The following is a 108771-nucleotide window of genomic DNA, read 5'->3' on the forward strand; positions in this document are numbered from 1 at the left end:
GCCTGGTGCTGATCCAGCTGGTGCGGGTGCTGTTCGGGGCGCAGAACGTCGAGGTCGCCAACCCGGCGTGGCTGTCGGGCGGCGTGCAGCTGCTGCCGAACCTGGTGCTGCCGTGGAACCGCATCGCGGTGATCGCGTTCGTGCTGCTGGTGCTGGCGCTGACCTGGCTGCTGCTGAACAAGACCCGGCTCGGCATGAACGTGCGCGCGGTGACGCAAAACCGCGCGATGGCGGCCTGCTGCGGCGTGCCCACCGGGCGGGTGGACATGCTAGCCTTCGGGCTGGGATCCGGCATCGCCGGGCTCGGCGGGGTAGCGCTGTCGCAGTTGGGCAACGTCGGGCCGGAGCTGGGGCAAGGCTACATCATCGATTCGTTCCTGGTGGTAGTGCTCGGCGGCGTCGGCCAGCTGGCGGGGACGGTGGCGGCGGCCTTCGGCCTCGGCATCGTCAACAAGATCCTCGAGCCGCAGATCGGCGCCGTGTTGGGCAAGATCCTGATCCTGGTGCTGATCGTTCTGTTTATTCAAAAGCGCCCGCAGGGGCTGTTCGCCCTCAAGGGCAGGGTGATTGACTGATGAGCCAACCATTGACCGTAACCGGCGTGCAGAAAGCGCCCCGGCTGGCGTTGAGCATCGGCGTGCTGGCGTTGCTGGCGCTGCTGGTGATGCCGTTCATGACGCTGTTACCGGCGGATCATCCGCTGGCGGTGTCCACCTATACTCTGACGCTGGCGGGCAAGATCCTGTGCTACGCGGTGGTGGCGGTGGCGCTCGATCTGGTGTGGGGCTATGCCGGGCTGCTGTCGCTCGGCCACGGGCTGTTCTTCGCGCTCGGCGGCTACGCCATGGGCATGTACCTGATGCGGCAGGCGGCGGGCGACGGGCTGCCGGCGTTTATGGCGTTCCTCTCCTGGAATGAGCTGCCGTGGTTCTGGAGCGGCACCCAGCATTTCGCCTGGGCGCTGTGCCTGATCGTGCTGGTGCCGGGCCTGCTGGCCTTCCTGTTCGGTTACTTCGCCTTCCGCTCGAAAATCAAAGGGGTGTATTTCTCGATCATGACCCAGGCGCTGACCTATGCCGGCATGCTGCTGTTCTTTCGCAACGAGACCGGCTTCGGCGGCAATAACGGCTTTACCGGTTTCACCACGCTGCTCGGTTTTCCCATCACCGCCCCCGGCACGCGGGTGGTGCTGTTTCTGGCGACGGTGCTGCTGCTGGCCGCCAGCCTGGCCATCGGCTTTGCCCTGGCGCGCAGCAAGTTCGGCCGGGTGCTGACCGCGGTGCGCGATGCGGAAAACCGGCTGACCTTCTGCGGCTACGATCCAAAGGGCTTCAAGCTGTTCGTCTGGACGTTGTCGGCGGTGCTGTGCGGGCTGGCCGGCGCGCTCTATGTGCCGCAGGTCGGCATCATCAACCCCGGCGAAATGTCGCCGACCAACTCGATCGAGGCCGCCATCTGGGTGGCGCTCGGCGGGCGCGGCACGCTGGTGGGGCCGCTGCTCGGCGCCGGCATTGTCAACGGCGCCAAGAGCTGGTTCACCATGGCCATTCCCGAATACTGGCAGTTCTTCCTCGGCCTGATGTTTATCGTCGTCACGCTGTTTCTGCCCAAAGGGGTGATCGGCCTGCTGCGCCGGAGGAAAACCTCATGAAAGCGATGCAAGTGACCGACGAGCTGTTTACCCATCCGCTGCCGGCGGATAAATACCGGCAGCAAACCGATCCGGTGCTGCAGCTCGATAACGTCAACGTCAGCTTCGACGGTTTTCGCGCGCTGACCGATCTGTCGCTGCGCATTGGCGTCGGCGAATTGCGCTGCGTGATTGGCCCTAACGGCGCCGGCAAGACCACGTTGATGGATGTGATCACCGGCAAGACCCGGCCGGACAGTGGCAGGGTGTTTTACGATCAGAGCGTCGATCTGGCCCGGCTGGCGCCGATGCAGATCGCCCACGCCGGCATCGGCCGCAAGTTTCAAAAACCGACGGTGTTCGAGGCGCTGACGGTGTTCGAAAATCTGGAGATCGCGCAGAAAACCCGCAAATCGGTGTGGGCCTGCCTGCGCGCCCGCCTGAGCAGCGAACAGCGCGACCGCATCGACGAGATGCTGAAGACCCTGCGGCTGGGGCATGAACGCCACCGGCCCGCTGGGTTGTTGTCCCACGGGCAGAAACAGTTTCTCGAGATCGGCATGCTGCTGGTGCAGGAGCCGCACCTGCTGCTGCTCGACGAACCGGCGGCCGGCATGACCGACGCCGAAACCGACTACACCGCCGAACTGTTTCGCGAGCTGGCGGGCAAGCATTCGCTGATGGTGGTGGAACACGATATGGGGTTTGTGGAAACCATCGCCGATTGCGTGACGGTGCTGCACCAGGGGCAGGTGCTGGCGGAAGGCTCGCTGGCGCAGGTGCAGGCCGATGAACGGGTGATTGAGGTATATCTGGGGCGCTGAGGAGGCGTAACGATGCTGCAGGTAGAGGAATTGAATCAGTATTACGGCGGCAGCCACATTCTGCGCGGCCTGTCGTTCGAGGCGCGCATCGGCGAGGTGACTTGCCTGCTGGGGCGCAACGGCGTGGGTAAGACCACGCTGCTGAAATGCCTGATGGGGCTGGTCCCGGCGCGCAGCGGCAGCGTCCGTTGGCAGGGCGAAACCATCACCGGTAAAAAACCGCATCAGCGGGTGCAGGCGGGCATCGCCTATGTGCCGCAGGGGCGGGAGATTTTCCCGCGCCTGACGGTGGAGGAAAATCTGCTTATGGGGCTGGCGCGCTTTTCCGGCGCCGCCGCGCGCGCGGTGCCGGATCCGATCTATGACTTGTTTCCGGTGCTGCGGCAAATGAAGGATCGGCGCGGCGGCGATCTCTCCGGCGGGCAACAGCAGCAGCTGGCGATCGGCCGTGCGCTGGCCTGCCGGCCGCAGCTGTTGATCCTCGACGAGCCGACGGAAGGGATCCAGCCTTCGGTGATCAAGGAGATCGGCGCGGTGATCAAGCAGCTGGCGGCGAAGGGCGATATGGCGATCCTGCTGGTGGAACAGTTCTATGACTTTGCCGCCGATCTGGCGGACAGCTATCTGGTGATGTCGCGCGGCAGCATCGTGCAGCGCGGCGCCGGCAGCGCCATGGAACAGGACGGCGTACGCGGGCTGGTGGCGATTTGACGTTGAATCAGCTGAAAAAGGATTGGCTGAGCGGATCTCGTGAATGATGCAGCACTCTGATGATATTCACCTCCTGCATCTGCTGTCGAAAATAAATCAGGTGGTTGGCGACGGGCAATACCCATAGGCCGGGGCCGATCGCAGCGATGTTTCTGCCGAATTGGTGGTGGCTAAGGTTATCGAAAGCCTGATGAAGGTGGCGCAGATAATCTTCGGCCACCGGTAAGCCGAAGTGCGCCAACCCGTAAAAATAGATCTCTTCCATATCATCCAAGGCTTTTGGACGAACGGTTACTTTCCTGCGCATCCTTTTGCTTTGCCCCGTATTCTTTCCATGAACACATCACGATCCCATTCGACGGCTTCGCCGCTGTTCTCTCCTTCGGCAATCAGGCGCCTAAGCTCTTCCAGTTTTGAGGCGGCGGTACGTTCGCGCAAAGTGCGCACGGATTCGCGGATGACTTCGCTGGGCGTGCGGTAATCGCCGCTGGCCACCAGGCCTTCGACGAAACTACGCAGTTCGTCACCCAGATCTACCGTTAATGTTCTGCCCATTGTTCCCCCTCACTTTCGGCTATGCTGCGTCATTGTAAGATTAGTTCTTACATAGTGCACGTCAAACTCTCAGGATCTCGACTGCGGTACCGCTATGAGGGCGGAGCCGCAAGTTTATTAATTAAGGATAACCAATGAACGAAATCACTGTGTCACGCTTCGGTTGCATCGTCCTGTCCCTGTTTCCGGCCCTGTGGGGGCTGTTCAGCCTGTTGAACAATACGGCGGATTTCGCCGGCACCGCGCGCAATGCGGTGGGCCCGCTGCTCGCCATGCAGGATACCTATCAGACGCCGGGGTTGATGTGGCGCGCGATCAGCGCCGACTGGGCCTGCATGTTGGGGTTGGCTGTCATCACCACGCTGGAAACGCTGGCCGGCCTATTCGCGGCCGCAGGCGTGGTGCTGATGATCGGGCGATGGAAAGGCCCTTACGCCGCCTTCGCCAAGGGTAAAGCCTGGGCGATGCTGGGGGCGATTTGCGCCATTGCGGTGTGGGGCGTCGGCTTTATGGTGGTCGCCGGCGACTGGTTTATGGCCTGGCAGGCCAAGAAGGATCCGCTGGCGGTGCAGCTGGGGGCGCTGATCTACCTGGCGCCTAATGCGTTTACCTTGCTGTTCCTGATGCTGCAGCGGGAGCCGCGCTAAACGACGGCGGAGCGGGGCGCGGTTACAGCGCCTTGCTCATCGCCCAAAGTTCGATGGCACCCTGTTCGCTGGTGTATTGGGCCTCGCCGCATACGGCCAGGCCTTGCCGCTGATAAAAGCGCTGGGCGTCGGCGTTCTGTTTCAGCACTTCCAGCCACAGCAGGGGCTGCCGGCGTTCGACGGCCCGCCGCTGCACCTGTTCGAAAAATTGTCGGCCGAAACCGCGCCCGGCGTAATCCGGCAGGAAGTAGATCTTTTGCAGTTCGGCGCCGCGCCGTTGGGTGGCGGCGAGCAGGCTGTTGAAGTTCACCCGCGCATAGCCGACCAGGGCGTCATCCTCATAGGCCAACAGCCAGCACACGTCGGGATCGCGCAGCGTCTGTTCCAGTGCGGAGACGGAAAAATCCTCGGCCAGAAAGGCCTCCAGCTCGTGCGGGTAGCGCCACAGCTCACCGAAGTGCGCCTGATAGGTGCGGATGCCGATATCGCGCACCTGGGTTAAATCTTCCAGTAATGCCTGACGGACGGTGAACATGAATGAACCTCATCGAAGCGGGAACCGATGAGTATAGCGGGTTAATTTTCAAGATGTCGCGGCGTTTCGCGGCGAAAGCCCAGGCCGATGATGCGGCCGAACAGGCGCGGCAGCCAGCGGCTGTTGCCGACGCGGGCGATCAGGCGCGAGCCGCCCGCTGCGCGGCGTTCGCCCGGCTTGCGTTGGCTCATTTTGATCTGCAAAAACTGGATGGCCCGGGTGGGCAATTCGCGCCGGCGCTGCACGCTCAGCAAATGCTTCAGCTGCAACCGATGCTGGCGCAGCGGCGGGATCAGAGCATTGGCGGTGGCCACCGCGTCCTGAATCGCCAGATTGACGCCCACGCCGCCGATCGGCGACATGGCGTGCGCGGCGTCGCCGATGCACAGCACCCCCGGCTTGGCCCAGCGATCCAGACGATCGATACGGATGCTCAGCAGTTTCACCTGATCCCACTCGACGATCTCCTGCAGGCGATCGTCCTGGAATGGCGCTACGTCGGCGAGGTGCAGCAAGAATTTCTCCAGGCCGCTGCGGCGGATCGCGTCGAAGCGGCCTTTATCGATCGAGTAGCCGCACTGCCAGTAGTCGCCGCGATCGATCATGATGAAGTTCTGCTTCGGCCCGGTGTGGCCCATCGACCAGGCCGGATCGCCCGGCTGTTTGCTGAGCTTCATCCACAGCACGTCGCGCGGGGCGCCGAAGGAGCGGCTGCTGAGCGCCGCCTGCTCGCGCACCACCGAGTTGCGGCCGTCGGTGCCGATCACCAGCTGGCTGCGCACGCGGATCGGGCCTTCCGGCGTGTCGGCCAGCACGCCGCATACCTGGCCGCGGTCGTACAGCAGTTGATGAACCTGCGTCGAGGTGAGCAGCCTGAAATGAGGGAAGGCGGCGGCCTGCTGCGCCAAAAAGTTGAGGAACTCCCACTGCGGCATAAAGGCGATAAATTTGCAGTGCGTCGGCAGGCGGCTGAAATCCGCCAGCTTGATGTCGCGTCCGGCGACTTCGGCGTGCAGAGACTCTGCGCGCTGGTGCGGCAGCGTCAGCAGTTCATCGAGCAGGCCCAGCTGGTGCATGACTTCCAGCGTCGACGGGTGAATGGTGTCGCCGCGAAAATCGCGCAGGAAGTCGGCGTGCTTTTCCAGCACCGTCACGTTGATCCCCGCCCGCGCCAGCAGATAGCCGAGCATCAGCCCGGCGGGGCCGCCCCCTACGATGCAGCAGGCGGTAGCGTAAGGTGTGATCGGTGATGATGGCATGGCGGTTGACCCCGGAGAGCGGCCCGCATCCCGCGAACCGCAAATGAATGTTCAATATTGATAATGATTATCAATATCAAGTTTGACTGTCAACCCGCGGTGTAGTGTGGTCAAAGGGGGCGGACAGATGGCCGACGCGGAACAGCTGGCCGTTTTGCGGCTGTGCCTGCGGCGGTTCACGCCAGACATCCAGCCGCACTAATCGCCATTCGGCGGGATCGAACGCCACGATGGAGGCCAGCGCGCCGGGCGCCACCTGCTGCTGCCGGCGCAGCGCAGGCAGATCGCTGTAGGGGATGATGGCCCGTTCCTGGCAGGTCGCCCAGGCGGCCTCGGCCAGATGAGGACGATCGAAATACGTCAGCCACGGCAGCCAATGATTGACGCGCGGCCAGCCGAACGCCTGGCTGAGCCCCCTGAAACCTTCGCCGGTCAGGAAGTCGCTCATGCCGGCGCTGCTGTTCCACAGGTAGAAGGGGGCGTAGAGGTTTTCGGCGCTGCCTTCGCTGCGCTGCGCGTACAGATAGGCTTTGACGATCAGCTGTGGGCAGGCGTCGAGCCGGTGGCCGAAATCGGCGATGCGACGGCGGACAATCGCCATATCGTAATCGGCGGGCAGGGTGAAGCGGTATTGCATCGCGAGCATAAGATTCTCCTGAAAGACATTGACCCTGACAGCGTGACACGCCATCTTTATCAGTAAAATCGGTATTATTTTGATTGATGGTTCATAAAATCAGGATGGTTAGCATGGGGCGAATAACGTTCGATCTCGAGGATTTACGCAGCTTCGTCACCGGCGTCGAGCTGGGCAGCTTCGCCAAAGCGGCCGAACGGCTGGGGCGCTCGACGTCGGCGGTCAGCGCCCACCTGAAAAAACTGGAACAGCAGGTCGGCGCACCGATCCTGCGTAAAGCCGGGCGCGGCATGGTGATGACCGAAGCGGGGGAAACCCTGCTCGGCTACGCGCGCCGTCTGCTGGAGCTCAATGACGAAGCCGCCGCCGCGGTGCGCGGGCTGGATTTGCAGGGCACGGTGCGGCTGGGGCTGCAGGAGGATTTCGGCGAGACGTTTCTGCCGCAGGTATTGGGCAGCTTCGCGCGCGCCAACCCGAAGGTGCGCATTGAGGCGCGCATCGCACGCAATGCCGAGCTGATCGATTGGGTGCTGAAAGGCCAGCTGGATCTGTCGCTGGCGTGGGATGGCGGCCTGAGCACGCCGTTTCATCAGGCGCTGGGGCAGCGGCAGTTGCACTGGATCGCTTCGCCCGGCTTCGCGTTGGCGACCTGGCGGGAAGGGGATGAGCCGCTGCCGTTGGTGATGTTCGACGCACCCTGCCTGATGCGCAGCGCGGCGACGCAGGCGCTGGATCGCGCCGGCATTCCCTGGCGCATCGCTTTTACCAGCCGCAGCCTGAACGGCGTGTGGGCGGCGGTGAGCGCCGGATTGGGCGTTACGGTGCGGGCCGCGGCCGGTTTGCCGCACGGTCTGGCGCCGCTGGCCCCCGATCTGCTGCCCGCCCTCGGCCAACTCGGCGTGGTGCTGCACCGCGCCGAGGATCAGCCTTCCGCCGCCGTACAGCGGCTGGCGCAGATCGTGGTCGAGCGGATCGAAACCTAATCTTTGGCGATAGGCTGCTTGCCGCTCAGCTGGCCCCATTCGCTCCAGGCACCGTCATACAGCGTGACCTGCGGTGCGCCGAGCGACAGCAGGCCGAACGCCAGCACCGCCGCCGTCACGCCGGAGCCGCAGCTGGTGATGATCGGGCCGTTGATGTCCACGCCCTTGTCGCTGAAGGTTTGGCGCAGCGCTTCCAACGATTTGAAGCGGCCGTTCTCCAGCAGCTCGCCGTACGGAATGTTGATGCTGCCGGGAATATGGCCGCGGTGCAGGCCGGGGCGCGGCTCAGGCGCTTCGGCATAGAAACGCGGCGCGGCGCGCGCGTCGAGAATTTGCACCGGCGTGCCTAATGCCTGCTCCACTTGCTGCATATCCACTACCGCTTCGGCGTTGAATCGGGCGTTGAACGTCTGCGGCGCAGGCTGCGCCGAACCGGTTTCCAGCGCCTGTCCCAGCGCGGTCCAGCCGTTCAGCCCTTCGTCCAGCACGTAAACGCGGTGGGCGCCGAAATTGTGGAAGGTCCACCAGCCGCGCGGCGCGGAGAACTGGTTGCCTTCATCGTAAATCACCAGGGTATCGCGTTCGCTGATGCCCAGCTTGCCCGCCGCCGCGCCGAATTCCGCCGCCGTCGGCAGCATGTGCGGCAACGCGGTGTTTTTGTCCGCCACCTCGTCGATATCGAAATAGACTGCGCCCGGAATATGGCCGCGTTCGAATTCGGCAAGCATATCTTTCTTCGGCGTCAACCCTGCCGGCGACATCCGGACGTCGATCACCACCAGATTTTCATCGTTGATATGTTGTGCAAGCCATTGGGGGGTCACCAGAAACGGAGAGTTCATCGTCATTGTTCGCCTGTTGTGAAAACGGATTTTCACTATACACCAGGCCGCGCGGGGATGAAGTATGATGTTCAGTCAAAGGGGCTTGGCGGGGAGCAGAGAAAACATGACGGATCGGGCGTTTGACGGGGCCAAGATCGCGCTGCTGTGCGGCGGCCGGTTGCTGGTTTATCAACGGGACGACAAGCCGGGCATTCCCTGGCCCGGCATGTGGGATCTGCCCGGCGGCGGGCGGGAAAACGGCGAAACGCCGCTGCAGTGCGTGCAGCGGGAAACGCAGGAGGAGTTCGGTGTGGCGATCGCCGAATGCCAGGTGACCTGGCGGCGGCGTTACGACGGCATTCTGCCCGGCTACCCGCCGACCTGGTTTATGGCCGGCGAGATTGCCCCGGTGCAGATCGCCGCCATACGCTTCGGCGATGAAGGCCAGCGCTGGCGGATGATGCCGGTGGAACGGTTCATTCACCATCCGCAGGGTATCGAGCATCTGCGCCGCCGGGTGGCGGAGTTTTTGCTTCAGTCCGTCTGAGGTTGCCGGCCACCTTCCACTCGTGCAATCAATGCCGGCAGTTGTCGATCGGAGAAAACTTCAATGCCGTGCTGGCGCAGCAGCTCGGCGGTGACGCCGCTGCCGGGTTTGGTATGGCCACTGAAGGCGCCGTCGTAGATCAGCTGGCTGCCGCAGGAAGGACTGCCGTCGGTCAACAAGGCGAAGCGGCAACCGTGGTGGCGAGCCGTGTCCAGCGCCAGCTGAGCGCCAAGCAGATAGTGTGCCGTGACGTCGCCGCCGCTGGATTCTCTCACCCGAGCTTGCTGTACGAGCACTGCGGCGCCATCGCCGCCAGGGGTGATTTCCGCCGAAGGGCGGGGCGTGGAAAAACCGGCGGCCAGTTCCGGGCAGCAAACGATCAGCCGGCCTTCTTGCCGCCAGCGTTGCAGCGTGGCGTCTAGCAAAGGTTTGTCGGAGCCGTTGTAACGAACTTTGAAACCGGCCAGGCAGGCGCTGATAAGGATTTTGGGCGACATGTCGTGTGTCTCGGGTGCAGTGGCGGAAACGCGGGCACCGGCGGCCCGCGCGCGCGGCTATAACATAGCAGGATCTTCAGCCTGATGGCAGCGCCGATCTTCGCCGCCTGCGGCAAGACTTAGTCCGTTGGCGTCAGCACGTCGCTCGGCATCAGCCGCTGGATGGTGGCGCCGACCCGCTGTACCGCCTGTTCTATCTCGGCCGTCAGCGCCGGCGCGTAGTTGATGCGCAGGCAGTTGCGGTATTTGCCGGCGGCGGAAAAAATGCTGCCGACGGCGATCTGTACGCCTTGCTGTTCGAGATGGCGGTTCAGCCGCAGGGTATCGAACGCCTCGTCCAGTTCGATCCACAGCATAAAACCGCCGCGCGGCCGGCTGACGCGGGTGCCGGCCGGGAAATATTTCAGGATCCAATCGGTCATCCGATCGCGGTTCTGCTGGTAGCGGGCACGCATGCGCCGCAGGTGCTGCAAATAGTGCCCGCCGCGAATGAATTCGGCGATCGCCAGCTGTGGCTGGGTGGCGGTGGCGCCGGAGCCGATGAACTTCATGTGCAGCACGCGCTCCAGGTAGCGGCCGGGGGCGATCCAGCCTACGCGCAGCCCCGGCGCCAGCGTTTTGGAAAACGAGCTGCACAGCAGCACGCGGCCGTCTTCGTCGAACGATTTGATGGTGCGCGGCCGCGGGTAGTGATAGGCGATGTCGCCGTAGACATCGTCTTCGATAATCGCCGCGTCGTGGCGCTGCGCCAGCGTCAGCAGCCGCTGTTTATGGGCGTCGGGCATGATGTAGCCCAGCGGATTGTTGCAGTTGGGCGTCAGTAGGATGGCCTTGACCGGCCACTGTTCCAGCGCCATCTCCAGCGCCGCCAGGCTGACGCCGGTAAGCGGGTCGGTAGGGATTTCCAACGCCTTGATACCCAGGCCCTTCAGCGTCTGCATGGTGCCGTGGAAACAGGGGGAATCGACCGCCACGATGTCGCCGGGTTGGCAAACGGCGCGCAGCCCGGCGGAGATCGCTTCCTGGCAGCCGGTGGTGATTAGCAGCTGATCGGCGCCAATTCGGCAGCCGGAATCCAGCAGCAGGCGGGCAACCTGCTCGCGCAACGCCGCCACGCCCTGAATGCTGTCGTAATACAGGCTGCGCAGGTCGCCGTGGCGGGCAGCGTTGCGCAGGGCGACGATCAGCGGTTTCATCGTCGGTTCGGCGATATCCGGCATGCCGCGCCCCAGCTGGATCAGGCCCTCGCGCGGCCGGCTACGCACCAGCTCCAGCACCTGTTCCCATTGCGAAATGTCCACCGGCCGCTGCACCGGCGCCGTCATGGCGGGCAGTTCGGCCTGCATACGGCGCGCATGCACGAAGTAGCCCGATTTCGGCCGCGCCTCTACCAGGCGCTGTTCCTCCAACAAACGGTAGGCTTGCTGCACCGTGCTGATGCTGACGCCGTGCTCCTGGCTCAGCGTGCGCACCGAAGGCAGGCGATGGCCGGCCGGATACAACCCTTGCTGAATGCGTTGGCTGAGAATGGCGGCCAGGGTGGCGTAGCGTGTCATACAGAGGCCTCTCGTCGGGGTAATGGATTAAAAAAACCGGTACAGATGCCTTAAAAGTAAACCATTCAGCGGATTTTTTGGCGCAACTGTATGAAAAAAATAGCGCCAGTGTGAATCTGTATTGTTCTTCTCCCGGCGAGCATGATGAATGCAACGCGAAAACATCAGGGAGAATAACAAGATGACTCTGTTTGATGGTGCGCCGACGCGGCGCCGGGCTGGTGGGCCACGCTGGCATCTGTATCTGCAACGTTACCGCACGCGCCGCTCGCTGTTGTTGCTGGACGACAGGCAGCTGGCGGATATCGGCCTGACGCGGGCACAGGCGCGGCAGGAAGGCGGCAAACCGTTTTGGCTGGAATAAGGAAAACCGATGCTGAGAGTTTTGGGCAAGGCTTCATCGATAAACGTGCGCAAGGTGTTATGGACCAGCCAGGAGCTGGGGCTGCCGTTGGTACGGGAGGACTGGGGCAGCGGCTTTCGCTCTACGCAGGAGCCGGCATTTCTGGCGCTGAACCCCAACGGCCTGGTGCCGGTGCTGATCGACGGCGAGCGGGTGCTGTGGGAGTCGAACACCATCTGCCGCTATCTTGCTGGGCGGGAAGGGCGCCGCGATCTGCTGCCGCAGGAACCCGGCGCGCGCGCGGCGGTGGAAATGTGGATGGACTGGCAGGCCACCGATCTGAACGGCGCCTGGCGCTATGTGTTCATGTCGCGGGTGCGTGGGCATGCGGATTATCAGGATGCCGCCGGCCTGGCCGCCGCCGAACGCGAGTGGAACCGGCTGATGGGGTTGCTGGATAGGCATTTGGCGCAGCACGGCCCTTATGCCGCCGGTGCCACCTTCACGCTGGCGGACGTGGTGCTGGGGCTGTCGCTGAATCGCTGGCTGATGACGCCGTTCGAACGGCCGGATTATGCGGCGCTGGCGGCCTATCAACAGTGTTTGCTGCAACGCCCTGGCTACGTGCAGCACGGCGCCAACGGTTTAGCGTGATATGAAATAAACGATTCATTTTTCCTGATCCGGATACGGCAACGCCGCGTCCGGATTTCCTCGTTGCATCATCCCGTCAACGTTTCATGAACGGCATCACGAATCTGAATTTTATTTTCCCGTGCGCTTGTTATTGAAATTTATATTCCATATAAACCCGTTATCAGACGGCGCGTTTCATTGAGCGGCGCCTTGTTATACGCAGGATTTCGATCACGGGAGAAAATGATGAAACAGGTACGCGTTGGGTTAATCGGCACCGGTTATATCGGGCGTTGTCACGCTATCGCCTATGCGCAGGCCGCCACGGTCTTTCCTCTGAAAGGGGAGCTGGTGCTGGAGATGCTGGCGGAAGTGACGCCCGAGCTGGCGGCGCAGCGCGCCGGCGAGTTCGGTTTTGCGCGTTCGACCGGCGATTGGCGCCAACTGGTGGCCGACCCGGCGATCGACGTGGTGGACATCTGCGCCCCCAACTTCTTGCACAAAGAGATGGCGCTGGAGGCGATCCGCCACGGCAAGCACGTGTATTCGGAAAAGCCGCTGGCGCTGGACGCCGCCGACGCGGCGGAGATGGTGCAGGCCGCCCGCGCCAAGGGCGTGAAAACGCTGGTTGGTTTCAACTACATGAAGAACCCAACCAGCCAGCTGGCGCGTGAGATCATCGCCAATGGCGAAATCGGCGAGGTGGTGCATTTTTACGGCACCCACAATGAGGATTATCTGGCCGACCCGCGTACGCCGATAGACTGGCACTGCCGCCGCGCCAGCGCCGGGCTGGGCGCGCTGGGGGATCTGGCGGCGCACATCGTCAATATGGCGCACTACCTGGTGGGCGATATCGTGGCGGTTTCCGGCGATATGCAGACCGTGATCACGCAGCGCCCGGACCCACAAGATCCGGCGCGCCTGCACCCGGTGGAAAACGAAGATCAGGCCAGCGCGCTGCTGCGTTTTGCCGGCGGCGCGATGGGCACTATCGAAACCTCGCGCATCGCCTGCGGGCGCAAGATGGGGCTGACCTATGTGGTCACCGGCACCAAAGGCACGCTGAGCTATACCCAGGAGCGGATGGCGGAGCTGAAGCTGTATCGGCACGATGAACCGGCGGAGCGGCAGGGGTTCAAAACGCTGCTGGTGGGGCCGAAACACCCGGACTACGCGGCGTTCTGCATCAGCGCCGGGCACGGCATCGGCTTTAACGATCAGAAGACGGTGGAGATCCGCGATCTGGTCAACGGCATCGCCGCGGGCGACCGCATGTGGCCGGACTTTGAAGAGGGCTGGAAGGTGTCCTGCGTGCTGGACGCGATAGCCGCCTCCGCCGAACAGCGGCGCTGGCTGGATATCAACCGCGATTGAAAATGAAATGGCGCTCTCCGGTGGACAGCGCCATTAATTTATTATGCTGATAACTTAACAGCTTATTAAGTTAGTTGCCTAATAAGATGTGGGCCTGGCAACTTAGAACGAGAAGCACGAACAGCCGAACGCGCCCCAGAAGGCGTTCTCATCCGACACCGGGATGCTGGAGCGGCGCGCGATGTCATGCTGGTGCGCATGCACGCCGCACGGGCCGCAGCATTGGTGCGCCTGGCTCAGTACGCCGACTCTGGCCGCCGCCGACGGCGGCGCGGAGCGGTAGTGGCCCGGCACCTGGGTGACCGGCGACCACTCCGGCAGTACCGGCAGCGGCGGCGGCGCCAGCGGCGAGAAGCTGCCGGCGGCGTAGACCACCTTGCCATCCACCACCGTCATCACCGACTCGATGCCTTTGATCTGCTCTTCCGGCACGCTGAAGTAGTCTTGCGACAGCACCGCCAAATCCGCCAGTTGGCCGACCTTGATCTGCCCCTTCTTGCCCTGTTCGGTGGAGAACCAGGCGCTGCCCTGCGTCCACAGCATCAGCGCCGTTTCGCGATCCAGCCGGGCGTTGTCGTCGTACATCGCCATGCCGCCGACGGTACGGCCGGAAACCAGCCAGTACAGCGCCGTCCACGGGTTGTAGCTGGCGACGCGGGTGGCGTCGGTGCCCAGCCCAACCGGCAGTTCAGCCGCCAGCATTTTCGCCACCGGCGGCGTGTGTTTGGTGGCTTCGATGCCGTAGCGGTCGGCGAAATACTCGCCCTGGAACGCCATGCGATGCTGCACCGCAATGCCGCCGCCCAGCGCCTTGACCCGCTCGATGTTGCGTTCGGTAATGGTCTCGGCATGGTCGAACAACCAGTGCAGCCCGTTGAACGGAATGTCGCGGTTCACCTTCTCGAACACGTCCAGCATGCGGCTGATGGACTCGTTATAGGTGGCGTGCAGGCGGAACGGCCAGCGGTGTTCGACCAGATGGCGCACCACTCGCTCCAGCTCGTCTTCGGTGCCTGGCGGCAGGTCCGGGCGCGGCTGCAGGAAGTCTTCGAAGTCAGCGGCGGAAAACACCAGCATCTCGCCGGCGCCGTTGTGGCGATAGAAGTCGGTACCCTGGCCCGGCTTGAGCATGTCGGTCCACAGCTCGAAATCTTCCAGCTCTTGCTTCGGCCGCTGGGTGAACAGGTTATAGGCGATGCGGATGGTCAGCTGCTTTTTCTCGTGCAGCTCGGCGATCACCTGATAATCCTCCGGGTAGTTCTGGAAGCCGCCGCCGGCGTCGATGGCGCTGGTGAGGCCCAGTCGGTTCAGCTCACGCATAAACTGGCGGGTGGAGTTGATCTGCTGTTCCAGCGGCAGCTTCGGCCCTTTTGCCAGCGTGGCGTACAGGATCATGGCGTTGGGTTTGGCGATCAGCATGCCGGTCGGGTTGCCGTTGGCGTCGCGCTGGATCTCGCCACCCGGCGGGTTCGGCGTGTCTTTGGTGTAGCCGACCACCTTCAGCGCCGCGCGGTTGAGCAGCGCGCGATCGTAGAGGTGCAGAATAAACACCGGCGTGTCCGGCGCCGCCTGGTTGATCTCGTCCAGCGTCGGCATGCGGCGCTCGGCGAACTGGAACTCGGTCCAGCCGCCGACCACCCGCACCCACTGCGGGCTCGGGGTGCGCAGCGCCTGCTCTTTCAACATGCGCAGGGCGTCGGCCAGCGAAGGTACGCCTTCCCAGCGCAGCTCCAGGTTGTAGTTCAGGCCGCCGCGGATCAGGTGCAGGTGCGAATCATTCAGGCCCGGAATGGCGGTGTGGCCGTGCAGATCGATCACCTGGGTTTCCGGCCCGGCGTGCTGCATGACTTCGCTTTCGCTGCCGACCGCCAGAAATTTGCCGTCGCGGATGGCGACCGCCTGCGCGGTGGGGTGTTGACGATCGACGGTGTGAAACTTGCCGTTGGTGATGATCAATGAAGCGTGGTGGTTCATAACATTCTCCCGGCGAACCGCCTAGCGGCGGGTCAGCCATTGATGAAAAACGCGAGTCACGATAGGCATCCACAGGTACACCACCAGGGCGACCACGGTGGCGTCATTGAGAAAATGGCCGAGCAGCGTGCCGTCCAACTGCGGCAGCACCTGCCCCCAAAACCAGGGCACCAGATTGGTGGAAGGGAAAATCACCAGTAGGGTGATGATGAACTGCTTCCACTGGGGAGGCTGGCTCACGCTGGGGCTGGGCGGGGTAAACCAGAACTCCGCGCCGGGGCGGATCTCGATATGGTCGCTCTCCAGCAACAGCGGGGTGACTTCTTCGATGTATTGCTTGCGCAGCGGTGAGTGGATCCAGCGGTACAGGTTGTCGAGGTTGTCGAAGCGGACCAACACCGTATACGCCTGCTCGTCGCCGGAAGGGCGAATCACGTTGACGCCCAAATGGCCGGTGAAACCCGCGGCGTCCGGCATGATGCGGTTCAGCCAGGCCTCATAGGCCTGTTCGTTCCCCGGCGCCAAACGGTGGGTGATCACCAGCGTGACATGCTGCGGATGGGCCATAAAACCGACTCCTGAAAATACCCCGGCGCAGGGCCGGGGCAAGGGGGATTATTTCACCGTGCGCGCCGGTGCGTGGTGCACCATGGTGTAAGCGTAGTCGACGCCCATGCCGTACGCGCCGCTGTGTTCGCGCACCAGCGCCATCACCGCGTCGTAGGTGTCTTTGCGCGCCCAGTCGCGCTGGTACTCCAGCAGCACCTGCTGCCAGGTCACCGGCACGGCGCCGGCCTGCACCATGCGGTCGATCGAACGTTCGTGCGCATCGACGGAGGTGCCGCCGGAGGTGTCGGTCACCACATACACTTCATAGCCGGCTTCCAGCGCCATCAGCGCCGGGAAGGTCAGACACACTTCGGTCCACAGCGCGGAGATCACCAGCTTTTTGCGGCCGGTGGCTTCCACGGCTTTGACGAAGGCCGCGTCTTCCCAGGAGTTCATCGAGGTGCGTTCAATCGGGGTGATTTCAGGATGCACCGCCAGCAGTTCCGGCCAGATATAGCCGCTGAAGCTTTCGGTTTCGACCGAGGTGAAAAGGGTTGGCACGTTGAAAATCTTGCCCGCCTTCGCTAAACCGACAACGTTGTTTTTCAGTTGCTGGCGATCAATATTAGCTACGCCGAAGGCCATTTGCGGCTGGTGATCGATAAAAATCAGTGCGGAGTTGTCTTTATCAAGCAGTTGAAACTTGGACATAATTTACCTTCCCAATGATATTTCGGTTAAACATCTGATGAGTGTAACGCCGATAAAACCCATGGTAGGCAGAGGGCGATTTCAAAGATAGCGCAGAATTTTTGCCGACTTGTTGAGTTTTTTTATACACGGGAGGAAGCATGAGATTAAACCTGGAAGCGCTGCTGATTTTGGACGCGCTGGACCGGCACGGGTCTTTCGCCGCCGCGGCCGCCGCACTGTTTAAAACCCCTTCGGCGCTGAGCTATATGGTGCAGAAGCTGGAGAACGATCTCGACATCACCCTGCTGGACCGCTCCGGCCACCGGGCGAAATTCACCGACACCGGCAAGCTGATGCTGGAGAAAGGGCGGGTGCTGCTGCGGGCGGCGCAGGATTTGGAGCAGCAGGCGCGCTACGTGGAGAACGGCTGGGAAAGCGAGATTACGCTCGGGATCGACGCCTCTTTCCCGTTTGCCCGCCTGTTGCCGCTGATCGACGAGTTCTATCGGCAACATCACCATACCCGGCTGCGTTTCAGCCACGAGGTGCTGGCCGGCTCCTGGGAGTCGCTGGTTTATGGCTGCGCCGACATTATCATCGGCGCCATCTGCGAGCCGCCGTCGCGGGTGGGCTATGCCTTCAGCCGCTTGGGCCAGCTGGATTACGTGTTCGCCGTCGCGCCGCAGCATCCGCTGGCGGCGCTGCCGGAACCGTTGCCGAAGGACGAAATCCGTCAGCACCGTGCGGTGGTGGTGCGCGACACCTCGCGAGTCAACGCGCCGCAGAGCCTGAACCTGCTGGAGGAGCAGGATACGCTGACGGTCTACGGCTTCGACGCCAAGCTGCAGGCGCAGTTGGCCGGGCTGGGCTGCGGCTATCTGCCGCGTTCTCTGGCTGAACCTTACCTGAACAGCGGCGAACTGGTGGCAAAACGCGTCGAATCTGAGCGCTGTAGCGATGTTGCCTATTTCGGCTGGCGGGAAAGTGCCAGCGGTCTGGCGGCCAAGTGGTGGCGCGAGCGGCTGCAGCGTTACGCGGATGACGGCGAGGCTTACCCGGTGGCGCAGTGAGGGCCGCGCGATAAGGATGAATCCCCCCAATAAGGACATCGGGAATGAAAAAAACACTAAGCCTGTTGGCGCTGTTGCTGCTGAGCGGCTGCGGCGCCGGGCGTCAGGCCGGCACCCTGTTGCCGGAGCCGCAGGCCGAGGCGCGGGCCACGGCACCGCTCAGCTATCCGGTGCGGGTGCATAACGCGGTGAGCCGCGCGCTGCGCTTGCCGGAACACGCGCGCGGCCAACGTTGCACCATCAGCATTCGGCTGCGACCGAACGGCAAGCTGGCGAGCAGCAAGATCGTAAGAGGCGACGCACCGCTGTGCGCAGCGGCGAGCGCGGCGGTGCAGCACGCGCAGTTTCCGCCGATGGCCAACGCCACCGAGTACGCGCTGTTCAACGCCGTGGTGCTCGATTTCGTTCCCTGAAGGGAGGTAACGGACGGGCCGCCTGCGCGGCTAATGCTTGTCAGTTAGCGTTTTTTTGAAGTACTCGTGACGTTTTCGGTCGATAAATGAGAGGTGCATCATGAGGCTCCTGCACCTCGACCGAGCCAGGGGCCGAAAGGCGCGGCCCCTGGCAACCCGCGCCTTTGCCCTATCAGACGGTTGGCTTTGCCAACTCCCCTCCCTCCGCCATACCGCATTGAGGCCGGTTGCGACAGGCGTCCCTGCCTGTCTCACCTGAAACCGCCGTCCATGGCGGTTTCGCCTAATGCGCTATGCCTGCGTTCGGCGTCTTCAAGGGCGTCCAATACGGTGCTCATCTCCGATTCCTCTTCTCTGCCATAACCTCATAAAGGACGGGTTGCCCGGTATCTGCCAGCACGGGGTTGACCTTTGGTGCGCATCACCGGCTGCCGAGCAAGACGGCGTTGTCAGGGGCAACCGGCCAGGGAAGGCCGGTTGAGGCGAGACTAACAGGGACGTTTGTCGCAGCCGACCCGCCCGACAATGCAGACGCGGCGAGGGTATCCGCACAGCGGACAGACGGTGTTAAGCGAAGGCGCGGGTGGAGGGGCCGCGCCTTCGGCCCCTCCAATTGCCGTTCATTGTAGTAACAGAGAAATGCGGAACATTTACGGCAATTCAGGCTACACAAAACATACAAAGATGGGATAAAAAATGCCAGTTAGGTTTAACTGACTGATATTATCGTCTGCGCGGCCCGTTTTTTCGCTTTTACGCGTACGCAACCCGCTGAATTTTCACTTAGCTTTGCCATTTTCGTTATTTTGAACGCCGCTACGGCTCACGGATACTGGGGGAAAATCTCTCACCGCGAGCCGCAGCATGTCCCACGCCCACTATTTGCACCCCGAACAGCGCGAACGGATCCGGCAGCTTTATCGGCGCCGGCATTGGCGGCTGGAGCTGCCCACCTGGGGCATCATGGCGGCGGTGTACGGCGGCTGGTTCGGCGTGGCGCTTGGGTGGCAAACGCTGGGCCCGTGGCTTGGCGCGCCGCTGTTGATCCTGCTGACCACCTGGTACCTGTCGCTGCAACACGAGTTGATCCACGGCCATCCGACGCGCTGGCCGCGCGTCAATCAGCTGTTCGGCCTGTTGCCGTTGGCGGTGTGGTACCCCTATGGCCTGTATCGCGATTCGCATCTGCGCCACCACCGCAACGACCACCTGACCGATCCGCACGAAGATCCCGAAAGCTACTACTTTACCGCCGCGCAGTGGCGGCGTTTTCCCCGTTTACTGCCGCGGCTGGTTGCGGTGCGCAATACGCTGATCGGCCGAGTGCTTTTCGGCCCGGCGCTGGATATCGCCGCGACCCTGGCCGGAGCGGTGAAAGCGCTCGCCGGTGGGGAGTGGCGCGCCTGGGCGATGTGGGGGGGGCATTTGTCGCTGTTGGCGACGCTGCTTAACTGGCTGCAGGCACAGGGCATCGGCGCGGCGTTTTACCTGCTGGTCATCAGCTACCCGGCGTTGGCGCTGACCAAGGTGAGATCGTTTTTTGAGCACCGCGCCGTGGACGCACCGCAGGCACGTTCTATTATTAATGAGGCGGGTTGGCCGTGGCGGCTGCTGTTTCTCAATCTGAACTACCATTTAGTGCATCACGATCTGCCCGGCCTGCCCTGGTATGGGTTGCGCGAAGTCTATCTGGCGGAGCGCGAGGCGTATCAGCGGCGCAGCCAGCAATTCGTCGCGCAAGGCTATGGCGAGTGGCTGCGTGATTACGCCGTGACGCCGATCGCGGTCGGCGTGCATCCGTTGCGCGCCGGTGAGCCGCAGGATGAACGCGATGCCCTGCCGACAGAAAAATTTATTGCGCGCTGGAAGCGCGTTTCTCAGGATTTTCCAACCTAACTGGCCCATGAGCCGGAAAACGTATAACCAGAGGAAAAGTATGGCAATTACCCTATCACGCGGACGTTCCTTTGCCGTCGCGCTGGCCCTGCTGGCTACCGGCAGCCTGGCGCAGGCGGCCGACTCGGTGCGCGTCGGCTCCAAGATCGACACCGAAGGTTCGCTGCTTGGCAACATCATCGTGCAGGTGCTGGAAGCCAACGGCATCAAGACTACCAACAAGCTGCAGCTCGGCACTACCAAGGTGCTGCGCGGCGCCATCACGTCCGGCGAGATCGACATCTACCCGGAATACACCGGCAACGGCGCATTTTTCTTCTCCGATGAGAAAGATCCGGCGTGGAAGAACGCCCAGGCCGGCTTCGAGAAGGTGAAGCAGCTCGACTATGACAAGAACAAAATCGTCTGGTTGGACGCGGCGCCGGCCAACAATACCTGGACCATCGCCATTCGTCAGGACGTGGCGGAGGCCAACCACCTCAAGACGCTGTCGGATCTCGGCAAGTGGATCAACGGCGGCGGCAAATTCAAGCTGGCGGCCTCGGCGGAATTCATCGAGCGGCCGGATGCGCTGCCGGCGTTCCAGAACGCCTACGGCTTCAAACTGAATCAGGATCAGCTGCTGTCCTTGGCCGGCGGCGATACGGCGGTGACCATCAAGGCGGCGGCGGAGCAGACCTCCGGCGTCAACGCGGCGATGGCCTACGGCACCGATGGCCCGGTGGCGGCACTGGGGCTGCAGACGCTGGCGGATCCCAAAGGCGTACAGCCAATCTACGCGCCGGCGCCGATCGTGCGCGAAGCGGCGCTGAAGGCGCACACCAATCTGCCTGAGCTGCTGAAGCCGGTGTTCGCTTCGCTGGACGGGCCGACGCTGCAAAAACTCAACGCACAGATCGCCGTGGAAGGGCAGGACGCCAAACAGGTGGCGGCCGCTTACCTGAAAGAGAAAGGGTTTGTTAAGGGATAATGCCGAGGTGCCCCCTTTGTCGCCGGGAGAGGGGGTAAACCGAGGGAGCTGGAGCGTTTCTTTGACTATCGCCGTAAAACATCGCGTCTTGTTGACGCTGTTCATGCTGTTGCTGCTGGCCGCTTTCGGCCTGCCGTTCCTCAGCTATGCCCCCAATCGCCTGTTGTCGGGCAAAAGCCTCTCCTTGTTCTCCCTGCTGCACGGCCCGGCGCTGTGGCTGCTGTTGCCGCTGGCGGCATTGGCGATCCTCAGCCTGTTGCCGCCGACGTGGGGGCGGGCGCTGCTGGCGGCGCTGGCCGCCTGCGGGGTGTTGACGCTGGCCTTCTGGATCAGCGGGCAGGCCGCCGAGCGCCTGGCCCAGGAGGGATCGCGCCTGGCGCGCACCTCCTGGGGCAGCGGATGTTGGCTGACGATGGCGCTGAGCCTGCTGATCGCCGCCGACGCCATGACGCGCCTCACCGCGTCGCACCTGCGGCGCATGCTGGGCAACGCGCTGGTGCTGGTGCCACCGGCGCTGCTGCTGTTCGGGCATCAGCTCGATCAGCTGTCGCTGCTGAAGGAGTACTACAATCGGCAGGAGGTGTTTGACGCCGCGCTGCTGCAGCACTTGACCATTCTGCTGGCGACGATGGCGCCGGCGCTGGCGATCGGCGTGCCGCTCGGGGTGCTGTGTTTTCGTTCCGAACGCTGGCAGCGGCCGATTTTCTCCGCGCTGAACATTATCCAGACCGTGCCGTCCATCGCGCTGTTTGGCCTGCTGATCGCGCCGCTGGCGGGGCTGGCGGCGGCGATGCCTTGGCTGGCGGAGCACGGCGTCAGCGGCATCGGCATGGCACCGGCGATCGTGGCGCTGGTGCTGTATGCGCTGTTGCCGCTGGTGCGCAGCGTGGTGGCGGGGCTGCAAAGCGTGCCGGCCGGGGTGATCGAATCCGCCACCGGCATGGGGCTGACGCGCGGGCAGATTTTTCTGCGCGTGCAGCTGCCGTTGGCGCTGCCGCTGTTCCTGACCGGCGTGCGCATCCTGGCGGTGCAAACCGTCGGTATGGCGGTGGTGGCGGCGCTGATCGGCGCCGGCGGTTTTGGCGCCATCGTGTTCCAGGGGTTGCTCAGCAGCGCGCTGGATCTGGTTCTGCTGGGGGTGATCCCGGTGGTCATGATGGCGGTCATTGTCGATTCGCTGTTTAAATTTTGGGTTTCAATCCTGGACGTGTCGCGCCGATGATTCACTTTGAGCAAGTCAGCAAAATTTTTCAGGGCAAGCCGGCGGTAGACGATCTTACGCTGCACATCGCCGAGGGCGAATTCACCGTGTTGATCGGCACCTCAGGCTCCGGCAAGTCCACGACGTTAAAAATGATCAATCGCCTGATCGAACACGATCGGGGCAAGATTCTCTTTGCCGGCGAAGAGATCCAGTCGTTCAAACCGCAGGAGCTGCGGCGGCGCATGGGCTATGCGATCCAGTCGATCGGCCTGTTTCCGCACTGGACGGTGGAGGAGAACATCGCCACCGTGCCGCAGCTGCTGAAATGGCCGCGCGCGCGCATTCGCGATCGGGTTACCGAACTGCTGGAGCTGTTGCATCTGGAGCCGGAGCTGTTTCGCCGCCGCTATCCGCACCAGTTGTCCGGCGGGCAGCAGCAGCGGGTGGGGGTGGCGCGCGCGCTGGCCGCCGATCCGGAGGTGTTGTTGATGGACGAGCCGTTCGGCGCGCTGGATCCGGTCACCCGTGCGGCGCTGCAGGCGGAGATTGCCCGCATTCATCAGCTTTCTGGTCGCACCATCGTGCTGGTGACGCACGACATCGACGAAGCGCTGGGCTTGGCGGATCGCCTGGTGCTGCTCGATCAGGGGCGGGTGGTGCAGCAGGGCACGCCGCTGGCGTTGCTGACTGCACCGGCCAACGACTTCGTGCGCGATTTCTTCGGGCGCAGCGATCGCGGTATCAAATTGCTGTCGCTGGGGACGGTGGCGGAGCGGGTGCGGCCCGGCGCTGCCGAGGGCGAACCCATCGCCGCCGCCATGAGCCTGCGCGAGGCGCTGTCGGTGTTTGTGGCGCGCGGCAGCGACTGCCTGCCGGTGGTGGATGAACGGGGCGAAGCGTTGGGGGTCCTGCACTTCACCGATCTGATCGCCGGGCAGGCGCTGTCATGAGCGGGCGCATCCGGCGCCTGCTGCGCGATCCGCTGCCCTGGACGCTGGCGCTGCTGTTGGCGCTGGTGTTCGGCATGGATCGTCTGCGCGGTCTGTTCGCCGCCTGGTTTCCCGATCTGGATCGGCCCATTTATCAGCAGGACAGCTTTATCGCGCTGGTGGGGGCGCACCTGTCGCTGGTGGCAATCTCCAGCCTGATCGCGGTGGCGATCGGCGTGGCGGCGGGCGTGGCCGTGACCCGGCGCAGCGGTCGGGAGTTTCGTTCACTGGTGGAAACGGTGGTGGCGGTGGGGCAGACCTTCCCGCCGGTGGCGGTGCTGGCGGTAGCGGTACCGGTGATGGGTTTCAGCGAGCAGCCGGCGATCATTGCGCTGGTGCTGTACGGCCTGCTGCCAATCCTGCAGGGCACGCTGGTGGGCATCGAATCGGTGCCGCCCGCCACGCGCGAGATCGCCCGTGGCGTGGGGATGAGCGCCTGGCAAATTCTGTGGCGGGTTGAATTGCCGCTGGCAGCGCCGGTGATCGTCGCGGGGATCCGGACTTCGGTGATCATCAACATCGGCACGGCGGCCATCGCTTCCACCGTCGGCACCAAGACGCTCGGCTCGCCGATCATCATCGGCCTGAGCGGTTTTAACACCGCCTATGTGATCCAGGGCGCGGCGGTGGTGGCGTTGTTGGCTATTATCACCGATATGCTGTTCGAACGTTGGGTGCGTTATCTCACCGCCTGGCGTCAGCAGACGCTGGCGATCACTCCGGCGGGGTAAGGGGGAAATGATGCAGGTGTCTCTACCGATGTACGGCGTTGGCCGGGAGCAGGCCGAATCCTTCTGGCAGGTATTGCGCGCCAAGCTGCTGCGGCTGGGGCTGCCGGCGGCGCCGGAGCGGCTCAGCTGGCCGGACGATCTGGCGCAGCACTGGCGGCGTGACGATCTGCTGCTCAGCCAAACCTGTGGTTATCCGTTGGTCAGCATCTTGCCGCAGGTGCAGCTGATCGGCACTTACCATTACCGGGTTGAAGGATGCGACGGGCCGAATTACCGCAGCTGGCTGGTGGTGCGCGCCGACGATCCCGGCGAACGGCTGGCGGATTTTCGCGGCCGAACGGCGGCCTATAACAGCACCGACTCCCAGTCCGGCTACAACGGCCTGCGCGCGCTGATTGCGCCGCTGGCGCAGGATGGGAAATTCTTCGGTACGGCTATCGCCTCCGGCGCGCATTATCAGTCGTTGAAGCTGATCCGCAGCGGGCAGGCGGATATTGCCGCCATCGATTCGATCAGCATGGAACTGCTGCGCCGCGCGCAGCCGCGGGCGCTGGAGGGGCTGAAAATTATCGGCCGCACGGCGGCGGTGCCCGGCCTGCCGCTGATCACAGCAGTGGGCACGCCGCCGGAACAGGTGGAAATTCTGCGCGCCGGCGCCCGAGCGATGCTGGATGAGGCGGTCAGCGACAGCCTGCTGATCGGCGATTTCAGCCTGGTGTCGCGTTCGGCTTACCAGATTATTACCGTGTTGGAACAGCAGGCCGCCGCGCAGGGCGTGACGGCGCTTTAAGCGCCGTTACAGCAGGCCGCCACCGTCGATGTCGATCACGCTGCCGGTGATGAAGCCGTTCTCCATCGCCAGCAGGTAACCCGCCGCGACGTCGGCCGCCTGGCCGACCCTACCGACCGGCAGGCTGCCGCTCACCCGCTCGAACAGCGCTTGACGCTGTGCGGCACTCATGCCGCCGTAGGCTTCGGTGGCGGTAATGCCGGGGCTGACTACGTTCACCCGCCGCGGTGCCAACTCCTTCGCCAACTGTTTGCCGACTGCTTCCAGCGCGGCGTTGATGGCGGTTTTGACCAGCTGGCCGCCGAGGTATTTACGCGCCAGCTGGCCGGAGGTCAGGGTGATGGAAGCCTGTGGCGCCAGGGTCGGCAGCGCCGCCTGCACCGCGCGCAAACTGCCCCAGAATTTAACGTTGAAGTCGGCCTGCGCCCTTTCAATGGCGGTCTCCGCCAGCGGCTTCGCCTCCACCAGCGGCCCGGCGGTGATCACCAGATGGTCGAAAGCGCCGACGGCGGCGAACAGCGCGCGCAGCGACGCTTCATCGGTCAGATCGGCCTGCATCAGGCGCAGCGCGTCGTTTTTCTCCCCGGCGTGGGGAAGGCGGCGCGAAGCCAGCACCACTTCAGCGCCGCGCGCCGCCGCCGCGTAGGCCACCGCGGCACCAATGCCGCTGGTACCGCCCAGGATCACCAATTTCTGTCGTTTCAGGGGGGAGTCGGGAATCGTCATGTTAAGGCCTCTTTTAAGGTAAGTTTCAACGGGATCTATCTTTCCTGATTGAAAATGACCTAACAATCGGCCTTGCTGACAAACACTTATTAATATCTTTTAAAGATCACGCAGCGCTAAAGCGGGCGTTTAACTTCTGATCCACGATAATTTCGAAGTCGGTAAACAGCGCCCGGGGTTTTACCGAGCGCCCCTGTTTTTCCAGTGCCACCAGGCCGTGCCCGCTCAGCGTTTTCAGCGTGGTCGACAGGTTGCTGACCTGGCGGCCAGACAGTTCGGCCAGCTGGCTGATGGTCTCGGGGCGGGCGGTGTCGATCAGACGCAGCAGGGCGATATTCTCGTTGCTGAGCACCTGGGCCAGCGCAATCATCGACGTGAACCAGACTTTGGGTTCACGTTCCTGCGGCTGGTATTCCCCTTTCGCGATCGCCAGTATGCGCTTGCGAATCAGTTCTTCAGGCATCACGCCAATCAGTGCTTTCATCATCAACCTCGGTTTTCTCTCTTGCGTATGACTTCGTCTATCCGGGTAAAAAAACTGATAGGCGGAATAAAACTCGTAGGGTGAGCCTTTGTCCGTCGGGGAATCATGTTGATGATCGTAAACGACGCGGCCTGAAAATTTTCCTTTGCGAGGGGTTTTAATGGCATGTGCGTTGTCTATGCCAAAAACCCGGGTATTGTGGTTATCATGCGGGGTCAAATTGTAATGGATGCTGTGAGGGATAAAGGCGGTTTGGGTCACCGTCCAGGCCTCGATTTTCCACCAATAGCCATCTTCACGATTGACCCGCGTGCCGTGCAGGCTAAGGATGTAGTCCAGTCCATTGTGTTCATCCATTGATCAAAACGCCATTTATTATGACTTAATCATAACTATTGGGCGTTTTATCGTCAATCCGTTATGCCGTAAAGCCGGCTCTCTAAGAAGGGAAACGCATGACCTCATTTGTCGATCTCGAGGTGTTTGTCCGCACGGTGGACGGCGGCAGTTTTTCCGCCGCGGCGCGCGCGCTGGATATGACGCCGGCGGCGGCTAGCATCGCGGTGAAAAGGCTGGAGCAGCAGCTGGGCGCGCGGCTGCTGGTGCGTTCCACCCGCAGCCTGCGGTTGACGGAAGAGGGAGCCCGCTATCTCGACAGCGCTCGCCTGGCGCTGGGGGCGTTGGCCGAAGGGGAGCAGGCGATCCGCGAGAAGCATCAAGGGCTGTCCGGGGTGCTGCAGATTTCCGCGCCGTCGGATTTCGGCCGCAATCTGCTGTTGGTCTGGTTGGATGAGTTCCGGCAACAGCATCCGCACATTCAGCTGCAGCTTCTGATCAACGATCGGCAGGCCGATCTGTTCCGCGAACCGGTGGACGTGGCGTTGCGTTTCGGGCCGCTGGCCGACTCTTCGCTGGTGGCGCTGCCTATCTTGCCGCAGCATCGGCGGCTGATCTGTGCCAGCCCGGATTACCTGCGGCGGCACGGCACGCCGCAAACGCCGGCCGATTTGGCCCGGCACAGCATTCTGGTGTACCAACCCAGCGGCAAACGGCAGGTGGAATGGCGGCTGTGGCGCGGTGAGGAGCTGGTCGAACTACCGCTGAACGGCAGCTATTTTACCGATGACGGCGAGGTGGCGCGGCGCTGGGCGCTGGCTGGGCACGGGGTGGTGCGCAAGTCGGCGATCGACGTGGCGGCGGACATTCGCGCCGGGCGGTTGGTGCAACTGCTGCCGGAGTGGCGCAGCGACGCGGTGCCGATCAATCTGGTCTGCCCGCATCGCTCGCAGGTGTCGGAGCGCGTCAGGCAGCTGCAGCGCTTTTTACAGCAGCGCTGCCAGCGCTGGATGGACGATCACTTGGCCTGAAGGGTCTCGGTTTGCGCCGGCGTGGCGGCGGCGTCCGCGGCAGGCGCGCTTTCTTCGTGCGGGGTGGTAGAACGGGTGTAGATGTTCAGCCCGGCGAGGAACACGCCGCCCAGAGAACCGAAGGCGCACAGGGCAATAACGATGACGAACGCTTTTTTCAGCATAGGAATAATTTCGCAGGTTGCTTGGAACAGCGGGAATTATAGCCCCTTCGCCGGGTGAAACAAGAATCGTTTTTAACGGCGGCCCGCAGACCGCCCTTTGTGATCATTGCCGTTCGCTGTCGATAGCCTGCACGCTGGCCGGGCGGGCGAACAGGTATTTCCCCAGCGTTACCAGTACCACCGCCGCGACGATGATCACCAGCGCCAGCCACTCGCGCGGCGCCAGCGATTCGCCGGCAAAGCCGATGCCGAGCAGCACCGCGACTACCGGGTTGACGTAGGCGTAGCTGGTGGCGACCGCCGGGCGCACGTTCTTCAGCAAGAACATATAGGCGCTGATCGCCAGCATGGAGCCGAAGACGGCCAAATATCCCAGCGCCAGGAAGCCGCTGGTGCTCGGCATCTGAACCAGGTGCTCGCCGCTCAGCTGACTGGCGATCAACAACACCACGCCGGCGACCAGCATCTCCGCCGCGCCGGCCATCGGCCCGGCCGGCAGCGAGACGCGCGCGCCCAACACCGAACCTAAGGCCCAGCTGGCCGACGCCAGCAAAATCAACAGCGCGCCGGTCGGGTTGCCCACCAGATTGTTGCCGGTATTGAGCAGCACGATACCCACCAGCCCGAGCGCGATGCCGGCCCATTCCAGCCTGGTGTTGCGCATTCCCCACAGCAGGCTGAAGCAGAGGGTGAACAGCGGCACCGTCGCCACCATCACCGCGGCGATGCCGGAAGGCACGTGTTGATGTTCCGCCACCGTCACCAGGCCGTTGCCCACCGCCAGCAGCAGAATGCCGATGGCACCGGCGGCCAGCCACTGCTTCGGCGTTGGCAGCGCGTGGCCGCGCCACGCCAGGAAGCTGAACAGCACGATGCCGGCGATCAGAAAGCGAATGCCGGCCATCATCAGCGGCGGCCACTGCGCGACGCCGATACGAATGACGAAATAGGTGGAACCCCAAACGATATATAACGTGAACAACGCCCCGATTAACGGCAGCACGCGACGGTTTTGTTGGCTAAGCATAGGGATGTGTTTTTGCAGGGATGATTATTATTAGAACGCTCAGTAAACCCGATCGGGCAACCGATAAGCAATGGCTTTCGGCATTATTTTTCCGGCCGCCGAAAGCCGTTCAGCCGCGCTGTTTTTTCCACTGCAACCAACTGACGGCCGGCAGGTAAATCGACCAGCCGATGGCCAGCAGCAGCAGCATGAACTCAGGCGGTACGCCGGGCAACAATGCGTCCAGCTTCCAGGATACGGCGTAGGCGAAGGGGCCGACGGCGGCGCCCAACACCGCCAGCGGCCAGGGCGCTGTTCTGACCACGTCCAGCAGCCAATACCACCAGCAGCCGAAACCGATCCACAGCGCGATGGTCCAGAGCGGCAGGCCGTGTTGCCCGCTGTAGTGCAGCACGCCGCTGTAGCTCCACAACCCATCCATACCGATACCGCCCAATGCGGTCAGGGCCGCGCCTTTGCGGCGGGCGGCGGGGGTAAAGATCAGCGCCAGCACCGCGCCGGCCAGCAGGATGCCGTTGAGCCGATCGCGAGTCAGCAGCGCCAGCAGCCAGCAGACGCCCAGTCCCAGCGTCGCCAGCCAGAATCCGGCATGCGGCTTCTTCATCGTTCAACTCCCGTGGGGTTACTCTGCCGCCGCGCGCGTTAAGCGAGCCGGCGGATTTGTCAGGGCGGGCGCGAGGCCCGCTGTTCGCCTGAATGTTCGATAATTTAACCTTAGAAGGGAAGGCGCGGGGTGCACAAGCAGAATTATCTGTACCGGTTGAAAACGCGGGTAAAAACCCGTCTTACGAGACGGAAATCCGGTAGGCGCAGCGGCGAGAGCCGGCCAGAATATGTTCGGCGCGTTCAACCTGCGCCTGCAGCACTTCGGTGAAAATGTTCAGTTCCGCGCGGCAGAAGCCCTGGCAGACGGCGGCGGCGGCGCAGATCGGGCAGTGGTTTTCCACCAGCAAATAGGAGCCGTCTTCCTCCCGGCGCCATTCGGCCATATAGCCTTCGCGGCAGCGGATCTCGGTCAGCCGCGCCACGCGTTCTTGCAGATCGGCGGCGCCGATCATCGCCTGTTTGTAGTTGATGCGATTTTCCTGCTCGCGGGTTTCGATCAGCACGTCTATCGCCTGTTCCCCCAGCTTGTCGCGCACGGTGCGCAGCAGTTGCACCGTCAGATCCGCATGGGTGTCGGGAAAGCGCGCGTTGCCGGCGGCGGTCAAATGCCACAGTTGTACCGGGCGGCCGACGCCGCGCGTTTCTGCCACCGCTTCGACCAGACCCTCTTTCGCCAGTTTGACGAACTGTTGACGGGCCGCCTCTCCGGTGGTGCCGAGTACCTTTCCTGCGTCAGAAGCTTGCTGCGGGCCGCGGGTTTTCAATAGCGTCAGCAAGCGGTCACTGACCGATTGTGCGGTGCTACCGCCATTTTCCAAGTTTATTCTTGACATATTTCTCCGCCTCGCCCTAACTTATTCCAAGACAACTCTTGTTAAATTTAACGCAATCTTATATCCAACTCAATGCCATTCCTCTGAAAACAGGACGACAACCGTGATAACCCATGACGATAGCCGCTGGAGCGACCTTTTCTCCGGCAAAAATGCGGCCAGTGCGATCGCGCTTTCGCTCGGCGTAGCGCTGCATGCCATCAATATTCTGGTCGCCACCACCATTCTGCCCTCGGTGGTGCAGGATATCGGCGGGCTGGATCTCTATGCCTGGAACACCACGCTGTTCGTGGTGGCGTCAATCCTCGGTTCCGCGCTGTCGGCCCGGCTGCTCAGCGGTTACGGCGCGCGCAGCGCCTATCTGGTGGCCTCGTTGTTCTTCATCGCCGGGGCGGCGCTGTGCGCGCTGGCGCCGAGCATGCCGGTGATGCTGATCGGCCGCACGGTGCAGGGCTTCGGCGGCGGGCTGATCTTCGCGCTCTCCTACGCGATGATCAACCTGGTGTTCGAACAGCGGCTGTGGCCGCGCGCCATGGCGCTCATCTCGGCGATGTGGGGCATCGCCACCCTGGTGGGGCCGGCGGTGGGCGGCATTTTCGCCGAGCTGCACGCCTGGCGCTGGGCCTTCGGCATTCTGCTGCCGATCATGGCGCTGTACGCCGCGTTTACCTTCCTGATCCTGCCCAAGGGCAAAGCGCAGCAGGCGGCCGCGCCGTTGCCGGCCGCGCAGCTGCTGTTGCTGACCGTCGCGGTGCTGGTGGTGTCCGCCGGCAGCCTGGCGCACAGCCCCTGGATCAACCTGGCGGGCATCGCGCTCTCGCTGCTGCTGATGGCCTGGCTGCTGAAGCGTGAAGCGCACTCGCGCGCCCGCCTGTTACCGCACGGCGCACTGCGGCGCGGTTCATCGCTGGCGGCGCTCTACATCACGACCGCGTTGCTGGTGATCGGCATGACCAGCGAGATCTTCGTGCCTTATTTCCTGCAACTGCTGCACAGCCAGTCGCCGCTGATCTCCGGCTATATCGCCGCCGCCATGGCCGCCGGCTGGACGCTGTCCGAGATCCTCAGCTCCGGCTGGCGCGGGGCGGGCATTCGCCGGGCGATCGTCAGCGGGCCGCTGTTTGTGCTGGTGGGGCTGCTGGCGCTGGCGATCCTGATGCCGGTGCCGTCCGGCGGCCATTGGCAGGCGCTGGCGCCGATCGTCATTGCGCTGTTGCTGGTGGGGTTCGGCATTGGCTTCGGCTGGCCACACCTGCTGACGCGCATTCTGCAGGTGGCGCCTGAAGCGGACAAAGATATCGCCGGTGCCTCGATCACCACGGTGCAGCTGTTCGCTACTGCATTCGGCGCGGCGCTGGCCGGGATGATCGCCAACCTGGCGGGGCTCAACGATCCGGGTGGCGCGACGGGCGCAGCATCGGCGGCGCGTTGGCTGTTCCTGGCGTTCGCGCTGGCGCCGCTGCTGGCGGTATTCAGCGCCTGGCGCTGCGCGGCGATTGCGCCGCCGGGCGTCGAGGCGGGCAATTTTGTACAAAACCCGCCCTCGCGCGAGTGCTAGAATGGCGCTCATTCAGCGGAGGTAGGCAAGATGAAGGCGGAAGGCGCAGCGCACAAAGCATCCCGGGAACAGGCCCATTTCATGCACGTCGACGATCTCGGCGGGCTGGAGGTGCTGCAGGCCACCTATCGCCGCCAAACCTTCTCGCGCCACAGCCATGAAGGCTTCTGCGTGGGCGTCATCGACGACGGCGCCCAGCGCTTCTACCGCACCGGCGGCGAACACGTGGCGCCGCTGGGCAGCATCATTCTGGTCAACGCCGACGACATCCACACCGGCAGCTCCGCCACCGAAGAGGGGTGGTCGTATCAGGCGATGTACCCGACGCCGGAGCTGCTGGCGTTTTTGTCGCGCGATCTGAAAACCGGCGCCGGCGCGACGCCTTATTTCCCCAACCCGGTGGTGCACGACGTCGGCTTGGCCGGCCAGCTGCGAATGGCGTTCAGCCTGCTGCGCAGCGATGAGAACCGGCTGATGAAGGAGACCATGGTGTTCTCGGCGCTGACCTGGCTGATGCTGCGGCACGGCAAAAGCCGCATCGATCCCACGCCGCAGAGCCGGGCGCAAAGCCAGGTGGCGCGGGTGAAAGCCTTTCTCGACGATTTCCCCGAGGCGGACATTTCGCTGCTGGAGCTGGCGGAGCGGGTGGCGCTCAGCCCTTATTACCTGCTGCGGCAGTTTCAGCAGGCCACCGGTCTGCCGCCGCATGCCTATCAAATTCAGGCGCGGCTGCGCAAGGCACGCGGCATGTTAAAGGCCGGCAGCAGCGTGCTGGACAGCGCGCTGAGCTGCGGTTTTCACGATCAAAGCCATTTCCACCGCCATTTCCGCAAGTCGATGGGCATTACGCCGGGCGACTACGTCAAATCGCTGAAATAGCCGGGCAATCGGGTGCAATACCCGTGCACTCGCCCGCCGTAAGCTGGCTCCTTCAACCGAAGGAGAAGCCCATGACTGATTCAATCCCTCTCATCACACCACCGTCTGCCCGCCTGCGCCCTGCGCTGCAGGGCGGGGTGGCGATCTTGCCGCTGTGCCTGGCGGTGGTGCCGTGGGGCATACTGGCGGGCTCGATGGCCCTGCAAAGCGGGCTGACGCCGGCGCAGGGGCTGGGCATGTCGGCCATCGTGTTCGCCGGGGCGTCGCAGCTGGTGGCAATGGGCATGATCAAGGGCGGCGCCGGACTGCTGGCGATCCTGCTGTCGACCTTTTTCGTCACCGCCCAGCATTTTCTCTACGCGCTGCGGCTGCGGGAGCGTATCGCACCGCTGCCGTTACGTTGGCGATTGGCGCTGGGATTCTTGCTTACCGATGAACTGTTCGCGCTGACCGGCGAACAGGCGCCGGCGCGTTTCAACCGCTGGTATGCGCTGGGCGCCGGGCTGACCTTTTACCTGTGCTGGTTTCTCTCCACGCTGCTCGGCGTCGTGGCCGCCGGCAGCGCCGGGGATCTGGACGGTTATGGGCTGGATTTTTCCATCGTCGCCACCTTTATCGCCATCGTGGTGCCGCTGGTGCGCAGCCTGCCGGTGTTGGCCTGCGTGCTGACCGCGTTGCTGCTTTCCATTGTGTTGCACCATTTCCAGACGCCGGGCGCATTGGTGATCGCCACCGTGGCGGCGATGCTGGTCGGGCTGCTGTGCAGCGGGGGGCGCCGATGATCTGGCTGACGATTGTCTTGATGGGGCTGGTGGTGTTCTTCAACCGCTACTGTTTTCTGGCGCCGGGGTTGCCGCTGCGCCTGTCGCCGCGCGTTAAAACCCTGTTGAGCTTTTCCGTGCCGGCGGTGCTGACGGCGATTTGCGGGCCGATTGTCGCTTTCAGCGGCGACCAGCTGCGCGCCGCGCCGGATAACCCTTACCTGTGGGGGGCGGTGTTTGCGGTGATCCTGGCGTTCTTCCTGCGCAACATGTTGGCGGTGGTGTTGCTGAGCATGCTGATATTCATCGCGCTACGCGGCGTTTTTTAAAATCCGCTTGCTATATCTCTAATTTGAGATTATTTCTCTTATATGGGATTTTTGAGCGGAGTGTGAGCGGTGGATAACGGTTTGGACAATGCCGACCTCAGGTTGGCGCAGCGGTTGGCGGATTTGCGTCAGCAGCGGGCGTGGTCGCTGGAGGAGCTGGCGCAGCGCACCGGCCTTAGCCGGGCGACGCTCTCGCGGGTGGAGCGCGCCGAAACCAGCCCGACGGCGTCGCTGCTGAACCGGCTGTGCGCCGCCTACGGGTTGACCATGTCGCGCCTGCTGAGCGAAATCGAAGACGAACCGCCGGAGCTGTTGCGGCCGCCGCAGCAGCCGGTGTGGGTCGATCGCGCCAGCGGTTTTCACCGTCGCTCCGTTTCTCCCCCCGCCGCGCTGTATAAGGCCGAATTTATCGAAGCCCGGCTCGATGCCGGTGCGCAGATTGATTACGACCTGCCGTCGATTCCGGCGCTGGAGCATCACCTCTGGCTGCTGTCCGGGCAGCTGGAACTGACGCTGGAAGGGCGCGTTTTCCGGCTATCGCCCGGCGACTGCCTGCGCTACCGCCTGTTTGGCGCTTCCCGTTTCCATGTCCCCGGCGCTGAGCCGGCCCATTACACGCTCGTTATCTGCAGGCCATAGCCATGATTGAATTGCAACAGTGGGACGCCGACGCGGCGCAAAGCGCCATGGCCGAATTGGCCGAGATGCTGCACGCCAGCGTGGCGCACGGCGCCAGCATCGGCTTTGTCATGCCCTTTACGGTGGAACAGGCGCAGGCGTTCTGGCAGGGGTTGCTGCCGGCCCTGGCGCGGGGAGAGCGTGCCATGCTGGTGGCGCTCGCGAACGGGCGGCCGGTCGGCACCGTGCAGCTGCTGTTGGCGATGCCGGACAACGGCCGCCACCGGGCGGAAGTGGTCAAACTGATGGTACACCCGCAGGCGCGGCGGCAGGGCGTCGCGCGGCTGTTGATGCAGGAAGTGCAGGCGCTGGCGGCGCGTCATCGCCGCAGCCTGTTGGTGCTGGACACCCTGAGCGGCAGCGCGGCGCAGGGGTTGTACCGCCAATTGGGTTTCGAGGCGGCGGGCGACATCCCGCAATACGCCCGCGCCAGCGACGGCGGGGCGTTGGAAGCCACCTGCTATATGTACAAACTGCTGTGAGGCTTAGCGCCCGCTCCAGGCTTTGATCGCCTGTTGGCGCACCTGCAGCTTCTGCTGCGGCGTCAGCTTGTTGTAGTCGCGGGCCAGGCCGCTTTCCCAATCGCCGTACATCGGGTTGGGCAGCACGATGAATTCGGTGCCGAACTTGCCCTGGTTCTCGCTGACGAACGCCCGGCGCTGCGCATTGTCCTGGTGGTAAGTCGCGGCACCGAAGTCGTTCAGGTTGTCGCCCGCGTAGACCACGATGTCATAGCCGGCCCGTTTGATGGCGTCGAAGCGCGCCTGCTTATTGGCGGTGTCGGTGCTGAGCAGCACGGTTTTTTCCGACATGCCGGTGAAGCCCAGCTTCTGCATGTTGGCCACCGTGGCGGCGTATTCGCTCTGCTTGCGGTTCGAGACGTAGAACATCGTACCCTGATGGTCGTTGACGTAGCGGGCAAACGACACCGCGCCCGGCACCGCGCCGGCCTGTTCGGCCTGCGTCCATTTGGCCCAGGTGGCGCCGTTGTACGGCTGGCCCTGCTGCGCTTGCCAGCCGGAGTAGGCGCTGTTGTCCAGCAGGGTTTCATCCAGATCGACCACCACCGCCTTTTTACGGCCCGGTGCGGCCTTGGCCTGATCGAAGGCGCGCTGCGCGCTGTTGAATGCCTGATGCGCCAACGCCCGGTATTCGCCGGACTGTTGGAACCAGTTCACCGCCAGCACCGACTGATCCGCCAGCCGTTGCTGGGCCTGCGCATCGGTGTGCGGCGGCTGCGCGCAACCGGCCAACGTCAGCAGCGCGACGCCAACCGCCGCACCGAGGGTGAGTTTCCTTGCCTGTTTTCCTGCCATCGTTATCTCTCTCTTTATTGTGGGCTGTCCAGCCGCATATCCATCTCGAACTGGCGCAGAGGATCTTGCCGCCAGCCAAGATGCGTAAAGAAGGGGGCCGCCACCTCGGGCACCAAGACGTTGGCGGCCAGCGGCAAAGGGGCGAACTGTGCTTGCAGGGCGGCCAGCAAGGTGCGGGCATGCCCCTGGCCGCGGTGCTGCGGCGGTACGTAGATCAGGCGCAGCCAGCAGTGCTCTGCACCGGGCATCACCACGGCGTAGGCCTGATTTCCGAGCGTATAGGCTTGCGGTTTGCCCGGCAGCTTGAACAACGATTCGGGGGCGATCAGCCAGGGCAGGTCGGTGGCACCTTCCGCCATCAGGCGATGGCTGACGGTCAGCGGATCGACCGCCTGCGGCACCGCCGTGCCTGGCGGTATTTCCGCCGGCGCCTGATGGCCGGTCAGGGTGCGCACGATGCGCAGCCCGGCACGATGATACAGCGCCAGTGCGGCTTCGTTGCCTTCGATCACTTCCAGCGACAGCCGACGATCGCCGCGCAGGCGGGCGTCCGCCACCAACCGCTGCATCAGCGCCTTGCCCAGCCCCTGGCCGCGCATCTCCGGGCGCACGGAAAAAGCCGCGACCCGGCTGTGAAGGCCGCGGCGGGCGACCAGCGCCAGCGCTACCGGTTCATGGCGATGGGTGACGATCAGGCTGTCGTTCAGGCTGAGATCTTCGGCACCGAAGCGGGCGGCGAAGGTCGGCCCGTCGAGCACGAAGCGCACGATGTAGTTTTCAAAACAGTGGTTGAGGATGTTTGCCAGTTCGTCGCTGCTGTAGCGCAAGGCATTGTGGTAGTCGAAGCGTCCGTCGTTATACATGGCTGATTCCGCTCGGGGGGAAGCTATACATGTAGACCCGTTTGTTTTACAAGGCAAGCGGGGAAATTCGTTGGCGGGAAAATAAAATAAAAAAGCCGGACGCAGCCGCCCGGCGAAATAAAACTCTGGGTATCAAGTGACGCTAAAGTTTGCAGTGGTGGTTATTCATTCATCACATCAGAACTGGTAGGTCAGGGCGACGGCAATCACGTTGTCGTCTTTCAGACCCAGCTTGTTATTGCTGTCGAGCTGGTTGATTTTATAATCGACATAGGTCGACATGTTCTTGTTGAAATAGTAGTACGCGCCCACGTCGATATATTTCACCAGGTCGGCATCGCCGATGCCTTCAATATCTTTGCCTTTCTGCTGAACGTAGCCCAGCGATGGACGCAGACCGAAATCGAACTGATATTGCGCAACCAGTTCCAGGCCTTCCGCTTTATTGGCGAAGCCGCTGACGGAGGTGGAGCGGTTATTGATGGTGGCGGTGCCGGAAATCGGCGCGATGTTGCGGCTTTCCGAGTAGGTAGCAGCCAGGTAGACATCGTTGTTGTCGTATTTCAGACCGGCGGCCCAGATATCGGCCTTGTCGCCTTTACCGAAGGCGCCCGCTTTCTGGCTGGTGGTACGGCTGGAAGAGGCATAGGCTGCGCCCACGCTCAGGCCGTCGATAATTTCATAGCTGGAGGAAAGACCCCAACCGTCGCCGTTCGCCTTGCTGGCGGAGCGGCCGTCGTTTTCGTTCTTGCCCTGGTACTGTACGGCGAATTTCAGGCCGTCGACCAGACCGAAGAAGTTGTTATTACGGTAGGTGGCGACGCCGTTGGTGCGGCCGTTCATGAAGTTGTCGGTTTTGACGTAGGCGTCGTCACCGAATTCAGGCAGCATATCCGTCCAGGCGCCGACGTCGTAAATAATGCCGTAGTTGCGACCGTAGTCGAAAGAACCGAGATCTTTATATTTCAGACCGGCGAAGCCCAGACGCGTTTTGGTGTCTTTGGTGCCGTCTGATTCAGCATGGTTAGCGGCGATCTGATATTCCCACTGGCCGTAACCGGTCAGCATGTCATTAATCTGAGTGGCGCCTTTAAAGCCGATGCGCACGTAAGTTTTATCGCCGTCGTTGCCGGCATCATCGGAGAAATAATGCAGGGCTTTTACACGACCGTAAAAATCGAGCTTGTTGCCGTCTTTATTGTAGATTTCTGCTGCCTGTGCCGCTTGCGCAAGTAAAAGTGCCGGAATAATAACGGCCAGAAGATTACGTTTCATGAGTTTCCCTGCTTTATTCGATTGAAAGACGCTTATCATCAGTTGCATTGCTGTTTTACTGTGCCGCCTGATTGTTTGCGGCGGAGAATTTTTACCGTAGTAATGTGATCTATTTATGACAAAAAATTCATTTTCATGTCGAACGATTAAAAAAGTCGCGCAAAGGGTGAATTTTTTCTTCAGCCGGCGGCCGGCGGCTGGTCTACAGTTACCGATACCTTGTTCCGCTGCGGGAGGAATCATGCACGATACTTATACGTTGTTCGGTACGCAGGGCTGCGGCTCGACCATCGTGGCCGCCGCGTTGGCGCTGACCGCGTTTCCCTGGGGCTATGAGGAAGTGGACTACGCGCAGGACGGCCCGGAGCGCGATCGTCTGTTGGCGTTGAACCCGCTCGGCCAGGTGCCCACCTTAGTGTTGCCCAATGACGAAGTGATGACGGAGAGTGCGGCGATTATTCTGTTGCTGCACGATCGCGCACCGCATGCCGAGCTGGCACCGCCCAGCGGTTCACCGCTGTTGCCGCGTTTTCTACGCTGGCTGCTGTTCATCAACGCGGAGATTTACCCCACTTTCACCTATGCCGACCATCCGCAGCGCTGGCAGCCGCAGGCGGCGGGGGCGGAGCAGCTGAAAAACGCGGTGATGGAGTATCGCGAGCGTTTATTGCAGCAGCTGAACGCCGCCGCCGGCGCAGCGGGCCCGTGGTTTCTCGGCAAGAGCTTCAGCGCGTTGGATCTGTACGTCGCGGTGATGTGCAACTGGCGGCCGGGCCGTGCGTGGTTCCGGCAACACTGCCCGCGGTTGTACGCCATCGCTGAACGGGTGGAACAGCGGCCGGAGCTGAATGCGCTGCTGAGCGCCCATTTCGACGGCGTTGCCTCGTTGGAATCGTGAAACTTCCCCGCCGCCCGGCGGGGGACCCTCCCGTTTTTCTGAACCGAGACTGCCGAAAATCCCGATTTTCACTCGCTGCGGCGGCGGGTAGCGTAAGGCTATCCGCAACTGACAGGAGAGTGTGATGCCATCAGAATCCCAGGCCGGGCAACAGGCGTTCGGCGATATTGCCCCCAAGCTGGCGCAGCTCAGCGACCGCGTTTTGTTTGACGATGTTTGGCAGCGGCCGGAGCTCAGTCCGCGCGAACGCAGCCTGATTACCGTCGCCGCGCTGGTGGCGCTCAACCGCGTGGAACAACTGCCGTTTCACCTGCAGCTGGCGCAGCGCAATGGCGTGACGCGCCAGCAGCTGGCCGAGCTCATCACCCATCTGGCGTTCTACGCCGGCTGGCCCGCGGCGGCGTCGGCCGTGGCGCGCCTGCGCGAGCTGGAACAGGAGGCCAACCATGCCGTTTAGCCGCATCGCCCTGCATCAGGGCAAATCCGCCGCCTATCTGCAAACCTTGTCCGACAGCCTGCATCAGGCGCTGGTAGAGGCCTTTGAGGTACCGCCGACGGATAAATTTCAGGTGATCGATCAATACCGCCCCGGTGAGCTTATCTACGATCGCGACTATCTCGGCGGGCCGCGCAGCGCGGATTTCGTGTTGTTTTACATCACCGCCGGGCGGCCGCGCGACACCGACACCAAGCGGCGCTTCTACGGGCGGCTGGCGGCGCTGCTGGCGGAAAATCTGCGGCTGCGCCCCGAGGATGTGATGGTAGTGATCACCACCACCCAGTTGGACGAGTGGTCGTTCAGCGCCGGGCGCGCCTCGATGATCGATCCGCAGGCGTAACTCGGGCTGACGCCGCCGACGGTCTGTGGGACAATAGCGCCATCATTTCGTTTAGATAAGAGTTGAATGGCGCTCTCCTCCGCAGTTAAAGATCAGATTGGCCAGTGGTACAAAGCCCTGCAGCAGCAAATACCGGATTTTATTTCCCGTGCGCCCCAGCGCCAGATGATCGCCGAGGTGGCGAAGACGCTGGCCGGCGACTACTCACGCCATCTGGCGATCGAAGCGCCGACCGGCGTCGGCAAAACGCTGTCTTACCTGATCCCGGGCATCGCCGTCGGGCGGGCGGAGAGCAAACCGCTGGTGGTCAGCACCGCCAACGTGGCGTTGCAGGATCAGATCTACAGCAAGGATTTGCCGCTGCTGAAGAAGATTATCCCCGATCTGAAATTTACCGGCGCCTTTGGCCGTGGGCGCTATGTGTGCCCGCGCAACCTGGCGGCGATGAGCACCGACGTCAGCCAGCAGGGCGATCTGACGCTGTTCCTCGACGATGAGCTGGCGCCGTCCAGCGGCGAAGAGCAGGCGCTGTGCCAGAAACTGACCAAGGCGCTGGCCCGCTTCGAGTGGGACGGGCTGCGCGATCACTATCAACAGAGCATCGACGATCCGCTGTGGGCCAAGCTGAGCACCGACAAGGCCAACTGCCTGGGGCGTAACTGTCATTACATTCGCGAATGCCCGTTTTATATCGCCCGCAAAGAGATCGAGAGCGCCGACGTGGTGGTGGCCAACCACGCCCTGGTGATGGCGGCGCTGGAGACGGAGTCGGTGTTGCCGAACCCGAAAGAGCTGCTGCTGGTGCTGGACGAAGGCCACCATTTGCCGGAGGTGGCGCGCGATGCGCTGGAGATCGACGGGGAAATCACCGCGCTGTCGACCAACCTGCAGCTGGACATGATCGTGCGCCAGGTCGAGCAGTGCATGACGCAGTACCGGCCGAAGAATCCGCCGGGGCTGGCCAACAGCGAGCGGCTGAAAAACCATTGCGAGGAGCTGCGCGAGCTGGTGCAGATCTTCGAGCATCAGATCAGCGCCTACCTGCCCGGCGACAGCGTGGCGGCCGAGCACCGTTTCGAAATGGGCGAGCTGCCGGCGGAGATGGTGGAGAGCTGCGCGCGGTTGTTCAAACTGACCGATGCGCTGCGCGGGCTGGCGGAGTTCGTGCTTAACGATCTCACCGAGCAGACCGGCAAGCATGACATCATGCGCCTGCACCGCGCCATCCTGCAGATGAGCCGCACGCTGGGCTATCTGGAGGCGATGAGCAAGCTATGGCGGCTGGCGGCGCTGGACAAGTCGTCCAACGCGCCGATCTCCAAATGGGTCACGCGCGAACTGCGCGATAACGTCACCCATCTGTATCTGCACTGCGTCGGCATCCGCGTCAGCGACCAGCTGGAGAAGCTGCTGTGGCGCAAGGTGCCGCACGTGGTGGTCACCTCGGCCACGCTGCGTTCGCTGAACAGCTTCGCGCGTTTGCAGGAGATGAGCGGGCTGAGCGAGAAGGCCGGCGATCGTTTCGAAACCCTCTCTTCGCCGTTCAATCACGTCGAGCAGGGCAAGATTGTCATTCCGCAGATGCGCTACGAACCGGCGCTCGCCAACGAGGCGGAGCACCTCGAGGAGATGGCGCGCTGTTTCCGTGCCGAGCAGGCGAGCGGCAAACACAAAGGCATGCTGATCCTGTTCAGCAGCCACCGGGCGATGCAGACTTTCCTCAGCTACGTGACCGATCTGCGGCTGATGCTGCTGGTGCAGGGCGACCAGCCGCGCTACCGGCTGGTGGAAGAGCACCGCAAGCGGGTGGAGAAGGGCGTAGCCAGCGTGCTGGTGGGGCTGCAATCGTTCGCCGAAGGGCTGGATCTGAAAGGCGAGCTGCTGACCCAGGTGCATATTCACAAAATCGCGTTCCCGCCGATCGACAGCCCGGTGATCGTGACCGAAGGCGAGTGGCTGAAATCGCTGAAGCGCTATCCGTTCGAAGTGCAGAGCCTGCCGAGCGCCTCGTTCAACCTGATCCAGCAGGTCGGCCGCCTGATCCGCAGCAACCAATGCTACGGCGAGATCGTGATCTACGATCGTCGGCTGCTGACCAAAAACTACGGTTCGCGGCTGTTGGCGTCGTTGCCGGTGTTCCCGATCGAACAGCGCGCGGTGCCGGAGGCCGACAAGGCACATCTGGCGGCGCTGAAATCCGCCGCCGACGCGGCCAAAAAAGAGAAGAAGCGCGGCAACCCGTTCGCCCGCAAGCGGCGGCGTTAATCAGAGCAGCGGCGGCAGGCGGCGTTTAACCGGCGTGGTTTTCACGATCGAAGTGTTGCTCTGCGCGTGCTCGGCCAGCCGATCGAGGGTATGGTCGAGCTGTTCCATCGAGTGTGCCACCAGCCGCACGATAAAGCAGTCTTCGCCGGTCACCTTATCGCACTCGACCACTTCCGGGATTGCCTGAATCAGCTGTTCGACCTTCTTCAGCATGCCCGGCAGCGGTTTGATGCGCACCAGCGACTCAAAGGCGTAGCCCACCGCCTGCAGATTGACGTTCAGGGTATAGCCCTGGATCACGCCGCTTTCCTCCAGCCGCCGCAGCCTTTCCGAGGTGCTCGGCGACGACAGCCCCACCTGCGCGCTCAGCGTCTTCAACGACGCGCGCGCGTCCTGCGCCAAAAGAGTCAGGATCTGGCGATCGATATCATCCATAACGCCTCCGTTAGGTATTTTTTTTATTATAGCTTCGAGAAAAAGGCAGTTAAGCATATCTGCCTTTTTTATGCTATAGAAAGCCGCTTCGCGAAGCCGCAAGCTATGTCTCTGGGCAAGTTTGGAGGAACGCAGAATGCATGCAGAGATAAAACGCGGCTCGCTGGAGATGACGGCGGCGATGCTGATTTCCGGCTCTATCGGCTGGTTTGTGTTGATGTCCGGCCAGCCGGTTATCAACGTGGTGTTTTGGCGCTGCGCGGTGGGGGCGCTGGTGCTGCTGGCGGTGTGCGGCGCGCTGGGGCAGCTGCGGCGAGATGCGCTGACGCGTGCCACGCTGCTGCTCGCGATAGCCGGCGGGGTGGCGCTGGTGATCAACTGGCTGCTGCTGTTTGCCGCCTATTCTTATGCGTCTATTTCCATCGCCACGGCGGTGTACAACACCCAGCCGTTTATGCTGGTGGGGCTGGGGGCGCTGTTTCTGGGTGAACGGCTGACCGCCCGCAAGCTGCTGTGGCTGGGGCTGGCGTTCGGCGGCATGATGCTGGTGGTGCTGGCGCAGCCACGGCAGGCGGGGGAGCAGAGTCATTATTTGGCGGGCGTCGCGCTGGCGCTCGGCGCGGCGTTTTTCTACGCCCTGATGGCGCTGGCGGCCAAGCGGCTGAAAGGCACGCCGCCGCATCTGATCGCGTTGATTCAGGTGACGGTGGGGGCGGTGATGTTGTTGCCGTTGGTGGATTTCCATGTTTCGGCCAGCGCTGGGCAGTGGGGAATGCTGGCGACGCTTGGCGTGTTGCACACCGGCCTGATGTACGTGTTGATGTACGGCGCCCTACAGAAGCTGCCGACCAACCTGATCGGCTCGCTGTCGTTTATTTACCCGATCGCCGCCATGCTGGTGGATCGCCTGGCGTTTGGCCACCGTCTGTCGGCGTGGCAGCTGCTGGGCGCGGCGATCATCCTGCTGGCGGCGGCGGGCATGAACCTGCTGGGCGAACGGCGAGCGCAACTGTTGCCGGCCTCGGACGGCCGACGCGCCGGCTGAGCCTCAGGCCGGCTGCTTCAACCGGCGCCATAAGGTGGTGCGGCTGATCCCGAGCAACCGGGCGGCGGCGGCATGGTCGCCTCCAGATTGCGCCAGGGCCTCATGTGCGGAAAGGGGCGGGGCTGGCGTTTCGGGCGGCGGTGCGGCGGCCAGCTCCGGCAACAGCCACCGCAGCGTCTCGCCGGTTGGCGCGGCGCCGGTGCTCAGCATCAGCGCCACCCGTTCCATCATGTTGCGCAGCTCGCGCAGGTTGCCGGGCCAGGCGTAATGACTCAGCGCGGCGTAACAGCCGGCTACGGCGATACGCAGCGGCTCCGTCAGCGGCACGCCGAGCGCCGCCAGCGACTGCTTCAGAAAGTGTTCCGCCAGCATCGCGATATCGTCGCCACGCGCGCGCAGCGGCGGCAGCTGCAGCCGCAGGGCGCTCAGGCGGTAGAACAGATCGGCGCGAAAGCCGCCCTGTTGAATCGCCTGCTCCAGCCGGTTGTGGGTGGCGCTGATGACACGAAAGTCGACCGGCACCGGTTGCTGCCCGCCGACCCGGGTGACGGTTTTTTCTTCCAGCGCGCGCAGCAGTCGGGTTTGCAGATGCAGCGGCATTTCGCCGATCTCATCGAGAAACAGAGTGCCGCCGTTGGCGGCTTCCAGCAGCCCGCGCCGGCCGCCGCGCCGCGAGCCGGTAAAGGCGCCTTCCTCATAGCCGAACAGTTCCGCCTCCAGCAGCGATTCGGCGATGGCGCCGCAGTTGATGGCGACGAACGGCGGCGCGGCGCCCCTGGACGGTGCGCCGCGTCGGGCAAAGAATTCCCGGTGGATCGCCTGCGCCGCCAGCTCCTTGCCGGTGCCGGTTTCCCCTTCTATCAACACCGCCGCCGGCGAACGGGCGTACAGCATGATGGTGCGCCGCGTCTGCTCCATCTGCGGGGAGTCGCCCTGCAAATCACCGAGCCCGTAGCGCGGCTGCAGGGTGTTGCGCGCAGCGTAATCGCCGCTGCGTTTGCCGCCGCCCAGCATCAGGCGCGTCACGTCCAGCGCATCGCTGAAGGCGGCGCGCAGGGTGGCGGCGGAGTAGAGAAAAATGGCGGTGAGCCCGGCCTCTTCTGCCAGGTCGCTGATCAGGCCCGCGCCGACCACGGCCTGAATGCCGGCGGCTTTCAGCTCGGCGATCTGGCCGCGCGCATCCTCTTCGGTGACGTAGCTGCGTTGCTCCAGCGGCAGATCGAAGGTTTGCTGGAACTCCATCAGTGCGGGCAGGGGCATTTTATAGGTGATGACGCCGATCCGATCGGCAGTTTTGCGCGCCTTGCTCAGCGCCTGCAACAGATCGAAGCCGCCGGGTTTGACCAAAATGACCGGCACCGACAGGCGGCTTTTCAGGTAGGCGCCGTTGGAGCCGGCGGCGATGATGGCGTCGCAGGGCTCGGTAGCCAGGCGAGCGCGGATGTGTTGCACCGCCTCCTCGAAGCCGAGGCGGATCGGGGTGATGGTCGCCAGGTGATCGAATTCCAGGCTGATGTCCCGGAACAGATCGAACAGGCGGGTGATGGAGACCGTCCAGATCACCGGTTTGTCAGGCGTGCGGGGCGGCGTGATGTGATCGCTCATGGTCGGTTACCGAATGGAAGAGGCTGCATGATACCCGTCATACTTGAAGCTGCCTCTTTGTTGGCTGCGCTTGTGCGCCCCAGTCACATAGTTGCCTATGTTCCTGGGGACTTAGGCTTGCCGCCTTGATGCAACTTCAATTAGTTAGGGTATAGGTGTAGCCCGGTTTCAGTCGTGTTTCAAATATGCGGCGTGAAACGGCGGTTGAAACGTTAACTGAAACGTTTCTTGTCCCTTTGCCTGGCCAATGGCGCTGAGCATTTTGTAACTCACTTATTTTTATCGCTTTTAATTTTTTCCCTCACCAAAGTACAACCTGGCCCGCCCTTTGCTCTCTTTGTTTCATCTAGTTAATCGGAGAGAACGTCATGACGCTGCGCTCACCCGGGCTCGCCTTTCGTCAGGCCCTGAATAAAGAAAAACCGCTGCAAATAGCCGGCGCGATCAACGCCAACCATGCGCTGCTGGCCCAGCGGGCCGGATTCCAGGCCATCTACCTTTCCGGCGGCGGCGTGGCGGCCGGTTCGTTGGGGTTGCCGGACCTGGGCATTTCGACGCTGGACGATGTGTTGACCGATATTCGCCGCATCACCGACGTCTGCCCGCTGCCGCTGCTGGTGGATGTCGACAGCGGTTTCGGCGCGTCGGCGTTCAACGTCGCCCGCACGGTGCGATCGGTGAGCAAGGCCGGGGCGGCGGCACTGCATATTGAAGATCAGGTCGGCGCCAAGCGCTGCGGCCATCGGCCCAATAAGGCCATCGTCTCCACCGAAGAGATGGTGGATCGCATCAAGGCGGCGGTGGATGCGCGCAGCGATCCGGACTTCGTGATCATGGCGCGCACCGATGCGCTGGCGGTGGAGGGGCTGGAGGCGGCCATCGAGCGTGCTCAGGCTTACGTGGCGGCCGGGGCCGACATGCTGTTCCCGGAAGCGATTACCGAACTGGGCATGTACCGCCGCTTTGCCGAGGCGACGCAGGTGCCGATCCTGGCCAACATCACCGAGTTCGGCGCGACGCCGCTGTTCACCACCGACGAACTGCGCGGTGCCCAGGTGGATATGGCGCTGTATCCGCTGTCGGCCTTCCGGGCGATGAACCGCGCGGCGGAGCGGGTGTATCGCGCCCTGCGCGAGGAGGGCACGCAGAAAAGCGTCATCGACACCATGCAAACCCGCAACGAGCTGTACGAAAGCATCAACTACTATTTGTTCGAAGAGAAACTCGACGCTTTGTTCGCCCGCCAGCGCGACGAATAAGCGCCATTCACGCAGAAGCCAAACGAGGACAGTATGAGCCAAGCGATCCCTCCGCAAAGCCCGACTGGCGATAAGCCGAAAAAATCCGTGGCGTTATCCGGCGTGCCCGCCGGGAATACTGCGCTGTGCTCCGTAGGGCGCAGCGGCAACGATCTGCACTACCGCGGTTACGACATTCTCGATCTCGCGCGCCACTGCGAGTTTGAAGAGGTTGCCCACCTGCTGATCCACGGCAAGTTGCCCAACCGCGACGAGCTGCTGGCCTATAAACACCGTCTCAAAGCGCTGCGCGGCCTGCCCGCCAGCGTGCGCACGGTGCTGGAGGCGTTGCCGGCGGCGTCTCACCCGATGGACGTTATGCGCACCGGCGTTTCGGCCCTTGGCTGCACCCTGCCGGAAAAAGAGCAGCACGGCGCGGCCGGCGCGCGCGACATCGCCGACCGGCTGCTGGCGTCGTTGGGATCGATGCTGTTGTATTGGTATCACTACAGCCATAACGGCGAGCGTATTCAGCCGGAGACCGACGACGACTCCATCGGCGGCCACTTCCTGCACCTGCTGCACGGTGAAGCGCCTTCCGCCAGCTGGGAACAGGCGATGCATGCGTCGCTGATCCTGTACGCCGAGCATGAGTTTAACGCTTCGACCTTCGCCGGCCGGGTGATCGCCGGTACCGGATCCGACATCTATTCGGCGATTGTCGGCGCGATCGGTGCGCTGCGCGGGCCGAAGCACGGCGGCGCCAACGAGGTGTCGCTGGAGATCCAGCAGCGCTATGAAACGCCGGATGAAGCGGAGGCCGATATCCGCCGCCGTATCGACAACAAAGAGGTGGTGATCGGCTTCGGGCACCCGGTGTACACCGTCTCCGATCCGCGCCACCAGGTGATCAAAGAGATCGCGCAGCGCCTGTCGCAGGAAGCGGGCGCGATGAAGCTGTATGACATCGCCGATCGGCTGGAAAGCGTCATGCGCGACACCAAAAAGATGTTCCCCAACCTCGACTGGTTCTCGGCGGTGTCTTATTACCAGCTGGGGGTGCCCACCGAAATGTTCACGCCGCTGTTTGTTATGGCGCGGGTGAGCGGTTGGTCGGCGCACATCATCGAGCAACGGCAGGACAACAAAATCATTCGCCCATCCGCCAACTATACCGGGCCGGAAGCGCGGGCGTTCGTACCGCTGGATCAGCGCTGAGCGCCGATCGTTATCGTGTCGTTTTCACTATGGAGTCTTCGGGAATCATGATGCTTGAGTCTGCCAATACCCGCCGTCCGCCGTTCGATCGCGAAATGGTCGATATCGTCGATTATGTGATGAAAGAGGCCGTCGATACCCCGGCGGCGTACCGCACCGCCCATTATTGCCTGCTCGATACCCTCGGCTGCGGGCTGGAGGCGCTGAGCTATCCGGCCTGCAAGAAACTGATGGGGCCGGTGGTGCCGGGCGCCGAGGTACTGAACGGCAGCCGGGTGCCGGGCACCCGCTTCCAGTTGGATCCGGTGCAGGCGGCGTTCAATATCGGCGCCATGATCCGCTGGCTCGACTTCAACGACACCTGGCTGGCGGCGGAGTGGGGGCACCCGTCGGACAACCTGGGCGGGATCCTGGCGGTGGCCGATTGGCTATCGCGCCAGGCGGTGGCGGCGGGCAAAGCGCCGCTGACCATGCGGCAGGTGTTGATCGCCATGATCAAGGCGCATGAGATCCAGGGCTGCCTGGCGTTGGAAAACGCCTTCAACCGGGTGGGGCTGGATCATGTGCTGTTGGTGAAGGTGGCGTCCACCGCGGTGGTGGCGCAGATGCTCGGCCTGAGCCGGGCGGAGATCCTCAACGCGGTGTCGCTGGCGTGGGTGGACGGGCAGTCGCTGCGCACCTATCGCCACGCGCCGAACGCCGGCACCCGCAAATCCTGGGCGGCGGGGGATGCGACCGCCCGCGCGGTGCGGCTGGCGTTGATGGCCGCCACCGGCGAGATGGGCTACCCCTCGGCGCTGACGGCGCCGACCTGGGGATTCTACGACGTCTCTTTCAACGGCAAACCCTTCCGCTTCCAGCGGCCGTACGGCGCGTATGTGATGGAGAACGTGCTGTTTAAAATTTCGTTCCCGGCGGAGTTCCATGCCCAGACTGCGGTGGAGGCGGCCATGACGCTGCACCGCCAGATGCAGGCCGCCGGCAAAACCGCCGGCGACATCGCCAGGGTGAGCATCCGCACCCACGAGGCCTGTCTGCGCATTATCGACAAACAGGGGCCGCTGGATAACCCGGCGGATCGCGATCACTGCATTCAGTACATGGTGGCGATCCCGCTGCTGTTCGGCCGGCTGACGGCGGCGGACTACGAGGATCGGGTGGCCGAGGATCCGCGCATCGACGCGTTGCGCGGCAAGATCCACTGCCATGAAGATCCCGCCTTCACCCGCGATTATCACGATCCGGAAAAACGCTCGATCGCCAATGCGCTGACGGTGGAGTTCGCCGACGGCAGCCGCCTGGATGAGGTGGCGGTGGAGTACCCTATCGGCCATGCGCGGCGGCGCGAAGAGGGCATCCCGCTGCTGATCGAGAAGTTCAAAACCAACCTGGCGCGCCAGTTCCCGGCTCTGCAGCAGCAGCGCATTCTCGAGGTATCGCTGGACCGGCAGCGGCTGGCGCAGATGCCGGTTAACGAGTACCTCGATCTGTGGGTGATCTGATGCGAGCGGCGCTGACAAGCCACGTCGGCGTCGCTATGATGGACGTTCCATTCCCGTCCATCTTCTTATCAGGTGATTCATGATTGATGCCGCAACGCTGTTGTTGTTTTCCGGTGCCTGCGTGGCGCTGGCGCTAACCCCCGGCCCGGATATGCTGTTGATCGCTTCGCGCAGCGTCAGCCAGGGGCGGCGCGCCGGTTTTGCTTCGCTGGCGGGCATTCAGCTTGGCACGTATTGCCACGCGTTGGCGGCGGCGCTGGGGCTGTCGCAACTGTTCGTCGCGGTGCCGTTGGCTTACGACGCGGTGAGAATGCTGGGCGCCGCCTACCTGCTCTATCTGGCGTGGAAAACGCTGCGATCCGGCAGCAGTTTGCAGGCTTCCGCCGGGTTGCAGGCGGTGCCGACGGCGCGTATTTTCCGCCAGGGGCTGTTCACCAACATTCTCAACCCGAAAATGGCGCTGTTCGTGCTGGCGCTGTTCCCGCAGTTTATCGATCCGCGCGCCGGCTCGGTGGTGGTGCAGATGCTGGCGTTGGCGACGGTGCTGAATCTGGTGGGCCTGCTGATCAACGGCGGGGTGATCCTGGCGGTCAGCGGCATGAAAAGCCGCTTCGCCGGCCGCCGCTTCAGCGCCCGCTGGCCGAACTACCTGCTGAGCGGGGTGTTCGCCGGGCTGGCCTGCAAACTCATTTTCGACAGCCGCCGTTAATCCTCGCGCAGCAGCGCTTCAAACGCCGCGCTGGCCGGTTCGCCCGGCAGCGCGCTGTACATCACCAGCCGCAGGTGATTCTCTTCGTCAACGATGAAAGAGGCGTGGTCAAAGGTGACCGCGCCGATTTCCGGGATGACGAAGCTGCGTCGCCCCTGGCAACGCCCGTGAATATCATGCTGCCGCCAGAGTTGGCGGAACGGTGGCGACACCCGCTCCAGCGCCTGTACCCGTTGGCGCATCACCTCATCCTCCGGCGCGCGGGCATAGTCGCGGCGGAGCGCTATGCCCAGGCCTTTGCCGGCGCGATGCTCTGTAATCTGTTGGCGATGGGCGTTGCCCTGATCTTGTTAAACCGGATCACTCAAAATAGTCAGAAAGCGGATCTTAAGTAGGCCGCCGGCGGGTGTTTTACTGTCGTCATCATGAGAGAACGATAAGGAGCCACACTGATGTTTCAACCCGCCGCATTTCGCGAAGACGATCTGGATGCCCAACTGGCGCTGGTACGCGCCCATCCGCTGGGGCTATTGGTCAGCCACGGCGAGCAGGGATTGACGGCCGATCCGCTGCCGTTTTTGGCCGATGTCGAACAGGGGCAGATCCGGCTGCGGGCGCACCTGTCGCGCGCCAACGAGCACTGGCGGCGGCTGCAGCACGCGGCGGAATGCCTGGTGATTTTTCAGGGCGTGGAAGGCTATGTGTCGCCCGGCTGGTACCCGAGCAAGCGCCAGAGCGGCAAGGTGGTGCCGACCTGGAATTACAGCGTGGTGCAGCTGTATGGCGTGCCGACGGTGATGGACGACCCGGCCTGGCTGCGCCGCCAGCTGATCGATCTGACGGCGCAACAGGAAGGGCGCCGCCCGGCGCCCTGGCGGCTCGATGATGCGCCGGCCAATTACATCGCCGCGCAGCTTAAAGGCATCGTCGGCATCGAGATCGCCGTCACCCGGCGCGAAGGCAAATGGAAGATGAGCCAAAACCGCAGCGCCGACGATGCCGGCGGGGTGATCGCCGGGCTGCGCGATGGCGATGAAGCGCAGCGGCGGCTGGCGGCGGAGGTTGAGCGGCGGCGCGGATAGGGTATGCTAACCGAAGAGTGAGCAAGGGGAACCTTCGGATGGATTACACCAAAATTATCAAAGAAATAGGCCGCGGCAAAAACCATGCGCGCGACCTGGACCGGCAGACCGCTTTTCAGCTGTATCAGGCGATGCTGGCCGGGGATGTCCCCGAGCTGGAGCTGGGCGGCATTCTGATCGCGCTGCGCATCAAGGGAGAAGCCGAAGAGGAGATGCTGGGCTTCTACCAGGCGATGCAGCAGCAGGTCTTGCCGCTGCAGGCACCGCAGGGGCGGCCGTTGCCGGTGGTGCTGCCGAGCTACAACGGCGCGCGCAAGCAGGCCAACCTGACGCCGCTGCTGGCGCTGTTGCTGGCGAAAGTGGGCCTGCCGGTGGTGGTGCATGGCGTATTGGACGACAGCACCCGCGTGACCAGCGCCGAGATTTTCCGCGCCCTGGGGCTGCCGTGGTCGGAACAGGCCGCTCACGCCCAACAGCGTCTCGATAACGGCGAGGCGGTGTTTATGCCGGTTTCCGCGCTGTCGGCGCCACTGGCGCGGCAGCTCGGGCTGCGTTGGCGCATGGGAGTGCGCAACAGCGCCCATACGCTGGCCAAGCTGGCGACGCCGTTCGGCGAACAGGATGCGCTGCGCCTCGCCAGCGTCTCACACCCGGAGTATGTCGGCCGGGTGGCGTCGTTTTTCCGCCAGATCGGCGCCCGCGGGTTGCTGATGCACGGCACGGAAGGCGAAGCCTACGCCAACCCGCTGCGCTGCCCGCAGATTCACCATATCGTCGGCGGCGAACAGCGCGTGCTGCTGGAGCGCACCTTGCAGGATGAAACGCCGGCGTTACCGGCGGCGAAAGACGCGGAAACCACCGCGCGCTGGACTGAGCGCTGTCTGGCGGGCGAGGTGGCGATCCCGCAGGCTATCCAACGGCAGGTCGCCTGTTGTCTGGTGGCTGCCGGCGAGAGCGAAACGCTGGAGCAGGGGCTGAAACACCTGCATCAGGCCTAAGCGAGACTATACTGGGATATTTCCTCATCGGCTGAGAAGGACGGTTATGCAACAGGCTCTCGATTACTTCAATCAATTGAACCAGGATTATCTCGACGTACACCGCGCCAAAGAAGAGCTGTTCTGGCAAAACTACATGGGCACCGACGGTGAAGATGTCTCGGCGCGCTTTTCCGCTGCGGAAAGCGCCTATAAACGCTTTATCGCCGAGCCGCGCCGGCTGGCGGAGATCCGCAATCTGCTGGCCGGATTGGAAGCGCTGCCGCAGGAGGCGCAGCGGGATGCGCTGATCCACGGCCTGCAAGGTTGGCTGCGTTTCTTCGACTGCAACGCCATTGAAGATCCGCAGGCGCAGGCGCTGTTGGATCAGATCATCCATGCCGAATCCGATCTCTACTCGCGCCGCAAGGGCTACCAGGTTACGCACCTGAATGCTGAGGGCCAGCGGGTGGCGGCCTCGCTCGGCGAGCTGTTGACCAACCAGGCGACCAACCCGAATGAAGACTACCGCCGCAGCTCGCAGCAGGCGCTGCGCGATCTGGAGCAATGGCTGCTGCATAACGGCCTGCCGGAGCTGATTGGCCTGCGCAACCGCTTTGCGCGCCAGATGGGCTATCGCAACTATTTCGACTACAAGGTGAACAAGACCGAGCGCATGTCGCCGGAGCAGCTGTTCGCCATTCTGGATCGCTTCGAGCGGGAAACCCGCGAGGCTAACGCGCGCAGCCTGCAACAACTGGCGGCCGAGAAGGGCAGCCAGGCGCTGGAGCCGTGGAACGTGCGCTTTGCCAGCGCCGGCGACGTCACCCGCCAACTGGATCCTTACTTCCCGTTTTCGCGTTCGCTGGAACGTTGGGTCGACAGCTTCAAACGCCTGCACATCGGTTTTGGCGGCGCGGAGATGAATCTCGATCTGCTGGTGCGTAGCGGCAAGTATGAGAACGGCTTTATGCACGGCCCGGTGCCGCCGTTTGTACGCCAGGGGGAATGGGTGCCGGCGCGCATCAACTTCACCAGCCTGGCGCAGCCGGGGCAGGTGGGCAGCGGCGCTTATGGGCTCAATACCCTGTTCCATGAGGGCGGCCATGCGGCGCATTTCGCCAACATTCGCCAGAATGCGCCGTGCTTCTCGCAGGAGTTCCCGCCGACTTCGATGGCCTATGCCGAAACCCAGTCGATGTTCTGTGACAGCCTGCTGGACGACGCCGACTGGCTGAAACGCTATGCGAAAAACGCCGCCGGCGAAGCGGTGCCCGATGCGCTGATCGAAGCCGGCATCGCGGCGCGCCAGCCGATGCGTGCGTTCAATGAACGCCATATCCTGCTGGTGCCGTATTTCGAGTGGGCGCTGTATCAGTGGGATGACGCGCAGCGCACGCCGGAAGCCATCACCGCGCTGGCGCGCGAGGTCGAACAGAAAATCCTCGGCATCAGCGGCAGCCCGCGCCCGACGCTGGCGATCCCGCATCTGCTGTCGCTGGAGTCCGCCTGTTCCTATCAGGGCTATCTGCTGGCGATGATGGCGGTGGAGCAAACCCGCCAGTTCTTCCTGCAGCGTGACGGTTACCTGACGGACAACCCGGCTATCGGCCCGGATCTGGCGCGGCACTATTGGCTGCCGGGCAACAGCGTCAGCCATGACGACACGCTGCGCAGCCTGACCGGCGAAGGGTTCAACCCGGACTATCTGGCGCAGGCCTGTAATCAGACGGTGGCGCAGGCGTGGCACGAGGCGCAGCAGACGATGGCCGCCGCCGCTACGCGCCCGCAGCCGCCGGCGGATTTCAGTCTGGAGGCGCATATCCGGGTGGTGGACGGTGACACGGTATTGGCGGACAACGCCGATGGCGACGAACGCATGTGCCGCGACTTCGCCGCCGCGATAGACGCGCGTTTGGTTTAAGGCGCATAAAAAAGCCCGCCGGGATGACCCGGCGGGCTTTTTGACGTCTGGGGCAGCGATTATTTGTAGATAACCGCGGTCGCGTGCATCAGGTTGTTGCCGCTGGTGGAGGTGATGGTGAAAGCCTTGGCGCCTGCCGCATCGGCTTTGGCGGCCAGCTGAGATTTCAGGCTGCTCAGGTCGGTCGCGCCGCTGGCGACGATCACGCCGGCTTTTTCGAACTGGGCGGCATCCTGCGCGCTGACGTGTTCAGCGGCGAAAGTAGTGAAAGAAACGGTGGCCAGGGCGATAGCGGCAGCAAAAGTTTTGATGGTTTTCATGTTCGTTATTCCTGTCAAAGCGGATTAGGGATAAAGGGTTTTCCTTTCGATGGGAAGATTATTGCGCAGTGACAGGCGTGATGAAATCGGAGAGTGTTGACGGTTTTATTCAGATTTTTTGATCATATTTCCCCATTCACATCCTGCATGAACGGGGGAAACCATCAGCGCGTCGGGCGCGCCAGATCGAAACGGTGCTGGTCGGAAATGCCGTAGTAGGCGGTCGGGCCGCCGGCGCGCAGGATAGGTTCGGCAGCGGCGGTCTGGTAGACGCCGTGTTCGTCCAGCAGCGCCGGATCGAGGTGCACCGCCACCACTTCGCCCAATACCAGCCAGGTTTCCACCGATTCCCCGGCGGCGGTTTGCAGCTGAATGCACTGGGTCAGCCGGCATTCGAAGTTCACCGGGCTTTCCGCCACGCGCTCGGCTTTGACCCGGCGCCCCGGCAGCGGGGTGACGCCGGCGAAGGCGAATTCGTCCTCACCGCGCGGCAGGTTGATGGAACTGTTGTTCATCGCTTCCGCCAGCGGGCGCGTCGCCAGGTTCCAGACGAACTCGCCGGTTTCCACGATATTCGCCACGCTGTCTTTCCAGCCGGTGCTGGCGAACCCGATGATCGGCGGGCGGTAGTTGAAGCAGTTGAAAAAGCTGTAGGGTGCCAGATTGCGCGAGCCGGCGGCGCTGCGGGAAGAGATCCAGCCGATGGGGCGCGGGCCGACGATGGCGTTCAGCGGATCGTGCGGCAGGCCGTGGCCGGCAGCGGGTTCATAATAGTAGCGAGATTCACGGCTCATGGGGGCCCCTGTGGCGATCGATGAAGCTTTCATTGTGCCGGGTTTCCCGCCGCTGCGCCATTCCGGGCGGGATGTGTTATCTTACGCGCCGGAAATACCTTCAAGAGAGCCCGTCACGGTGGAAAAAAAGAAAACCTTCCCGCAGCAGAAAAGCGGCCTGCATCCGCGCAACCGTCATCGTTCGCGCTACGACTTCCCGGCGCTGATCGCCAGCTGCCCGGCGCTGGCGCCGTTCGTGAAACCGAATGCCTGGGGCGATGTCTCGGTGGACTTCGCCGATCCGGCGGCGGTGAAAATGCTCAACCGTGCGCTGCTGCAACACTTTTACGGCATCGAACACTGGGATATTCCGGCTGACTACCTGTGCCCGCCGATCCCCGGCCGCGCCGACTATCTGCACCACCTGGCGGATCTGCTGGCGACCAGCAACGGCGGCGAGATCCCGCGCGGCAAGGGCGTGGCGATCCTCGACGTCGGCGTCGGCGCCAACTGCATTTATCCGATCGTCGGCCTGCGCGAATACGGTTGGCGTTTCACCGGCTCCGAAATCGATCCGGTATCGCTCAACGCTGCCAAAATGATCGTCGAAATGAACCCGACGCTGCGCAACAGCGTGCGTTTGCGTCTGCAAAAGCAACCGGCGTCTATCTTTACCGGCATCATCGGCGCGGCCGAGAAGTTCGACGCTACCCTGTGCAACCCGCCGTTCCATGCCTCCGAACAGGAAGCGCGCGCCAGCACCCGCCGCAAGCTGCATAAGTTGGGCAAAGGGGAGGTGGCCGACAAGCCGGTGCAAAACTTCGGCGGCAAGAACAACGAACTGTGGTGCGAAGGCGGCGAGGAGGCCTTCGTGCGCAAGATGGTGGAAGAAAGCGTCGGCAAGGCGACCCACTGCCTGTGGTTCACTTCGCTGATTTCAAAAAACACCACGCTGCCGGCCATCTATCATGCGTTGAAAGTGGCGGGCGCGGCCGAGGTGCGCACCATCGAGATGGCGCAGGGGCAGAAGATCAGCCGCTTCGTCGCCTGGACTTTCCATGACGCAGAACAACAGGCCGCTTGGGCGGCTGAGCGCTGGCGTTAATCCTTCCGGCGCCGGTTATCTCACCGGCGCCGACAAAAATCCGCATTTTACCTTTCAATTTTCATCACTTACGTTATTCTCAATACGGTTTTAATAATAAAAATCTTAGGCTGTAGGTTTATTTAAATTCGAATAATTACTTTACTGAATAAATAAAATTCATCCGGTTGATATCAATAACCAGAAGGATCGGCGCTGCCCGCTCCTTCCGCTATGGCACGCCCGCGTGTGGGCGCGGCGTGTGGTCAGGAAAAATAAGAAAAGCGCCAGATTGCGCCATCATCTGCCACAAGGACTACACCTTATGCTGTTACGATTCAGTCAGTTAACTCCCCACAAAGGCGCCGAACTGAGCGCGATAGAACATGCTGTTCCGATGATCGTTTTCTCACCCGACGGCGCGGTATTGCGCGCCAACGATCTTTTTCTCAGCACGCTGGGATTTCAGCGTGATGAAGTGATTGGCCAGCATCACCGTATTTTCTGCGATCCGAACTATGTCGCCAGCCCGCTGTATCGCAAACATTGGGAAACGCTGAATAATGGTCAGCCCATCACGGACAATATAAAACGCATCGCGAAAAACGGTGAGGCGGTGTGGTTGCAGGGCACTTACGCGCCGGTGCTGAACAAACAGGGCAAGGTGGTGGAGATCGTCAAGATCGCCAGTGAAGTGACCGAGCGAGTGACGCAGGCGCAGGAGCATCGCAGTTTGCTGGCGGCGCTGAATCGTTCGATGGCGATGATCGCCTTCACGCCGCAGGGCACCATTCTCAGCGCCAACGATAACATGCTGGCGCTGATGGGCTATCGGCTGGAAGAGGCGTGCGGGCAATCGCATGCGGTGCTGTGTTCGCCGGCGTTCGCCGCTTCCGACGACTATCGCCGGCACTGGCAGCGCCTGGCGCGCGGTGAGTTTATCACCGGGCGTTTTGAGCGCATCAACCAGCGCGGCGAGCGGGTATGGCTGGAAGCCAGCTACAACCCGATCCTCGACAACGAAGGCCAAGTGGTGAAGGTCGTGAAGATAGCCCAGGACATTACCCGCCTGATGCAACAACAGCAGCACGAAGAAGAGATGGTGCGCAACGCCCATCATCTGTCGCTTGATACCGATCGGCAGGCCGCGCAGGGCGCCGTCATCGTGCAACAGGCGGTGAAGGGCATGCAGCAGGTCGAAGCGGCGGCACGCGAAACCTCGGAAGTGATCACCGAACTGGGCAAGTGCTCCCAGCAGATCGGCACCATCGTCGAAGCCATTCGCAAAATCGCCTCCCAAACCAACTTGCTGGCGATTAACGCTTCCATCGAGGCCGCACACGCCGGTGAACACGGGCGCGGCTTCGCGGTGGTGGCCAATGAGGTGCGCACGCTGGCGGAACAGTCGCGCAAGGCGGCGACCGAGATCGAGCGCATGACCAAATCCATTCAGCAAGGCGTGGCGGCGGCGATCGCCGGGATGTCGACCTGCGTTGAACAGGCCGGCGGTGGCGTGGCGCTGACCCACGATGCCGGTGAAGTCATCAACCAGGTCAATGTCGGCATGCACGACGTGGTGAAGCTGATGCAGGCGTTTACTTCGGTGAAGCAGGGCGACGCGCTGCACTGAGTTTCTGTGGCGCCGGTTCCGCAGGGGCCGGCGTTTTGGTCTTATCGCCGACTTGCGCGCCGTTGAGCTGCGGTTCAATCTCGACGGCCTATGCTATCCTTAAATATGAACGAACGTTCGTTCATTAATCGCTATCGATTGTTTGACGGCGCCAGGCGCCGCCTTCACCGCTTCAGGAGTTGCCGATGGGAAACCGAGAAAAGATTGTCGACGCCGCGCTGCACAGCTTTACCCATAAGGGGTTTCATCAGACCAGCATGCGGGACATCGCCCAGGCGGCGGGCGTCAGCGTCGGCAACCTCTACAACCACTTTGCCGGCAAGGAGGCGCTGATCGGCGAGATCGCACTGCTGGAAAACGGCGTCTTCGCCGAGTTCGCCGCCGGGTTGCGTGCCGCAGGAGGGCGGCCGAAACAGGCGCTGTCGGCCTTTTTTAGCGCCTATCATGCCTTTGTCGCCGAACCGGCCAATGTGCAGCTGTCGGCGGAGATCGTGGCGGAGGTGGCGCGTAATCCGGCGTTGGCCGCACAGTTCAGCGCCAACCAGCGGCAGTTGCTCGAAGCGCTGGCGGCGGTGATCGCCGACGCGCAGCAAACCGGTGAGATCGCGGCAGCGATAGCGCCATTGCAGCTCGCGCAGCTGATGCTGGACGTTATCGAAAGTCAGGCCTGGCGGCAGGCGATCTTTGCGTCGCGCTCGCCGGAGGATACCACGCCGGTTCAGCTGCTGGAGCAACTGCTCTACCGGCATCAATGAGCAATGAGCGAGGTCGATATGCTGCACGTAGAGCTTTACCGCGAATCTTACCGTCTGCAAACGGCGGCGTTGATCTACGCCGCCTTCTGCGACAAGTTTCAACGCGCGCGCCGCCTGAGCCCCCGGCAGCAGTGGCGTCTGTTTTATCAGCTATGGAGCTGGAAACAGAGCGGCGGCAGGGAGCGCAGCTTCGTCGTGAAACGGGATGAACAGGTGGTGGCGGCCTTTGCCCTCAACGCCGCCGACGGTGAAGGAAACGCCGGGCTGCGCCCGCGCGAATTGCCGATCTGGCGACTGTGTCGGCGCTACGGCTGGCTGAACTTTTGGCGCATGTATCTGCAAATTGCGGTGTTGCACCACGCCCCGGCGGCCGATGAGCTGTATCTCTCTTACCTGGCAGTCGCTGAGAGCCAGCGCGGCAAGGGGGTGGGGAACTGGCTGTTGCAGTGGATGGACGACTACGCCGCCGGGCCGGGCGCGGGCCGGCGCCTGAGCCTGCACGTCAGCCGGCGCAACGTCGACGCGCAGCGCCTGTATCAGCGCTGCGGTTTTCAGGTGCGGTGCGAAGAACATTACGCCTCGTTGGGGCTGCTGTTCGGCCAGGCCGACTGGGTGTTGATGGAAAGACGCAGCGGGGAGGCGGCGTGCGTAAAATAGGGCTATGCATTGGCGTGCTGTTGCCGCTGGCGCTCGGCTGGGTGATTTACGCCAACGATTTTCGCTTTGACGCCGAACCGATCGCGGTGACCGCGGGCGGCAATCGGCTGACCGGTACGCTGGTGCTGCCGAAGCATGCGCCGGTCAAGCCCGGCGTCGTGGTATTCGTGCACGGCGATGGGCCGGCCAACGCCAGCCGCGATGAAGGCTACTACGGCATTTGGGAGGCGATGGCGCAACAGGGCTACGCGGTTTTATCCTTCGATAAGCCGGGCGTTGGCGGTTCCGGCGGCAACTGGCTGCATCAGACCATGGCCGACCGCGCGCGGGAAACCGCCGATATCATCGATTGGGCCAGGCGGGACGGGCGCTTTGATGCACGCTGCGTGGGGCTGTGGGGCACCAGCCAGGCGGGGTGGGTGATGCCGGAGGTGGCGCGTTTGCGCCCCGACATCGCCTTTACGCTGGCGTTGGCGCCGGCGATCAACTGGCTGCGGCAGGGGCGTTACAACACCCGGGCGGCGATGGCGGCGGCGGGGGACGATGAAGCGCTGATCCAGGCGCGCGAGGCGCACTGGCGGCAGATCCAGACGCTGCTCGAACAACCGGACGGTTACGCACAATACCGCCGTGAGTATGGTGGCGCCGCATCGTTGAGCGCCGACCGCTGGCGCTTTATTCGCGCCAACATGGCCAGCGACGCGACGGCGGGATTGCGCTATTTCAAAACGCCGATACACCTGATACTGGGCGGGCGCGACGTCAATGTGGACGCGGATGAAACCGAGCGCGTTTATCGGCGGATGATTCCGGCTTCGCTGTTGACGGTCACGCGCATCGAAGCGGCCGATCACATGATGGTTAAACCGCTGTTCGCCCGCCATCCGTGGCTGATCAACGTGGTTGGCCTGTTTGCGCCGCGCTCGGTGCAATATGACGCCTACCGGCGAGACATCGCGGATTTTCTGGCCGCTCAGCCCTGCGGCCAGGGGCGCTGAACATGGTGAGGGTGAGAATGACGATCGGAGGCAAAGCATGAAAGCGGCGGGCGCGCGGCGCACCCGCCGTTAAGCGGTCGGGATCAGGACACGTGCTGCAGGAACTCCTGCAGGCGCGGGCTTGGCGGGTGGTTGATCAGATCGTGCGGGTTGCCGTCTTCGGCAATCCGGCCCTTGTCGATAAAGATCAGGCGCGACGCCACTTTTTCGGCAAAGCCGACTTCGTGGGTGACGATGACCATCGTCATGCCTTCCTCGGCCAGATCCTGCATCACCTTCAGCACTTCGTGGCGCAGCTCCGGATCGAGCGCGGAGGTCGGCTCGTCAAACAGCATCATTTTCGGCTTCACCGCCAGCGCGCGCGCGATCGCCACACGCTGCTGCTGGCCGCCCGACAGCTCGGACGGATAGTGATGGGCACGCTCCGCCAGACCGACCTTGGCCAGCAGCTCGCGCGCCAGCTTTTCCGCATCGGACTTCTTCGCGCCGCGCACGCGGATCGGGCCGAAGGCGACGTTTTCCAGCGCCGTCAGGTGCGGGAACAGGTAGAACTGCTGGAACACCATGCCGGCTTCCTGGCGGATCAAGCGATCGTCCACTTTCGGATCGTTGGCTTTCAGGCCATCGACGATCAGATCGCCGCTGGTGACCTCTTCCAGCTTGTTGATGCAGCGCAGCAGGGTGGACTTGCCGGAGCCGGACGGCCCGATGATCACCACCACTTCACCTTTGTCGATCTTCAAATCGATGTTGTGCAGCACCTGGGTTTGGCCAAAATGCTTGGAGACGTTTTTAAATTCAATCACAGGATTTTCATCCTTCTTTCCAGACGACGCAGCACGAAGCTCAGCACCAGGGTAATAATCAGATAGATAACCGCCACGGCGCTCCAGATTTCCAGCGCGCGGAAGTTACCGGCAATAATTTCCTGCCCCTGACGGGTCAGTTCCGCCACGCCGATCACGATGAACAGCGAGGTGTCTTTGATGCTGATGATCCACTGGTTACCCAGCGGCGGCAGCATGCGGCGCAGCGCCAGCGGCATGATGACGTAGCGAATGGTTTCGCGGCGCGACAGGCCGAGCGCCAGGCCGGCTTCGCGGAAGCCGTTATGGATAGACAGCACCGCGCCGCGGGTGATTTCCGCGATGTAGGCGCCGGAGTTGATCATGATGGTCACCACCGCCGCGGTGAACGGATCGATGCGCAAGTCGCTGAATGCCATCGGCAGGGCGAAGTAAATGAACATCACCTGCACCACGATCGGCGTGCCACGGATCACTTCGATGAACACCAGCGCGATATGGTTGGCGATCCAACCGCCGTAGGTACGGGCAAAGCCGGCGACGAGGCCGATGATCAGGCCGCCAATCAGACCGAGGACCGAAATCCACAGGGTCATTTTGGCGCCTTCTAACAAGATAGGAATGGCGGGCCAGATGGCGCTCCAGTCGAACTGCATGATATTTCTCCCGGTGATCCCAAACGTGGGTATCAGATACAACAAAGCGCAGGGGGTTAAGCGACCCCCTGTGCTTAAGTTAATAGCTTGCCAAATTCACAGCTTACTTAGGTTCGGTGCCGAACCATTTCTTGTAGATCTCGTTATAGGTGCCGTTCGCGCGCAGGGTTTTCAGCGCGCCGTTCACCTTCTCGCGCAGCTCGTCGCTGCCTTTAGGGAAGGCGATGCCATACTGCTGTGCTTCCAGCGAATCGCCTACGGTTTTGAACTTGCCGGCGCCGGCCGTCTTAATGAAGTATAGGATGTTTGGCGTGTCGTGCAGCACCGCATCGGCGCGCTTGGTGCCCAGCTCCATGTAGGCGTTGTCGATGTTAGGGAACTGACGCAGATCCTTGGTTTTGATGTGCTGCTTGGCGTAGTCCACCGAGCCGGTGCCGCTCTTCACCGCCACCACTTTACCGTTCAGATCGTCGATGCTTTTCACGCTGTTGTTGTCGGCGTTGACCATCACCAGCAGGCCGCTTTTGTAGTAGCCGTCGGAGAAGTCGATAGCTTTCTTGCGTTCATCGGTGATGGTGATGCCGGCCAGTGCCAGGTCGACGTTTTTGGTCTGCAGCGCCGGAATGATGCCGCCGAAGTCCATCGGCTTCAGGGTGTAGTCCAGCTTCAGCTCTTTGGCGACGGCGGCCCACAGATCGATATCGAAACCGACGTATTTGTCGCCTTGCTTGAACTCGAAAGGAACGAAAGCGGTGTCGGTGGCGACCACCAGTTTGTCTGCTGCGTGGGAACTTACGGCAAAGGCCAGAGAGAGTGCGGCCAGGGAGACTTTAAAAATCGACTTCATGAGAGGAATTCCTGTACAGGTTGCGGATTACCCATTTTTTATATTGCAGTTGGTGCCATGAAAAAATCGTGCCATGTTTTCAACTACTATAAAAACAAAGAGTTACTGCGTGATGTTGTGCCGACAAGGCGAATTGTTATGGGTGTGCACCAAACTGAGGCACCGAAATGGTGCGTAAGAATTATCTTGGTGCACGGGGCTATCATTAACCAAATTTTGGCTGTGAAACAACCGATCTTTAACGTTTTTGCTTCAATATTGATAACTAACTCTAACTTTCATGTCGCGCTGACGGTGCAAGCGGGGGCGTGGGCGGTGAAAAAGAGCAGCAGATAATGCTAGCGCAACTGGCTGTCTTTGCTGCCGCGCCGGTTGTACAGGCTGGCCGCGGCCTGTTTTTTATCTTGCTCGGCTTGGCAGGCGAGGCAAAAGCGCACGCCTTTCAACGCCTTGCGGCGTGCCTCGGGGATCGCCTCCCCGCATTCCTGACAATAACGTTCGCTCTCGCCGTGCCCGAGCGCTTCACGCGCGCGCTGCACCGCATCGTCGACGGTGGAATCGATTTGATCTTGCACGGCGCCGTCCGCCGCCCAGCCGCTCGCCATCATGACCTCCTTGCAAGGTTGCCTTAACGCTTAATATGGTCCGTTTTTTGTACAATGCAACGGTCGCGCAAAAGAAAACAGACCGGGCAAAGCCCAGCCTGTTCTGCCCGGAACGACGGGCGGTCTGCAACGCTTTCGCGTTATTCGATATTGGATTCGATGAACCACAGGAACTTGTCCAGATCGCGCGAAGCGGCGGTGAACATGTCGGCGGTGTCTTCGTCTTCCACTTCGGTAATGGCTTTTCGAATGTCATTCGCTACCGCGCCGTAGCGATCGGCCAGCGCTTGCAGGTGCTCTTGCACGCTGTGGATATGCGTCGGGTAGCTTTTCAGCGGCGTCTGATCGTTGACCGCTTGTACCGTACCCAGCGCCACGCCGCCCAGTTGCACCACGCGCTCGGCGAAGGTGTCCTGGTGTTCGATGATGGCAGTGCGGAAGCCGTCCAGCATTTCATGGACCGCGATGAAGTTCGCGCCACGCATGTTCCAGTGCGCCTGTTTAGTGATCAACGAGAGATCGATGAATTGCACGACCTGACGGTTCAGCGCCTTGATGGCGGCCAGTTTGATTTTTTCGTCCAGATCGTTACGGGTATACAGCAGATCAGAAGATTTCGTTTTCACCAGTTTAGCGGTACTCATATCAAATATCCTCTTGATGAGTCGTTGTCCTATTTCGTTACGGGGGTAATTATAGCAGGGATACTCTCTTTTACCGTGCGTAACGGGCTATTTCATTAATAGGTCAGGCCTTATGCTGATATTTTATTTAAATTTATTATTTTAATTAATTTTTTGATTTTCATGCTTATTTTATATTTGTATCGGGTGGTTATTATTTTCTTTCGGGACGATTTATCCCTGTGACGGTATTTTGTTTTTACGCAATGCGTAAGGTTAAATACCTGGTTTGTTACCGTGATGTTAATTTAAAGTCCGTTCATGTTGATAGCGGTAATTGATGCGCTACAGTAGGGGGAATTACCCCTTCTCTTTTTGTCTGCGAGTGATGAAATTAACGTCGTCGGCACCAGCGGCAAAAGCACCCTGGTGCGTGCCGACGCATGGCCAGCAAAAACGAGCTGTGGCCGGGTACCGGCAATCGAGAAAGCGCTTTCTTCAGCCGCGGGTCGTTCGTGCTCTGGACGATCCGCAGCTACCATAGAAACCGACGGAAATACCTGGCGGAGATGGGCGATACCGGGGGCCGTTTCATGCGCTTGCGCTCACCCCGCCAGGGCGCCGATTTTTTACGGACGCTGCCGCAGGCTCACAGCAACAGTCGGTGATGGATCCTGACCACCGCTTTCTTAATCTGCTGCGGCTGCTGCCACAGGCAACCGGTTTTGTGCGGCTCCATCTGGAAAAAGATTGCGAACATGCCGTGCGTCATATGCAGCGTTTGCGGGTGGCGCTTGATATCCAGCAGCAGGAGCTCGCTGTTTTCCGCATGCGGTTGCTCGCGGTGCCAGTCGCCGGCCAGACCGTATTCGATGCGCTCCTCACCGCTGATCAGCAGATGCAGCGCGATGTACTCCTGATGCATTTCGGCGCGCTTCTCCGCCGCCGGCGTGGTGGTCAGCGTCATCACGTCCATAAAGATATTGTCGCCGTCGATCGGGTGCCGTCCCGGCGCCAGTTCGAGCAGGTCGCATTGACGCAATTCGGTAAGGGTTGAAACCAGCGCCGGCGCGAGTCCGCGGCCGAAGCGAGGGTTGAACAGGCTGTTGTGAATCACTGTTATTCTCCATGTGAGCGAAAGTCCAAAGAGCCTGCGGTACAGGCTGAAGGAAAGTATGCCGACTTGTCACGCGGAAAACAGTTAACCCGCCTGCATTCCGGCTTTGCGGTATACAGGCGGGCGGGGATCAGGAAAGGCTTTCGAGGCGCGGTTTGGGGCGGATGGTCAGGGTGGCGCCCATAGAGGCGGCGATGATCGCCGCCAGCGCCAGCCATTGCGCGCGGGTCAGATGCTCGCCGAGGAACAGCATGCCGGACAGCGCCGCCATCGCCGGCTCCAGGCTCATTAAAGTGCCGAAGGTGCGCGCCGGTATCTTGGGCAGCGCGATGATCTCCAGCGAATAAGGCAGCGCGGTGGAGAGGATCGCCACCGCCAGCGCCACCGGCAGAATATCGATGTTGAATAGGGCGCTGCCGGTTTGCCAGGCGCCGATCGGGCAGAACACCAGCGCGGCGATCAGCGAGCCGAGCGCCACCGTGCCGGGGCCGTGATCGCCGCCGGCTTTCTGGCCGAAGATGATGTAGACGGCCCAGCAGGCGCCGGCGCCGAGCGCGCAGGCAGCGCCGAACGGATCGATACCGCCTACGCCGTGGCCGAGCGGCAGCAGGAACCACAGGCCGGCGATCGCCAGCGCTACCCATAAGAAGTCGATCGGCCGGCGCGACGAGAACATGGCCACCGCCAGCGGGCCGGTAAATTCCAGCGCCACGGCGATGCCGAGCGGTACGGTGCGCAGTGAAAGGTAGAACAGGTAGTTCATCGCGCCGAGCGACAGGCCGTAGATCAGCAGCGGCAAGCGACTGCCGGCTGCGATGCGCATGCGCCAAGGGCGGAAGATGATGAACAGAATCAGGGTGCCGATACTGAGACGCAGCGTCGTGATGCCTTCCGCGCCCACGATGGGGAACAGGCTTTTAGCCAACGAGGCACCGCTTTGGATCGACACCATGGCGATGATTAACAGACAGATGGGCAGCAGCGCGGAGGGCGCTCTGCCGGAAGTAGATAACGACATCCTTAACAGGCCTTTTATGCGCCGTTCCTCAGCCTTGAGAAAACGGTCGAAATGGGGATGCGAGCAGTGTAAATGAAATGGCGAAAATCTGTCTGAGAAAAGCGTGCATCGCGGTGAAATCCGCCGATCCTCGGATGAGAAGTGAGGGGTTTGTTCAAAAAGTGCGCTTTTTCTTAAGAATTATCTGGATATTAAATGGGTGATTTCTGTCACAGAAAGCCGTAGAATACGACCGAAAATAGAGCGAAAAGAAGAAGATACACTGTTCTTGAAATCTTCTGTTACACGATATAAAGCATTAGACACTGATTTCAGGGCAGAGTTTCACGCTAATTTTTGTTATATTTTCAAAGCATGAACAAATGGATGTACTTAATAATAAAACGCGTTTGAGGTGGTTATGAAAAAAATTGCATGTCTTTCCGCAGTAGCAGCTTGCGTATTAGCAGTTAGCGCAGGTACCGCATTCGCTGGTCAGAGCACCGTATCCGCTGGCTATGCGCAGGGTGATTTCCAAGGCGTTGCTAACAAAGCCGACGGTTTCAACCTGAAATACCGTTACGAGTTCGACAACAACCCACTGGGCGTAATCGGTTCCTTTACCCATCTGGAAAAGGACGGTTCTCAGAACGGTTTCTACAACAAAGCTCAGTACAACTCTATCTCTGCCGGTCCAGCATACCGCATCAATGACTGGGCGAGCATCTACGGTCTGGTTGGCCTGGGTTACGGTAAGTTCACTACCAACGCTCAGAACGGCACTTCTCGTCACGACACCGCTGACTACGGCTTCACCTATGGCGCCGGTCTGCAGTTCAACCCAATCGAGAACGTTGCCCTGGATGTTGGTTACGAGCAGAACCGCATTCGCAGCGTTGACGTTGGCACCTGGAACGTTGGCGTAGGCTACCGCTTCTAAGTGTGTTCGTGCCTGCGGGCATGAACCTGCGGCATGATCTGCCGCACCGATAAAAAATCCGCCTCCGGGCGGATTTTTTTTTATCTGTTATTTGCCGCCACGGCCCGTCGGCTGCATTGAAAAGCGTGCGCTGCGGGCATCGCGCTCATAGCCTTGCGGCTCGGTCAGTAACCCGTACAGTTCGGGGCGTCGCCCATAAATCCAGCGGCGGCCGGTGCTGAGCGGGATAAGCGTCAGGTCGAGATCGGCGCTGACCATCCGGTCTTCCGCCGCCCAGGTTTCCGTTACGATGCGGCCGTAAGGATCGAGGATCATCGCGTTGCCGGTGCGTATTTCATCGTCATCGCGGCCCACGCCGTTGCTGAACAGTAAAAACAGCCCGTTGTCGTGAGCGCGCGACGGCAGCCAGCGCATCAGCCAGCCGCGGCCGTGTTCGCCGCGAAAGGCGGCTTCTATCGCCTGCGGATCTTCCGCGCGCCGTTGCCACAGCGCCTGCGGGATCGGCTTCATGCCGTGCGGGCTGCGCGAATGGGTGCCGCCGGTCTGGTGCGGGGCGATCAGCACCTCCGCGCCGAGCAGCGCCGTGGCGCGCACATTCTCCACCAGATTGTTGTCCCAGCAGATCAACACGCCCACGCGCACGCCCCAGGGGGTGTCGAACACCGTATAGCGGTCGCCGCTGGCGATCGCCGGGTGCTCGAAGGCGTGCAGTTTGCGGTGCACATGCAGCTCGCCGTCCGGCAGACAAACGGCATAGGCGTTGTAGCAACGGCCGTCGTCGCCCAGCTCGATCAGCCCGACGCCGATCGCCATGTTGTAGCGCTCCGCCAGCGGGCGAATGCGCGCCAGCGAAGGGCTGCTTGCGATCGGCTCCGCCAGCGCGTGCACTTCGGCGTCGGACAGATGGCGCACGTGCCAATAGCCGGTGATGCACATTTCCGGGAAGGCCAGTAGCTGTATCTGCTGCTCGGCCGCCTGAGCGATAAAGCGCTCGATGGTCGACAGGTTGTAGTGCTTATCGTTGGCGCGGTGCTGGAACTGCACCGCGGCGGCGCGTAATGAGGGGGTCATGGTGTCTCTCCGATTGGGGTCTGCGTTGATTACAGCAGGCATATTGATTACTGTATAATCAATTAAATTCCCTATTCGATAACCTAATGGAATGGATATTAAACAACTGCGCGCCCTGGTGGCGCTGGCCGAGCTGGGCAACTATCGGCAGGCGGCGAGCCTGCTGTGCATCAGCCAACCGGCACTGAGCAAGCAAATTAAGGCGCTGGAAACTCAGCTCGACGTGCGGCTGTTTGAGCGCGGCCGACAGGGTGCGGTGCTCACCGCCGGCGGGCAGCGGCTCTACCCGGAAGCACAGGCGCTGGTGGCGCAGTACCGGCAGTTTCAGCGGCGCGCCCGGCGGGTGGCGCTGGGGGAAGCGGGGCGGCTGGCACTGGGGTTTGGTCTCTCCAGCTTTCATTTGGCGCCGCAGCTGGTGGCCGCTTTTCGCCAACGTTTCCCCGAGGCGACGATCGGCCTGGAAGATTTGCCGTCGGAGCGGCAGTATCAGCTGCTGCTGCAAGGAGAGCTGCAGGCGGGGTTCGTGCGTTTGCCGGTCAATACGCCGCTGTGCGGCGTGGCGTTGCTGAGTGATCGGCTGGTGCTGGCCGCGCCGAGCGCGCTGTCATTGCGGGCCGACGATCTGATGGTGCGTTTCAATCAGCTGCCGCTGTTGCAGTTGACCCCTAAACGCGGGCGCGGGCTGAGCGATCAGTCGCTGCGGTTTATCGCCGCTCACCGGTTGACGCCGAACGTAGTGCAGCAGGCCGGCGATATCCAGACGCTGTTGGCGTTGGTCGCCGCCGGCGTGGGCGTCGCGTTGTTGCCGCACAGCATTACGCATATCGCGCCGGCCGGCATCGATATTTTACCGCTGAGCGGCGAGGAGACGGAGTGGCAGGTCGGTATCGCCTGGGACCCGCAACGCGCCGACGCGCTGCGGGACAACTTCGTTCAGACGGCGTTGGCGGTGCAACGCGGTTAGGCGATCACAGCGGGCAATGCATCACCACGATCGGGCTCTGATGGTACTCGCTGCGGTGGCTTTCGCTGAAACCGATCTTTTTCGCCAGCGCCAGCGAAGCCTGGTTTTCAGGCGAAATGATGCAGACGGTTTGCTCCTCCGGCAGGTGCGTTTTACCCCAGGCCAACGCCGCCCGCAGCGCCTCGGTGGCGTAGCCTTTGCCGTGCGCCGAGCTCACCAGCGTCCAACCCATCTCCGGCGCGTCGAGCGCCGGGGTGATGTCGCGCAGGAAGTTGGAGAAGCCGATGCTGCCGAGGTACTCGCCGCTCAGTTTGTCTCGCACCGCCCAATAGCCGTACCCCAACAGTGCCCAGTGGCCGACATAGCGCATCAGGCGCCCCCAGGAGTCCTCCCGGTCGCGCGGCGTGCCGCCGATATAGCGCACCACCAGCGGATCGGCCCACAGAGCGGCCAACGAGTCGAAGTCGTCCAGCGTGTGCGCGTCCAGCCGCAGGCGTTCGGTAATAAGCGTTGGCGCGGTGTTGATTACGGTCATTTTGCTGCTCCTGCACAGGGTGAAAGGCGATGAAAAACAACGGCGCTCAGTATGCCAGAGAAATCACACCGCCAGCCACAACAGCCAGGTGAACAGGAAGCCGCTCAGGCCGAGCAGGGTGGTCAGCACCGTCCAGGTCTTCAGACCGTCGGCCACCGACAGCCCCAGATAGCGCGTAACGATCCAAAAGCCGGAGTCGTTAACGTGGGAAAGCCCCAGCCCGCCGAAACAGGTCGCCAACGTCACCAGCACCAGCTGCAGCTGATTCAAGCCGCTGACCGCTTCCGACAGCAGGCCGCCGGTGGTCAGGATCGCCACGGTGGCGGAGCCCTGCGAAGCGCGCAGCGCCAGCGAAATGATAAAGGCGGCGGGCACCAGCGGCAGGCCGATGGCCGTCAGCACCTCGGCCAGCGCCTTGCCGACGCCGGATTCCACCAGCACCTTGCCGAACACGCCGCCCGCACCGGTCACCAGGATCACCACCGCAGCGGTCGGCAGCGCGGCGCCCATCACGTCGCCGGCATGCTGCAGGCTCCAGCCGCGGCGCAGCGCCAGGAAGTAGAAGGCCAGCAGCAGGGCGATCATCAGCGCCACCGCCGGTGAACCCAGCAGCGACAGCGTATCGCGCAGCCCCGAACCTGCCGGCAACAGCGTGGCGGAGACGGTGCCGAGCATGATGATGGCGATCGGGATGACGATCAGCGCCGCTACCAGCCCGGCACCGGGTGGATTGATGCGATCGCTGAGCGGCGCTTGATCTTCCGGACGCGGTTCCGGCGCCGCCAGTTGCAGTTGCTCCAGCACCTCGATTGATAACGGATAGGTTTTACGGTTGAGGTAGTTGGCGGCGAAATAGCCGATCGCGCCGACCGGAATACAGATGGCGAGGCCGATAATGGTCAGCCAACCGATATCGGCGTTGAGCAAGCCGGCGGCGGCCACCGGGCCGGGGTGTGGCGGCAGCGCAACGTGTACCGTCAGCATCACGCCGGCCATCGGCAGGCCGAACTTCAGCGGCGACACCTTGGCGACCTTGGCGAAGCCGTAGATAATCGGCGCCAGAATGATAAAGCCGACATCGAAGAACACCGGAATGCCGAGGATGAACGCGGCGAGGGTCAGTGCGGCGACGGTGCGTTTCGGCCCCAGCCCCTGGCTGAAGCGCTGCGCCAGCGACTCGGCGCCGCCCGAGTGTTCTATCATGCGGCCGAGCATTGCCCCCAGGCCGATGATGATGGTCACCGAACCGAGCACGCCGCCCATCCCGGCGGTCATTACTTTCATCACTTCGCCGGTCGGAATGCCGCTGGCCAGCGCCACCAGCAAACTGACCACCAACAGCGCGACAAAGGGTTGCACCTTCGCCTTAATCACCATCAATAACAGCAGCACCACGCCGAGTACGGCAATCAGCAACAGCAGAGAGGTAGACATGAAAAAGCCTTTCGTTGGGTAAGCGTTGGGCACCGCGATCGCCGTGTGGCGATACGGGTGCGTTTCATTGTTATAAAGTGGGTTTCCTGGTGTCGGCGTGTGGCGTTAGCGGTAAGGCTGCAGCCAGCCGAGCCCGGCGGCGGTGTCCCCGCGCGGCCGGTATTCGCAGCCGATCCAGCCCTGATAACCGAGCGCGTCCAGTCTGTCGAACAGCCACGGATAGTTCAGTTCGCCGGCGTCCGGCTCGTGACGATCCGGCACCGAGGCGATCTGGATATGCGCGTAGCGCCCGGCCAGCGTCTCCAGCAGCCCGCTGATATTGCCGTCCACTAATTGTGCGTGGAAGACGTCGAACTGAATGAACACGTTCGGTCTGTCGATTGCCGCCACCACCTCTGCCGCCTGATGCTGGCTGGCGAACAGGTAGTCGGGTTTGACCGGCGGACTGAGCGCTTCGATCAGTACTTTGACGCCGTGCGGGGCGAAGGCGTCGGCGGCATAGCGCGCATTGGCGATAAAGGTCTCGAGGTAACGCTGCCGATCCGCGCCCGCAGGCACCACGCCCGCCATCAGATGTACGCAGGGGCAGGCGAGGGCGAGGGCGTAGGCCAGCGCGCGATCGATATCGGCGCGCGCATCCTGTTCGCGCCCCGGCAGCGCCGCCAGCCCCCATTCGCCGGCGGCGGTATCGCCGGGCGCGGTGTTGAACAGCACTTGTTGCAGGCCGTGTTCGCGCAGCTTATCGGCCAGCAGATCGGCGGGATAATCGTATGGGAACAGGAATTCCACCGCGCTGAAACCCTGTTCGGCAGCGGCGGCGAAGCGCTCGAGGAAAGGTACCTCGTTAAACATCATCGATAAATTGGCGGCAAATTTAGGCATGGTTCAGCTCCGTAATTCGGCAATTTCATCATCGGTCAAATAGCGGATCGGACGATCGCCGAGGGTGAAGATCAGCCGCGCCGCATCTTCCATCTCTTCGGTATTGTCCGCCGCCGCTCGCAGGTCTTTGCCGGTGACCACCGGCCCGTGGTTGGCTAGCAAAAAGGCGCGGTGGGTCGGTGCCAGGCGGGCCAGATCCTGCGCCAGCCTTTCGTCGCCAGGGCGGTAATAGGGCACCACCGGCACCTTGCCGACGCGCATCACCACATAGGGGGTGAACGGCTTGATGGCGTTGTCGACGTCCAGCCCCTGCAGGCAAGAGAGCGCCGTGAGGTAGGTGCAATGCAGGTGCACCACCGCTTTACATTCCGGGTTGTTCAGATAGAGCGCCCGGTGAAAGCTGATCTCTTTCGACGGCTTGTCGCCGGACAGCCAGTCGCCGTGCAGGCTCACTTTAGACAGGCGATCGGCCTGCAGCTCACCCAGGCAGGAGCCGGTCGGCGTCGCCAGCAGCGTGCCGTCCGGCAGCAACAGCGAGAGGTTGCCGGCGGAGCCGGTGGCGTAACCGCGTTGGAAAAACGAGGCGCCCAGGCGCACCATCTCTTCACGCGCCTGCTGTTCGAGGGTCATGGTCATACCGGAAACTCCGTTTGCGCGCGCGCGAAGAAGGCTTCATCGCCAAAATTGCCTGATTTCAATGCCAGGGAAATGGCCTGGTCGCTGGCGCGCACCCAGGGAACGCCGGGGGAAATGCTGGGGCCGATATGGAAACCGCGAATGCCCAACGCCTGTGTTACCACGCCGGAGGTTTCGCCGCCGGCGACGATAAAGCGGCGGAATCCCAACTGGCGCAGTTGCACCACCAGCTCGGCGAACAACGCCTCCACCGCCTCGCTGGCGGCGCTACCGTATTGCTGTTGCGTTTGCTGCAGCGCTTCCGGCGCTGCGGTAGCGTAGACCAGCGGGGCAAGCGCCCCCCCGGCGTGGCGCTGCGCCCAATGTGCCAACTCGGCGGCGTAGGCGGCGCGCGTCTGCGAATTGAGACAGCGGCCGACATCGATGGCCTGCGCCGCAGCGCGTGCGCGGTAGTGCGCCACCTGCCGGTTGGTCATCACAGAACACGAGCCCGACAGCACCGCCGCTTTTTCGCCCTGCGGCGCGCCGGCCGCTTCTGCCGATTGTTCGCCGCCCTGTGCCCATTGCCGCGCCAGACCGATAGCCAGGCCCGAACCGCCGGTCACCAGCTTCATCGTTTTCAGCGCTTCACCCTGGGTGAGCAGATGCCGTTCGTTGAGCGTATCCAGCACCGCGTAGCGCACGCCTTCCTGCGCCAAGTGCCGCAGTTTCGCGCTGACCGCCTCGGCGCCGCGGTCCATTTCCGCCGCCGCCACCAGGCCGCAGCGCCCGGTAGCCTGGGATTCCATCAGTCGCAGCAGGTTGCTGTCGGTCATGGGCGTGACCGGATGATGCCGCATGCCGGATTCAGACAGTAGCTGTTCCCCGACGAACAGATGCCCCTGATAGACCGTGCGGCCGTTTACCGGCAGCGCCGGCGAGACAACCGTGAAATCTTCCCCCAGCGCGGCGAGCAGGGCATCGGTCACCGGGCCGATATTGCCCCGTGCGGTGCTGTCGAAGGTGGAACAGTATTTGAAGTAGAACTGGCGGCAGCCCTGTTTTCGCAGCCAGGCCAGCGCCTGCAACGATTGTTCGACCGCCTGCTCTGTCGGGCAGGAGCGCGATTTCAGGCTGATGACTATCGCCTGAGCGTTTACCGGCGTTTCATCTTGCGGCACGCCGTTCAACTGCACCGTCGGCAGGCCGTTTTGCACCAGAAAACTGGCAATGTCGGTCGCGCCGGTAAAATCATCCGCGATTACGCCGAGCAGCATCAGAGCGCCTCCTTTTTTTGCGGCAAATCGATGCCGGCAAAGATTTTGATCACCGCACTGTCGTCTTCTTTACCGTAACCGGCGTTGCTGGCGGCGGTAAACATGGTGAAGGCGGTGGAGGCCAGCGGCAGCGGGAAGTGCAGCGCTTTGGCGGTATCCGTCACCAGCCCCAGATCCTTGACGAAGATATCCACCGCCGATTTGGGTGCATAGTCGCCGTCGACCACGTGGCGCATGCGATTTTCGAACATCCAGGAGTTGCCGGCGGCATGGGTGACCACGTCATACATGACGTCCAGCGGGATGCCGGCGCGGGCGGCCAGCGCCATGGCTTCCGCCCCGGCGGCGATGTGCACCCCGGCCAACAGCTGGTGGATGATTTTCACCGTTGCCCCCAGGCCGATTGCCTCGCCGATACGGTAAACCTTGCCGGCGATGGCGTCCAACACGGGTTGCAGACGCGCGAAGGCGGCGTCGGCGCCGGCGGCCATCACCGTCATCTGACCTTCCTCGGCCTTGGCCGCACCGCCGGAAACTGGCGCATCCAGCATCGGTAGCCCGTAGGCCTGCAGCCGTTGCTCGATCTGTTTGGCGTCGTCGGCGGAAATGGTCGAAGAAATCATCACCGCGGTGCCCGGCTTGAGTTGTGGTGCCAGGCCTTGCTCGCCGAACAGGATCTGCTTCACCTGTGCGGCGTTCACCACCAGCAGCAGTACGGCGTCCAGCTCGGCGGCGAAATCGCACGCGCTGGGTGCCGTTTGTTTCGCCCCGGCCTGTTGCAGCGCCGCCAGCGCCTGCGGATTAAGGTCTGCCCCGTAGGTGGTCAATCCGGCGCGGAGGCAAGAACGTGCCGCGCCCATGCCCATCGCGCCCAGCCCAATGATGCAAATGGCATAATTACCTGGGTGTGTCATAATGCACTCCTGTTAATTTTAGTGATAATTTGTTTTGTTGTGTTAAATGTAAGCGCTTGTCGGTCGTTTATCCGCGATCGTTATCACAATAATTAACAATGCGTGAGGCGAATGCTCCGCATGGTTTCTGGCCAGCGTTAAGCTTATTTTTCTGTTTTTAAAGTGGTTTATGCTTGCTTGATGTCACTGTGTGCGCCGTCACGCCGCGAAAAATTAAGGCTATCGGCGAACGAAAATTGACGTAAAATCACAATTATTATCACCGCAGCAACGAGAGGGAACCGTGATACCTGTAGAACGCCATCAACAAATTCTTGCGCTGGTATCCGAACGCGGCGTCGTCAGCATCGCTGAACTGACCGAACGGCTGGGGGTTTCGCACATGACGATCCGCCGTGACTTGCAAAAGCTGGAAGAGCAGGGCGCGGTGCAGTCGGTATCGGGCGGCGTGCAGGCGCCGGAGCGGGTGGCGAGCGAACCTTCGCACCAGGCCAAAGAGGGGATGTTCAGCCGGCAGAAAACCGCCATCGGCCAGTTAGCGGCGCGGCAAATTCCCGCCAATAGCTGCATCTATCTGGATGCCGGCACCACCACGCTGGCGCTGGCCAAACAGATCGGTGAGCGTGACGATTTGACGGTGGTGACCAACGACTTTGTCATCGCCGGATTCCTGATCGAACACAGCCAGTGCAAGATCATCCACACCGGCGGCACCGTGTGCCGTGAAAACCGCTCCTGCGTCGGCGAAGCGGCGGCGCAGGCGCTGCGCGGCCTGTTTATCGATCTGGCGTTTATCTCCGCGTCCTCCTGGAGCATGCGCGGTCTGTCGACGCCGAACGAAGACAAGGTGATGGTGAAGAAGGCCATCGTCGAGGCCAGCCGTCGCTGCATTTTGCTCAGTGATACTTCGAAGTACGGCAAGGTCGCGACCTACCTGGCGCTGCCGATCGCCGCCTTTGACGCCATTATTACCGACGAGGGGTTGCCCGCCGCGGCGCGCGAGGCGATTGAGCAAGCGGGGATCGCGTTGCTGACGGCAGGGGCTGAGGGGTAAACCCGAACCGGTATTGATGCCAGGCTTCAGCGGTGAATCTTCTTCACCGCCGCCGCGGTTTTCAGCCATGCGGCTCGATTAACGCGGCGGAATGGCAAAGCGGAAGCAGGCGCCGCTTTGCGCTTGCTCGATCAGCTGAATGTCGCTGCCGTGCAACTGCAGAATGCGCCGCACGATCATCAGACCCAATCCACCGGAAGGGCGCCGGGCACCGCTCAGGATCGACGGCCGCACAAACAAATCGGCGCGCAGCGCCTGCGGAATGCCGGGGCCGCTGTCGCTGACCTGCACCATCACCTGATCTTCCTGCCGCCACAGCCGCACGCCGATGTCGCCGCCGGGCGGCGTATGGCGAATGGCGTTGTCCAGCAGGTTGGTCAGCACCCGCTCAATCAGACTGAGATCGGCGAACACCGGCGGAATGCCGGGGGCGATGTCGGCGTGCAGCCGCTGGTTGCGCGCCTCCGCCGCCAGCTCGAACTTTTGGAACACGTCCTGCAACAGTTCGCTGAGGGAGAAGGGCTCTTTTTGCGGCTTCACCACGCCGTACTCCAGCCGTGCCAGTTCAAACAGCTCCTGCGCCAGCTTGCCGACCTTGCGGCTCTGCGCCAACGCAATCTCCAGATAGCGCTGCCGATCGGCTTCGCTCAGGGCGGCGGCCTTGACCGACAGCGTTTCCAGATAGCCGTGCAGCGAGGTGAGTGGGGTGCGCAGATCGTGCGAGACATTGGCGATGAATTCACGCCGCAGCCGATCCTGCTGCGCCAGCGTTTGCCACTGCTCGGCAAGGCGCTGTGCCATGCGGTGGAAGGCCTGCTGCAGCTGGCTGACTTCATCGCGCCCGGCCTGTACCGCCGGCAGCGCCGCGTAGGCCTGCACCGCCTCGATGCCGCCGTTGTCCAGCGCGTTGACCTGTCGGGTCAGGCGACGGATGGGGCGCGTCACCCAATAAAACGCGAAACCGCCGGCGAGCAGGCTGAACAGCACCATCACCCCGGAGGTCCACAGCGCCATCCTGACCGCAGAGTTGAACTGGGCATTGCTGGCCAGCGCCGTGTACTCTTCGCCGAGCAGCACCACGTACAGATAGCCTTCGATCCGGCCATCAACCTTTAGCGGCGCGACGCTGAACACCTTGCGCCCATCCGCGCTGCGCGGATCGTCGCCATACACCGGCATCTGCGCCCCATCGAGCAGCGCCTGCAGCGGCGGCAGCGCGACCCGCTGCCGTTGCAGATGCCCGGCCGGCGCGGCGTTGCCGATAATCGTGCCCTGTTTGTCGAGCAGGTAAACCTCAACGCTGGGATTCACCGCCATCAGCTGATCGAATAGGGTATGCACCGCCTGCGGATCCGGCCCGTTCACCCCCAGCAGCGGATTGCTGTCGGCGATATGCTGCGCCAGGTTGCCGGACAGGCGCTGGATCACCGCCTGGCTGTACTGGGTGCTGCTGCGCACCTGCATCCAGCCGGAAAAGGCGCAGCCGATGACGATCAGCAGCGCGAAGATCAGCGTGAGGCGTTGCGCTAACGTAAGGTTTTTCATGGCTCACTCTTGCGGCGCGGCCGCGAATTTATAGCCCATGCCCCACACCGTGAGGATGCGCTCGGGTTCCGCCGGGTTGCGCTCGATCTTGATGCGCAGCCGGTTGATATGGGTGTTGACGGTGTGCTCATACCCCTCGTGCTGATAGCCCCAGACCTGATTCAACAGGCTCAGGCGCGAGAACACCTGGCCCGGGTGGCGGGCGAAAAAGTACAGCAGATCGAATTCGCGCGGCGTCAGCTCGACCGGCTGCTGGTGCAGGTGCACCTCGCGGGCGAGGGGATCGATGGTCAGATCGTTGAAGCTGAGCACGCCGGCGTCCAGGCGCAGGTTGCGGCTCATCGCTTCCTGGCGGCGAAACAGCGCCTTGACCCGCGCCACCAGTTCCAGCATGGAAAAGGGTTTGGCCAGATAGTCGTCGGCGCCCAGCTCCAGCCCCAGCACGCGGTGTACCTCGCTGGAGCGCGCGCTGGTGATGATGATCGGTGTGTAGCGCGTCATGGTGCGCGCCCGGCGGCAAATCTCCAATCCGTCTACGCCCGGCAGCATCAGATCGAGGATCAAGGCGTCCCAGCCGCCCTGTTCCAGCATCGCCATGCCCCGGTTGCCGTCGGCGGCGTGGCTGATGGTGTAACCTTCGTCACGCAGATGCAGCTGCAGCAGCTCGGCGATGTCGCCGTCGTCCTCGACGATCAAAATTCGTTTTGGCTTGTCCATTCTCGTTACCGCTGATTGCCCGATTCTCTCTGAAGTCTACACAACCCCCACCGGCGGAGTTATCACATTTTATTTAACTTTGCGTGAGGCCTTGGGGAACAAATCCGGGGAATACTCGGCGTATCGCCTCATTGGCCGCAGGAGTTCGCATGAGCCTCACCCTCACCCCGGAACAACGACAGACGGTACATCCGCTGTGGTTGCGGCTGACGCATTGGCTGAATGCGCTGGCGATGCTGATCATGGTGACCAGCGGCTGGCGTATCTACAACGCCTCGCCGCTGTTCAACTTCAGCTTTCTCAATGAGCTGACGCTCGGCGGCTGGCTGGGCGGCGCGCTGCAGTGGCACTTCGCCGGCATGTGGCTGTTCGGCGTCAACGGGCTGTGTTACCTGCTGATCAACCTGGTCAGCGGGCGTTTCAAACGCAAGTATTGGCCGCTCAGCCCACGGCAGTTTCTCGCTGATTTGGGCGCCGCGCTGCGCGGCAGGCTGCAACACGCCGATTTGCGCCATTACAACATGGTGCAACGTGTGGCCTATCTGTCGGTGATGGTCATCGGCGTACTAAGCGCGTTGTCCGGGCTGGTGCTGTGGAAATCGGTGCAGTTTCCGCTGCTGCGCACGTTGCTCGGCGGCTATGAGGCGGCGCGCTATATCCACTTTTTCGCCATGTCGGCGCTGGTGGCCTTCGTCGTGATCCATCTGGTGATGGTGGCGCTGGTGCCCCGAACGCTGTTGGCCATGCTGCGCGGACGTTAAGGAGTTCACGATGGAAAAGGATAAACGGATCATGACGATCGGTGAAGGGCAGGCGATCGTCAAAGAAGCGCAGCGGTTGTTGACCGCGTCGTCGCGCCGCCGCTTTCTGCGCAACGGCTTGACGCTGGGCGGTATCGCCATGCTCACCGGCTGCGATCTCAGCGACAACGCCAACGTCGAACAGGCGCTGAGCCGGATCTCTCGCTTCAACGATCGGGTACAGGGCTGGCTGTTCAGCGGCGATCGCCTGGCGCCGGTCTACCCGGAGTCGATGATCACCCGGCCGTTTCCGTTCAACGCTTTCTACGCCGAGGAGGAGGCGCCGGACATCAACGGCGACGACTACCGGCTGGAGGTGGCCGGGCTGGTTCAGGACAAACGCGCCTGGAGCCTGCCGCAGCTGCATCGGATGGCGCAGGTCAGCCAGGTGACGCGCCATATCTGCGTCGAGGGCTGGAGCGCCATCGGCAAGTGGGGCGGCGTGCCGTTTGCGACCTTTCTCAACGCGATCGGGGCGGATCTGAGCGCCCGCTACGTTAGCTTCAAATGTGCCGACGGCTACTACACCAGCATCGACATGGCCACCGCGCTGCATCCGCAGACGATTATCGCACTGACCTATGATGGCCAGATCTTGCCGCGCAAGTACGGCTACCCGATGAAGCTGCGCATGCCGACCAAACTGGGCTACAAGAATCCGAAACACATTCAGGTGATCGAGGTCACCAATCGCTTCCCGGGCGGTTACTGGGAAGACCAGGGTTACAACTGGTTTGGCGGCAGCTGAGGTGGCCGCCGGCCATTCTCCGGCACCCCGGTGCCTTTGACATGACGGAAGGAAATACCATGAAAAAGTTATTCGCAATGATGATGTGCAGCGCGCTGATGCTGGGTGTGGCCGGCGCCAACGCCGCCGATGGCATGAGCAAAGACGCGATGAAAAAGGACGGCATGAGCCAGATGTCGCACGACGGCATGGCCAAAGACGGCATGAAGAAAGAGTGCATGGGCAAGGACTGCATGAAGAAAGACAAGATGGGGAAAGACGCCATGAAAAAGGATGGCATGGCGAAAGACGGCATGAAGAAAGACGAAATGAAGAAGGACGCGATGGGGCACTAAGCCGCCGCATCCCGCGGCCGCAAGCGGCAGGCCCGCTGTGGCTGCGGGCAACATAAGGAGAGGGGATGATGCAGGCGACATGGCTGCGGCGCTTTCAGCGCTCGAACGGGGACATTATCGTTATGCGCGCGGCGCTGGTGGTGATCTTCGCCGCCTTCGGCTACGCCAAGTGGTTTGATTACGAGGCGCAGGGGCTGGTGCCGCTGATCGGCAACAGCCCGCTGCTGAGCTGGATGCATCAGGCGTTCGGCATCCGCGGCGCCAGCTATGCGCTGGGCGTCGCCGAATGGAGCTTCGGTTTGCTGCTGCTGGCGGGATTCTGGTCGCGGCGCCTGGGATTGCTGGGGGCGATCGGTTCGACGGTGACCTACCTGACCACGCTGACGCTGATCTTTTCCACGCCCGGCGCTTGGGAACCTTCCGCCGGCGGTTTTCCGGCGATGGCCGGGGCCACCAGCTTTTTAATCAAGGATCTGGTGTTGCTGGCCGGTTCCCTGGCGCTGCTGAAAGCCGACTTGCCGGCCGAGCAGGCATAAAAAAGGGCGTAGCCTGGCTACGCCCTCTCGTTATTTATCGACCGTCACATATCCGGGAAGGTCAGGGTGCCTCCCGGCGCTTCGCGATGAATGTGCAGGAAGTTCAGGTGTTTCTCGTACTGGTCGAGGATATCGCCAATCACCTGTTCCTTGCTGTAGTCCATCAGGTCATTACCCTGGGTGCCTTCCATCAGGAAGGTTTCCAGCCGGTAGTAGTGCGATTTACCGGAGCGGGCACGGTAGGTGAAACCCGGCACCGAGTAGCGCATCGGCCAGATCTGATAGATGAAATTCTGTTCCTCGCCCAGATGCACCAGCAGCTCCAGGTGGTTCAGACGTTCGTCTTCGGTCGGCGGCACTTCGCTGAACTCCACTTTCGCGCCGCGCAACTCCAGCTCGCGCGCCACGTCCTGCATCGCCGGGCGGCAAACCTTATCCAACATTTTCTGCGTGTACTGGGTGCCCGGGTAGTTCATCACCCGCGACAGGCGCTGTTTCCAGTTGAGCACGTCGTGGCTGGAGACCGGCACCGGCGCCAGGGTGCTGAGCGCGCTGGCCTTGCGGTAGTCTTCCACCCGCAGCGATTTATACAGCCCGGCCATCACGAAGAAGATCACGAAGCTGAACGGCAGACCCATGATCACCGTGGTTTTTTGCAGCGCCGGCACCCCGTCGGTCATCAGCATGCCGATGGTCAGCAGGCCGATGGCCACCGACCAGAAAATCCGCAGCCAGTTCGGCGCATCGTTATTGATGTCGGCCAGGCGCGAGGTGAAGTTGCCCAGCACCAGCGAGCCGGAGTCCGCCGAGGTGACGTAGAACAGCAGGCCGGTGATGGTGGCCACCGAGGCGCTGAAGGTGAAGCCGGGGTATTGCGCCAGCAGGCTGTAGAAGCCGCGCTCCGGGAACTGTATCACTTCCTGTGCGAACTCGGCGTTGCCGTGAATGATCTGGTACAGCGCGCTGTTGCCGAAGATAGACAGCCACAGCAGGGTGAACACGAACGGAATGATCAGCGTGCCGACCACGAACTGGCGAATGGTGCGCCCGCGCGAGATGCGCGCCAGGAACAGGCCGACGAACGGCGACCACGCTACCCACCAGGCCCAGAAGAACAGCGTCCAGTTGTTCATCCACTCCACCGGCCGATCGAAGGCGAAGCTGTTGAGCGTCATGCCCATAAAGCGATTGACGTAATCGCCGACGTTGAGCACCAGCGCGTTGAGCAGGAACTCGGTGTCGCCGAAGAACAGCACGAACAGGATCAGGCCCAGCGCCAGCAGCACGTTCAGCTCGGACAGGATGCGGATGCCCTTGTTGACGCCGGAGGTGACCGAGATGGTGGCCATGATCACCGACAGCAGGATCAGCGAGCCCTGCACCGTCAGGTTTTCCGGGATCTCGAACAGCACCTTGAGGCCGTAGTTGAGCTGCACCACGCCGATGCCCAGCGTGGTGGCGATGCCGAAGATGGTGCCGAGCACCGCGGCGATGTCCACGCTGTGGCCGATCGGGCCGTTGATGCGCTTACCGAAGATCGGGTACAGCGCCGAACGGATAGTCAGCGGCAGATTGTAGCGATAGCTGAAGTAGCCGAGGGCGATGCCCATCAGCGCATACATCGACCAGCCGGTCAGACCGTAGTGGAACAGCGTCCAGACCATCGCCTGGCGCGCGGCTTCCAGCGTTTGCGCGTCGCCTTCCGGCGGCATCATGTACTGGGTCACCGGCTCGGCGACTGAGAAGAACATCAGGTCGATGCCGATGCCGGCGGCGAACAGCATCGCCGCCCAGCTCATCAGGCTGAACTCCGGTTTGGACTGCTCCGGCCCGAGCTTGATCGAACCGAAGCGCGAAGCGGCGATAAACACCACGAACACGATGTACAGCGTCGCCGCCAGCAGGTAGTACCAACCGAAGGTGGTCGACACCCAATTCAGCGTGCGGGTGATCCACTGCCCGGAGAAGTCGGTGAAAAAGATGGTCATCAGCGAGAAGGCCAGGATCAGCCCCGCCGAGGTGAAGAAAACCACAGGATTGAGGCGGTCCTGCTGCGGTTTGGAGGAGGTTTCGCGTGTTGTCATCGTCATCCTCTGAACTGAGTAAAATCGTGCCGCTCCGCATTCTGGGGCGCGCCGAGGCGCACCCGGAAAACGGGCGAATGAAGGCGGCGGCCGTCTCCGTAGAGGAGGGCCTGAATGATGCCGCTTTCGCCTGTTAATGAAGCGCCGGCGCGCTTCGCGGCGGGAACCGCTTACAGCCACTGATTTTGGTCAGATTCGTTAATTACCTCACAAAAATCAGCCAGTTCCACAACCAGATAGTACAAATTTTTAACCAGGCGGCAATAAAATATATGCAATTTTTATTGAACGTTCAATCAAAAAAAAGTTTAATAGTCCGCATGATGACCTGAATCGCGGGCGAAACGGCAGTGAAATTTGCCCGGTGAGATAAGGCCGAAGTCGGTTTTGTGAGAGTCGAAATATGCCAAAGGTAGGAATGCAGCCAATCAGAAGGCAGCAGTTGATTGATGCCACGCTCGCCGCGGTAAACGAAGTGGGAATGCATGACGCCACCATCGCGCAGATCGCGCGGCGGGCCGGCGTTTCCAACGGCATCATCAGCCATTACTTCAAGGACAAGAACGGCCTGCTGGAAGCTACGATGCGCTATCTGATCAGCCATCTGGGTGAGGCGGTGAAGCTGCGGTTGCAGGCGCTGACCGATAACAGCCCGGCGGCGCGGCTGCAGGCCATCGTCGCCGGCAACTTCGACGACAGCCAGATCAACAGCGCGGCGATGAAAACCTGGCTGGCCTTTTGGGCCAGCAGTTTGCACCAGCCGCAGCTCAACCGGCTGCAGCAGGTGAACGGCCGCCGGCTCTATTCCAACCTGTGTGCCGAATTTCGCCGCGTCATGCCGCAACCGCAGGCGCGGTTGGCGGCCAAGGGGCTGGCGGCGCTGATCGACGGGCTGTGGCTGCGCAGCGCGCTGCGCGGTTCGGCGTTCAATCAGGCGCAGGCGCTGGCGCTCACGACCGAATACATCACGTTTCAACTCCGGGGGCAGACGCCGCCCGGAGGATAACCCAAGGAGATCCTATGTCCCGTTTTGGCTTGCAGAAGCTCTATATTCATGGCGCCTATGTAGACAGCACCGCTGGAAAAACCTTCAACGCCATTAACCCGGCGAACGGCGAAGTTCTGGCCGAAGTCCAGTCAGCCGGTGCTGAAGACGTCGATCGTGCGGTGGCCAGCGCGGCCAGCGGGCAGAAGGTGTGGGCGGCGATGACGGCGATGACGCGTTCGCGCATCCTGCGCCGCGCGGTGGATATTCTGCGCGAGCGCAACGATGAGCTGGCGGCGCTGGAAACGCTGGATACCGGCAAGGCGATGTCGGAAACCACCGCGGTGGACATCGTCACCGGCGCCGACGTGCTGGAGTATTATGCCGGCCTGATCCCGGCCATTGAAGGCGAACAGATCCCGCTGCGCGAAACCTCATTCGTTTACACCCGTCGCGAACCGCTGGGCGTGGTGGCCGGTATCGGCGCCTGGAACTACCCGATTCAAATCGCGCTGTGGAAGTCCGCGCCGGCGCTGGCGGCGGGCAACGCGATGATCTTCAAGCCGAGCGAGGTCACGTCGTTGACGGCGCTGAAGCTGGCGGAAATTTATACCGAAGCCGGCTTGCCGGACGGCGTCTTCAACGTGGTGACCGGCAGCGGCGCGGAGGTGGGGCAGTACCTGACCGACCATCCGGGCATCGCCAAAGTCTCTTTCACCGGCGGGGTGAAAACCGGCAAGAAGGTGATGGCCAACGCGTCGGGGTCGACGCTGAAAGAAGTCACCATGGAGCTGGGCGGCAAGTCGCCGCTGATTATCTTCGACGACGCCGATCTGGATCGCGCCGCCGATATCGCCATGATGGCCAACTTCTACAGCTCCGGCCAGGTGTGCACCAACGGCACCCGCGTCTTCGTGCCGGCGGCGCTGCAGGCGCAGTTTGAGGCGAAAATCCTCGCGCGCGTGAAGCGCATTCGCCTCGGCGACCCGACCGATCCGCAGACCAACTTCGGGCCGCTGGTCAGTTTCGCGCACATGGAGTCGGTGCTGCGCTTTATCGAGAGCGGCAAGAACAGCGGCGCCCGCCTGCTGTGCGGCGGTGAACGCGTCACCCACGGCGAATTTGGCAAGGGCGCTTATGTGGCGCCGACGGTGTTCAGCGACTGCCGCGACGACATGGAAATCGTGCGCGAGGAGATCTTCGGGCCGGTGATGAGCATCCTCAGTTACCAGAGCGAAGAGGAAGTGGTGCGCCGTGCTAACGACACTACTTTCGGCCTGGCCGCCGGCGTGGTGACCAACGATCTGGCCCGCGCACACCGCGTGATCCATCAGCTGGAAGCCGGCATTTGCTGGATCAACACCTGGGGCGAGTCGGCGGCAGAAATGCCGGTCGGCGGCTACAAGCAGTCCGGCGTTGGCCGCGAGAACGGCCTGACCACGCTGGAGCACTACACCCAGATCAAATCGGTGCAGGTCGAGCTGGGCGAATACGCCTCGGTATTTTAACTCTCCCCGTCGTCTTTCAAGCTACAGCGTTGTTGGCTGCGAGCGCAGACCCCAGTCACTTACTTGAGTAAGCTCCTGGGGCTCTGCGCCCTTGCCCCCTGGCTGTAACTCGAAATCCATAGGGGATATATCCTTTTTTGCATCCAAAACTGCCTTGATATATTCAGCATGCGGAATTCAAGCCATTCGCATCATTCAGGCATATGAATATTTAGGAGATAATGAATGGAATTTGACTACATCATTATCGGTGCCGGTTCCGCCGGCAACGTGTTAGCCACCCGATTGACCGAGGACGCCGACGTCAGCGTTCTGCTGCTGGAAGCCGGCGGCCCGGACTACCGGATGGATTTCCGTACCCAGATGCCGGCCGCGCTGGCGTTTCCGCTGCAGGGCCGCCGCTATAACTGGGCGTATGAAACCGATCCTGAGCCGCACATGAACAATCGCCGGATGGAATGCGGCCGCGGCAAAGGGCTGGGCGGTTCGTCCCTGATCAACGGCATGTGCTACATTCGCGGCAACGCGATGGACTTCGATAACTGGGCCAAGGCGCCGGGCCTGGAAGACTGGAGCTATCTGGACTGCCTGCCGTATTTCCGCAAGGCGGAAACCCGCGATATTGGCCCGAACGACTATCACGGCGGCGAGGGCCCGGTGAGCGTCACCACGCCGAAAGCCGGTAACAACGAACTGTTCCACGCCATGGTGGAAGCCGGCGTGCAGGCAGGTTACCCGCGCACTGACGATCTGAACGGTTACCAACAAGAAGGCTTCGGCCCGATGGATCGCACCGTGACGCCGAAAGGGCGCCGCGCCAGCACCGCCCGCGGTTATCTGGATCAGGCGCGTTCGCGGCCGAACCTGAAAATCGTCACCCATGCGCTGACCGACCATATCGTGTTCGACGGCAAGCGTGCGGTGGGCGTCAACTATTTGCAGGGCGACAGCAATCAGCTGACCCATGCCAAAGCGCGGCGCGAAGTGCTGCTGTGCGCCGGCGCCATCGCCTCGCCGCAGATCCTGCAGCGTTCGGGCGTCGGCCCGGCGGCGCTGCTGAACAGCCTGGATATCAACGTGGTGCACGATCTGCCGGGCGTCGGGGAAAACCTGCAGGATCACCTGGAGATGTACCTGCAATACGCCTGTAAGAAACCGGTGTCGCTGTACCCGGCGCTGCAATGGTTCAACCAGCCGAAGATCGGCGCGGAATGGCTGTTCAACGGCACCGGCATCGGTGCCAGCAACCAGTTCGAGGCCGGCGGCTTCATCCGCAGCCGCGCAGAGTTCGCCTGGCCGAATATTCAGTATCACTTCCTGCCGGTGGCGATTAACTACAACGGCAGCAACGCGGTGAAAGAGCACGGCTTCCAGGCGCACGTCGGCTCGATGCGTTCGCCGAGCCGCGGCCGGGTGCAGGTGAAGTCGAAAGATCCGCGCCAGCACCCGAGCATTCTGTTCAACTACATGGCGACCGAGCAGGACTGGCAGGAGTTCCGCGACGCGATCCGCATTACGCGCGAGATCATGGCGCAGCCGGCCCTGGACGAGTACCGCGGCCGCGAGATAAGCCCGGGGCCGGAGGTGCAGACCGACGAACAGTTGGACGCTTTCGTGCGCGAGCACGCCGAAACCGCCTTCCACCCGTCCTGCTCATGCAAGATGGGCGAGGATGAGATGGCGGTGGTCGACGGGCAGGGCCGGGTACACGGCATGGAGGGATTGCGGGTGGTAGATGCGTCGATCATGCCGCTGATCATCACCGGCAACCTGAACGCCACCACCATCATGATCGCCGAGAAGTTAGCCGACCGCATTCGCCGGCGTGCACCGCTGCCGCGCAGCACCGCCGACTATTACGTCGCCGGCGATGCACCGGTGCGCCAGCAGTAACCGACACGCCCTCTCGCCGTTGAGGGGGAGGGCCGCCGTAGCAAGCAACCCCTCTCCATATGCTCTTCCCCAAGGCGAGGGGGCAACTCTCTTTTATCCCTTATCCCATCATGCCGCCGGCAGCGAGATCGCCTGATCGAAACTGTTGGGTGTCGCCATGCGCCACATGCGGGCGTAGAACTCGCTTTTGATCTCCGGTTGCAGCAGCGCGTCCGGCTCCAGGTAGTAATAGATATCGGCGTACACTTTGATCTCGGTCGGCGTGATGCGGCGCAGCATATGGTGCGCGGTCAGCTGTTCCGGGCGGCTGACGCCGGCCGCCGCCAGCATGTCCGCCAGCGCTTTCACCGTATTTTGATGGAAGTGGTAGACGCGCTCCGCCTTGTTCGGCACCACCAGCGCCTTTTGCCGCAGCGGATCTTGCGTCGCCACGCCGGTCGGGCAGTGGTTGGTGTGGCAGCTTTGCGACTGGATGCAGCCGACGGCGAACATAAAGCCGCGCGCCGAATTCACCCAGTCGGCGCCGAGCACCAGCACGCTGGCGATGTCGAACGCGCTGATGATCTTGCCGCTGGCGCCTACCTTGATTTGGTCGCGCAGGCCGCAGCCCACCAGCGTGTTATGCACGAACAGCAGCCCTTCGCGCAGCGGCATCCCCATGTAGTTGGAGAGCTCGAGCGGCGCGGCGCCGGTGCCGCCTTCCTTACCGTCCACCACGATGAAATCCGGCAGGATGCGGGTGTGCAGCATCGCCTTGACGATGGCGACGAACTCCCACGGATGGCCGATGCACAGCTTGAAACCGACCGGCTTGCCGCCTGACAGCTCGCGCAGCTGCCGGATGAAATGCATCATTTCCAGCGGGGTGGTGAAGGCGCTGTGCGAAGCCGGCGAGATGCAATCGACGCCTTCCGGCACGCCACGGGTGGCGGCGATTTCCGCATCCACCTTTTTGGCCGGCAGAATGCCGCCGTGGCCGGGTTTGGCCCCCTGGCTGAGCTTGATTTCAATCATTTTCACCTGTGGGCTCTGCGCCTGTTCGGCAAAGCGTCGCGGATCGAAACGGCCGTCGGCGGTGCGGCAGCCGAAATAGCCGCTGCCCAGTTCCCACACCAGATCGCCGTTGTTTTCACGGTGGTAGCGGCTGATGCTGCCCTCGCCGGTGTCGTGGTAAAAGTTGCCCTTGGCCGCGCCGAGGTTAAGCGCGCGAATGGCGTTGGCGGAAAGCGCGCCGAAGCTCATGGCGGAGATATTGAAGATCGACGCGGAGTAGGGTTGGCGGCAATCGGCGCCGCCGATGGCGACGCGGAAACTGGTGGGATCGGCGGCTTCCACCGGCCGCATGGAGTGGCCGATGCACTCATAGCCGGTTTGGTACACGTCCAGCAGGGTGCCAAATGGTTTGTCGCCCATTTCGTTTTTCGCCCGGCGATACACCAGCGTGCGCTGGGTGCGTGAAAATGGGATCTCTTCATTGTCCTGCTCGAGGAAATATTGGCGCAGCTCCGGCCGGATGAATTCGAAGAAGAAGCGCAGACGGCCGATGATCGGGTAGTTGCGGCAGATGGCGTGGCGTTGCTGCGTGAGATCGTAGATCCCCAGCACCATCAGGCAGCCGCAGGCCAGAGCTGGCAGCCAGAACCACGGATGGTTGCGCATCATGATCAAGAAAATCAGGGTGAGCAAGATGCTCAGCACAAAGCAGGTATAGCGGCTGAATAAGGACGACTTCATAACATCTCCTGATGTTTATTTTAATCCACACGACATGGCTCACGGATAGTCCGTGAGCGAATCGTAGCCAACAGGAGAGGATGTTGTGTGTCTGTTGCTGCTTTGTCGCCGGTTGTTACATTAATTTAACGTGGCGAAGGGGGCTGCTTGTTGCGCGGCGTACCGCGCAACAAGCCAGGCCGTTTTATTTGCCGGCGACGAAGATGGTGCTCATGCTGCGCAGCCGCAGCTTTTTCATCGCGCTGTATTTTTGCGAGAAGATGGTTTTCGGGTGTGTGCCGCGTTTCTCCGCAATATGCAGCAGGCTGTCGCCGCGCAGCAGATTGAAGATGACGTCGCTTTCCGCCGGGCTGAGCTCGCGGGTTTTCTGCACCTTGATGCCGCCCGGCTCTTTGCTTTCCAACAGCCGCTGGATTTTTTCCTGCAGCGAATAAAGCGGGATGCGGGTGGAGACCAACTCGACGGAAATCCCCAGGATCGACAGCAGTTTTACCACGCGCTCATCGTCATAGAACACCAGCAGGCGCGTCTTGCTGTTGTATTGCTGGTGCAGGGACACCAGGCTTTCTATCACGTTGACGCTCTGTTCCAGGTTCTGCGAGGTGAAAATCAGCGCGATATCGTGCTTGGTGATCTTCTCTGCTTTGGCGCCGCCGTGCATGAAATCGGAAAACAGGCGGATATCGTACGCGCCGTAGTGTTTCTTCAGCAGCACCGACAGGCCAACATAGCTGTACTTACACTCACTAATCACAAGAACGTTGTTTTTAGACATAGGGCAAACACCAATACCGAGTTAAAAGTATTCAGCTGTAAGAAGCGAGTTCAAATCCTTGATGCTGGATTCCTTCCACAGCTTTCCCTGCAGTGCGTAATATGGCATTTCGTCCAGCCATTTCTTGTGTTCGGGAGTTTCAACTCCTTCGATAATTACCTTGTAATGATTAAGGTAAAAGAAGCGCAGTAAAGCGCGCATCAAGCCCTCGCCGCCGGACTTTTTCATAAAGTCCCAAAGCAAGAAACGATCGAGCTTAACGAAGCGGAACTGGCTGTTATACAACGCGGAAAAACCCGCGTAACCAGAACCAAAATCATCGAGCCAAAATGAATAACTATTCAATGAAGGATCGCCGTGCACGCGATCTTTCACCAGCCGGGTTGAATTCTCGCTGATCTCAAAATGAATACAGCGCATGGCATTAATTCTTTCGGCAAAGTGACTATTCGCCAGCGATTGCAAGGAATAATCATCGACATTCAAAGTGGCTATCACTTGGTTTTCATGAAACCAGTGTTTGTATTTATCGATCAGATTGATCTGATCCATCAGAATCTCAATCCGGGTTGCGCTGTCGGCGTGGCGAAAGAACTGCTCAGGTGAAAAATGGGCGTATTCACTATTAAACGTAAAGCGAGAAAGGCATTCAACGGCCAGCAATTGTCCCGATTTCGCGAACATTGGCTGAAAAACATAATTAATGCCGTTATTTTTCTCTCTGAAAGAACCGCTCATTTCCCAATCCTTGGATTGATATTTAACTTATTGATTTTAAATGATTAAAAAGAAAGTTACTCCAGGTTTATTGGTAAATTTCTTATTTAATGCGACAGAATGGCCGAAGGGGACCGACAGACCATTTAACGCGTAATTTGTGCCAAAGTCCAAACGTCGCAATCTGTTACTAAATGTTAATATCCGGGATAATATTCTGATTTTCAGGCCTTAACGCAAAATCTTGAACTCTGCAGCTTTCCCAAACACAGATTATTCCTATTCATATGAATCGTCAACATCGATCGATAGGTATCCGCCGATAGTTTATTCCTATCAAGAGGGGGCTTATGAATGTTTTAAACGATTTAACATTAAGAATATGCTTAGTCTATATTTCGTCCGGCAATGGATTCATCGGGCTTCATTCCTGACAAGGAGTAGCATCGCTGAATGTACTTTATAAGCGTATTAATTCATCGAGAGTCTAAATATGAAAATCTCTAAACTGTCTGCTGTATTGGCATTGGCTGTAAGCACCGCTGCTATTTCTTCTTTCTCTGCTCAAGCTGCTGACGGTACTATTACTTTCAACGGTAAAGTGACTGACCAAACTTGTACTATCAGCACCCCAGGCGGTAAAGATTTCACCGTAACTCTGCCAACTGTTTCTGCTTCTACTCTGGCAGCTCAGAGCGCAACTGCTGGCCGTACTCCGTTCGCGATCAACCTGACCAAATGCTCTAAAGGCCAGGTAGCTACTTATTTCGAACCGGGCGCTACTGTTGATTTCAATACTGGCCGTCTGAATAACCAGGCGCAGACTGACGCTGCAACTAACGTGCAGATTCAGCTGCTGGGCAGCAACAACCAATTCCTGCCTATCCTGGCTGCTGGTGCTAATGGCGCGCAGAATAACTCCCAGTGGGTTACCGTTGCTAACGAAGGCGACTCTGCTGACCTGAACTACTACGCTGAATACTACGCTACCAACGCTGCCGGCGCTGGTGATGTGACTTCTAGCGTTCAGTACACCATCATTTACCAGTAAGTAATATTTCTTTAAGTAATATTCTTATTCGGGTGGGGGAGTCATGCCCCCACCGTTTTCCCTTACCGTAGCGATAAGATAATGAAGAACTCATTTAAAAAATACAGCATATTGCTGAGCGCCATGCTTTTCAGCAGCAGCGTTTTTTCCAGTGTCATTATTAACGGTACTCGTATTATTTATCCGGGAAAGCAACGGGAAGTTACCGTCCAATTATCAAATAATGGTGCTTCACCGGCACTTATTCAGTCTTGGATTGATGAAGGCGACGCAAAAACCACACCAGAAAACAGCAAAGCGCCATTTATCGTTTCACCGCCAATCAGCCGTGTTGAACCGGCTACCGGCCAAGCGCTGCGTGTTTCATTGACCACGGCGAGTTTGCCGCAAGACAAAGAATCCTTGTTCTGGTTGAACGTACTGGAGATCCCGCCAGCACCAACCGGGGCTAACAATGGCGCACCTGAAAACTTTTTACAGGTGGCATTCCGTACCCGCGTAAAACTGCTGTACCGGCCGACCGGCCTGGCGGGAGAAGCGAATGATGCACCGGAAAAACTGCAGTGGCGCTTCAGCGCTGCGGGCGTCAGCGTGAAAAACCCAACGCCGTACTATGTGTCGTTTACCGAGATTAATGCCGTCGTAAATCAAAAACGTGTGCCGTTGGCCCCGCACGGCGACATGCTGGCGCCTGGACAGGAAAAAACGTTGTCCTTCTCCGGTGACAGCTCGCGCATTGCTGATATTGCTTACACCACCATTAATGATTTTGGCGGACGCGTGTCCCGTACTAAGAATAAGCAAAAGTAACTCTTGGAACAGAGCCTCAGGCCCAGAGCAATTTATTTCAGAGGGCGAGCTTAATTTGGTAAAGGAATGCTTTATATGAAAGAGTTACCTATCTCTGCCGCTGTTAAACTGGCGCTGTCAAATTATAAATCGATTCTGCTGTTAACCGGCAGCGCGCTCTGTCTGGTGGCCCCTGCGGCGTCCTGGGCGGAGGGTGGTGCCGATAGCACGAAGCCGGCGGCACCGGTTGAAGCGACCTTTAACAGCAGCTTCCTGATTGGGGAAGCGCAGGGCGTGGATCTTTCACGCTTCCGTGATGGTAACCCGATCTTGGCGGGAAAATATTCGCTCGACGTGTATGTGAACGGCGAGTGGAAAGGCAAAAAAAGCGTCGACTTTAAAAACGTGCCGGGCAAAAACAGCGCTGATACCTGTTTTACCCTGCTGTCGTTGGATGAGTTCGGTGTGGATACCGCCACAATGAGCGGGGATCCTGCGGTGAATACCGAGACGTGCAAAACGCTGGCTCAGTGGGTGCCGGAAGCCTATTACCGTTTGGACACCAGTACGCTGCGCATGGACATCAGCATCCCTCAGGCGGCGCTGCGCCGCAGCGCTCGCGGCTATGTCGATCCACGCTTCTGGGATCGCGGCATTACCGCCGGCAGCCTGTCGTACAACTTCAATGCGTTCAATACGCACAGCTCCGCCAACGGCAGCAATAATGATTCAACGAATGCCTATTTAACGTTGAACGCCGGGCTGAACGTGGCCGGTTGGCAGCTGCGTCACGATTCCAACGTGAACTGGCGCTCTAACGACAGCACCCATTGGCAAAACACCGCGACTTACGCGCAGCGGGCAATGCCGTCTATCCGCGGCATGCTGACGTTGGGCGACAGTTACACCAGCGGTGATTTCTTCAACTCCATCGGTTTTCGCGGCGTGCAGATCGCCACGGACGATCGCATGCTGCCTGATTCCTTGAACGGGTATGCGCCGGTTGTGCGTGGGGTCGCGCAAAGCAACGCCCTGGTGGAAGTACGCCAGAATAACCAGCTGATCTACCAAACTACCGTTGCGCCGGGCGAGTTCATCATCAACGATCTCTACCCTACGGGTTACGGCGGCGATCTGAATGTCACCATTAACGAGGCCGACGGCAGCAAACGCCAGTTCAGCGTTCCCTACGCTTCGGTAGCGCAGATGCTTCGTCCGGGCATTCAGCGTTATGCCATCACTGCGGGTCGAGTACGCGATGATAATTTAAGCAAGGAACCCGACATGTTCCAGGCGACTTATCAGCGCGGTTTTACCAACATTCTTACGGGATACACGGGCGGGATCGCCAGTGATGGCTATGGCGCAGTGCTGGTGGGCAGCGCGGTTGCGACACCGGTCGGTGCATTTGCACTGGACGTGACGCAGTCCCATACCCGCCTGAAGCAGGGCGATCAGTCAGGCCAGAGTTATAAGCTCAGCTATAGCAAGTTGATGACCGAAACCAATACCAACTTCTCTATCGCCGCTTATCGCTATTCGACCTCCGGCTACCTTTCTTTGCAGGATGCCGTCTATTCCCGTGACAATGAACGCAAGGGATTGAGCGCAGATGCGGTTAACCGCCAGCGCAGCGAATACCAGCTGACGCTGAACCAAGGGTTGGGCGACAATTACGGTTCCTTGTACATCACCGGCTCGGTACGCGATTACTGGAACCGCGGCGGGAGCACCAAGCAGTACCAGGTGGGGTATAACAACTATTACGGCCGCGTGACCTATGGCCTTTCCGCCATGCGCACCTCGGATATGTACAACCGCGATGAGACGCGTTATTACCTGACGCTGTCGATTCCATTCAGCGTCGGTTCGCAGACCCTGAGCCTGAACAGTTCACTGGGTTATACCGACCACGGTTACGACAGCAGCCGCTTGGGCTTGAACGGTTCAACCGGCGAAGACAACAACATCAGCTATAGCGCCACGTTGGCCAACGATCGCTCCGGCGGCACCAACAGCAGCGTGAGCGGTGAATACCGCAGCCGTTTCGCCACGATGAACGGGTCCTACAGCTATGGTAAAGATTACCGTCAGTCGTCGATCGGCGCATCGGGCAGCGTCGTTGCCCATAGCGGCGGCGTCACGCTGACACCGCAACGCGGGCAGACCATGGTGCTGGTGGAGGCGCCGGACGCCGCCGGCGCGATTGTGACCAACTCGCCAGGCGTGCGTATCGACGATAACGGTTATGCCGTGGTTCCTTATGTGGCGCCATATCGCATGACGAGCGTAACGCTCGATCCGAGCGGCATGTCGCGCGACGTTGAATTAGAAAGCAGCAGCCAACAGGTTGCACCTTATGCCGGCGCGATTACCCGGTTGGAATTCAAGACAACGAAAGGCCAGGCATTGATCATTCATGCCCTCGGCCCTGATGGCAACGCGTTGCCGTTTGGCGCCGAAGTGCTGGATACCCGTAATCAGGTGGTCGGCATTGTTGGGCAGGGCAGCCGCATCTACTTGCGTACCGAAGCTCAGAAAGGTTTGTTGCAGATTAAGTGGGGCACACAGCCAACGCAGCAGTGCTCTGTCAGCTACAGCGCCAAGGCGCAGAGCAATAATACTGACTACGAAATTATTGAAGCGAGTTGCAAATGATAAACTTTACGCGTGTTCCATCGCTGAATAAAACGCCAGCGAAATGCCTGATGCTGCTCGGCCTGCTGATGGCAGGCGGCCAGAGCGCTTATGCCGCCTGCTTCGTCAATAATGGCTACAGGGCGCAGGTGATCAACATGAAGCTTGGGCGCGTGCTGGTTACGCCAAGCAGCCAGGTTGGCGATACCCTGGTCACCGGTCAGTTCAATATCAACCCGGTCACTGGTTATGGCCGTTGTTATAGTGGCGGCAGTGCGATTGGGCAGATCCTCCAGGGCAGCCGGACGAGCTTCAACAATGTGTGGAGTACCAATATTCCAGGCATCGGGATTCGCTTATACCGTGAAGCGGGGACGGTAAGTAATTATTATCCCCACACCTTGCCGCTGCGCGGTAATACCACCGTCAACCTGAACGGCGGTTATTTCAAGATCGACATTGTGAAAACCGCCGCGCAAACCGGCACCGGGCAACTGGTCCCCGGCAAGTACACCACTTACTATATGGATGGTTCCGGCCCGAGTTTGCCGATGCTGGAATCGATCGTCGACGCCAACAGCCTGACGATCGTCACATCGACGTGTAACGTGGACAGCGGTTCCAAGAACAAGGTGGTTAATCTGGATACCGTCACCGCTGCCTCGTTTGGTGGCGTAGGTTCAACGCAGGGCGAAAAGGCGTTTGATATCAATATCAATTGCGTTGGCGGCGTTGGCGAGGATCTGTGGCCAGGCAGTGCAGGGCAAGGGATCGTCAATGTGCGTTTTGACTACACGCAGGATGCTTCCAATGCACCTGGGGTGATCAAATCCGAACCTGGTGCCAACACCGCATCCGGCGTTGCCGTCCAGCTGTTGACCGGCAATACGACCCAGCCGATCAAGAATGGCGATGCGGTCAATGCCGGACGCACCATTCCTAACCAGGCCAATACGTTAACGTTGCCGCTGAAGGCGCGTTACTATCGCACCGGCTCGACGATTAAAGGCGGCAATATCAAATCGACCGCCACCTTTACCATCGAGTACAACTAAGTCGCGTTCAGACGAAAAAGCCAATGGGGTTACCCATTGGCTTTTTTTCGTTACCGCTTAACGCAACCCCATCCAGCTGGTGCAGACGCCTTCCGGCGGCTTGCCTGCATACCAACGAGACAGCGTGGGGGCATCGTGGCGCGGTTCGGCCTCCACCTCTACCGGCTGCGCCGGCCATTCCGCGACGTCCCAGCGGGTGGTGCGGCGATAGACCGCCGGGGTTTTGCCAAACTGTTTCTTGAAGGCGCGTGAGAACGAAGGCTGAGAGTCGAAGTGGTATTGCAGGGCGATATCCAGGATCGGGCGCGGGCTGGAACGCAGCGCCTGTGCCGCCTGCGAAAGGCGCCGCTCGCGGATATAGCTGCCGAGCGCGTGGCCGGTGGTGCTGCGGAACATGCGCTGCAGGTGCCATTTGGAGTAGCCCGACTTGGCGGCGACGTTATCCAGCAGCAGCGGCTGGTCCAGATGAGTTTCAATCCAGTCTAGTAAATCGTGAATGATATTGACGCGATCCATGGTTTTAGTTCTCCCGCAAAAACGACATTCAGGTCACAGTGACTTAGCTTAATTATCCAAGAATATGCTTTGATAATAGGCGTGAGTGCGCCGTTACGCAAGGGTAAACCGGGGGTAAAAAGGTGGCCAAAAATGCTCTTTGAACGGCAGGGGGATAAAAGAAAGGCCGCATAAAGCGGCCTTTTCAGCAGGAAACGAGTGGAAAATCAGTTAGTTTCCGGCTTCACTTCAATGTAGTTCAGACCCAGTACGCTGCTGGTGTAGCCGCGGATCTTGTTGGTCATCTCGATATCGCCGTTCAGCTTGTGGCCGTAGGACGGGATGATCTCTTTCAGCTTGCTCTGCCATTCCGGCGTCGCCACTTTGTCTTTGAACACGGTTTCCATCAGGTGCAGCATGATTGGCGCCGCGGTGGAAGCACCCGGCGAAGCGCCCAGCAGAGCGGCGATGCTGCCGTCTTCAGAGCTGACGACTTCGGTACCGAACTGCAGCACGCCGCCTTTATCCGCGTCTTTCTTGATGATCTGTACGCGCTGGCCTGCGGTCCACAGCTTCCAGTCTTCCTGCTTGGCGTCCGGGAAGTACTCTTTCAGCGCGGCGAAGCGGTCGTCGTCGTTCATCATCAGCTGGCCGACCAGGTATTTCACCAGATCGAAGTTATCCAGACCGACGTGGGTCATCGGCATCAGGTTCGAGGTGCTCAGCGAGTGCAGCAAATCGAACAGCGAACCGTTCTTCAGGAACTTGCTGGAGAAGGTGGCGAACGGCCCGAACAGCAGCACGCGCTTGCCGTCCAGCATGCGGGTATCCAGGTGCGGTACGGACATCGGCGGTGAACCTACGCTGGCCAGGCCATACACTTTGGCCAGGTGCTGGTTGGCGATCGCCGGGTTGGTGGTGACCAGGAACTGGCCGCCGACCGGGAAGCCGCCGTAGCCGTCGGCTTCAGGGATGCCGGATTTCTGCAGCAGGGTCAGGGACGCGCCGCCTGCGCCGATGAACACGAACTTGGCGTTAACGGTGGTTTCTTTACCGTCGCGGTTCAGATCGGCAACGGTCACGCTCCAGGTCTGGTCGGCGTTGCGCTTGATGTCGCGCACTTCATGGCTCAGGTTCAGCTTGAACTTGTCGCTGGTGCTCAGTGCGTCAACCAGCTGGTGGGTGATCACGCCGAAGTTGACGTCGGTACCCAGCGGCATGCGGGTCGCGGCGATTTTCTGCGCCGGATCGCGGCCGTTCATCACCAGCGGCGCCCACTGTTTGATTTGCGCAGGGTCTTCGGAGTATTCCATGCCGCGGAACAGGGTGCTGTGTTGCAGCGCCGCGTAGCGTTTACGCAGGAAGTTGACGTTGTCGTCACCCCACACGAAGCTCATGTGCGGCACGCTGTTAATGAAGGATTTCGGATCTTTCAGGACATCGTTCTTCACCTGATAAGACCAGAACTGGCGGGAGATTTCGAAAGACTCGTTGACCTTCACCGCTTTGCTGATGTCGATGGTGCCATCGGCTTTTTCCGGCGTGTAGTTCATTTCGCTGAAGGCGGAGTGGCCGGTACCGGCGTTGTTCCAGCCGTTGGAGCTCTCTTCCGCCACGCCGTTCATGCGCTCGTACATGTCGATGGTCCAGGTCGGCTCCAGCTCATGCAGGTAGGTGCCCAAGGTGGCGCTCATGATGCCGCCGCCGATCAACACCACGTCGACGGTTTTATTCTTCTCTTCTGCCGCTGCCTGCTGCGTAACGCTAAACAGGCTGAGACTGAAAATCAGGACGAGTAATTTTCTCATTGAATTAAATCTCTTGTGTGTAAATTCTACTCATTGCAGGTGAAAGAATTTAGCGGGAGTTACCCTGGAAAATAATGAAGCCGACCGCCCGGCGTGAGCCGATAGGCAGCGATAATGCCTTTTTGTTAATAGGGTTTTTAACGAAAAGTGAACTATTGCAGGCCGTCCGGATGCAAATTGATCGGTTCACGTTACTGGCGGGGTATTATTGTTTGCGAGAATGTTAAAAACTACTTTTGTAACTAAAAAAAATGAATATAAGCAAAAAACGGCCGGTTGTTGTCGCAGGAATAAACAGAGAGGGGAAAAGGGCCGTATAACCGCGTTATTTCCAAGGGTTAATTGTCGCGCAATTAAACGCTATTTCGCTATCACACAATAATTGCGGTTAAATTGCAAATACGCATCGGTAACCAATAATAAATGGCCGCCGTCGCGGGCGGCCATCGTTCAGAAGGCGGTTACTTGATGCCCATCGCATCGCGCATGGTGAAGAACAGATCGGTCTGATCGGTCAACCCTACCACGTTGGCGGCGTGCGGGCCGTAGGCCGCGACGCGCAGCTGGGTGCCGGTGTGCCCCTGTGATTCCTCTTCCGAGTTACCGTAGCTGAGGGTCATCGGCGCGCCATCTTTGGTGGTCAAGGTCTGGGTCAGGCCTGGCGCTTTGGCGTCGGCGGCGACGATCTGGCTGGAGTGCGCGTGGTCGGCGGTGACGATCACCAGCGTGTTGCCGTCGGCGCGGGCGAAGGCCAGCGCTTTTTGCACTGCCTCGTCCAGATCGACGGTTTCACCAATCTGCCCGCACGGGTTGGCGGCGTGATCCTGCTTATCGATCGATGCGCCTTCTACCTGCAAGAAGAAGCCGTTCGGGTTGTCTTTCAACAGCGCGATGGCTTTTTCGGTCATCGCCGCCAGCGTCGGCGTGGCGGCAGTGCGCGCCGGGTTGTTTTCGCAGGTTACCGCCGGTTTGTCGAGGTTGCCATGATAGCTGGCTTTCGGCCCCAGCCAGCGCACCGGCATGTTGCCGTCGGCGAACAGCCCCAGCAGCGGTTTTTGCTGGTTGGCCAGGGTAACGGCCTGCAATTCATCGGCATTGCTCACCCACTGGTAACCCTGCGCGGCGGCCTGGTCTTTCAGTGATTTTCCTTGCCATTCGCCGCTTTTCGCCAGCTGATTGAAGGATTTCGCACCGCCGCCCAGCGTGACGTCGGCGCGGGTTTTCAGCAGTTGTTCGGTGATGGAGCCGCGGCCGCCGTTTTCCAGCGCGTTAGCGGCGCATTTTTCGCTGGTCTCCTCCGGACCGTAGCATTTGCGCGAGGTGACGTGCGACACCAGCGCCGCCGGCGTGGCGTCCTGCAGTTCGGCGGTGGAGACGTTGCCGGTGGCTTTGCCGGCCGCCTTGGCGATCTCCAGCAGCGTTGGCTGGTCTTTGCCGTTCACGTCCACGCCGAGCGCGCCATTATAGGTTTTCACCCCGGTGGCCCAGGCAGTGGCGGAGGCGGCGGAGTCGGTCACGTAATCCGGTTTGTGGGTTTTCTTGTCCAGCGAGTAGTGGGTGTATTGCCCGGTCAGCGGCAGGGCGTCGATGCCCTTGAAGTAACCGCCTGCACCTTCGGCGTAGTTACGCGCGGCGGTGATCTCGGAATCCCCCATGCCGTCGCCGATCAGCAGGATCACGTTTTTCACCGTTTTGTCCGACAGCGACGCCTGCAGCGCGGCGGTCTGATCGCCGGCCAGGCGGCGCGCGCCGCCCGGTTCGACGAGGTTGCCGCGCGCGGCGCGTTCGGTCAGGCCATCGGCCTTGGCCGAGGTTTCCGCCGCGATGGCGGAGGAACAGAGCAGGGCGGACAGCACGGCGCCGGCGATCAGGGATACAGCAGGTTGCATGGGGTAAGCTCCTTGTCGTAATACAACAATGTAAATAACATCAAATTGTTACGTAAGGAGAGTAGAGCAGAGGGATGACAATTTTATTACAGCGTGAAAGACGGGACGGCCCGGCGGCCATCCCGTTGACGATCAGGCGTCGCGCGCCGGGATAGCGAGCCCGCGCTGCACCGCCGGCCGCGCCAGACCGCGCTCCAGCCACTGCGCGACGCGCGGGAAGCGGTCGAATTCCACCAGCTCGCGCGCCTCATAGAAACCGATCAGATTGCGCACCCAACCCAGCAGCGAGATATCGGCGATGGTGTAGTCCGCGCCCATGATCCAGTCGCGGCCTTCAAGACGCGTTTCCAGCACGCCGAGCAGGCGTTTCGATTCGTTCTTGTAGCGCTCCAGCGGCCTTTTGTCTTCATACTCGCGCCCGGCGAATTTATGGAAGAAACCGAGCTGGCCGAACATCGGGCCGACCGCCGCCATCTGGAAGAACACCCACTGGATAGTTTCGTAGCGCTGCGCCGGATCCTGCGGCAGGAAACGGCCGCTCTTTTCCGCCAGGTAGAGCAGAATAGCGCCGGACTCGAACAGCGGGAGCGGCCGGCCGCCGGGGCCGTCGGGATCGATGATCGCCGGGATCTTGCCGTTCGGGTTCAGCGCCAGGAATTCCGGCGTCCAGGTTTCGTTGTTGCCGATGTCGATCAGGTGCGCTTCATAGGGCAGGCCGATCTCTTCCAGCATGATGGACACTTTGACGCCGTTCGGCGTCGGCAGAGAATAGAGCTGCAGCCGTTCCGGATGCTGAGCCGGCCAGCGTTTGACGATCGGGAATTGGGTGGAATCGAGCATGGAAACTCCTCGGGTTGGCGGGGTCGCTTAAGCGTACCCCTTGAGTATTGCAGTAAAGCTACTCCGCCGCCGGGTTATACCGTGAGCTCAAAATGTGCGGCCAGCGCTTTTTTACCGGCGGGGGTCAGCTGTAGCTCGCGGCTGTCGAGCCGGCGGACGATCCAGCCGCGCTTGATAAAGGCGGCCAACAGCGCGGCGCCCAGCGCGCCGCCGAGGTGAGAGCGGCGTTCGCTCCAGTCCAGGCAGCCGCAGGCGAAGCGGCGGCGGGTGGGTGCGGGGGAACAATCGACGCCCAACCGCGCCAGCGCGGCCTGACCGGCATCGCTTAACCGGTAGTCTTCCTCGCCGGTTAGCCAGTTCAGCGCATGCAGCCGGTCGTGCAGCTTCACCGCCACCTCGCCCGCCATATGGTCGTAGCAGGTGCGGGCATACTGCAGCGAAGTGGGCGTGCTGCTTTTCACCGATGCGCGCGGCATGCCCGCCAGCGCCATCAGGCCCTCCAGCGCTTCGGCCACCGGCTGACCGGCCAGCCGGAAATAGCGATAGCGCCCCTGTTTGACGCAGGCGACCAGCCGCTGTTCCAGCAGTTTCGCCAGATGCGCGCTGGCGGTGGACGGCGCGACCTCGACCACCGCGCTGAGTTCGGTGGCAGTATAGGCGCGCTCGTCCATCAACAGGCACAGCATACGCGCCCGGGTGCGGTCGGCGATGGCGGCGCTCAGCGCCGCTAAACGATCTTCTATGTCGATGTTATGCATACTTCGAGGTTAGACGAAGTATGACCGTGCGTCCATCGCTAGCATGCGGTTATCGCCATCTGGCAACGAGGGAGAAAACCATGTCCGTATGTCCTTACGCCGCCGCGCTCGCCGCCGAGCCGCAGGCCCAATATCGCACCCTGCCGCCCCTGAGCTGGGATAGCGCATGGCAGTGTTGGGTGGCCGCAACGCCGCAGGTGGTACGAGAAGCTTTGCTCAATGCCGATCTCGGCGTGCGGCCGGCCGATGAGCCGGTACCGGCGGCCTTGCTGGAGACGCCGATGGCGCCGCTGTTCGCCGGGCTGGCGCGGATGCGCGACGGCGAGGATCACCACACGCTTAAGGCGGCGCTGCAGCGGGCGTTGGCTTCCTGCGACGATACCCTGATTCAGCAAACCGCGGCACAGTGCGCGGCGCGGTTAGCGCCGTCTGCGTCCGCGGCGGCGGCGATCACCCGCTTTAACTACGGATTGCCGGTTTGCACCCTTGGCGCATTGTTGGGCGTGCCCGATGCGCAGTGGCAACGCCTGATCGACGACAGCCTGGACTTCGTCCGATGTATCGCGCCCGGCGGTACGCCGCCGCAGCTGGCGCGCGGTATCTCGGCGGCGCAGCGGCTCTGCGCCCGGTTGGCGGCGGGGAATGGCGTGCTGCGCAAAGCATTGGCGCGGGAAATTGGCGACGCCCGGCTTGAGTTGGCCAATGCGCTCGGCCTGTTGTTTCAGGCCTGCGAGGCGACGGCGGGCTGGATCGGGCAGGCATTTTTGCTGGCGCGGCAGGGCGGTGAAGTGGACACCGCCCTGGATCGGGTGCGGGCGCTAACGCCGCCGATCCAAAACACGCGCCGTTTTGTCTTGCGCGAGACGCAGCTTGCCGGTTGCACGCTGCGCGTGGGGCAGACCGTCTTGCTGTTGCTCGGCACCGATGGCGAACTGGCGTTCGGCGCGGGGGCGCACCGTTGCCCGGGCGAACGCTGGGCGAGGATTATCGCGCGCTGCGGCGTCGCGCATCTGTGTTCGCTGGATATTGATGAGCGGGCGTTGAAACAGGTGCAGTGGCGCAGTTCGCACAATGCGCGCGTACCTGAATTTTACCGTTGAGAGGAGACGATGATGATCGCCGTGATTTTTGAACTGCAGGCCGCCGACGGGCGGCGCGATACCTACCTGGCGCTGGCGGCGGAGCTGAAGCCGCTGCTGGCGCAGATCGACGGATTCATTTCCATCGAGCGCTTTCAAAGCCTGGCCGATCCTGCGCGCCTGCTGTCGCTCTCTTTTTGGCGCGACGAAGCGGCGGTGCAGCAGTGGCGCAATCTCGAGCAGCACCGAGCGGCGCAGGCGCGCGGCCGCGGCGAAGTGCTGGCGCAGTATCGGCTGCGGGTGGCGGAGGTGGTGCGGGACTACGGGCTGGATCGGCGTGAACAGGTGCCGCAGGATAGCCGTGGCTATCACCGCACCTGAAGAAAGCCCGCCGGTGGCGCAATGCCGCTCACTTAAGCCTGAGTGGCATTTTTTTATCCAGCCTCTGGGCATTCTGTGCAGGGGAATTGCCGTAAAAACCCCGAATTTCTCTGTTACTGCAATGAACGGCAATTGAAGGGGCCGCGCCTTCGGCCCCTGGCTCGGTCGAGGTGCGTGAGCCACATGTGGCATCTCGCTTTTATCGGCCGAAAACTTCACGAACACCTGCGTAAAAACGCTAACTGACCAGCATTACGCCAGCGGCGGGCTTTCGTCGTCCGTTATTTCGCTTCGCTGCCCACTTTCATTGCCCCGGCGTAGCGGGCGCCCATCCCCCAGGCGGCGCCGTGGTCGCGGGCGATCTGCAATACGTCTCCCGCCGTAGCTTTGCGGCTCCAGTCCTGCTGCCATTCCAGCATCAACGCCACCCAGTTGATGGGCGTGGCGCCCGCCTGTATCAGGCGTTGCATGGCGTTGTTTTGGCTGTCTGGCGTAATGTCGCCGGTGACGTCCGACAGGATATAAACCTCATATCCCTCGCCCAGGGCGGACAGCGCCGGCAGCATCACGCAGCTGGCGGTCCACAGCCCGCCGATGATGATTTTCTTGCGGCCGGATTGTTTGATCAGATCCACCACGCGCCGATCCTGCCAGACGTTGATGGCGGTGCGGTCGTACACCTGCAGGTCCGGGCGTGCCTGCGTCACCTGCTGGAATACCGGCCCGGCGAAGCTTTTGGCGTTGGCCGAGGCCAGAATGGTCGGCACGTTGAACACCTTGGCGGCCTTGGCGATGCCGGCGGCGTTATTCACCAGGTTGGTTTGATCGATAGAGGAAATGGTCATGCCGAACATGTCCTGCAGATCGACCAGCAGCAACAGGCTGTTCTCGGCGGTCAGCGGCTGCACATAACCCGCCTGGCGGCTGTCGGCGGCGGGGGATTGCGCCAGCGCGGCGACGGGGGCGGTGGCGGCGCTCAGGCCGAGCATCAGGGCGAATAAGGTCTTTTTCATTATTAACTCCATGATTATCAGTAGATTAAATTCACTTTCCACTCAGGGAAGCGGTTGAATAAAGTCTACTGAGGTTGTTGGGGTTAATAATCTGTGTTTTATTGAATTTATAATTAACCATTAGGACATAATATGGACGTGCTACTGACGATGCGTGCCTTTCGCCGCGTGGTTGAGCGCAACAGTTTCTATAAGGCGGCGGAGGATCTGGCGATCACGCCGGCGGCGTTGAGCAAGCAGATTAAGCAGTTGGAAAACCGGTTGGGTACGCTGTTGCTGGTGCGCACCACCCGCAGTATGAGCCTGACCGAAGCCGGGCAGCTCTATTACCAGGAAGCCTGTCGGTTGCTCGGCGAGTTCGACGCGCTGGAGCAGACGGTTGCCGCCAGTGCGCAGCAGGTCTCCGGCACGCTGCGGGTCAATGCGCCGCTCTCGTTCGGCCTGACGGTGCTGTCGCCGCTGCTGCCGCCGTTTATGCAACGCTACCCGCAGCTGCAGGTGGAACTGACGCTGGACGACAGGGTATTGGACATAGTGGCGGCCGGTTTCGATATTTCCTTGCGTATTCGCCGACGGCTGCCGGATTCTTCCCTCAGCGCCCGGGCACTGGGTGAAGTGCACCAGCGAATTTGCGCCGCGCCCGGCTATTTGGCGCAGCACGGCGTGCCGCAAACGCCGAATGACTTGCCGCGGCACAGCTGTCTGGCCTATTCCCTGGCGGAAAGGCCGGGGCAGTGGCAGTTCACCGCTGGCGAGGAGAGCCTGAGCGTGACGTTCACTCCCCGGTTGATCGCCAACAACAGCCTGATGCTGCGGGATATGCTGGTGGCGGGATTGGGCATCGGTTCGCTGCCGTCGTTCGTGGCGGATCCCGAGATCGCCGCCGGCAGGCTGGTGCGGTTGTTCCCTGAACAGATTGCCGAAGTGCATCAGGTCTTCGCGGTTTACCCGACGCGCCGGCATGTGCAGCAGAAAGTGAGTTTATTCACCGAGTTTGTGCGAGAACAGGGATTGATGACGGCGAATTGACAACGGCGCACGGTTGTCATATTCATTAGCTATGAAAAAATCTTACCGCCCATTCGCGCAAATTATTATCACCATGCTTCGTGTGGTGGGATAGCGCGTGTGTCGCCAATAAAAAACCCGCCGGCAAGGCGGGTTTTTTTATCCCCTTCCGGCAACGACCGGAGAACGTCATGAAAACCTACCCTGCAGTTTTACACCTGATGTGCGGCAAGGCTGGCGCAGGCAAATCGACGCTGGCGCAGCGTTTGGCGCAGCAACCGCAAACGCTGTTGTTGGTCGAAGATGCGTGGCTGGCGACGCTGTATGAACAGGAGATGGCCAGCCTGCAAGACTATGCGCGCTGTTCAGAACGGTTGCGGCGGGCGCTGGGCGGGCACCTCGTTCAGCTGCTGCACGGCGGCTGGTCCGTGGCGCTCGATTTCCCGATGAATACGCCGGACAGGCGGCGCTGGGCCAAAGCGTTGGCGGAGGAGGCCGGCGTCGCACACTGCCTGCACTTTCTCGACCTCAGCCATGCGCAGTGCCTGAGCCGGATAACGCTGAGAAACGCGCGCGGCGAGCACCCGTTTACACTGAGCGAAGCGGAGTTTGAGCGCCTGGCACAGTACTTTGTTCCCCCGGCGGAAGAGGAAAGGATGACCGTCTTGCGTTATGGCGAACAGGACTGAAAACCGGCGCCATGACGGCGCCGGCAACAGGGTTAGGCTTCGGCGTTAAACTCGTTGTGGAAGGCGACTTCCGCACACGGCAGCGCGCCCTGGAAGGTGATGGCGCGGAAGTAGTCTTGCGGCACGCCCGGCAAGGTCAGCGCCGTCTGCGCCTGGAAGCCGAAACGGCCGTAATAGTTCGGATCGCCCAGCACCACGCAGCCTGCGGCGTGTTTCTCTTGCAGTTCGGCCAATAGCTGGCGGATCAGCCGGCTGCCGATCCCCTGACCCTGATAGTCCGGCAGCACCGACACCGGCGCCAGCCCGTACCAACCGGCGGTGCCGTTGCTAAGCACGACCGGCGAGACGGACGCGTGTCCGATCGGTGTGCCATTGTGTTCGGCGACCAGCGACAGTGTGAGAGCATCCGCCGCGCGCAGCGCATTGACGATAAACTGCTCGGTGTGGCTGGTGTGTTCGGCATGCAAGAACGCGGCGGCGGTCAGGGTGGTGATGGCGGCGATGTCGGCCGGCGTTTCGTGGCGTAAAGTGATGTTCATAGTTGTATCCTGATCAATAAGGCTGAGCCGACCGGGCTGCCTGCCCGGCCGGTATCGATGATTAACGGTTATCCAGCTGCGCACGCACGGCCTTGAGCCCGGCGAAGGTGACGCGATAAGGGCGCCCCTGGCGAGAGAGGATCAGGCGTTTGGTTTTGAGCTTGGTGAAAACGGCCAGCGAGCAGTCGGCCAGGCCGAGCCCTTCGCGGGTGTAGCATTCGACGTGGGTGACGTGACCGGCGTCGCTGCGGGTGAAGGCGATATAACCGCCTTTGGCCAACACGTGCAGCACGCGTTGTTCCGCTTTGGAAATGTTCATGTTGGGAGATCCTGTAATAACCCCAGATACGCGCATCCCCGCGCAAACGCGCGTCGGATACGTCAGAGTCCCTCGCCATACGGCAAGGAAGCGACTATCGGGTGGTTACAATCTCCAACATACAGGCCTCGGGTAGTGAAAAACGCCAGGGCGGCGTTTAAGCGCAGTTAATGTAGCCAATGGCCGGTTGGCTGTCAATTTGCCGGCGGCGCGGGCCGCCGGCGAAAGGCCAATTAGAAAGGCTTGGTCGGCAGGTATTTGCCGTCCAGGGTGATCACCGCGCGTTCGCCGCCTTCCGGATCGGCGACCTTTTTGATATCCAGCTTGAAGTTGATGGCGCTGATGATGCCGTCGCCGAACTGCTCGTGCACCAGCGCTTTCAGCGTGGAGCCGTAAACCTGCAGCATTTCATAGAAGCGATAAATGGTCGGATCGGTCGGCACGCCGCCGGGAATGCTGCCGCGCAGCGGAATGGTTTGCAGGAGTTGCACCGCCGCTTCGTCCAGATCCAGCTTCGCCGCGACCGCGCGCGCCGCCTGCTCCGGCAGCGCATGCTGCCCCAACAGCGCGGCGGTGACGAACGCCAGGCTGAGACCGGTGCCCTCGGCCAGCGCTTCGAAAGTCAGGTTATGGCGGATCTTGGCGGCCATGATGGTGTCGGTGAGCGCTTCGCGCGGGGCGGCGTTATGCAGAGAGTGTGTCATGTTAGCTCCTTTTGTTGGCTTAAAAACGGGCGATCGCCGGGGTGGCGGTCACCTCGGGATGGGTGGCGAGCGGCACGAAGCGGCGGGTTTCGCCGTCCAGCGCCTCGATAGCGCCGCTGGCGATGTCATAGACCCAGCCGTGCAGCGTCAGGCGGCCCTGATCCAGCGCCAGGGCGACGGAAGGGTGCGTTTTGATGTTGTTGAGTTGGGCGATGACGTTCTCGCGCACCATCGACGCGACCCGCGCCTCGTCGGAAGCGTGCGGGTAAGCCTGGTTGACCGCCTTGGCGGAATCGGCGTAACGCAGCCAGCCGGCGACCGTCGGCAGATGATCCAGACATTGGCAGGTGGCGATGGCGGTCATCGCGCCGCAGTCGGAATGGCCGCAGATCACGATATCCTCCACGCCCAGCGCGGCGACCGCGTATTCGACCGAGGCGGTAACCCCGCCGGGTTCGGGGCCGAAAGAAGGCACGATATTACCGGCGTTGCGGATCACGAACAGATCGCCCGGCTCACGCTGGGTGACCAGCTCGGGTACCAGACGGCTGTCGGAACATGAGATAAACAGGGTGCGCGGGTTCTGGCGGGTCGCCAGCCGCTGAAATAGCGCCGTGCGTTCAACAAAGGCTTCGCGCTGGAACTTCAGGAAGCCTTCAATGACCTCTTTCATCCGTTTCTCCATAGAGTGTCGTTAAGCGATGGCGGCATGATGAACGCTTCTGGCTATAGGGTCTAAGACCCATTTATAATGATAGCTATAGGTATTACTAATAGCTGGGGCGCTATGCTGCTGCGACATATCCGTTATTTTCTGGCCGTTGCCGAACAGGGCAATTTCACCCGCGCCGCCGAAGCGCTGCATGTTTCGCAACCGACGTTGTCTCAGCAGATCAAGCAGCTGGAGGAAGCGCTGGGGGCGCCGCTGTTCGATCGCAGCGGCAGAACGGTGCGGCTGACCGACGCCGGTGAAGCCTGGATGCGCTATGCGCGCCTGGCATTGCAGGATCTGGACGCCGGTGCGCGGGCGATCCATGACGTGGCGACGCTGGAGCGCGGCCATTTGCGGCTGGCGATGACGCCGACCTTCACCGCCTATCTGGTGGGGCCGGCGGTCGATGCCTTCTACCGCCGCTATCCGGGGATTACGCTGAGCATTGAGGAGATGGCGCAAGAGCGAATTGAGGCGCTGCTGGTGCAGGATAGGCTGGATCTGGGCATCGCCTTCGAGATGGCGCAGTCGGTGGAGGTGGAAGCGACGGCGTTGTTCAGCGAGGTGCTGGAGCTGATGGTCGGGGCCGATCATCCCCTGGCGGCGCATCGCCAGCCGCTGACGCTGGCGGAGTGGCAACATCTGCCGCTGGCTTTGCTGAGCGGCGACTTCGCCACGCGCCAGTTTATCGATCGCTACTGCATGCAGCTGGGTTTTCGGCCGCGGGTGGCGGTAGAGGCCAATGCGCTGGGCGCCATCGTCGAGATCGTGCGGCGCGGGCAGCTCGCCACGCTGCTGCCGGCCGCCATTGCGCGCGAGAACCGGCAGTTGAAAAAGGTGGCGCTGGCCAATGCCATGCCGGTGCGGCAGGCGGTATGGCTGCAGCGTAAAGACGCTTACCGCAGCGCCGCAGCGCAGGCGTTTGTCGCGGTATTGCAGGAACAGGGCGTTACGCCAGCGCACTCCAACGCTGGGTGATCCCCAGCAGATGCACCAGGCCGAAGCCGAGGCAAATCAGCGAGCTGACGGCGATAAAGCGAGGGCTGCGGCCGGTGCCGCGCAGGGCGAAGGGGCCGGCGACGCCGCGCAGCAGGTAGATAAAGGTGATGATAAACAGCGCGGGCCGCAGCAACGGCAGTGGCGCGATCAGGCCTGCGCCGGACAGCGCGTAAAGCGCCCAAATAAACAGCACCAGCGTGATGCCGGCGGTGATGACGTCCGGGAACTTTTTCCCGGCTTCCGCCGCCTTAATCAAGCGATCGCCGGCGCCGAACAGCCGATAGCCGCGTGGCCCGGCGGCGATGACCCAAATATGCATCAGTGCGGCGATAGCGCTCAGCGCGGCGCCGATCAGCAGTGCGGTGTTATAGGTGTGTGGCATGTTCAGCATCCTTGGCAGAAAAGTGGTTTGGCATGAAGCGTAGACTAGAATAGTCGGATTAACAGAGCGGAGCATGGAAAAGCAGCAAATGATGAGACGGGCGACAGGCATGCTAAGCGTATTGGCGTTGTGGAGCGGTTTGGCGGTGGCGCAATCAACGCCGCTGGCGCTGCCGAGGGAAGACGCGTCGAGCATTCGTTATTACCTGGACGCCGTCGTTCCTGGGCAAGCGTCGCCGACGCTGCTGGTG

General features: G+C 61.6%; 119 protein-coding genes (2 of these 119 cut by a window edge). 63 read left to right on the forward strand and 56 right to left on the reverse strand.

Annotated elements, in window-relative coordinates; genetic code table 11:
• The 4 genes in view from urtB to urtE are tightly spaced (at most 12 nt apart) and all read left to right on the forward strand, a layout consistent with a single transcriptional unit that may run on beyond the window.
• On the forward strand, positions 1-575 hold the 3' portion of the coding sequence (gene urtB, locus BHU62_RS05310) for an urea ABC transporter permease subunit UrtB (protein WP_073529545.1). It extends 1006 nt beyond the left edge of the window; only the last 575 of its 1581 coding nucleotides appear in the window; its start codon lies off the left edge, out of view; its stop codon occupies positions 573-575.
• Positions 575-1651 (forward strand): urea ABC transporter permease subunit UrtC, encoded by a 1077-nt coding sequence (gene urtC / locus BHU62_RS05315; RefSeq protein WP_073529546.1) that lies wholly within the window; start codon positions 575-577, stop codon positions 1649-1651. Before urtB ends, urtC begins: the two co-directional genes overlap by 1 nt.
• On the forward strand, positions 1648-2454 hold the full coding sequence (urtD, locus tag BHU62_RS05320) for an urea ABC transporter ATP-binding protein UrtD (RefSeq protein ID WP_073529547.1): 807 nt from the start codon (positions 1648-1650) through the stop codon (positions 2452-2454). The genes urtC and urtD overlap by 4 nt, the downstream gene beginning before the upstream one ends.
• A gap of 12 nt (positions 2455-2466) precedes the next feature.
• Positions 2467-3165: an urea ABC transporter ATP-binding subunit UrtE gene (gene urtE, locus BHU62_RS05325; protein ID WP_073529548.1), complete on the forward strand. Its 699-nt coding sequence runs from the start codon at positions 2467-2469 to the stop codon at positions 3163-3165.
• A gap of 7 nt (positions 3166-3172) precedes the next feature.
• On the opposite strand, the gene BHU62_RS05330 is transcribed toward urtE, so the two are convergent.
• Positions 3173-3472, reverse strand: a complete 300-nt coding sequence (locus BHU62_RS05330) for a type II toxin-antitoxin system RelE/ParE family toxin (protein ID WP_073529549.1) — start codon at positions 3470-3472, stop codon at positions 3173-3175.
• The gene (locus BHU62_RS05335) at positions 3457-3720 is read right to left on the reverse strand and encodes a type II toxin-antitoxin system ParD family antitoxin (protein WP_073529550.1); all 264 of its coding nucleotides are present in this window, start codon (positions 3718-3720) and stop codon (positions 3457-3459) included. Before BHU62_RS05335 ends, BHU62_RS05330 begins: the two co-directional genes overlap by 16 nt.
• A 134-nt stretch (positions 3721-3854) precedes the next feature.
• Between BHU62_RS05335 and BHU62_RS05340 the strand changes: the two genes are divergently transcribed.
• Positions 3855-4367 carry a DUF2165 family protein gene (locus BHU62_RS05340; RefSeq protein WP_073529551.1) on the forward strand — a complete coding sequence of 171 codons (513 nt, stop codon included), beginning with the start codon at positions 3855-3857 and terminating at the stop codon, positions 4365-4367.
• 22 nt (positions 4368-4389) lie between these two features.
• Here BHU62_RS05340 and BHU62_RS05345 read toward each other — a convergent pair whose 3' ends face one another.
• The 3 genes from BHU62_RS05345 to BHU62_RS05355 form a co-directional block, all read right to left on the reverse strand.
• Positions 4390-4902, reverse strand: a complete 513-nt coding sequence (locus BHU62_RS05345) for a GNAT family N-acetyltransferase (RefSeq protein WP_073529552.1) — start codon at positions 4900-4902, stop codon at positions 4390-4392.
• Between the two features lie 41 nt (positions 4903-4943).
• Positions 4944-6161 (reverse strand): FAD-dependent oxidoreductase, encoded by a 1218-nt coding sequence (locus BHU62_RS05350; protein WP_073529553.1) that lies wholly within the window; start codon positions 6159-6161, stop codon positions 4944-4946.
• A gap of 76 nt (positions 6162-6237) precedes the next feature.
• Positions 6238-6807 carry a DUF4865 family protein gene (locus BHU62_RS05355; RefSeq protein WP_073529554.1) on the reverse strand — a complete coding sequence of 190 codons (570 nt, stop codon included), beginning with the start codon at positions 6805-6807 and terminating at the stop codon, positions 6238-6240.
• 104 nt (positions 6808-6911) lie between these two features.
• On the opposite strand from BHU62_RS05355, the gene BHU62_RS05360 reads away from it, so the two are divergent.
• Positions 6912-7781, forward strand: coding sequence for a LysR substrate-binding domain-containing protein (locus tag BHU62_RS05360; RefSeq protein ID WP_073529555.1), 870 nt, complete (start codon positions 6912-6914; stop codon positions 7779-7781).
• Here BHU62_RS05360 and sseA read toward each other — a convergent pair.
• Positions 7778-8623 (reverse strand): 3-mercaptopyruvate sulfurtransferase, encoded by an 846-nt coding sequence (gene sseA / locus BHU62_RS05365; protein ID WP_073529658.1) that lies wholly within the window; start codon positions 8621-8623, stop codon positions 7778-7780. The two genes, BHU62_RS05360 and sseA, sit on opposite strands and share 4 nt — an antisense overlap.
• A 106-nt stretch (positions 8624-8729) precedes the next feature.
• Here sseA and BHU62_RS05370 point away from each other — a divergent pair, with 106 nt between their 5' ends.
• On the forward strand, positions 8730-9152 hold the full coding sequence (locus BHU62_RS05370; RefSeq protein WP_073529556.1) for an NUDIX hydrolase: 423 nt from the start codon (positions 8730-8732) through the stop codon (positions 9150-9152).
• Here the strand turns inward: BHU62_RS05370 and BHU62_RS05375 are convergent.
• Both BHU62_RS05375 and BHU62_RS05380 read right to left on the reverse strand, forming a co-directional pair.
• A complete protein-coding gene (locus BHU62_RS05375) occupies positions 9140-9649 on the reverse strand; it encodes a DUF523 domain-containing protein (protein WP_073529557.1) in 510 nt (169 codons plus the stop codon). The genes BHU62_RS05370 and BHU62_RS05375 overlap by 13 nt on opposite strands.
• 119 nt (positions 9650-9768) lie before the next feature.
• Positions 9769-11205, reverse strand: a complete 1437-nt coding sequence (locus BHU62_RS05380; protein ID WP_073529558.1) for a PLP-dependent aminotransferase family protein — start codon at positions 11203-11205, stop codon at positions 9769-9771.
• Positions 11206-11386: 181 nt separating this feature from the next.
• On the opposite strand from BHU62_RS05380, the gene BHU62_RS05385 reads away from it, so the two are divergent.
• The 3 genes from BHU62_RS05385 (at position 11387) to BHU62_RS05395 (ending at position 13561) form a co-directional block, all read left to right on the forward strand.
• On the forward strand, positions 11387-11569 hold the full coding sequence (locus BHU62_RS05385) for a DUF1127 domain-containing protein (protein ID WP_073529659.1): 183 nt from the start codon (positions 11387-11389) through the stop codon (positions 11567-11569).
• Between the two features lie 9 nt (positions 11570-11578).
• Positions 11579-12202 (forward strand): glutathione S-transferase family protein, encoded by a 624-nt coding sequence (locus tag BHU62_RS05390; RefSeq protein WP_073529559.1) that lies wholly within the window; start codon positions 11579-11581, stop codon positions 12200-12202.
• Between the two features lie 228 nt (positions 12203-12430).
• A complete protein-coding gene (locus BHU62_RS05395) occupies positions 12431-13561 on the forward strand; it encodes a Gfo/Idh/MocA family protein (protein WP_073529560.1) in 1131 nt (376 codons plus the stop codon).
• Between the two features lie 102 nt (positions 13562-13663).
• On the opposite strand, the gene BHU62_RS05400 is transcribed toward BHU62_RS05395, so the two are convergent.
• Genes BHU62_RS05400 through BHU62_RS05410 form a run of 3 tightly spaced genes read right to left on the reverse strand, consistent with a single transcriptional unit; the run spans position 13664 to position 16795 of the window.
• Positions 13664-15535 (reverse strand): amidohydrolase, encoded by a 1872-nt coding sequence (locus tag BHU62_RS05400; protein WP_073529561.1) that lies wholly within the window; start codon positions 15533-15535, stop codon positions 13664-13666.
• A 21-nt stretch (positions 15536-15556) separates the two neighbouring features.
• Positions 15557-16102 carry an antibiotic biosynthesis monooxygenase gene (locus BHU62_RS05405; RefSeq protein WP_073529562.1) on the reverse strand — a complete coding sequence of 182 codons (546 nt, stop codon included), beginning with the start codon at positions 16100-16102 and terminating at the stop codon, positions 15557-15559.
• Between the two features lie 48 nt (positions 16103-16150).
• Positions 16151-16795 carry a hydrolase gene (locus tag BHU62_RS05410; RefSeq protein ID WP_004939390.1) on the reverse strand — a complete coding sequence of 215 codons (645 nt, stop codon included), beginning with the start codon at positions 16793-16795 and terminating at the stop codon, positions 16151-16153.
• A 140-nt stretch (positions 16796-16935) separates the two neighbouring features.
• Here BHU62_RS05410 and BHU62_RS05415 point away from each other — a divergent pair, with 140 nt between their 5' ends.
• From BHU62_RS05415 to BHU62_RS05450, 8 genes are all read left to right on the forward strand, one after another.
• A complete protein-coding gene (locus tag BHU62_RS05415) occupies positions 16936-17847 on the forward strand; it encodes a LysR substrate-binding domain-containing protein (protein ID WP_073529563.1) in 912 nt (303 codons plus the stop codon).
• Between the two features lie 44 nt (positions 17848-17891).
• Complete coding sequence (locus BHU62_RS05420) at positions 17892-18260, forward strand: cell envelope integrity TolA C-terminal domain-containing protein (RefSeq protein WP_073529564.1); 369 nt, start codon at positions 17892-17894, stop codon at positions 18258-18260.
• Positions 18261-19124: 864 nt separating this feature from the next.
• On the forward strand, positions 19125-20156 hold the full coding sequence (locus tag BHU62_RS05425) for a fatty acid desaturase (protein WP_073529565.1): 1032 nt from the start codon (positions 19125-19127) through the stop codon (positions 20154-20156).
• A 40-nt stretch (positions 20157-20196) separates the two neighbouring features.
• Positions 20197-21126, forward strand: a complete 930-nt coding sequence (locus BHU62_RS05430; RefSeq protein ID WP_073529566.1) for an ABC transporter substrate-binding protein — start codon at positions 20197-20199, stop codon at positions 21124-21126.
• 61 nt (positions 21127-21187) lie between these two features.
• The gene (locus tag BHU62_RS05435) at positions 21188-22348 is read left to right on the forward strand and encodes an ABC transporter permease (protein ID WP_073529567.1); all 1161 of its coding nucleotides are present in this window, start codon (positions 21188-21190) and stop codon (positions 22346-22348) included.
• On the forward strand, positions 22345-23280 hold the full coding sequence (locus BHU62_RS05440; RefSeq protein ID WP_073529568.1) for an ABC transporter ATP-binding protein: 936 nt from the start codon (positions 22345-22347) through the stop codon (positions 23278-23280). Before BHU62_RS05435 ends, BHU62_RS05440 begins: the two co-directional genes overlap by 4 nt.
• The gene (locus BHU62_RS05445) at positions 23277-24050 is read left to right on the forward strand and encodes an ABC transporter permease (protein ID WP_073529569.1); all 774 of its coding nucleotides are present in this window, start codon (positions 23277-23279) and stop codon (positions 24048-24050) included. The genes BHU62_RS05440 and BHU62_RS05445 overlap by 4 nt, the downstream gene beginning before the upstream one ends.
• A gap of 28 nt (positions 24051-24078) precedes the next feature.
• A complete protein-coding gene (locus tag BHU62_RS05450; protein ID WP_078062022.1) occupies positions 24079-24840 on the forward strand; it encodes a phosphate/phosphite/phosphonate ABC transporter substrate-binding protein in 762 nt (253 codons plus the stop codon).
• A gap of 6 nt (positions 24841-24846) precedes the next feature.
• Here the strand turns inward: BHU62_RS05450 and BHU62_RS05455 are convergent, their stop codons facing one another.
• Positions 24847-25566 (reverse strand): SDR family oxidoreductase, encoded by a 720-nt coding sequence (locus tag BHU62_RS05455; RefSeq protein ID WP_073529571.1) that lies wholly within the window; start codon positions 25564-25566, stop codon positions 24847-24849.
• 106 nt (positions 25567-25672) lie between these two features.
• A complete protein-coding gene (locus BHU62_RS05460) occupies positions 25673-26050 on the reverse strand; it encodes a MarR family transcriptional regulator (RefSeq protein WP_049201211.1) in 378 nt (125 codons plus the stop codon).
• Positions 26051-26505: 455 nt separating this feature from the next.
• Here BHU62_RS05460 and BHU62_RS05470 point away from each other — a divergent pair, with 455 nt between their 5' ends.
• Complete coding sequence (locus BHU62_RS05470) at positions 26506-27417, forward strand: LysR family transcriptional regulator (protein ID WP_073529572.1); 912 nt, start codon at positions 26506-26508, stop codon at positions 27415-27417.
• On the opposite strand, the gene BHU62_RS25190 is transcribed toward BHU62_RS05470, so the two are convergent.
• From BHU62_RS25190 to BHU62_RS05485, 4 genes are all read right to left on the reverse strand, one after another.
• Positions 27405-27581: a hypothetical protein gene (locus BHU62_RS25190; RefSeq protein ID WP_171971294.1), complete on the reverse strand. Its 177-nt coding sequence runs from the start codon at positions 27579-27581 to the stop codon at positions 27405-27407. The two genes, BHU62_RS05470 and BHU62_RS25190, sit on opposite strands and share 13 nt — an antisense overlap.
• 103 nt (positions 27582-27684) lie before the next feature.
• On the reverse strand, positions 27685-28608 hold the full coding sequence (gene yedA / locus BHU62_RS05475) for a drug/metabolite exporter YedA (RefSeq protein WP_073529573.1): 924 nt from the start codon (positions 28606-28608) through the stop codon (positions 27685-27687).
• A 109-nt stretch (positions 28609-28717) separates the two neighbouring features.
• Entirely contained in the window at positions 28718-29212 is a 495-nt protein-coding gene (locus tag BHU62_RS05480) for a DUF2878 domain-containing protein (protein WP_073529574.1), read from the reverse strand.
• Between the two features lie 181 nt (positions 29213-29393).
• A complete protein-coding gene (locus BHU62_RS05485) occupies positions 29394-30047 on the reverse strand; it encodes a helix-turn-helix transcriptional regulator (protein ID WP_073529575.1) in 654 nt (217 codons plus the stop codon).
• Positions 30048-30150: 103 nt separating this feature from the next.
• Between BHU62_RS05485 and BHU62_RS05490 the strand changes: the two genes are divergently transcribed.
• The 6 genes from BHU62_RS05490 to BHU62_RS05515 all read left to right on the forward strand — a co-directional run bounded on the left by BHU62_RS05490 (position 30151) and on the right by BHU62_RS05515 (position 34734).
• Positions 30151-31605, forward strand: a complete 1455-nt coding sequence (locus BHU62_RS05490) for an MFS transporter (RefSeq protein ID WP_073529576.1) — start codon at positions 30151-30153, stop codon at positions 31603-31605.
• Between the two features lie 30 nt (positions 31606-31635).
• Complete coding sequence (locus BHU62_RS05495; protein ID WP_073529577.1) at positions 31636-32484, forward strand: AraC family transcriptional regulator; 849 nt, start codon at positions 31636-31638, stop codon at positions 32482-32484.
• A 71-nt stretch (positions 32485-32555) separates the two neighbouring features.
• The gene (locus BHU62_RS05500) at positions 32556-33266 is read left to right on the forward strand and encodes an AzlC family ABC transporter permease (protein ID WP_073529578.1); all 711 of its coding nucleotides are present in this window, start codon (positions 32556-32558) and stop codon (positions 33264-33266) included.
• On the forward strand, positions 33263-33574 hold the full coding sequence (locus BHU62_RS05505; RefSeq protein WP_073529579.1) for an AzlD domain-containing protein: 312 nt from the start codon (positions 33263-33265) through the stop codon (positions 33572-33574). The genes BHU62_RS05500 and BHU62_RS05505 overlap by 4 nt, the downstream gene beginning before the upstream one ends.
• Positions 33575-33643: 69 nt before the next feature.
• The gene (locus tag BHU62_RS05510; RefSeq protein WP_073529580.1) at positions 33644-34213 is read left to right on the forward strand and encodes a helix-turn-helix domain-containing protein; all 570 of its coding nucleotides are present in this window, start codon (positions 33644-33646) and stop codon (positions 34211-34213) included.
• A 2-nt stretch (positions 34214-34215) separates the two neighbouring features.
• Positions 34216-34734, forward strand: a complete 519-nt coding sequence (locus tag BHU62_RS05515; protein WP_073529581.1) for a GNAT family N-acetyltransferase — start codon at positions 34216-34218, stop codon at positions 34732-34734.
• 3 nt (positions 34735-34737) lie between these two features.
• On the opposite strand, the gene BHU62_RS05520 is transcribed toward BHU62_RS05515, so the two are convergent.
• The 3 genes from BHU62_RS05520 to ompC form a co-directional block, all read right to left on the reverse strand.
• On the reverse strand, positions 34738-35568 hold the full coding sequence (locus BHU62_RS05520) for a 5'-nucleotidase, lipoprotein e(P4) family (protein ID WP_073529582.1): 831 nt from the start codon (positions 35566-35568) through the stop codon (positions 34738-34740).
• Positions 35569-35582: 14 nt separating this feature from the next.
• On the reverse strand, positions 35583-36431 hold the full coding sequence (locus BHU62_RS05525) for a GNAT family N-acetyltransferase (protein ID WP_073529583.1): 849 nt from the start codon (positions 36429-36431) through the stop codon (positions 35583-35585).
• 177 nt (positions 36432-36608) lie between these two features.
• Positions 36609-37706: a porin OmpC gene (gene ompC / locus BHU62_RS05530; RefSeq protein ID WP_073529584.1), complete on the reverse strand. Its 1098-nt coding sequence runs from the start codon at positions 37704-37706 to the stop codon at positions 36609-36611.
• A 241-nt stretch (positions 37707-37947) separates the two neighbouring features.
• Here ompC and BHU62_RS05535 point away from each other — a divergent pair, with 241 nt between their 5' ends.
• From BHU62_RS05535 to dinG, 4 genes are all read left to right on the forward strand, one after another.
• Positions 37948-38604: a glutathione S-transferase family protein gene (locus BHU62_RS05535; RefSeq protein WP_073529585.1), complete on the forward strand. Its 657-nt coding sequence runs from the start codon at positions 37948-37950 to the stop codon at positions 38602-38604.
• A gap of 124 nt (positions 38605-38728) precedes the next feature.
• Complete coding sequence (locus BHU62_RS05540; RefSeq protein ID WP_073529586.1) at positions 38729-39061, forward strand: carboxymuconolactone decarboxylase family protein; 333 nt, start codon at positions 38729-38731, stop codon at positions 39059-39061.
• A complete protein-coding gene (locus BHU62_RS05545) occupies positions 39051-39443 on the forward strand; it encodes a tautomerase family protein (protein WP_073529587.1) in 393 nt (130 codons plus the stop codon). The genes BHU62_RS05540 and BHU62_RS05545 overlap by 11 nt, the downstream gene beginning before the upstream one ends.
• Positions 39444-39509: 66 nt before the next feature.
• Positions 39510-41708 (forward strand): ATP-dependent DNA helicase DinG, encoded by a 2199-nt coding sequence (dinG, locus tag BHU62_RS05550; RefSeq protein ID WP_073529588.1) that lies wholly within the window; start codon positions 39510-39512, stop codon positions 41706-41708.
• Here the strand turns inward: dinG and BHU62_RS05555 are convergent, their stop codons facing one another.
• On the reverse strand, positions 41709-42143 hold the full coding sequence (locus BHU62_RS05555; RefSeq protein WP_038880548.1) for an Lrp/AsnC family transcriptional regulator: 435 nt from the start codon (positions 42141-42143) through the stop codon (positions 41709-41711).
• Between the two features lie 136 nt (positions 42144-42279).
• Here BHU62_RS05555 and BHU62_RS05560 point away from each other — a divergent pair, with 136 nt between their 5' ends.
• A complete protein-coding gene (locus tag BHU62_RS05560; protein WP_073529589.1) occupies positions 42280-43188 on the forward strand; it encodes a DMT family transporter in 909 nt (302 codons plus the stop codon).
• A gap of 3 nt (positions 43189-43191) precedes the next feature.
• On the opposite strand, the gene prpR is transcribed toward BHU62_RS05560, so the two are convergent.
• Positions 43192-44793 carry a propionate catabolism operon regulatory protein PrpR gene (prpR, locus tag BHU62_RS05565; protein WP_073529590.1) on the reverse strand — a complete coding sequence of 534 codons (1602 nt, stop codon included), beginning with the start codon at positions 44791-44793 and terminating at the stop codon, positions 43192-43194.
• Between the two features lie 368 nt (positions 44794-45161).
• Here prpR and prpB point away from each other — a divergent pair, with 368 nt between their 5' ends.
• From prpB to BHU62_RS05585, 4 genes are all read left to right on the forward strand, one after another.
• Positions 45162-46052, forward strand: a complete 891-nt coding sequence (gene prpB / locus BHU62_RS05570; protein ID WP_073529591.1) for a methylisocitrate lyase — start codon at positions 45162-45164, stop codon at positions 46050-46052.
• 33 nt (positions 46053-46085) lie between these two features.
• Entirely contained in the window at positions 46086-47249 is a 1164-nt protein-coding gene (gene prpC, locus BHU62_RS05575) for a 2-methylcitrate synthase (RefSeq protein WP_073529592.1), read from the forward strand.
• 50 nt (positions 47250-47299) lie between these two features.
• The gene (locus tag BHU62_RS05580) at positions 47300-48751 is read left to right on the forward strand and encodes a bifunctional 2-methylcitrate dehydratase/aconitate hydratase (RefSeq protein WP_073529660.1); all 1452 of its coding nucleotides are present in this window, start codon (positions 47300-47302) and stop codon (positions 48749-48751) included.
• A gap of 79 nt (positions 48752-48830) precedes the next feature.
• Complete coding sequence (locus BHU62_RS05585) at positions 48831-49460, forward strand: LysE family translocator (protein ID WP_025302070.1); 630 nt, start codon at positions 48831-48833, stop codon at positions 49458-49460.
• Here BHU62_RS05585 and BHU62_RS05590 read toward each other — a convergent pair.
• Complete coding sequence (locus BHU62_RS05590; RefSeq protein ID WP_236720639.1) at positions 49457-49702, reverse strand: hypothetical protein; 246 nt, start codon at positions 49700-49702, stop codon at positions 49457-49459. The genes BHU62_RS05585 and BHU62_RS05590 overlap by 4 nt on opposite strands.
• A 210-nt stretch (positions 49703-49912) precedes the next feature.
• Here BHU62_RS05590 and BHU62_RS05595 point away from each other — a divergent pair, with 210 nt between their 5' ends.
• The 3 genes from BHU62_RS05595 to BHU62_RS05605 are packed head-to-tail and all read left to right on the forward strand — an operon-like array spanning position 49913 to position 53443.
• On the forward strand, positions 49913-50542 hold the full coding sequence (locus tag BHU62_RS05595; protein WP_073529593.1) for an FMN-binding negative transcriptional regulator: 630 nt from the start codon (positions 49913-49915) through the stop codon (positions 50540-50542).
• Between the two features lie 38 nt (positions 50543-50580).
• Positions 50581-51540 carry a DNA-binding protein YbiB gene (ybiB, locus tag BHU62_RS05600; protein ID WP_073529594.1) on the forward strand — a complete coding sequence of 320 codons (960 nt, stop codon included), beginning with the start codon at positions 50581-50583 and terminating at the stop codon, positions 51538-51540.
• Between the two features lie 46 nt (positions 51541-51586).
• Entirely contained in the window at positions 51587-53443 is a 1857-nt protein-coding gene (locus BHU62_RS05605) for a M3 family metallopeptidase (protein ID WP_073529595.1), read from the forward strand.
• A 59-nt stretch (positions 53444-53502) separates the two neighbouring features.
• On the opposite strand, the gene bhsA is transcribed toward BHU62_RS05605, so the two are convergent.
• Entirely contained in the window at positions 53503-53763 is a 261-nt protein-coding gene (bhsA, locus tag BHU62_RS05610) for a multiple stress resistance protein BhsA (protein WP_015377148.1), read from the reverse strand.
• Positions 53764-53927: 164 nt separating this feature from the next.
• Positions 53928-54557, reverse strand: a complete 630-nt coding sequence (locus tag BHU62_RS05615) for a flavin reductase family protein (protein ID WP_073529596.1) — start codon at positions 54555-54557, stop codon at positions 53928-53930.
• Between the two features lie 118 nt (positions 54558-54675).
• Between BHU62_RS05615 and rlmF the strand changes: the two genes are divergently transcribed.
• The 5 genes from rlmF to BHU62_RS05640 all read left to right on the forward strand — a co-directional run bounded on the left by rlmF (position 54676) and on the right by BHU62_RS05640 (position 59660).
• A complete protein-coding gene (rlmF, locus tag BHU62_RS05620) occupies positions 54676-55641 on the forward strand; it encodes a 23S rRNA (adenine(1618)-N(6))-methyltransferase RlmF (protein WP_171971295.1) in 966 nt (321 codons plus the stop codon).
• A gap of 304 nt (positions 55642-55945) precedes the next feature.
• Positions 55946-57250: a methyl-accepting chemotaxis protein gene (locus BHU62_RS05625; RefSeq protein WP_073529597.1), complete on the forward strand. Its 1305-nt coding sequence runs from the start codon at positions 55946-55948 to the stop codon at positions 57248-57250.
• Positions 57251-57435: 185 nt separating this feature from the next.
• On the forward strand, positions 57436-58005 hold the full coding sequence (locus BHU62_RS05630; protein ID WP_073529598.1) for a TetR/AcrR family transcriptional regulator: 570 nt from the start codon (positions 57436-57438) through the stop codon (positions 58003-58005).
• Between the two features lie 3 nt (positions 58006-58008).
• On the forward strand, positions 58009-58662 hold the full coding sequence (locus BHU62_RS05635; protein ID WP_236720640.1) for a GNAT family N-acetyltransferase: 654 nt from the start codon (positions 58009-58011) through the stop codon (positions 58660-58662).
• Entirely contained in the window at positions 58650-59660 is a 1011-nt protein-coding gene (locus BHU62_RS05640) for an alpha/beta hydrolase family protein (RefSeq protein ID WP_073529599.1), read from the forward strand. The genes BHU62_RS05635 and BHU62_RS05640 overlap by 13 nt, the downstream gene beginning before the upstream one ends.
• 83 nt (positions 59661-59743) lie before the next feature.
• On the opposite strand, the gene glnQ is transcribed toward BHU62_RS05640, so the two are convergent.
• From glnQ to dps, 5 genes are all read right to left on the reverse strand, one after another.
• Entirely contained in the window at positions 59744-60466 is a 723-nt protein-coding gene (glnQ, locus tag BHU62_RS05645; protein ID WP_004939230.1) for a glutamine ABC transporter ATP-binding protein GlnQ, read from the reverse strand.
• Positions 60463-61122, reverse strand: coding sequence for a glutamine ABC transporter permease GlnP (gene glnP / locus BHU62_RS05650; protein WP_019454487.1), 660 nt, complete (start codon positions 61120-61122; stop codon positions 60463-60465). The genes glnQ and glnP overlap by 4 nt, the downstream gene beginning before the upstream one ends.
• 103 nt (positions 61123-61225) lie before the next feature.
• A complete protein-coding gene (gene glnH, locus BHU62_RS05655; RefSeq protein ID WP_038880498.1) occupies positions 61226-61969 on the reverse strand; it encodes a glutamine ABC transporter substrate-binding protein GlnH in 744 nt (247 codons plus the stop codon).
• Between the two features lie 338 nt (positions 61970-62307).
• Positions 62308-62574 carry a DksA/TraR family C4-type zinc finger protein gene (locus tag BHU62_RS05665; protein WP_073529601.1) on the reverse strand — a complete coding sequence of 89 codons (267 nt, stop codon included), beginning with the start codon at positions 62572-62574 and terminating at the stop codon, positions 62308-62310.
• Positions 62575-62714: 140 nt separating this feature from the next.
• Positions 62715-63218, reverse strand: a complete 504-nt coding sequence (dps, locus tag BHU62_RS05670; RefSeq protein ID WP_073529602.1) for a DNA starvation/stationary phase protection protein Dps — start codon at positions 63216-63218, stop codon at positions 62715-62717.
• A gap of 422 nt (positions 63219-63640) precedes the next feature.
• Between dps and BHU62_RS05675 the strand changes: the two genes are divergently transcribed.
• Positions 63641-63865, forward strand: a complete 225-nt coding sequence (locus BHU62_RS05675; protein ID WP_236720645.1) for a hypothetical protein — start codon at positions 63641-63643, stop codon at positions 63863-63865.
• Here BHU62_RS05675 and nanQ read toward each other — a convergent pair.
• Positions 63847-64314 (reverse strand): N-acetylneuraminate anomerase, encoded by a 468-nt coding sequence (gene nanQ, locus BHU62_RS05680; RefSeq protein ID WP_073529603.1) that lies wholly within the window; start codon positions 64312-64314, stop codon positions 63847-63849. The genes BHU62_RS05675 and nanQ overlap by 19 nt on opposite strands.
• 130 nt (positions 64315-64444) lie before the next feature.
• Positions 64445-65332 carry a threonine/homoserine exporter RhtA gene (gene rhtA / locus BHU62_RS05685; RefSeq protein WP_073529604.1) on the reverse strand — a complete coding sequence of 296 codons (888 nt, stop codon included), beginning with the start codon at positions 65330-65332 and terminating at the stop codon, positions 64445-64447.
• 400 nt (positions 65333-65732) lie between these two features.
• Between rhtA and ompX the strand changes: the two genes are divergently transcribed.
• Positions 65733-66251, forward strand: coding sequence for an outer membrane protein OmpX (ompX, locus tag BHU62_RS05690; RefSeq protein ID WP_073529605.1), 519 nt, complete (start codon positions 65733-65735; stop codon positions 66249-66251).
• A gap of 87 nt (positions 66252-66338) precedes the next feature.
• Here the strand turns inward: ompX and BHU62_RS05695 are convergent, their stop codons facing one another.
• Positions 66339-67322, reverse strand: coding sequence for a nitrilase family protein (locus tag BHU62_RS05695; protein WP_073529606.1), 984 nt, complete (start codon positions 67320-67322; stop codon positions 66339-66341).
• 91 nt (positions 67323-67413) lie between these two features.
• On the opposite strand from BHU62_RS05695, the gene BHU62_RS05700 reads away from it, so the two are divergent.
• Entirely contained in the window at positions 67414-68286 is an 873-nt protein-coding gene (locus tag BHU62_RS05700) for a LysR family transcriptional regulator (protein WP_073529607.1), read from the forward strand.
• A 4-nt stretch (positions 68287-68290) separates the two neighbouring features.
• Here the strand turns inward: BHU62_RS05700 and BHU62_RS05705 are convergent, their stop codons facing one another.
• The 6 genes from BHU62_RS05705 to ltnD all read right to left on the reverse strand — a co-directional run bounded on the left by BHU62_RS05705 (position 68291) and on the right by ltnD (position 73943).
• Complete coding sequence (locus BHU62_RS05705) at positions 68291-68821, reverse strand: GNAT family N-acetyltransferase (RefSeq protein ID WP_073529608.1); 531 nt, start codon at positions 68819-68821, stop codon at positions 68291-68293.
• 63 nt (positions 68822-68884) lie between these two features.
• Positions 68885-70255 carry a GntP family transporter gene (locus BHU62_RS05710; protein WP_073529609.1) on the reverse strand — a complete coding sequence of 457 codons (1371 nt, stop codon included), beginning with the start codon at positions 70253-70255 and terminating at the stop codon, positions 68885-68887.
• A gap of 105 nt (positions 70256-70360) precedes the next feature.
• Positions 70361-71137, reverse strand: coding sequence for an HPr family phosphocarrier protein (locus BHU62_RS05715; protein ID WP_073529610.1), 777 nt, complete (start codon positions 71135-71137; stop codon positions 70361-70363).
• A gap of 3 nt (positions 71138-71140) precedes the next feature.
• Complete coding sequence (locus tag BHU62_RS05720) at positions 71141-71773, reverse strand: aldolase (protein WP_415915701.1); 633 nt, start codon at positions 71771-71773, stop codon at positions 71141-71143.
• Positions 71770-73029, reverse strand: coding sequence for a 3-oxo-tetronate kinase (otnK, locus tag BHU62_RS05725; protein ID WP_078062024.1), 1260 nt, complete (start codon positions 73027-73029; stop codon positions 71770-71772). Before otnK ends, BHU62_RS05720 begins: the two co-directional genes overlap by 4 nt.
• A complete protein-coding gene (ltnD, locus tag BHU62_RS05730; RefSeq protein WP_073529612.1) occupies positions 73029-73943 on the reverse strand; it encodes an L-threonate dehydrogenase in 915 nt (304 codons plus the stop codon). Before ltnD ends, otnK begins: the two co-directional genes overlap by 1 nt.
• 283 nt (positions 73944-74226) lie before the next feature.
• On the opposite strand from ltnD, the gene ygbI reads away from it, so the two are divergent.
• Complete coding sequence (gene ygbI / locus BHU62_RS05735; RefSeq protein ID WP_073529613.1) at positions 74227-74997, forward strand: DNA-binding transcriptional repressor YgbI; 771 nt, start codon at positions 74227-74229, stop codon at positions 74995-74997.
• 78 nt (positions 74998-75075) lie between these two features.
• Here ygbI and BHU62_RS05740 read toward each other — a convergent pair whose 3' ends face one another.
• Positions 75076-76542: an ATP-binding protein gene (locus tag BHU62_RS05740; RefSeq protein ID WP_073529614.1), complete on the reverse strand. Its 1467-nt coding sequence runs from the start codon at positions 76540-76542 to the stop codon at positions 75076-75078.
• Positions 76543-76545: 3 nt separating this feature from the next.
• The gene (locus BHU62_RS05745) at positions 76546-77259 is read right to left on the reverse strand and encodes a response regulator transcription factor (RefSeq protein ID WP_073529615.1); all 714 of its coding nucleotides are present in this window, start codon (positions 77257-77259) and stop codon (positions 76546-76548) included.
• A 149-nt stretch (positions 77260-77408) separates the two neighbouring features.
• On the opposite strand from BHU62_RS05745, the gene BHU62_RS05750 reads away from it, so the two are divergent.
• From BHU62_RS05750 to BHU62_RS05765, 4 genes are all read left to right on the forward strand, one after another.
• Positions 77409-78020, forward strand: coding sequence for a cytochrome b/b6 domain-containing protein (locus BHU62_RS05750; protein WP_073529616.1), 612 nt, complete (start codon positions 77409-77411; stop codon positions 78018-78020).
• Positions 78021-78030: 10 nt separating this feature from the next.
• Positions 78031-78807 carry a molybdopterin-dependent oxidoreductase gene (locus tag BHU62_RS05755; protein ID WP_073529617.1) on the forward strand — a complete coding sequence of 259 codons (777 nt, stop codon included), beginning with the start codon at positions 78031-78033 and terminating at the stop codon, positions 78805-78807.
• Positions 78808-78866: 59 nt separating this feature from the next.
• On the forward strand, positions 78867-79142 hold the full coding sequence (locus BHU62_RS05760) for a pentapeptide MXKDX repeat protein (RefSeq protein WP_073529618.1): 276 nt from the start codon (positions 78867-78869) through the stop codon (positions 79140-79142).
• Between the two features lie 65 nt (positions 79143-79207).
• A complete protein-coding gene (locus BHU62_RS05765) occupies positions 79208-79678 on the forward strand; it encodes a YkgB family protein (RefSeq protein ID WP_073529619.1) in 471 nt (156 codons plus the stop codon).
• Between the two features lie 44 nt (positions 79679-79722).
• On the opposite strand, the gene BHU62_RS05770 is transcribed toward BHU62_RS05765, so the two are convergent.
• Positions 79723-81762 carry a choline transporter gene (locus tag BHU62_RS05770; RefSeq protein WP_073529620.1) on the reverse strand — a complete coding sequence of 680 codons (2040 nt, stop codon included), beginning with the start codon at positions 81760-81762 and terminating at the stop codon, positions 79723-79725.
• Between the two features lie 403 nt (positions 81763-82165).
• Between BHU62_RS05770 and betI the strand changes: the two genes are divergently transcribed.
• The 3 genes from betI to betA all read left to right on the forward strand — a co-directional run bounded on the left by betI (position 82166) and on the right by betA (position 86148).
• Positions 82166-82768, forward strand: coding sequence for a transcriptional regulator BetI (gene betI / locus BHU62_RS05775; protein WP_004939107.1), 603 nt, complete (start codon positions 82166-82168; stop codon positions 82766-82768).
• A 14-nt stretch (positions 82769-82782) separates the two neighbouring features.
• Complete coding sequence (gene betB / locus BHU62_RS05780; protein WP_073529621.1) at positions 82783-84255, forward strand: betaine-aldehyde dehydrogenase; 1473 nt, start codon at positions 82783-82785, stop codon at positions 84253-84255.
• Positions 84256-84480: 225 nt separating this feature from the next.
• Positions 84481-86148, forward strand: coding sequence for a choline dehydrogenase (gene betA, locus BHU62_RS05785; RefSeq protein ID WP_073529622.1), 1668 nt, complete (start codon positions 84481-84483; stop codon positions 86146-86148).
• Between the two features lie 108 nt (positions 86149-86256).
• Here betA and BHU62_RS05790 read toward each other — a convergent pair whose 3' ends face one another.
• The 3 genes from BHU62_RS05790 to BHU62_RS05800 form a co-directional block, all read right to left on the reverse strand.
• Complete coding sequence (locus tag BHU62_RS05790) at positions 86257-87882, reverse strand: FMN-binding glutamate synthase family protein (RefSeq protein WP_073529623.1); 1626 nt, start codon at positions 87880-87882, stop codon at positions 86257-86259.
• Positions 87883-88066: 184 nt separating this feature from the next.
• Positions 88067-88657 carry a LuxR family transcriptional regulator gene (locus BHU62_RS05795; protein ID WP_049198960.1) on the reverse strand — a complete coding sequence of 197 codons (591 nt, stop codon included), beginning with the start codon at positions 88655-88657 and terminating at the stop codon, positions 88067-88069.
• A gap of 21 nt (positions 88658-88678) precedes the next feature.
• A complete protein-coding gene (locus BHU62_RS05800) occupies positions 88679-89395 on the reverse strand; it encodes an EAL domain-containing protein (protein WP_073529624.1) in 717 nt (238 codons plus the stop codon).
• Positions 89396-89867: 472 nt separating this feature from the next.
• Here BHU62_RS05800 and BHU62_RS05805 point away from each other — a divergent pair, with 472 nt between their 5' ends.
• The 4 genes from BHU62_RS05805 to BHU62_RS05820 all read left to right on the forward strand — a co-directional run bounded on the left by BHU62_RS05805 (position 89868) and on the right by BHU62_RS05820 (position 94906).
• Positions 89868-90425 carry a fimbrial protein gene (locus BHU62_RS05805; RefSeq protein WP_073529625.1) on the forward strand — a complete coding sequence of 186 codons (558 nt, stop codon included), beginning with the start codon at positions 89868-89870 and terminating at the stop codon, positions 90423-90425.
• 81 nt (positions 90426-90506) lie between these two features.
• A complete protein-coding gene (locus BHU62_RS05810; RefSeq protein WP_073529626.1) occupies positions 90507-91235 on the forward strand; it encodes a molecular chaperone in 729 nt (242 codons plus the stop codon).
• A 75-nt stretch (positions 91236-91310) separates the two neighbouring features.
• Positions 91311-93872: a fimbria/pilus outer membrane usher protein gene (locus BHU62_RS05815; RefSeq protein WP_073529627.1), complete on the forward strand. Its 2562-nt coding sequence runs from the start codon at positions 91311-91313 to the stop codon at positions 93870-93872.
• Positions 93869-94906 (forward strand): fimbrial protein, encoded by a 1038-nt coding sequence (locus BHU62_RS05820; RefSeq protein WP_073529628.1) that lies wholly within the window; start codon positions 93869-93871, stop codon positions 94904-94906. Before BHU62_RS05815 ends, BHU62_RS05820 begins: the two co-directional genes overlap by 4 nt.
• 57 nt (positions 94907-94963) lie before the next feature.
• On the opposite strand, the gene BHU62_RS05825 is transcribed toward BHU62_RS05820, so the two are convergent.
• From BHU62_RS05825 to BHU62_RS05845, 5 genes are all read right to left on the reverse strand, one after another.
• Positions 94964-95422: a helix-turn-helix domain-containing protein gene (locus BHU62_RS05825; RefSeq protein WP_073529629.1), complete on the reverse strand. Its 459-nt coding sequence runs from the start codon at positions 95420-95422 to the stop codon at positions 94964-94966.
• Positions 95423-95628: 206 nt separating this feature from the next.
• Entirely contained in the window at positions 95629-97209 is a 1581-nt protein-coding gene (locus BHU62_RS05830; protein WP_073529630.1) for a malate:quinone oxidoreductase, read from the reverse strand.
• A 461-nt stretch (positions 97210-97670) separates the two neighbouring features.
• Positions 97671-99098 carry an alkaline phosphatase gene (gene phoA / locus BHU62_RS05835; protein ID WP_073529631.1) on the reverse strand — a complete coding sequence of 476 codons (1428 nt, stop codon included), beginning with the start codon at positions 99096-99098 and terminating at the stop codon, positions 97671-97673.
• A gap of 132 nt (positions 99099-99230) precedes the next feature.
• Positions 99231-99938, reverse strand: a complete 708-nt coding sequence (locus BHU62_RS05840; RefSeq protein WP_073529632.1) for a glutathione S-transferase N-terminal domain-containing protein — start codon at positions 99936-99938, stop codon at positions 99231-99233.
• Positions 99939-100012: 74 nt separating this feature from the next.
• A complete protein-coding gene (locus BHU62_RS05845) occupies positions 100013-100696 on the reverse strand; it encodes an ArsR/SmtB family transcription factor (RefSeq protein WP_073529633.1) in 684 nt (227 codons plus the stop codon).
• 80 nt (positions 100697-100776) lie between these two features.
• Here BHU62_RS05845 and BHU62_RS05850 point away from each other — a divergent pair, with 80 nt between their 5' ends.
• Complete coding sequence (locus tag BHU62_RS05850; protein ID WP_073529634.1) at positions 100777-101796, forward strand: cytochrome P450; 1020 nt, start codon at positions 100777-100779, stop codon at positions 101794-101796.
• Between the two features lie 12 nt (positions 101797-101808).
• Positions 101809-102156, forward strand: a complete 348-nt coding sequence (locus tag BHU62_RS05855; RefSeq protein ID WP_073529635.1) for an antibiotic biosynthesis monooxygenase family protein — start codon at positions 101809-101811, stop codon at positions 102154-102156.
• A 281-nt stretch (positions 102157-102437) separates the two neighbouring features.
• Here BHU62_RS05855 and BHU62_RS05860 read toward each other — a convergent pair whose 3' ends face one another.
• The gene (locus BHU62_RS05860) at positions 102438-103169 is read right to left on the reverse strand and encodes an isochorismatase family protein (RefSeq protein ID WP_073529636.1); all 732 of its coding nucleotides are present in this window, start codon (positions 103167-103169) and stop codon (positions 102438-102440) included.
• Between the two features lie 132 nt (positions 103170-103301).
• Here BHU62_RS05860 and BHU62_RS05865 point away from each other — a divergent pair, with 132 nt between their 5' ends.
• A complete protein-coding gene (locus BHU62_RS05865) occupies positions 103302-104198 on the forward strand; it encodes a LysR family transcriptional regulator (RefSeq protein ID WP_073529637.1) in 897 nt (298 codons plus the stop codon).
• Positions 104199-104368: 170 nt separating this feature from the next.
• Positions 104369-104866 (forward strand): AAA family ATPase, encoded by a 498-nt coding sequence (locus tag BHU62_RS05870; RefSeq protein WP_073529638.1) that lies wholly within the window; start codon positions 104369-104371, stop codon positions 104864-104866.
• A gap of 32 nt (positions 104867-104898) precedes the next feature.
• Here BHU62_RS05870 and BHU62_RS05875 read toward each other — a convergent pair whose 3' ends face one another.
• From BHU62_RS05875 to BHU62_RS05890, 4 genes are all read right to left on the reverse strand, one after another.
• Complete coding sequence (locus BHU62_RS05875) at positions 104899-105405, reverse strand: GNAT family N-acetyltransferase (RefSeq protein WP_073529639.1); 507 nt, start codon at positions 105403-105405, stop codon at positions 104899-104901.
• A 61-nt stretch (positions 105406-105466) separates the two neighbouring features.
• Positions 105467-105724: a YjhX family toxin gene (locus tag BHU62_RS05880; RefSeq protein WP_073529640.1), complete on the reverse strand. Its 258-nt coding sequence runs from the start codon at positions 105722-105724 to the stop codon at positions 105467-105469.
• A 233-nt stretch (positions 105725-105957) separates the two neighbouring features.
• Positions 105958-106428 (reverse strand): cyanase, encoded by a 471-nt coding sequence (gene cynS / locus BHU62_RS05885; protein WP_073529641.1) that lies wholly within the window; start codon positions 106426-106428, stop codon positions 105958-105960.
• A 19-nt stretch (positions 106429-106447) separates the two neighbouring features.
• Positions 106448-107101, reverse strand: coding sequence for a carbonic anhydrase (locus BHU62_RS05890; RefSeq protein WP_073529642.1), 654 nt, complete (start codon positions 107099-107101; stop codon positions 106448-106450).
• A gap of 114 nt (positions 107102-107215) precedes the next feature.
• Between BHU62_RS05890 and cynR the strand changes: the two genes are divergently transcribed.
• Positions 107216-108118, forward strand: a complete 903-nt coding sequence (gene cynR / locus BHU62_RS05895) for a transcriptional regulator CynR (protein WP_073529643.1) — start codon at positions 107216-107218, stop codon at positions 108116-108118.
• Here cynR and BHU62_RS05900 read toward each other — a convergent pair.
• Positions 108090-108521, reverse strand: a complete 432-nt coding sequence (locus BHU62_RS05900) for a hypothetical protein (RefSeq protein ID WP_073529644.1) — start codon at positions 108519-108521, stop codon at positions 108090-108092. The two genes, cynR and BHU62_RS05900, sit on opposite strands and share 29 nt — an antisense overlap.
• Before the next feature lie 73 nt (positions 108522-108594).
• Between BHU62_RS05900 and BHU62_RS05905 the strand changes: the two genes are divergently transcribed.
• Positions 108595-108771: the beginning of an alpha/beta hydrolase family protein gene (locus tag BHU62_RS05905; protein ID WP_201788368.1), read on the forward strand. It continues 756 nt past the right edge of the window; only the first 177 of its 933 coding nucleotides appear in the window; its start codon is at positions 108595-108597; the stop codon falls past the right edge of the window.

Source organism: Serratia marcescens, from assembly GCF_001902635.1.
In the GTDB taxonomy this organism is placed as follows: domain Bacteria; phylum Pseudomonadota; class Gammaproteobacteria; order Enterobacterales; family Enterobacteriaceae; genus Serratia; species Serratia marcescens_F.

Coding starts and splice junctions, on each gene's coding strand:
- BHU62_RS05880 (WP_073529640.1), bottom strand. CDS start 105,724: ATGAACATTTCCAAAGCGGAACAACGCGTGCTGCACGTGTTGGCCAAA.
- BHU62_RS05615 (WP_073529596.1), bottom strand. CDS start 54,557: ATGAGCCGTGAATCTCGCTACTATTATGAACCCGCTGCCGGCCACGGC.
- BHU62_RS05590 (WP_236720639.1), bottom strand. CDS start 49,702: ATGCGCCAACGGGTACAGGCGCTGGAGCGGGTGTCGCCACCGTTCCGC.
- BHU62_RS05520 (WP_073529582.1), bottom strand. CDS start 35,568: ATGGCAGGAAAACAGGCAAGGAAACTCACCCTCGGTGCGGCGGTTGGC.
- BHU62_RS05400 (WP_073529561.1), bottom strand. CDS start 15,535: ATGAACCACCACGCTTCATTGATCATCACCAACGGCAAGTTTCACACC.
- urtD (WP_073529547.1), top strand. CDS start 1,648: ATGAAAGCGATGCAAGTGACCGACGAGCTGTTTACCCATCCGCTGCCG.
- BHU62_RS05385 (WP_073529659.1), top strand. CDS start 11,387: ATGACTCTGTTTGATGGTGCGCCGACGCGGCGCCGGGCTGGTGGGCCA.
- BHU62_RS05720 (WP_415915701.1), bottom strand. CDS start 71,773: ATGACCATGACCCTCGAACAGCAGGCGCGTGAAGAGATGGTGCGCCTG.
- ltnD (WP_073529612.1), bottom strand. CDS start 73,943: ATGACACACCCAGGTAATTATGCCATTTGCATCATTGGGCTGGGCGCG.
- BHU62_RS05395 (WP_073529560.1), top strand. CDS start 12,431: ATGAAACAGGTACGCGTTGGGTTAATCGGCACCGGTTATATCGGGCGT.
- prpR (WP_073529590.1), bottom strand. CDS start 44,793: ATGAGCGATCACATCACGCCGCCCCGCACGCCTGACAAACCGGTGATC.
- BHU62_RS05875 (WP_073529639.1), bottom strand. CDS start 105,405: ATGAACATCACTTTACGCCACGAAACGCCGGCCGACATCGCCGCCATC.
- glnH (WP_038880498.1), bottom strand. CDS start 61,969: ATGAAGTCGATTTTTAAAGTCTCCCTGGCCGCACTCTCTCTGGCCTTT.
- sseA (WP_073529658.1), bottom strand. CDS start 8,623: ATGAACTCTCCGTTTCTGGTGACCCCCCAATGGCTTGCACAACATATC.
- BHU62_RS05740 (WP_073529614.1), bottom strand. CDS start 76,542: ATGAAAAACCTTACGTTAGCGCAACGCCTCACGCTGATCTTCGCGCTG.
- BHU62_RS05700 (WP_073529607.1), top strand. CDS start 67,414: ATGGATATTAAACAACTGCGCGCCCTGGTGGCGCTGGCCGAGCTGGGC.
- betA (WP_073529622.1), top strand. CDS start 84,481: ATGGAATTTGACTACATCATTATCGGTGCCGGTTCCGCCGGCAACGTG.
- ybiB (WP_073529594.1), top strand. CDS start 50,581: ATGGATTACACCAAAATTATCAAAGAAATAGGCCGCGGCAAAAACCAT.
- BHU62_RS05480 (WP_073529574.1), bottom strand. CDS start 29,212: ATGAAGAAGCCGCATGCCGGATTCTGGCTGGCGACGCTGGGACTGGGC.
- BHU62_RS05445 (WP_073529569.1), top strand. CDS start 23,277: ATGAGCGGGCGCATCCGGCGCCTGCTGCGCGATCCGCTGCCCTGGACG.
- BHU62_RS05630 (WP_073529598.1), top strand. CDS start 57,436: ATGGGAAACCGAGAAAAGATTGTCGACGCCGCGCTGCACAGCTTTACC.
- BHU62_RS05710 (WP_073529609.1), bottom strand. CDS start 70,255: ATGTCTACCTCTCTGCTGTTGCTGATTGCCGTACTCGGCGTGGTGCTG.
- BHU62_RS05405 (WP_073529562.1), bottom strand. CDS start 16,102: ATGGCCCATCCGCAGCATGTCACGCTGGTGATCACCCACCGTTTGGCG.
- BHU62_RS05805 (WP_073529625.1), top strand. CDS start 89,868: ATGAAAATCTCTAAACTGTCTGCTGTATTGGCATTGGCTGTAAGCACC.
- BHU62_RS05500 (WP_073529578.1), top strand. CDS start 32,556: ATGACTGATTCAATCCCTCTCATCACACCACCGTCTGCCCGCCTGCGC.
- BHU62_RS05715 (WP_073529610.1), bottom strand. CDS start 71,137: ATGCCTAAATTTGCCGCCAATTTATCGATGATGTTTAACGAGGTACCT.
- glnP (WP_019454487.1), bottom strand. CDS start 61,122: ATGCAGTTCGACTGGAGCGCCATCTGGCCCGCCATTCCTATCTTGTTA.
- BHU62_RS05850 (WP_073529634.1), top strand. CDS start 100,777: ATGTCCGTATGTCCTTACGCCGCCGCGCTCGCCGCCGAGCCGCAGGCC.
- BHU62_RS05425 (WP_073529565.1), top strand. CDS start 19,125: ATGTCCCACGCCCACTATTTGCACCCCGAACAGCGCGAACGGATCCGG.
- BHU62_RS05555 (WP_038880548.1), bottom strand. CDS start 42,143: ATGGATGATATCGATCGCCAGATCCTGACTCTTTTGGCGCAGGACGCG.
- BHU62_RS05675 (WP_236720645.1), top strand. CDS start 63,641: ATGGCCAGCAAAAACGAGCTGTGGCCGGGTACCGGCAATCGAGAAAGC.
- cynR (WP_073529643.1), top strand. CDS start 107,216: ATGCTGCTGCGACATATCCGTTATTTTCTGGCCGTTGCCGAACAGGGC.
- BHU62_RS05845 (WP_073529633.1), bottom strand. CDS start 100,696: ATGCATAACATCGACATAGAAGATCGTTTAGCGGCGCTGAGCGCCGCC.
- BHU62_RS05625 (WP_073529597.1), top strand. CDS start 55,946: ATGCTGTTACGATTCAGTCAGTTAACTCCCCACAAAGGCGCCGAACTG.
- BHU62_RS05415 (WP_073529563.1), top strand. CDS start 16,936: ATGAGATTAAACCTGGAAGCGCTGCTGATTTTGGACGCGCTGGACCGG.
- ompX (WP_073529605.1), top strand. CDS start 65,733: ATGAAAAAAATTGCATGTCTTTCCGCAGTAGCAGCTTGCGTATTAGCA.
- BHU62_RS05800 (WP_073529624.1), bottom strand. CDS start 89,395: ATGAGCGGTTCTTTCAGAGAGAAAAATAACGGCATTAATTATGTTTTT.
- BHU62_RS05810 (WP_073529626.1), top strand. CDS start 90,507: ATGAAGAACTCATTTAAAAAATACAGCATATTGCTGAGCGCCATGCTT.
- betI (WP_004939107.1), top strand. CDS start 82,166: ATGCCAAAGGTAGGAATGCAGCCAATCAGAAGGCAGCAGTTGATTGAT.
- BHU62_RS05450 (WP_078062022.1), top strand. CDS start 24,079: ATGTACGGCGTTGGCCGGGAGCAGGCCGAATCCTTCTGGCAGGTATTG.
- BHU62_RS05815 (WP_073529627.1), top strand. CDS start 91,311: ATGAAAGAGTTACCTATCTCTGCCGCTGTTAAACTGGCGCTGTCAAAT.
- BHU62_RS05825 (WP_073529629.1), bottom strand. CDS start 95,422: ATGGATCGCGTCAATATCATTCACGATTTACTAGACTGGATTGAAACT.
- BHU62_RS05585 (WP_025302070.1), top strand. CDS start 48,831: ATGATTGATGCCGCAACGCTGTTGTTGTTTTCCGGTGCCTGCGTGGCG.
- urtE (WP_073529548.1), top strand. CDS start 2,467: ATGCTGCAGGTAGAGGAATTGAATCAGTATTACGGCGGCAGCCACATT.
- BHU62_RS05485 (WP_073529575.1), bottom strand. CDS start 30,047: ATGTCAAGAATAAACTTGGAAAATGGCGGTAGCACCGCACAATCGGTC.
- BHU62_RS05535 (WP_073529585.1), top strand. CDS start 37,948: ATGCACGATACTTATACGTTGTTCGGTACGCAGGGCTGCGGCTCGACC.
- BHU62_RS05795 (WP_049198960.1), bottom strand. CDS start 88,657: ATGTCTAAAAACAACGTTCTTGTGATTAGTGAGTGTAAGTACAGCTAT.
- prpC (WP_073529592.1), top strand. CDS start 46,086: ATGAGCCAAGCGATCCCTCCGCAAAGCCCGACTGGCGATAAGCCGAAA.
- cynS (WP_073529641.1), bottom strand. CDS start 106,428: ATGACACACTCTCTGCATAACGCCGCCCCGCGCGAAGCGCTCACCGAC.
- BHU62_RS05750 (WP_073529616.1), top strand. CDS start 77,409: ATGAGCCTCACCCTCACCCCGGAACAACGACAGACGGTACATCCGCTG.
- BHU62_RS05840 (WP_073529632.1), bottom strand. CDS start 99,938: ATGCTCGATTCCACCCAATTCCCGATCGTCAAACGCTGGCCGGCTCAG.
- dinG (WP_073529588.1), top strand. CDS start 39,510: ATGGCGCTCTCCTCCGCAGTTAAAGATCAGATTGGCCAGTGGTACAAA.
- BHU62_RS05890 (WP_073529642.1), bottom strand. CDS start 107,101: ATGAAAGAGGTCATTGAAGGCTTCCTGAAGTTCCAGCGCGAAGCCTTT.
- yedA (WP_073529573.1), bottom strand. CDS start 28,608: ATGCTTAGCCAACAAAACCGTCGCGTGCTGCCGTTAATCGGGGCGTTG.
- BHU62_RS05765 (WP_073529619.1), top strand. CDS start 79,208: ATGATGCAGGCGACATGGCTGCGGCGCTTTCAGCGCTCGAACGGGGAC.
- BHU62_RS05355 (WP_073529554.1), bottom strand. CDS start 6,807: ATGCTCGCGATGCAATACCGCTTCACCCTGCCCGCCGATTACGATATG.
- BHU62_RS05545 (WP_073529587.1), top strand. CDS start 39,051: ATGCCGTTTAGCCGCATCGCCCTGCATCAGGGCAAATCCGCCGCCTAT.
- BHU62_RS05790 (WP_073529623.1), bottom strand. CDS start 87,882: ATGAAGTCGTCCTTATTCAGCCGCTATACCTGCTTTGTGCTGAGCATC.
- BHU62_RS05495 (WP_073529577.1), top strand. CDS start 31,636: ATGAAGGCGGAAGGCGCAGCGCACAAAGCATCCCGGGAACAGGCCCAT.
- BHU62_RS05430 (WP_073529566.1), top strand. CDS start 20,197: ATGGCAATTACCCTATCACGCGGACGTTCCTTTGCCGTCGCGCTGGCC.
- BHU62_RS25190 (WP_171971294.1), bottom strand. CDS start 27,581: ATGCTGAAAAAAGCGTTCGTCATCGTTATTGCCCTGTGCGCCTTCGGT.
- BHU62_RS05605 (WP_073529595.1), top strand. CDS start 51,587: ATGCAACAGGCTCTCGATTACTTCAATCAATTGAACCAGGATTATCTC.
- BHU62_RS05540 (WP_073529586.1), top strand. CDS start 38,729: ATGCCATCAGAATCCCAGGCCGGGCAACAGGCGTTCGGCGATATTGCC.
- ompC (WP_073529584.1), bottom strand. CDS start 37,706: ATGAAACGTAATCTTCTGGCCGTTATTATTCCGGCACTTTTACTTGCG.
- BHU62_RS05745 (WP_073529615.1), bottom strand. CDS start 77,259: ATGGACAAGCCAAAACGAATTTTGATCGTCGAGGACGACGGCGACATC.
- BHU62_RS05455 (WP_073529571.1), bottom strand. CDS start 25,566: ATGACGATTCCCGACTCCCCCCTGAAACGACAGAAATTGGTGATCCTG.
- BHU62_RS05515 (WP_073529581.1), top strand. CDS start 34,216: ATGATTGAATTGCAACAGTGGGACGCCGACGCGGCGCAAAGCGCCATG.
- BHU62_RS05760 (WP_073529618.1), top strand. CDS start 78,867: ATGAAAAAGTTATTCGCAATGATGATGTGCAGCGCGCTGATGCTGGGT.
- BHU62_RS05345 (WP_073529552.1), bottom strand. CDS start 4,902: ATGTTCACCGTCCGTCAGGCATTACTGGAAGATTTAACCCAGGTGCGC.
- BHU62_RS05420 (WP_073529564.1), top strand. CDS start 17,892: ATGAAAAAAACACTAAGCCTGTTGGCGCTGTTGCTGCTGAGCGGCTGC.
- BHU62_RS05360 (WP_073529555.1), top strand. CDS start 6,912: ATGGGGCGAATAACGTTCGATCTCGAGGATTTACGCAGCTTCGTCACC.
- BHU62_RS05440 (WP_073529568.1), top strand. CDS start 22,345: ATGATTCACTTTGAGCAAGTCAGCAAAATTTTTCAGGGCAAGCCGGCG.
- prpB (WP_073529591.1), top strand. CDS start 45,162: ATGACGCTGCGCTCACCCGGGCTCGCCTTTCGTCAGGCCCTGAATAAA.
- BHU62_RS05470 (WP_073529572.1), top strand. CDS start 26,506: ATGACCTCATTTGTCGATCTCGAGGTGTTTGTCCGCACGGTGGACGGC.
- urtC (WP_073529546.1), top strand. CDS start 575: ATGAGCCAACCATTGACCGTAACCGGCGTGCAGAAAGCGCCCCGGCTG.
- BHU62_RS05410 (WP_004939390.1), bottom strand. CDS start 16,795: ATGTCCAAGTTTCAACTGCTTGATAAAGACAACTCCGCACTGATTTTT.
- BHU62_RS05380 (WP_073529558.1), bottom strand. CDS start 11,205: ATGACACGCTACGCCACCCTGGCCGCCATTCTCAGCCAACGCATTCAG.
- betB (WP_073529621.1), top strand. CDS start 82,783: ATGTCCCGTTTTGGCTTGCAGAAGCTCTATATTCATGGCGCCTATGTA.
- BHU62_RS05370 (WP_073529556.1), top strand. CDS start 8,730: ATGACGGATCGGGCGTTTGACGGGGCCAAGATCGCGCTGCTGTGCGGC.
- BHU62_RS05665 (WP_073529601.1), bottom strand. CDS start 62,574: ATGGCGAGCGGCTGGGCGGCGGACGGCGCCGTGCAAGATCAAATCGAT.
- phoA (WP_073529631.1), bottom strand. CDS start 99,098: ATGCAACCTGCTGTATCCCTGATCGCCGGCGCCGTGCTGTCCGCCCTG.
- BHU62_RS05900 (WP_073529644.1), bottom strand. CDS start 108,521: ATGCCACACACCTATAACACCGCACTGCTGATCGGCGCCGCGCTGAGC.
- BHU62_RS05375 (WP_073529557.1), bottom strand. CDS start 9,649: ATGTCGCCCAAAATCCTTATCAGCGCCTGCCTGGCCGGTTTCAAAGTT.
- BHU62_RS05820 (WP_073529628.1), top strand. CDS start 93,869: ATGATAAACTTTACGCGTGTTCCATCGCTGAATAAAACGCCAGCGAAA.
- BHU62_RS05860 (WP_073529636.1), bottom strand. CDS start 103,169: ATGAAAAAGACCTTATTCGCCCTGATGCTCGGCCTGAGCGCCGCCACC.
- BHU62_RS05335 (WP_073529550.1), bottom strand. CDS start 3,720: ATGGGCAGAACATTAACGGTAGATCTGGGTGACGAACTGCGTAGTTTC.
- BHU62_RS05580 (WP_073529660.1), top strand. CDS start 47,300: ATGCTTGAGTCTGCCAATACCCGCCGTCCGCCGTTCGATCGCGAAATG.
- BHU62_RS05705 (WP_073529608.1), bottom strand. CDS start 68,821: ATGACCGTAATCAACACCGCGCCAACGCTTATTACCGAACGCCTGCGG.
- BHU62_RS05390 (WP_073529559.1), top strand. CDS start 11,579: ATGCTGAGAGTTTTGGGCAAGGCTTCATCGATAAACGTGCGCAAGGTG.
- BHU62_RS05595 (WP_073529593.1), top strand. CDS start 49,913: ATGTTTCAACCCGCCGCATTTCGCGAAGACGATCTGGATGCCCAACTG.
- BHU62_RS05770 (WP_073529620.1), bottom strand. CDS start 81,762: ATGACAACACGCGAAACCTCCTCCAAACCGCAGCAGGACCGCCTCAAT.
- BHU62_RS05505 (WP_073529579.1), top strand. CDS start 33,263: ATGATCTGGCTGACGATTGTCTTGATGGGGCTGGTGGTGTTCTTCAAC.
- BHU62_RS05855 (WP_073529635.1), top strand. CDS start 101,809: ATGATCGCCGTGATTTTTGAACTGCAGGCCGCCGACGGGCGGCGCGAT.
- BHU62_RS05695 (WP_073529606.1), bottom strand. CDS start 67,322: ATGACCCCCTCATTACGCGCCGCCGCGGTGCAGTTCCAGCACCGCGCC.
- BHU62_RS05340 (WP_073529551.1), top strand. CDS start 3,855: ATGAACGAAATCACTGTGTCACGCTTCGGTTGCATCGTCCTGTCCCTG.
- BHU62_RS05330 (WP_073529549.1), bottom strand. CDS start 3,472: ATGCGCAGGAAAGTAACCGTTCGTCCAAAAGCCTTGGATGATATGGAA.
- BHU62_RS05830 (WP_073529630.1), bottom strand. CDS start 97,209: ATGAGAAAATTACTCGTCCTGATTTTCAGTCTCAGCCTGTTTAGCGTT.
- rhtA (WP_073529604.1), bottom strand. CDS start 65,332: ATGTCGTTATCTACTTCCGGCAGAGCGCCCTCCGCGCTGCTGCCCATC.
- dps (WP_073529602.1), bottom strand. CDS start 63,218: ATGAGTACCGCTAAACTGGTGAAAACGAAATCTTCTGATCTGCTGTAT.
- BHU62_RS05560 (WP_073529589.1), top strand. CDS start 42,280: ATGCATGCAGAGATAAAACGCGGCTCGCTGGAGATGACGGCGGCGATG.
- BHU62_RS05525 (WP_073529583.1), bottom strand. CDS start 36,431: ATGTATAACGACGGACGCTTCGACTACCACAATGCCTTGCGCTACAGC.
- BHU62_RS05755 (WP_073529617.1), top strand. CDS start 78,031: ATGGAAAAGGATAAACGGATCATGACGATCGGTGAAGGGCAGGCGATC.
- BHU62_RS05635 (WP_236720640.1), top strand. CDS start 58,009: ATGAGCGAGGTCGATATGCTGCACGTAGAGCTTTACCGCGAATCTTAC.
- BHU62_RS05460 (WP_049201211.1), bottom strand. CDS start 26,050: ATGAAAGCACTGATTGGCGTGATGCCTGAAGAACTGATTCGCAAGCGC.
- BHU62_RS05350 (WP_073529553.1), bottom strand. CDS start 6,161: ATGCCATCATCACCGATCACACCTTACGCTACCGCCTGCTGCATCGTA.
- BHU62_RS05865 (WP_073529637.1), top strand. CDS start 103,302: ATGGACGTGCTACTGACGATGCGTGCCTTTCGCCGCGTGGTTGAGCGC.
- bhsA (WP_015377148.1), bottom strand. CDS start 53,763: ATGAAAACCATCAAAACTTTTGCTGCCGCTATCGCCCTGGCCACCGTT.
- otnK (WP_078062024.1), bottom strand. CDS start 73,029: ATGCTGCTCGGCGTAATCGCGGATGATTTTACCGGCGCGACCGACATT.
- BHU62_RS05870 (WP_073529638.1), top strand. CDS start 104,369: ATGAAAACCTACCCTGCAGTTTTACACCTGATGTGCGGCAAGGCTGGC.